At 37.8% G+C, this 86,538-nt stretch carries 80 protein-coding genes, 23 tRNA genes, 1 rRNA gene, 1 pseudogene, 1 riboswitch and 2 other annotated features; of the genes and pseudogenes, 21 read left to right on the top strand and 84 right to left on the bottom strand.

Annotation, left to right across the window (positions count from 1 at the left end; genetic code table 11):
• Nucleotides 1–182: 182 nt before the first annotated feature.
• Nucleotides 183–1,268 carry a bifunctional 3-deoxy-7-phosphoheptulonate synthase/chorismate mutase gene (locus ACIQYS_RS15895; protein ID WP_402982037.1) on the bottom strand — a complete coding sequence of 362 codons (1,086 nt, stop codon included), beginning with the start codon at nucleotides 1,266–1,268 and terminating at the stop codon, nucleotides 183–185.
• A gap of 165 nt (nucleotides 1,269–1,433) precedes the next feature.
• Between ACIQYS_RS15895 and ACIQYS_RS15900 the strand changes: the two genes are divergently transcribed.
• On the top strand, nucleotides 1,434–3,569 hold the full coding sequence (locus ACIQYS_RS15900) for a cell division protein FtsA (protein WP_402982039.1): 2,136 nt from the start codon (nucleotides 1,434–1,436) through the stop codon (nucleotides 3,567–3,569).
• Nucleotides 3,570–3,607: 38 nt separating this feature from the next.
• Here the strand turns inward: ACIQYS_RS15900 and ACIQYS_RS15905 are convergent, their stop codons facing one another.
• The 10 genes from ACIQYS_RS15905 to ACIQYS_RS15950 form a co-directional block, all read right to left on the bottom strand.
• The gene (locus ACIQYS_RS15905; protein WP_402982042.1) at nucleotides 3,608–4,186 is read right to left on the bottom strand and encodes a YtxH domain-containing protein; all 579 of its coding nucleotides are present in this window, start codon (nucleotides 4,184–4,186) and stop codon (nucleotides 3,608–3,610) included.
• Between the two features lie 14 nt (nucleotides 4,187–4,200).
• Nucleotides 4,201–4,665, bottom strand: a complete 465-nt coding sequence (locus ACIQYS_RS15910; RefSeq protein ID WP_402982044.1) for a DUF948 domain-containing protein — start codon at nucleotides 4,663–4,665, stop codon at nucleotides 4,201–4,203.
• 145 nt (nucleotides 4,666–4,810) lie between these two features.
• On the bottom strand, nucleotides 4,811–6,112 hold the full coding sequence (gene murC / locus ACIQYS_RS15915; protein WP_402982046.1) for a UDP-N-acetylmuramate--L-alanine ligase: 1,302 nt from the start codon (nucleotides 6,110–6,112) through the stop codon (nucleotides 4,811–4,813).
• Nucleotides 6,113–6,245: 133 nt separating this feature from the next.
• On the bottom strand, nucleotides 6,246–9,479 hold the full coding sequence (locus ACIQYS_RS15920) for a DNA translocase FtsK (RefSeq protein ID WP_402982049.1): 3,234 nt from the start codon (nucleotides 9,477–9,479) through the stop codon (nucleotides 6,246–6,248).
• Nucleotides 9,480–9,840: 361 nt separating this feature from the next.
• Nucleotides 9,841–10,449: a YtpR family tRNA-binding protein gene (gene ytpR, locus ACIQYS_RS15925; RefSeq protein ID WP_402982051.1), complete on the bottom strand. Its 609-nt coding sequence runs from the start codon at nucleotides 10,447–10,449 to the stop codon at nucleotides 9,841–9,843.
• On the bottom strand, nucleotides 10,446–11,261 hold the full coding sequence (locus tag ACIQYS_RS15930; RefSeq protein ID WP_402982054.1) for a DUF1444 family protein: 816 nt from the start codon (nucleotides 11,259–11,261) through the stop codon (nucleotides 10,446–10,448). The genes ytpR and ACIQYS_RS15930 overlap by 4 nt, the downstream gene beginning before the upstream one ends.
• 98 nt (nucleotides 11,262–11,359) lie before the next feature.
• On the bottom strand, nucleotides 11,360–11,671 hold the full coding sequence (locus ACIQYS_RS15935; protein WP_402982056.1) for a thioredoxin family protein: 312 nt from the start codon (nucleotides 11,669–11,671) through the stop codon (nucleotides 11,360–11,362).
• A 12-nt stretch (nucleotides 11,672–11,683) separates the two neighbouring features.
• Nucleotides 11,684–12,196, bottom strand: a complete 513-nt coding sequence (locus ACIQYS_RS15940; protein ID WP_402982059.1) for a hypothetical protein — start codon at nucleotides 12,194–12,196, stop codon at nucleotides 11,684–11,686.
• A 63-nt stretch (nucleotides 12,197–12,259) separates the two neighbouring features.
• The gene (locus ACIQYS_RS15945; protein WP_402982061.1) at nucleotides 12,260–12,781 is read right to left on the bottom strand and encodes a DUF84 family protein; all 522 of its coding nucleotides are present in this window, start codon (nucleotides 12,779–12,781) and stop codon (nucleotides 12,260–12,262) included.
• Between the two features lie 49 nt (nucleotides 12,782–12,830).
• Nucleotides 12,831–13,904, bottom strand: coding sequence for a M42 family metallopeptidase (locus tag ACIQYS_RS15950; RefSeq protein ID WP_402982064.1), 1,074 nt, complete (start codon nucleotides 13,902–13,904; stop codon nucleotides 12,831–12,833).
• Nucleotides 13,905–14,071: 167 nt separating this feature from the next.
• Between ACIQYS_RS15950 and ACIQYS_RS15955 the strand changes: the two genes are divergently transcribed.
• Nucleotides 14,072–14,386: a hypothetical protein gene (locus ACIQYS_RS15955; RefSeq protein WP_402982066.1), complete on the top strand. Its 315-nt coding sequence runs from the start codon at nucleotides 14,072–14,074 to the stop codon at nucleotides 14,384–14,386.
• Between the two features lie 514 nt (nucleotides 14,387–14,900).
• Here the strand turns inward: ACIQYS_RS15955 and ACIQYS_RS15960 are convergent.
• From ACIQYS_RS15960 to pepV, 7 genes are read right to left on the bottom strand one after another with little or no spacing between them, the layout of a single operon-like run.
• Nucleotides 14,901–15,743, bottom strand: a complete 843-nt coding sequence (locus tag ACIQYS_RS15960) for a YtnP family quorum-quenching lactonase (protein ID WP_402982068.1) — start codon at nucleotides 15,741–15,743, stop codon at nucleotides 14,901–14,903.
• Nucleotides 15,744–15,759: 16 nt separating this feature from the next.
• Nucleotides 15,760–16,401: a tRNA (guanosine(46)-N7)-methyltransferase TrmB gene (trmB, locus tag ACIQYS_RS15965; protein WP_402982071.1), complete on the bottom strand. Its 642-nt coding sequence runs from the start codon at nucleotides 16,399–16,401 to the stop codon at nucleotides 15,760–15,762.
• A 4-nt stretch (nucleotides 16,402–16,405) separates the two neighbouring features.
• Nucleotides 16,406–17,344 (bottom strand): diacylglycerol/lipid kinase family protein, encoded by a 939-nt coding sequence (locus ACIQYS_RS15970; RefSeq protein WP_402982073.1) that lies wholly within the window; start codon nucleotides 17,342–17,344, stop codon nucleotides 16,406–16,408.
• Nucleotides 17,337–18,317 (bottom strand): nuclease-related domain-containing protein, encoded by a 981-nt coding sequence (locus ACIQYS_RS15975; protein WP_402982076.1) that lies wholly within the window; start codon nucleotides 18,315–18,317, stop codon nucleotides 17,337–17,339. The genes ACIQYS_RS15970 and ACIQYS_RS15975 overlap by 8 nt, the downstream gene beginning before the upstream one ends.
• A 1-nt stretch (nucleotide 18,318) precedes the next feature.
• Nucleotides 18,319–18,861 carry an RNA 2',3'-cyclic phosphodiesterase gene (gene thpR / locus ACIQYS_RS15980; protein ID WP_402982077.1) on the bottom strand — a complete coding sequence of 181 codons (543 nt, stop codon included), beginning with the start codon at nucleotides 18,859–18,861 and terminating at the stop codon, nucleotides 18,319–18,321.
• Nucleotides 18,858–19,709, bottom strand: coding sequence for a D-amino-acid transaminase (gene dat, locus ACIQYS_RS15985; protein WP_402982078.1), 852 nt, complete (start codon nucleotides 19,707–19,709; stop codon nucleotides 18,858–18,860). The genes thpR and dat overlap by 4 nt, the downstream gene beginning before the upstream one ends.
• Nucleotides 19,709–21,118: a dipeptidase PepV gene (gene pepV, locus ACIQYS_RS15990; protein ID WP_402982080.1), complete on the bottom strand. Its 1,410-nt coding sequence runs from the start codon at nucleotides 21,116–21,118 to the stop codon at nucleotides 19,709–19,711. The genes dat and pepV overlap by 1 nt, the downstream gene beginning before the upstream one ends.
• Nucleotides 21,119–21,415: 297 nt before the next feature.
• Here pepV and ACIQYS_RS15995 point away from each other — a divergent pair, with 297 nt between their 5' ends.
• The gene (locus tag ACIQYS_RS15995) at nucleotides 21,416–21,637 is read left to right on the top strand and encodes a DeoR family transcriptional regulator (protein ID WP_402982083.1); all 222 of its coding nucleotides are present in this window, start codon (nucleotides 21,416–21,418) and stop codon (nucleotides 21,635–21,637) included.
• A 58-nt stretch (nucleotides 21,638–21,695) separates the two neighbouring features.
• Here the strand turns inward: ACIQYS_RS15995 and ACIQYS_RS16000 are convergent, their stop codons facing one another.
• Complete coding sequence (locus ACIQYS_RS16000) at nucleotides 21,696–22,397, bottom strand: pseudouridine synthase (RefSeq protein ID WP_402982085.1); 702 nt, start codon at nucleotides 22,395–22,397, stop codon at nucleotides 21,696–21,698.
• Between the two features lie 9 nt (nucleotides 22,398–22,406).
• Nucleotides 22,407–24,023: a putative polysaccharide biosynthesis protein gene (locus ACIQYS_RS16005; protein ID WP_402982088.1), complete on the bottom strand. Its 1,617-nt coding sequence runs from the start codon at nucleotides 24,021–24,023 to the stop codon at nucleotides 22,407–22,409.
• Between the two features lie 292 nt (nucleotides 24,024–24,315).
• Between ACIQYS_RS16005 and ACIQYS_RS16010 the strand changes: the two genes are divergently transcribed.
• Nucleotides 24,316–25,575, top strand: coding sequence for a BaiN/RdsA family NAD(P)/FAD-dependent oxidoreductase (locus tag ACIQYS_RS16010; protein WP_402982090.1), 1,260 nt, complete (start codon nucleotides 24,316–24,318; stop codon nucleotides 25,573–25,575).
• A 230-nt stretch (nucleotides 25,576–25,805) separates the two neighbouring features.
• On the opposite strand, the gene ACIQYS_RS16015 is transcribed toward ACIQYS_RS16010, so the two are convergent.
• The gene (locus tag ACIQYS_RS16015; protein WP_402982093.1) at nucleotides 25,806–26,513 is read right to left on the bottom strand and encodes a DNA alkylation repair protein; all 708 of its coding nucleotides are present in this window, start codon (nucleotides 26,511–26,513) and stop codon (nucleotides 25,806–25,808) included.
• 140 nt (nucleotides 26,514–26,653) lie between these two features.
• Nucleotides 26,654–26,881: a binding site (T-box leader), on the top strand.
• Nucleotides 26,882–26,933: 52 nt separating this feature from the next.
• Here ACIQYS_RS16015 and trpE point away from each other — a divergent pair.
• Together trpE and ACIQYS_RS16025 are read left to right on the top strand one after the other, a co-directional pair.
• Nucleotides 26,934–28,322, top strand: a complete 1,389-nt coding sequence (gene trpE / locus ACIQYS_RS16020; protein ID WP_402982095.1) for an anthranilate synthase component I — start codon at nucleotides 26,934–26,936, stop codon at nucleotides 28,320–28,322.
• On the top strand, nucleotides 28,319–28,891 hold the full coding sequence (locus ACIQYS_RS16025; RefSeq protein WP_402982098.1) for an anthranilate synthase component II: 573 nt from the start codon (nucleotides 28,319–28,321) through the stop codon (nucleotides 28,889–28,891). The genes trpE and ACIQYS_RS16025 overlap by 4 nt, the downstream gene beginning before the upstream one ends.
• Nucleotides 28,892–29,131: 240 nt before the next feature.
• On the opposite strand, the gene leuS is transcribed toward ACIQYS_RS16025, so the two are convergent.
• From leuS to ACIQYS_RS16045, 4 genes are all read right to left on the bottom strand, one after another.
• Nucleotides 29,132–31,543, bottom strand: a complete 2,412-nt coding sequence (leuS, locus tag ACIQYS_RS16030; protein WP_402982100.1) for a leucine--tRNA ligase — start codon at nucleotides 31,541–31,543, stop codon at nucleotides 29,132–29,134.
• A gap of 42 nt (nucleotides 31,544–31,585) precedes the next feature.
• Nucleotides 31,586–31,801, bottom strand: a binding site (T-box leader).
• Nucleotides 31,802–31,848: 47 nt separating this feature from the next.
• Nucleotides 31,849–32,502 (bottom strand): 3-oxoacid CoA-transferase subunit B, encoded by a 654-nt coding sequence (locus tag ACIQYS_RS16035; protein WP_402982103.1) that lies wholly within the window; start codon nucleotides 32,500–32,502, stop codon nucleotides 31,849–31,851.
• A 13-nt stretch (nucleotides 32,503–32,515) separates the two neighbouring features.
• On the bottom strand, nucleotides 32,516–33,205 hold the full coding sequence (locus ACIQYS_RS16040) for a CoA transferase subunit A (protein ID WP_402982105.1): 690 nt from the start codon (nucleotides 33,203–33,205) through the stop codon (nucleotides 32,516–32,518).
• A gap of 157 nt (nucleotides 33,206–33,362) precedes the next feature.
• On the bottom strand, nucleotides 33,363–34,532 hold the full coding sequence (locus tag ACIQYS_RS16045; RefSeq protein ID WP_402982108.1) for an MDR family MFS transporter: 1,170 nt from the start codon (nucleotides 34,530–34,532) through the stop codon (nucleotides 33,363–33,365).
• A gap of 122 nt (nucleotides 34,533–34,654) precedes the next feature.
• Between ACIQYS_RS16045 and mnmL the strand changes: the two genes are divergently transcribed.
• The 4 genes from mnmL to ACIQYS_RS16065 all read left to right on the top strand — a co-directional run bounded on the left by mnmL (nucleotide 34,655) and on the right by ACIQYS_RS16065 (nucleotide 37,962).
• Nucleotides 34,655–35,614: a tRNA modification radical SAM protein MnmL/YtqA gene (gene mnmL / locus ACIQYS_RS16050; protein ID WP_402982110.1), complete on the top strand. Its 960-nt coding sequence runs from the start codon at nucleotides 34,655–34,657 to the stop codon at nucleotides 35,612–35,614.
• Nucleotides 35,611–36,180 carry a tRNA 5-(aminomethyl)-2-thiouridylate-methyltransferase MnmM gene (gene mnmM, locus ACIQYS_RS16055; protein ID WP_402982113.1) on the top strand — a complete coding sequence of 190 codons (570 nt, stop codon included), beginning with the start codon at nucleotides 35,611–35,613 and terminating at the stop codon, nucleotides 36,178–36,180. The genes mnmL and mnmM overlap by 4 nt, the downstream gene beginning before the upstream one ends.
• Nucleotides 36,181–36,335: 155 nt before the next feature.
• Entirely contained in the window at nucleotides 36,336–37,418 is a 1,083-nt protein-coding gene (locus ACIQYS_RS16060) for a type III polyketide synthase (RefSeq protein ID WP_402982115.1), read from the top strand.
• Between the two features lies 1 nt (nucleotide 37,419).
• Nucleotides 37,420–37,962: an isoprenylcysteine carboxyl methyltransferase family protein gene (locus tag ACIQYS_RS16065; RefSeq protein ID WP_402982117.1), complete on the top strand. Its 543-nt coding sequence runs from the start codon at nucleotides 37,420–37,422 to the stop codon at nucleotides 37,960–37,962.
• A gap of 21 nt (nucleotides 37,963–37,983) precedes the next feature.
• Here the strand turns inward: ACIQYS_RS16065 and ACIQYS_RS16070 are convergent, their stop codons facing one another.
• The 3 genes from ACIQYS_RS16070 to ACIQYS_RS16080 all read right to left on the bottom strand — a co-directional run bounded on the left by ACIQYS_RS16070 (nucleotide 37,984) and on the right by ACIQYS_RS16080 (nucleotide 40,916).
• A complete protein-coding gene (locus tag ACIQYS_RS16070) occupies nucleotides 37,984–39,297 on the bottom strand; it encodes an NAD-dependent malic enzyme (protein ID WP_402982120.1) in 1,314 nt (437 codons plus the stop codon).
• Between the two features lie 89 nt (nucleotides 39,298–39,386).
• Complete coding sequence (locus tag ACIQYS_RS16075) at nucleotides 39,387–40,070, bottom strand: phosphoribosylaminoimidazolesuccinocarboxamide synthase (RefSeq protein WP_402982122.1); 684 nt, start codon at nucleotides 40,068–40,070, stop codon at nucleotides 39,387–39,389.
• Between the two features lie 54 nt (nucleotides 40,071–40,124).
• Nucleotides 40,125–40,916, bottom strand: coding sequence for an alpha/beta hydrolase (locus ACIQYS_RS16080; protein WP_402982125.1), 792 nt, complete (start codon nucleotides 40,914–40,916; stop codon nucleotides 40,125–40,127).
• 88 nt (nucleotides 40,917–41,004) lie between these two features.
• Between ACIQYS_RS16080 and ACIQYS_RS16085 the strand changes: the two genes are divergently transcribed.
• From ACIQYS_RS16085 to ACIQYS_RS16095, 3 genes are all read left to right on the top strand, one after another.
• Nucleotides 41,005–41,517, top strand: a complete 513-nt coding sequence (locus ACIQYS_RS16085; RefSeq protein WP_402982127.1) for a gamma carbonic anhydrase — start codon at nucleotides 41,005–41,007, stop codon at nucleotides 41,515–41,517.
• A 449-nt stretch (nucleotides 41,518–41,966) separates the two neighbouring features.
• Complete coding sequence (locus ACIQYS_RS16090; protein WP_402982130.1) at nucleotides 41,967–42,527, top strand: TetR/AcrR family transcriptional regulator; 561 nt, start codon at nucleotides 41,967–41,969, stop codon at nucleotides 42,525–42,527.
• A gap of 233 nt (nucleotides 42,528–42,760) precedes the next feature.
• Nucleotides 42,761–43,276 carry a DUF2798 domain-containing protein gene (locus ACIQYS_RS16095; protein WP_402982132.1) on the top strand — a complete coding sequence of 172 codons (516 nt, stop codon included), beginning with the start codon at nucleotides 42,761–42,763 and terminating at the stop codon, nucleotides 43,274–43,276.
• 246 nt (nucleotides 43,277–43,522) lie between these two features.
• Here the strand turns inward: ACIQYS_RS16095 and metK are convergent, their stop codons facing one another.
• On the bottom strand, nucleotides 43,523–44,719 hold the full coding sequence (metK, locus tag ACIQYS_RS16100) for a methionine adenosyltransferase (protein WP_402982135.1): 1,197 nt from the start codon (nucleotides 44,717–44,719) through the stop codon (nucleotides 43,523–43,525).
• 171 nt (nucleotides 44,720–44,890) lie between these two features.
• Nucleotides 44,891–45,008: riboswitch (SAM riboswitch) on the bottom strand.
• A gap of 187 nt (nucleotides 45,009–45,195) precedes the next feature.
• On the opposite strand from metK, the gene pckA reads away from it, so the two are divergent.
• Entirely contained in the window at nucleotides 45,196–46,782 is a 1,587-nt protein-coding gene (gene pckA, locus ACIQYS_RS16105; RefSeq protein WP_402982138.1) for a phosphoenolpyruvate carboxykinase (ATP), read from the top strand.
• A 49-nt stretch (nucleotides 46,783–46,831) separates the two neighbouring features.
• Here the strand turns inward: pckA and ACIQYS_RS16110 are convergent, their stop codons facing one another.
• The 4 genes from ACIQYS_RS16110 to ACIQYS_RS16125 are packed head-to-tail and all read right to left on the bottom strand — an operon-like array spanning nucleotide 46,832 to nucleotide 49,222.
• Complete coding sequence (locus tag ACIQYS_RS16110) at nucleotides 46,832–47,281, bottom strand: hypothetical protein (RefSeq protein ID WP_402982140.1); 450 nt, start codon at nucleotides 47,279–47,281, stop codon at nucleotides 46,832–46,834.
• A 2-nt stretch (nucleotides 47,282–47,283) separates the two neighbouring features.
• Entirely contained in the window at nucleotides 47,284–48,072 is a 789-nt protein-coding gene (locus ACIQYS_RS16115) for an alpha/beta hydrolase family protein (protein ID WP_402982143.1), read from the bottom strand.
• On the bottom strand, nucleotides 48,050–48,523 hold the full coding sequence (locus ACIQYS_RS16120; RefSeq protein ID WP_402982145.1) for an NUDIX domain-containing protein: 474 nt from the start codon (nucleotides 48,521–48,523) through the stop codon (nucleotides 48,050–48,052). The genes ACIQYS_RS16115 and ACIQYS_RS16120 overlap by 23 nt, the downstream gene beginning before the upstream one ends.
• Before the next feature lie 48 nt (nucleotides 48,524–48,571).
• Nucleotides 48,572–49,222, bottom strand: coding sequence for a CPBP family intramembrane glutamic endopeptidase (locus tag ACIQYS_RS16125; protein WP_402982148.1), 651 nt, complete (start codon nucleotides 49,220–49,222; stop codon nucleotides 48,572–48,574).
• Between the two features lie 280 nt (nucleotides 49,223–49,502).
• Between ACIQYS_RS16125 and ACIQYS_RS16130 the strand changes: the two genes are divergently transcribed.
• Nucleotides 49,503–50,468 (top strand): fumarylacetoacetate hydrolase family protein, encoded by a 966-nt coding sequence (locus ACIQYS_RS16130; RefSeq protein WP_402982150.1) that lies wholly within the window; start codon nucleotides 49,503–49,505, stop codon nucleotides 50,466–50,468.
• Between the two features lie 560 nt (nucleotides 50,469–51,028).
• On the opposite strand, the gene ACIQYS_RS16135 is transcribed toward ACIQYS_RS16130, so the two are convergent.
• The 18 genes and pseudogenes from ACIQYS_RS16135 to ACIQYS_RS16220 all read right to left on the bottom strand — a co-directional run bounded on the left by ACIQYS_RS16135 (nucleotide 51,029) and on the right by ACIQYS_RS16220 (nucleotide 69,860).
• On the bottom strand, nucleotides 51,029–51,877 hold the full coding sequence (locus tag ACIQYS_RS16135; RefSeq protein ID WP_402982153.1) for an aspartate/glutamate racemase family protein: 849 nt from the start codon (nucleotides 51,875–51,877) through the stop codon (nucleotides 51,029–51,031).
• A complete protein-coding gene (locus ACIQYS_RS16140; protein WP_402982155.1) occupies nucleotides 51,874–53,256 on the bottom strand; it encodes an FAD-dependent oxidoreductase in 1,383 nt (460 codons plus the stop codon). Before ACIQYS_RS16140 ends, ACIQYS_RS16135 begins: the two co-directional genes overlap by 4 nt.
• 4 nt (nucleotides 53,257–53,260) lie before the next feature.
• Nucleotides 53,261–53,704, bottom strand: a complete 444-nt coding sequence (locus ACIQYS_RS16145) for a GlcG/HbpS family heme-binding protein (protein WP_402982158.1) — start codon at nucleotides 53,702–53,704, stop codon at nucleotides 53,261–53,263.
• A gap of 23 nt (nucleotides 53,705–53,727) precedes the next feature.
• Nucleotides 53,728–54,462 carry an SDR family NAD(P)-dependent oxidoreductase gene (locus ACIQYS_RS16150; RefSeq protein WP_402982160.1) on the bottom strand — a complete coding sequence of 245 codons (735 nt, stop codon included), beginning with the start codon at nucleotides 54,460–54,462 and terminating at the stop codon, nucleotides 53,728–53,730.
• 13 nt (nucleotides 54,463–54,475) lie between these two features.
• Complete coding sequence (locus ACIQYS_RS16155) at nucleotides 54,476–55,894, bottom strand: FAD-dependent oxidoreductase (protein WP_402982163.1); 1,419 nt, start codon at nucleotides 55,892–55,894, stop codon at nucleotides 54,476–54,478.
• A 16-nt stretch (nucleotides 55,895–55,910) separates the two neighbouring features.
• Nucleotides 55,911–56,780 carry an isocitrate lyase/PEP mutase family protein gene (locus ACIQYS_RS16160; protein WP_402982165.1) on the bottom strand — a complete coding sequence of 290 codons (870 nt, stop codon included), beginning with the start codon at nucleotides 56,778–56,780 and terminating at the stop codon, nucleotides 55,911–55,913.
• Nucleotides 56,781–56,794: 14 nt separating this feature from the next.
• On the bottom strand, nucleotides 56,795–57,583 hold the full coding sequence (locus tag ACIQYS_RS16165) for an FAD synthase (RefSeq protein ID WP_402982168.1): 789 nt from the start codon (nucleotides 57,581–57,583) through the stop codon (nucleotides 56,795–56,797).
• A gap of 1,101 nt (nucleotides 57,584–58,684) precedes the next feature.
• The gene (locus tag ACIQYS_RS16170) at nucleotides 58,685–59,455 is read right to left on the bottom strand and encodes a 2-keto-4-pentenoate hydratase (protein ID WP_402982170.1); all 771 of its coding nucleotides are present in this window, start codon (nucleotides 59,453–59,455) and stop codon (nucleotides 58,685–58,687) included.
• A 14-nt stretch (nucleotides 59,456–59,469) separates the two neighbouring features.
• Nucleotides 59,470–59,940, bottom strand: a complete 471-nt coding sequence (locus ACIQYS_RS16175) for a flavin reductase family protein (protein WP_402982172.1) — start codon at nucleotides 59,938–59,940, stop codon at nucleotides 59,470–59,472.
• 12 nt (nucleotides 59,941–59,952) lie between these two features.
• On the bottom strand, nucleotides 59,953–60,903 hold the full coding sequence (locus ACIQYS_RS16180) for a VOC family protein (protein WP_402982175.1): 951 nt from the start codon (nucleotides 60,901–60,903) through the stop codon (nucleotides 59,953–59,955).
• A gap of 29 nt (nucleotides 60,904–60,932) precedes the next feature.
• On the bottom strand, nucleotides 60,933–61,889 hold the full coding sequence (locus ACIQYS_RS16185) for a VOC family protein (RefSeq protein ID WP_402982177.1): 957 nt from the start codon (nucleotides 61,887–61,889) through the stop codon (nucleotides 60,933–60,935).
• 138 nt (nucleotides 61,890–62,027) lie between these two features.
• Nucleotides 62,028–62,963 carry an SMP-30/gluconolactonase/LRE family protein gene (locus ACIQYS_RS16190; protein WP_402982180.1) on the bottom strand — a complete coding sequence of 312 codons (936 nt, stop codon included), beginning with the start codon at nucleotides 62,961–62,963 and terminating at the stop codon, nucleotides 62,028–62,030.
• A gap of 79 nt (nucleotides 62,964–63,042) precedes the next feature.
• Complete coding sequence (locus ACIQYS_RS16195; protein WP_402982184.1) at nucleotides 63,043–64,251, bottom strand: acyl-CoA dehydrogenase family protein; 1,209 nt, start codon at nucleotides 64,249–64,251, stop codon at nucleotides 63,043–63,045.
• A gap of 78 nt (nucleotides 64,252–64,329) precedes the next feature.
• On the bottom strand, nucleotides 64,330–65,199 hold the full coding sequence (locus tag ACIQYS_RS16200; protein ID WP_402982186.1) for an alpha/beta fold hydrolase: 870 nt from the start codon (nucleotides 65,197–65,199) through the stop codon (nucleotides 64,330–64,332).
• A gap of 12 nt (nucleotides 65,200–65,211) precedes the next feature.
• Nucleotides 65,212–66,699, bottom strand: a complete 1,488-nt coding sequence (gene tcuA, locus ACIQYS_RS16205; RefSeq protein WP_402982189.1) for an FAD-dependent tricarballylate dehydrogenase TcuA — start codon at nucleotides 66,697–66,699, stop codon at nucleotides 65,212–65,214.
• 44 nt (nucleotides 66,700–66,743) lie between these two features.
• On the bottom strand, nucleotides 66,744–67,598 hold the full coding sequence (locus ACIQYS_RS16210; protein ID WP_402982191.1) for an alpha/beta fold hydrolase: 855 nt from the start codon (nucleotides 67,596–67,598) through the stop codon (nucleotides 66,744–66,746).
• A 16-nt stretch (nucleotides 67,599–67,614) separates the two neighbouring features.
• Nucleotides 67,615–68,565 (bottom strand): annotated as a pseudogene (locus ACIQYS_RS16215) (VOC family protein).
• A gap of 95 nt (nucleotides 68,566–68,660) precedes the next feature.
• Nucleotides 68,661–69,860: an acyl-CoA dehydrogenase family protein gene (locus ACIQYS_RS16220; protein ID WP_402982193.1), complete on the bottom strand. Its 1,200-nt coding sequence runs from the start codon at nucleotides 69,858–69,860 to the stop codon at nucleotides 68,661–68,663.
• Nucleotides 69,861–70,086: 226 nt separating this feature from the next.
• Here ACIQYS_RS16220 and ACIQYS_RS16225 point away from each other — a divergent pair, with 226 nt between their 5' ends.
• Nucleotides 70,087–71,910 (top strand): V4R domain-containing protein, encoded by a 1,824-nt coding sequence (locus tag ACIQYS_RS16225; protein WP_402982196.1) that lies wholly within the window; start codon nucleotides 70,087–70,089, stop codon nucleotides 71,908–71,910.
• 361 nt (nucleotides 71,911–72,271) lie between these two features.
• Nucleotides 72,272–73,477, top strand: a complete 1,206-nt coding sequence (locus tag ACIQYS_RS16230) for an MFS transporter (RefSeq protein ID WP_402982198.1) — start codon at nucleotides 72,272–72,274, stop codon at nucleotides 73,475–73,477.
• Between the two features lie 203 nt (nucleotides 73,478–73,680).
• Here ACIQYS_RS16230 and ACIQYS_RS16235 read toward each other — a convergent pair whose 3' ends face one another.
• The 4 genes from ACIQYS_RS16235 to ACIQYS_RS16250 all read right to left on the bottom strand — a co-directional run bounded on the left by ACIQYS_RS16235 (nucleotide 73,681) and on the right by ACIQYS_RS16250 (nucleotide 74,939).
• Complete coding sequence (locus ACIQYS_RS16235; protein WP_402982200.1) at nucleotides 73,681–73,842, bottom strand: hypothetical protein; 162 nt, start codon at nucleotides 73,840–73,842, stop codon at nucleotides 73,681–73,683.
• Entirely contained in the window at nucleotides 73,826–74,167 is a 342-nt protein-coding gene (locus ACIQYS_RS16240) for a transposase (protein ID WP_402982202.1), read from the bottom strand. The genes ACIQYS_RS16235 and ACIQYS_RS16240 overlap by 17 nt, the downstream gene beginning before the upstream one ends.
• 75 nt (nucleotides 74,168–74,242) lie before the next feature.
• Nucleotides 74,243–74,422 (bottom strand): putative motility protein, encoded by a 180-nt coding sequence (locus tag ACIQYS_RS16245; protein WP_402819705.1) that lies wholly within the window; start codon nucleotides 74,420–74,422, stop codon nucleotides 74,243–74,245.
• A gap of 58 nt (nucleotides 74,423–74,480) precedes the next feature.
• Entirely contained in the window at nucleotides 74,481–74,939 is a 459-nt protein-coding gene (locus ACIQYS_RS16250) for a Dps family protein (protein WP_402982205.1), read from the bottom strand.
• A 101-nt stretch (nucleotides 74,940–75,040) separates the two neighbouring features.
• Between ACIQYS_RS16250 and ACIQYS_RS16255 the strand changes: the two genes are divergently transcribed.
• The 3 genes from ACIQYS_RS16255 (at nucleotide 75,041) to ACIQYS_RS16265 (ending at nucleotide 76,625) form a co-directional block, all read left to right on the top strand.
• Nucleotides 75,041–75,163, top strand: a complete 123-nt coding sequence (locus ACIQYS_RS16255; protein ID WP_402982207.1) for a hypothetical protein — start codon at nucleotides 75,041–75,043, stop codon at nucleotides 75,161–75,163.
• Between the two features lie 3 nt (nucleotides 75,164–75,166).
• Nucleotides 75,167–75,400 carry a membrane protein insertion efficiency factor YidD gene (gene yidD / locus ACIQYS_RS16260; RefSeq protein ID WP_402982209.1) on the top strand — a complete coding sequence of 78 codons (234 nt, stop codon included), beginning with the start codon at nucleotides 75,167–75,169 and terminating at the stop codon, nucleotides 75,398–75,400.
• A 100-nt stretch (nucleotides 75,401–75,500) separates the two neighbouring features.
• Complete coding sequence (locus ACIQYS_RS16265; protein WP_402982212.1) at nucleotides 75,501–76,625, top strand: metal ABC transporter solute-binding protein, Zn/Mn family; 1,125 nt, start codon at nucleotides 75,501–75,503, stop codon at nucleotides 76,623–76,625.
• Between the two features lie 25 nt (nucleotides 76,626–76,650).
• Here ACIQYS_RS16265 and ACIQYS_RS16270 read toward each other — a convergent pair whose 3' ends face one another.
• From ACIQYS_RS16270 to ACIQYS_RS16290, 5 genes are all read right to left on the bottom strand, one after another.
• Complete coding sequence (locus ACIQYS_RS16270; protein ID WP_402982214.1) at nucleotides 76,651–78,081, bottom strand: o-succinylbenzoate--CoA ligase; 1,431 nt, start codon at nucleotides 78,079–78,081, stop codon at nucleotides 76,651–76,653.
• A 63-nt stretch (nucleotides 78,082–78,144) separates the two neighbouring features.
• The gene (gene menB, locus ACIQYS_RS16275; protein ID WP_402982217.1) at nucleotides 78,145–78,963 is read right to left on the bottom strand and encodes a 1,4-dihydroxy-2-naphthoyl-CoA synthase; all 819 of its coding nucleotides are present in this window, start codon (nucleotides 78,961–78,963) and stop codon (nucleotides 78,145–78,147) included.
• Nucleotides 78,964–78,965: 2 nt separating this feature from the next.
• Nucleotides 78,966–79,787 carry a 2-succinyl-6-hydroxy-2,4-cyclohexadiene-1-carboxylate synthase gene (gene menH / locus ACIQYS_RS16280; RefSeq protein WP_402982219.1) on the bottom strand — a complete coding sequence of 274 codons (822 nt, stop codon included), beginning with the start codon at nucleotides 79,785–79,787 and terminating at the stop codon, nucleotides 78,966–78,968.
• The gene (gene menD / locus ACIQYS_RS16285; RefSeq protein ID WP_402982222.1) at nucleotides 79,775–81,487 is read right to left on the bottom strand and encodes a 2-succinyl-5-enolpyruvyl-6-hydroxy-3-cyclohexene-1-carboxylic-acid synthase; all 1,713 of its coding nucleotides are present in this window, start codon (nucleotides 81,485–81,487) and stop codon (nucleotides 79,775–79,777) included. Before menD ends, menH begins: the two co-directional genes overlap by 13 nt.
• Nucleotides 81,480–82,841 (bottom strand): isochorismate synthase, encoded by a 1,362-nt coding sequence (locus tag ACIQYS_RS16290; RefSeq protein ID WP_402982224.1) that lies wholly within the window; start codon nucleotides 82,839–82,841, stop codon nucleotides 81,480–81,482. Before ACIQYS_RS16290 ends, menD begins: the two co-directional genes overlap by 8 nt.
• Nucleotides 82,842–83,003: 162 nt before the next feature.
• Here ACIQYS_RS16290 and ACIQYS_RS16295 point away from each other — a divergent pair, with 162 nt between their 5' ends.
• Entirely contained in the window at nucleotides 83,004–83,915 is a 912-nt protein-coding gene (locus tag ACIQYS_RS16295; protein WP_402982226.1) for a 1,4-dihydroxy-2-naphthoate polyprenyltransferase, read from the top strand.
• 135 nt (nucleotides 83,916–84,050) lie between these two features.
• Here ACIQYS_RS16295 and ACIQYS_RS16300 read toward each other — a convergent pair.
• The 24 genes from ACIQYS_RS16300 to rrf all read right to left on the bottom strand — a co-directional run.
• Nucleotides 84,051–84,122: transfer RNA gene (locus tag ACIQYS_RS16300), tRNA-Glu, on the bottom strand.
• Between the two features lie 7 nt (nucleotides 84,123–84,129).
• A tRNA-Ser gene (locus ACIQYS_RS16305) sits at nucleotides 84,130–84,220 on the bottom strand.
• Between the two features lie 6 nt (nucleotides 84,221–84,226).
• Nucleotides 84,227–84,301, bottom strand: a tRNA-Asn gene (locus tag ACIQYS_RS16310).
• A 139-nt stretch (nucleotides 84,302–84,440) separates the two neighbouring features.
• A tRNA-Glu gene (locus ACIQYS_RS16315) sits at nucleotides 84,441–84,512 on the bottom strand.
• 7 nt (nucleotides 84,513–84,519) lie between these two features.
• Nucleotides 84,520–84,610 (bottom strand) — tRNA-Ser (locus ACIQYS_RS16320).
• A 6-nt stretch (nucleotides 84,611–84,616) separates the two neighbouring features.
• Nucleotides 84,617–84,691: transfer RNA gene (locus ACIQYS_RS16325), tRNA-Asn, on the bottom strand.
• 4 nt (nucleotides 84,692–84,695) lie between these two features.
• Nucleotides 84,696–84,772, bottom strand: a tRNA-Ile gene (locus tag ACIQYS_RS16330).
• A gap of 5 nt (nucleotides 84,773–84,777) precedes the next feature.
• A tRNA-Gly gene (locus ACIQYS_RS16335) sits at nucleotides 84,778–84,851 on the bottom strand.
• A 7-nt stretch (nucleotides 84,852–84,858) separates the two neighbouring features.
• Nucleotides 84,859–84,934, bottom strand: a tRNA-Phe gene (locus tag ACIQYS_RS16340).
• Between the two features lie 151 nt (nucleotides 84,935–85,085).
• Nucleotides 85,086–85,161 (bottom strand) — tRNA-Asp (locus tag ACIQYS_RS16345).
• A gap of 3 nt (nucleotides 85,162–85,164) precedes the next feature.
• Nucleotides 85,165–85,241, bottom strand: a tRNA-Met gene (locus ACIQYS_RS16350).
• A 73-nt stretch (nucleotides 85,242–85,314) separates the two neighbouring features.
• Nucleotides 85,315–85,407, bottom strand: a tRNA-Ser gene (locus tag ACIQYS_RS16355).
• A 12-nt stretch (nucleotides 85,408–85,419) separates the two neighbouring features.
• A tRNA-Ile gene (locus tag ACIQYS_RS16360) sits at nucleotides 85,420–85,496 on the bottom strand.
• Between the two features lie 6 nt (nucleotides 85,497–85,502).
• A tRNA-Met gene (locus tag ACIQYS_RS16365) sits at nucleotides 85,503–85,576 on the bottom strand.
• A gap of 22 nt (nucleotides 85,577–85,598) precedes the next feature.
• Nucleotides 85,599–85,674 (bottom strand) — tRNA-Ala (locus ACIQYS_RS16370).
• A 15-nt stretch (nucleotides 85,675–85,689) separates the two neighbouring features.
• Nucleotides 85,690–85,766, bottom strand: a tRNA-Pro gene (locus tag ACIQYS_RS16375).
• A 7-nt stretch (nucleotides 85,767–85,773) separates the two neighbouring features.
• Nucleotides 85,774–85,850: transfer RNA gene (locus ACIQYS_RS16380), tRNA-Arg, on the bottom strand.
• A gap of 16 nt (nucleotides 85,851–85,866) precedes the next feature.
• Nucleotides 85,867–85,955: transfer RNA gene (locus ACIQYS_RS16385), tRNA-Leu, on the bottom strand.
• A 15-nt stretch (nucleotides 85,956–85,970) separates the two neighbouring features.
• A tRNA-Gly gene (locus ACIQYS_RS16390) sits at nucleotides 85,971–86,045 on the bottom strand.
• A 17-nt stretch (nucleotides 86,046–86,062) separates the two neighbouring features.
• Nucleotides 86,063–86,147: transfer RNA gene (locus tag ACIQYS_RS16395), tRNA-Leu, on the bottom strand.
• Nucleotides 86,148–86,170: 23 nt separating this feature from the next.
• Nucleotides 86,171–86,243: transfer RNA gene (locus ACIQYS_RS16400), tRNA-Lys, on the bottom strand.
• A 6-nt stretch (nucleotides 86,244–86,249) separates the two neighbouring features.
• A tRNA-Thr gene (locus ACIQYS_RS16405) sits at nucleotides 86,250–86,325 on the bottom strand.
• 14 nt (nucleotides 86,326–86,339) lie between these two features.
• A tRNA-Val gene (locus ACIQYS_RS16410) sits at nucleotides 86,340–86,415 on the bottom strand.
• A 28-nt stretch (nucleotides 86,416–86,443) separates the two neighbouring features.
• A 5S ribosomal RNA gene (gene rrf, locus ACIQYS_RS16415) occupies nucleotides 86,444–86,538 on the bottom strand; the annotation flags it as partial.

The following is an 86,538-nucleotide window of genomic DNA, read 5'->3' on the forward strand; positions in this document are numbered from 1 at the left end:
TGTTGGTGTGGTAACTACATTTTACACGAGGTCGTTATGGGCTTCTTTTAATTCAACTTATAGGTGTTGCACTTAATATTACAATTCGTCATATATAAATAATACTTGATATACGCTATAGTTTTCAATCAAATAGTAAAACCGACTCTGTAATAAGAGTCGGTTTTGTGAAACTTTTCTACTTATGCATGCACTTCATGTGTTTTCATGAAGTTTTGTAATGAATTATAAAACTCGTCGAATTGTTGTAAATTCATTTGTTGTGCTGCATCCGATAACGCAACTGCTGGATCCGGATGAACTTCCGCCATAACTCCATCTGCTCCGATTGCGATAGCAGCTTTTGCTGCAGGTAAAAGAATATCACGACGTCCAGTTGAATGTGTCACATCCACAAACACTGGTAAATGAGTTTCTTGTTTTAAAATTGGCACTGCTGAAATATCTAATGTATTTCGAGTAGCACGTTCGTATGTGCGAATACCACGTTCACATAAAATGATTTGGTCATTTCCTTGTGACATAATATATTCTGCTGCATGAATGAACTCATCTAATGTAGCTGCAATGCCCCGTTTTAATAATACTGGTTTATTGATAGAGCCTACAGCTTTTAATAGTTCAAAGTTTTGCATATTACGAGCACCTACTTGCACGACATCTACATAGTCAAGTGCTTCGTCTAAATGGCTAGGCGTCACAATTTCAGACACGACTGCTAAGCCATACTCTTGTGAAATTTGTTTTAATATTTTAAGGCCTTCTAAACCTAGACCTTGGAAATCATAAGGAGATGTACGTGGTTTGTATGCCCCACCTCGAATTAACTTTAAACCTTTCGCTTGGATTGCTGCCGCTACTTCTGCTACTTGCGTGTATGATTCTACTGCACATGGTCCAAATACGAAAGAAGGTGCCCCTGTGCCGATTTTTTCGCCGTTTATTTCTACAACAGTATCAGCAGATTTCTTCTTACGAGAAACTAAAAGTGCTTTCTTTTGATCATCTACTTGTAATTCCAATGCAGTTTTAAATATTTCTTTAAAAATATGCTCCACTGTGGATTGTGGTAGTGGACCATCATTATTTTCTTTTAAGTGATCTAACATATGTCTTTCGCGAAGAGGATCATATCTATTTACACCTTGCTTTTCTTTCACTCTTCCTATTTCTTTTACAACACCAGCTCTTTCATTGATTAACTGTAAAATTTCTACGTTAATCTCATCTACACGACTGCGTAAAGCTTCTAAATCGACATGACTCATAGATAATTCTCCTCTCTTCTTTCCACCGACACTTTATATCGCCTGAAAATTATGATACATTTTTAAGTATAAGTCATATTATAATCAATGTTTGTGAAAATGTCACGCATTTTATTTTAGCGATTCAACTCGCTAAAGTATTTGACTGGAGAAGGACGTGGAAAATTGGCAACTAAATTATTTGCATTAGATATAGGAACAAGATCTGTAGTTGGTATTATATTAGAGGAGCGCAATGAGACCTTTCATGTTGTCGATATATTAGTCGAAGAACATAAAGAACGAGCAATGGTCGACGGGCAAATACATAATGTATTGAAAGTAGCAGAAGTAATCCAATCGATAAAAAAACAACTAGAGGAAACACATGGACCACTTGAAAAAGTGAGTGTTGCAGCAGCAGGACGAGCGTTAAAAACAGAACAAGCAGAAATTAAAATGGATATTAAAAATAGACCAATTTTATCAGAGGACGATATAAGCAGGCTGGAGCTTTCAGCCGTTCAACAAGCACAAAACAATATTGTGCAAAATGACACGGACAAGGAATCGAGCCACTATTACTGTGTCGGATATAGTGTTTTATACTACCGTTTAGATGGAGAGGAAATTGGTAGTTTGGTAGACCAGCAAGGACAAGAAGCATCTATTGAAGTAATCGCAACCTTTTTGCCAAGGGTAGTCGTTGAATCTTTACTTTCCGCTTTAAAAAGGGCCAATTTAGAAATGGAAGCTTTAACATTGGAACCAATTGCAGCGATTAATGTACTAATTCCCCCTACAATGCGACGACTGAATGTTGCCCTTGTAGATATCGGTGCTGGAACTTCCGATATTGCTATTACAGATTATGGTACAGTTGTCGCATATGGGATGGTCCCAAATGCAGGGGACGAAATTACCGAAGCATTAAGTGATCATTACTTACTAGATTTCCCGCTTGCAGAAGATGCAAAAAGAGCGATTAATACGAATGAATTTATCCCAATACAAGATATTTTGGGATTCGAGCAAAACATACCAAAAGAAGAAATGGTAGCGGCTATTAGGCCAGCAACATTAGAACTCGCCACATCCATTTCAAATGAAATTCTTCGGTTGAATAATAACCGGCCAACAAAAGCTGTCATGCTAGTTGGTGGTGGAAGCCTGACTCCTTCCCTTACGACAATTTTAGCTGAAAAACTAAATTTACCAGCGAATCGAGTGGCGGTTCGAGGAATTGACGCTATACAAAACTTGACAAAAGAAGCACATATTCCAGTATCGCCGGAACTTGTTACACCGATTGGAATTGCTATTGCAGCAAAACGGGCACCAATACAATATATGTCCGTAGAAGTAAATAACCAAGTTGTTCGCCTATTTGAGCTAAAAGAAATGACGGTAGGCGATGCACTGCTTGCAGCAAATATTCCTACCCGAAAGTTATACGGCAAACCAGGAGCAGCACTATCCGTTGAAGTGAATGGACAAACGATACACATTCCAGGAGAACATGGTAAACCGGCAGTAATTATGTTAAATGGTCACAAAACAAATACAAAAGCAATAATCAAAAATAAAGATAAGATTGAATTATTAGAAGGGGAGAATGGGAAAGAAGGTTCCGCTTCCGTTCGGGATTTAATCGATGCTGCTTCTGTCAAAACGCTCTATTTTCAAGATGTTATACATACCGTTGAACCGACAGTTAAGGTTAATGGGGTGACAATCTCACTTGATACCTCGTTAAAAGAAAGAGACAAAGTAACAGTTGATACCCCACAAACAGTGGAACAAGTTTTATATGCAATTCGAAAAGAAAATTTTATAGCACAGTTATCTCCATATATGATTACACTAAATGATAAAAATCATTATATTCCAGACTTCTCATCGGAGCTATTGTTAAATGGAAGCATAGTAAAGTTATCTTATCCTGTTCAAGACAATGATGTGATAGATATAAGTGTAGCAAGTCCTCCAACTTTACAGCAACTTGCTGATCAATTGGAGAAAAAATTAATCGAGCGCATAATACTTACTTTTCAGGAAGAAAAGATCGAGCTTACGAGGGAATGTGCGGTCGTTTCAATGGGGGAAAGAATATTAGCCCCTACGGATAGTGTTCCTAGCGGGACGATCCTTCAGTGGAAGTTAATAAACCATGATCCATGGGTATTCCAAGATATCTTCCGTTTTACAGATTGGAATATGCCAGAAGGTGCTAGTTCGTTTCAAATTGTTAGAAATGGACAATCATCTCGATTTGATGAAGAAATTTTTGGTGGAGATCGATTAGAAATAGTTCTCAAATAATAAAACACGAAACGGGTATATGCCCGTTTCGTGTTTTATTATTTATTCGCATTATCAGTACCAACTACCGCTTCTTTAATCGCTTCTGCAACCGCTGTAGTATCTTCTTGCTCTGCAGTTACCTCGTCTGTTGTATTTGAAATAGTCTCCATGTAATCCATTGGTTCTTCGCCTTCATATGAAGCTGTCCCGTCGTCTAAAGGAGAAGATGGATGTCCTTTAATTGACTTCACTTTATCTACTAATTGACCGGATTGCTCTTGTAATTGCTTCGAAATTTGTGTCGTTTTCTCTTTTGCAGTCGAAGAAAAATCTAATGTTTTTTCTTTTAATTGTCCTGCTTGCGTAGAAAGATTGCCACGAAGCTCTGATCCTGTTTTAGGAGCTAATAATAATGCAGTCACAGCGCCGATAATACCTCCGATGAATACACCAATGAAAAAATCTTTCCCGTTCATTTCTTCCTTCTGATAGATACTTTCTTTCGTTTCGTTGTAATAAGGAACTGGTGGATAGTTAGGAGCAGCTTGTCTATCATACGATGCTTGATTTGCATAATATTCATGATTATAAGATGCTTCATTATAATTTGGCTTTTTTGGTTCGTAATTGCTCATTTAAATTCCTCCAATTATAGGTTTGTTTTTTTATTATGTTCAAAAGCATGATATCCCGCTTGCTCTAATTCTTTCCGTTCTTTCCATTTATCTCGAATTCCTAATAGTACATTACTCCACTGTACAACTTGTGCTATTTTTTCTTCATTTTTTTCCACCTCTGATGTAACAGAGGATGTTAGGCGTTGTATGGAGTGGTTAAAACCACTGACAGAAGTACCTACATTTTTTACAGCATCGACAACTGTATTTAGTTTTTCCGATTTCTCTTGTATATCTTCTGCTAACTCATTTGTTTTATGAAGAAGTTCCGCTGTTTCTTTTGTTACATTTTGTAGGTTTGTATCAAGTCCTTCTAATGTACCTGCAACATTATTTAAAGTCTTTTTAACTGAAAACAATGTAACAGCAAGACTTATACAAAGCACTAAAAATGCAACTGCAGCTATAATAGCAGCTATGTATAAAAGATTTTCCATATTATATACTCTCCTTTTCTTCGTTGTCTTATCATATTTTTACCCTAAAAGAATAAATTTAAACTTCTTTCTCTATTACTATACTACGTTTCTTTCAAATATCCTTTAAAAAAATGCTTAATCACAAAAGGATTAAGCATTTTTCTTATTTATTTAGTTTTTTTTCGAAAGCTTGTTGATACTTTTGTACGTCTCCTGCTCCCATAAATAAATAAACCGCATCTTCATAAACAAGTAATTGTTCTACTGTTTCTTCATATAAAATGTGACTGTTTTTGATTAAATCAGCAAGTGTTTGAACCGACAATTCTCCAGCATTTTCTCTTGCCGAACCAAAAATATCACATAAATAAACTTGATCTGCCAGGCTCAAGCTTTCACTAAACTCATGCAAAAACTTTTTTGTTCTAGTAAATGTATGAGGTTGAAATATTGCAACAATTTTTCGATTTGGATATTTTTGTTGTGCGGATTGAATCGTTGCTTTGATTTCTGTTGGATGATGCGCATAATCATCAATAATAATACGGTCTCCGATAACAGTCTCTGTAAAGCGTCTTTTCACACCTTCAAACGTTTCTAATCCTTTTTGGATAATATCCCCCGGAACTTCTTCATAATGGCATAAAGAGATCACAGCGAGTGAATTTAATACGGCATGGTCGCCGAACAACGGAATTGTAAAACGCTCATAAAACTCATTTCGTACATACACATCAAAAGAAGTACCTTCCGTTGTTTTCTCTATATTTCGGGCTGCGAAATCATTATGTTCCCCAAACCCGTAATATAAAACTGGGACTGGTGCTTTAATCTTTTGTAAATAGGCATCGTCGCCACAAGCAATAATTCCTTTTTTCACTTGCATTGCCATTGATTGAAATGCGTTGAATACATCCTCAATATCTAGGAAATAATCTGGGTGATCAAAATCAATATTTGTCATGATTGCATAATCCGGACTGTAGGCTAGAAAATGTCTACGATATTCACATGCCTCAAATACAAAATTAGCTGCATCCTTCTCCCCTTTTCCAGTACCATCACCGATTAAAAAAGAAGTAGGTGCATATCCACTCAACACATGAGAAAGCAATCCAGTTGTAGACGTTTTTCCATGTGCACCTGTTACTGCAATGGACGTAAATTGACTCATATAGTCACCTAGAAAATTGTGGTAACGAATGACTTCTAATCCTAGTTCTTTCGCTCTAACAAGTTCAGGATGGCTATCAGGAAAAGCATTTCCTGCAATAATTGTCATGCCCTCATCAATATTTGCTTCATCAAATAACAATACTTTTATATTTCTTTCATGTAATGGCTTTTCTGTAAAGAAATACTTTTCGATATCGGAGCCTTGTACTTCATTTCCTACATCATGTAATATTTGTGCTAAAGGGCTCATTCCAGACCCTTTGATACCTGTAAAATGATACTTTGTCATACGTTGTAAACCTCCTGGGGCTATCCCCGCTTAAATACACTATTCAATCCATTTTTACTTCTATTATTCAGTCATATGCTTAGACGTACTCCCCATTATATCATTTTTTTATGCATATCTTTAATAAATAATATTAACTAAATATTTGTTCTAAACTATCGTTAGTAAGTAATACATCCCTTGCTTTACTACCCTTTTGTTCTGAAATATAACCACTCTCATACATGGCATCAATTAGCCTCGCAGCACGATTATATCCAAGGTGAAATTTACGCTGTAGTAAGGAAGTAGAAGCGGATCCTTGTTCTACGATAAAGCGGCACGCTTCTTCAAATAAATCATCTTGCTCTGAAGTTTCTGCTCGATGCAGCAATTCTTCTTGTTCGAATATATACTCGGGTGTCCCTTGACTTCTTGCATAATCAATAACTGCTTCGATTTCATCGTCTGAGACATAAGTACCTTGTATACGGTCAGGACTAGACATGCCATTTCCTTGATACAGCATATCTCCTCTTCCAAGTAATCGTTCTGCCCCTTGTTGATCTAAAATCGTACGTGAATCGATTTGAGAAGAAACAGAAAATGCGATACGCGTAGGAATATTTGCTTTAATAAGCCCCGTAATAACATCTACAGATGGGCGCTGCGTAGCTAAAACTAAATGAATACCACACGCTCTCGCTTTTTGAGCGATGCGACAAATAGCATCTTCCACTTCTGCAGGAGCCATCATCATTAAATCAGCAAGCTCATCGATTACAATCACGATATATGGAAGTTTTTGAGCAAATTGTCGCTTTTCCGTCGCAAGTGTATTATATCTGCTTATGTCACGTACCCCAATATGCGCAAATAATTGATAGCGACGTTCCATTTCCTCCACAGCCCACTTCAATGCTGCGGTTGCAGCCTTGACATCTGTAATGACAGGACTGACCAAATGAGGAATATGATTAAAAGGAGCAAGCTCTACCATTTTCGGATCGATTAATAATAATTTTACTTCTTCAGGAGTCGCTTTATACAACAAACTCACAAGTAATGAATTAATAAATACCGATTTCCCAGATCCTGTTGCTCCTGCAATTAAACCATGTGGCATTTTTCTTAAATCCAAGGTCACAGGTTTTCCAGTAAGATCGAGACCAAGTGCTGCTTCAAGTGGTGATTCCGACTGCACAAAAACTTCTGTATTTAGCACTTCCGATAAGCGAACTGCTCGGGACGTTCGGTTAGGTATTTCTATACCTATGGATCTTTTCCCTGGAATTGGTGCTTGAATACGAATATCTTTGGCTGCAAGCGCTAATTTCAAATCATCTGCTAAATTCCGAATTTTACTTACTTTCGTTCCATGACCTACAGTCAGTTCAAATTGTGTAACAGCCGGGCCTTGAACCATTTGAACGATTTCACCTGTTACTTGAAAATAAGACAATGCCTCTACTAATGTATCTGCCTGTTCTTCCATCCATTCTCTGTCCTCATCCTTCATTTCGGGAGGGAGCAAATAACTGAATGATGGTCTCGTGTAGGTTGATTGAACAATTTCCTGTTCCGTTAGTTCTTTTTCTTCGTTTAGTGTTGCTTCGGGTAATTCAGTTTTTTCTACAATCTTTTGTATTACAGGTTCGTGTATATTATTTGTATTTAGTTTATTCAGGTTTTGCTTATCTGATTTCAGCATTAGTACATTAAAAGGGCGAATATTTTCTTTTCGTCCTTCCAACTTCTCTTCCTCTACTTGTTCCAATACAGGAGTTTGTTCCTCTACAAGTGTTGCCGCAATTGCTTCCGTAGGAGTGATAGCAATTGGAGCTTCCACTTTAATCGGTTCTCCAATTTCCTCTTCTAACATTGTTTTTTCTATATTTTGCTTATCTGATTTCAGCATTAGTACATTAAAAGGGCGAATATTTTCTTTGCGTACTTCTAGCTTCTCTTCCTCTGCTTGTTTCAATACAGGTAATGGTTCCTCCACAAGTGTTGCTGCAGTTGCTTCCGTAGGAGTGATAGTAATTGGTGCTTCTAATTTAATAGGTTCTACTATTTCTTCCTCTTTTTTCAGCATTGTTTTTTCTATATTTTGTTTATCTGATTTCAGCATGAGCACATTAAACGGACGAACATTTTCTTTTCGTACTTCTAGCTTTTCTTCCTGTACTAGCTCCGATGTAGGTACAGATTCCTCCGTCTCCTTCATCGTTGGTGGGACCTCTTCTATCTCCATTTGTTCCGGAATGCTAGTAATTGGTGATTCCTCTATAATTTCTTCTATTTTTTCTTCTTTTTCTACGCTTTCTTCTTGTACTAGTTCCGGTGTAGGCACAGATTCCTCTGTCGCCTTCATCGTTGGGGGAACCTCTTCTTTCACCGTTTGTTCCGAAATGCTAGTAATTGGTGATTCCTCTATAATTTCTTCTATTTTTTCTTCTTTTTCTACGCTTTCTACTTGTACTAGTTCCGATGTAGGCACAGATTCCTCCGACTCCTTCATCGTTGGGGGGATCTCTTCTTTCACCATTTGTTCTGGAATGCTAGTAATTGGTGATTCCTCTATAAATTCTTCTATTTTTTCTTCTTTTTCTACGCTTTCTACTTGTACTAGTTCCGGTGTAGGCACAGATTCCTCTGTCGCCTTCATCGTTGGGGGAACCTCTTCTTTCACCGTTTGTTCCGGAATGCTAGTAATTGGTGATTCCTCTATAATTTCGTGAATTTTGACTTCTTTTTCTACGCTTTCTTCAAGAGGAAGTTGCGTTTCTCTATTTTTCGAAAAACCATAAATTGGTGACGGTACTTCTGTTGGCGTAAACGCTCTTTTTTTACTAGGCGTTGTAATAATCTCATCCATCGTATTCTTATCTTGTTGTTGATCTACTTTCTGTATTTTACGCTGCTGCCAAGTTTCTTGTATAGTACGTATTGGTGCATTGTCAGCGAGTGGTTTTTCTTTAGGAATTGAACTTTCTCTCCTTTTAGAAAAACCAAATACAGGTGAAGGTACTTCCGTTGGTGAAAATGCTCTTTTTTTTCTAACGATTGCGGGTGTATCCGTATCATCCACTGTTATTTTTTCGGATCGATGAATGATTGTCGGTTGCTTCCGTTGTTGCCACTTATCTTGCTTGTATAATGGCTTGTATAATTGTTCTTCTGTTAATTGTTTTTCTATAAAAGGTTCATGTATGATTTTATCTTCATTCGGTTGCTCGTAAATCGTTTCCATTTTCTCTTCATCCGAAATTAATGGAAAGCGGAATGGTGTTTTTGATCGTGTAGTCGAAACAGTTTTCTCTTCTACTTCGATTTCTTCTTTATATTCTTCTTCATTCAATCCAAATAGTTTTTTAAACCAATTCAATTTCATCACTCTTTCTAATAGATACATTCTATTTTACCAATAATGACGGGATAAGTCCTCACTTAATACAAAAAAGCACACCATATCGGCATGCTTTTTTGTATTTTGATATAAATTAGCTAATTACAGATAACTAGAACATGTCTTATGATACAAAGTGAAACTTCCAAAAGCGGGGGCTTTCTTCATCCCCACATACTGGAGAAATTGAACTCAGGCAAATAACGCCGCTTCGTGCGGCAATGCCTAAGTGGTCAACATCCTGTTGACCCGAACCAGTCGGGGATTTACAGGCTGTTTATCCCCACATATTTACATCGATTTTCTCTTACAAAAGTTGAGGTGGGGATATTACAGCCTGTTAAACCGGGACAAAAGCTGTTCCAATTTCGGCATTTCCGTCTAGAACTAATATACCTTTCACTTCTGGAGCGTTCGGTAATGCTAATTCTTTTGCGGAACATAGCATTCCACTAGATGCAACTCCGCGTAGCTCTGCGTCTTTGATGATCATTCCAGATGGCATAACTGCTCCTACTTTTGCAACTACGACTTTTTGACCTGCTTCAACATTTGGCGCACCACATACAATTTGTAAAGTTGTTTCACCAACATTTACTTGGCAAACTTTTAACTTATCTGCATTTGGATGCTGCTCTAATGTTTCTACGTAACCAACTACAAACTTAGGTGACAAATCCACTTCTAATTGGTAATCTGCCCCATTTGTATTTAAAGCTTGCTGTACTTTTTCAACAAATGCTTCTGTTAGCTCAACATTGCCTCTTGCTTCGATTTTTTCATATTTACTAAAGCCAAAAATATTGATCGCTACCACTTTGTTTGATTGCGCTTCTTTTACAAACGTTACATCACCATGTGTTTCTGTCACTACTTTTTCCACTTTTTCAGGTGTTATTTGTACTAAAAGTACATCCCCTACGCCAACTTCATTGTAAAATATATTCATTTGTCTTCTTTCTCCTTTGTTACTCGATTTTTCGCCATGATAAAAATTGGCTCTAAATCTCCATTTTCATATATAAAAGATAATGAAGTTATCGGTACTGTTCCAACTGTGAAGAAATGCATCGTCATTTGAGCTAGAACATCGTATCCTGTTTCATTTCTTATATCACCAACAATCATAACATCTTGATGGGGTACAGAAACAGTCATATCTCCAACAATTATTTTTTTCATATCTCGTAGAAGAGATTCATTTAACATGCGACTAGCATCATATCCATCGTTATTATTAAAGAAATAAAACGTATTGCCTGAAACGTAATCTTTTTTATAATTAGTTTCTAAATTTCTAACTTGGAATAGTGCTCTTTCGCGAATTTCTGTTTCTCTTATATTCCAGTTCTTAAGCATCTTTTCATCGAGTAGACGATAAGTGCTTCCTAAGTCTAACGCATAGTAAATACGTGTTTCCGCAGTATGATCTTTTGTGATAAATTTGTTGCCTTCATTGGATTTTAACGGGAAAGAGGTAGAACGAATTACTGGATATATCGAGGAGGTGGGATCAATATTTCCAGCCTTTTCTCTTTCCATCGCTTGAAATGTTTGATGAATCGTATAAACCACTTCGTCAATTGCTTGTTCTTTCTTCGTTTCATATTTTGCTAAAATAGGAGGTATCGAAATATCAATTCCTTTTTCTGTTTCTTTATGCGTCAGTCTAAGCTTGTTCGTCTCCCGATTGTAATCATATGTATATATTTCCTCAGATAGTTTTGTTTTTAAAACTCTTATAAGTTCCAGCGCTTTCATATTAAATCTTTCCTTTCAATTCAATCATATACGCATAAGGCTTTAACATTGGATGAAAAAAGTTAAACGGTCCACCATTAGTGAACCGTTTAAATGTTTTACATCGTTTGAAGAAATGATTCGATTTCTTCTTTTGTTTTGCGATCTTTACTAACAAAACGGCCTTTTTCAAAACCATTTTCGAAAACGATAAAACTTGGAATACCAAACACATCTAATTGGCCACATAAGTCGATGAATTCATCTCGATCCACGGACACAAAGGTAAAGTTTGAAAATTTGTCCTCCAGTTCGCCCATAAAAGGATCGATGAAATGACAGTCCGGACACCAGTCCGCTGTAAATTTAAAAACAACCTTCTCGCCTTGCTTTAACTGTTCGAATTGTTCTAGTGAAGATAAATTTTGCATGTAAATCCCCCTTTAGTTCGTAGAGATTGATCGAACAATTGTCATCATTTTATCCAAATTGCCCGCAATATTTTGTTGTTTAGAAATCGTTGTAAGCTTAATGCCACCAATACTAGTAATGAGTTCGTATTTCTCTGCACTATTTTCAAGTATTGCTACAAATCCAAATCGTCCATTTTGTTCAAAAGTCTTTTCCTCAACTATATTTAAATTAGTATCAGCCATCATTAAATCATAATATAGTCGACTTCCTGGCAATTCGTTCGGATTAAGAAATAATATATAAGAATCTTTCCCTTTAGAAAGAATAATATTTGTTTCATCTGGCTCCTCTTCTATGGAGAAACCACTTGGGATGAATAATTTCATATTATTAATTTCTTCATTCGGTTTTTCGGCATCGCCTTGAAAAACTAACTTTGCCTTTTCTATCCCATCTTCCACGTTTTCTTCCATGGTAGAGCATCCAACTAATAAAATGACAGCTAGTGACGCGAAAAAAACTCGCATCCAATTTCGAGTCATTTACTTTCCTCCATTCAAAGCATAACTGCTATATATTTTAACGATGATTTGTTTTACATGCAACTACAACAACTTCTTGGAAAGTTCATATTGTCCAATTAGAAGATACATAATATGCTCAAACATCATACTTCTTGTTATAAGCCCGTCCGTAAATACACCAATTGCCCCTTCGTCATGACGAATCCCTTTCCTATTTGTATAGACGTCCATAACTGGACCAAGTTCCGCACCAGCTCGTAATTTTTTGGCTATCTCATCCGGCAATGGAATACCTGCTCCCGTTGCGGTAAATATGTCACCATTATTTGTCACAAGTGCCCCCCAATTACAAATGTACATGATACCGTCTATTTCCTGAACGCCTCCTTCTAGTCCGATACCAAACACGGCATCTTGATGCCCCATTAGCTGTTTTGCACGATTGATCGCTCCTTGTCTTGTTTCTTCATTGCTCATTGGTTGCGCAGATACTAAGGAATTCACTTCCTTGTTTACAAAACTAGCATCTGGATAGTACATACGCGAAATTGTTTGAACTGCTTTTGTTTTCGCTTTATTAGTAGTTCCTATGATTATTTTCATCGACTTATTCTCCATTTCTGAAAAAAAGATGCCTCGAGGGCATCTTTTTTTATACGTTTGCTTTAATCGTTTCCAATGTAGTATGATCACATGCTTTTACTAGTTTTACTAGTAATTCTTTTGCTGCTGCATAATCATCTGTATGGATGATTGAGGACGATGTGTGAATATAGCGTGAGCATATACCGATTACAGCACTTGGAATTCCTTCATTCGATGTATGTACTCGACCGGCATCCGTTCCACCTTGGGAGATGAAATATTGGTATGGGATTTTATGTGTTTCTGCTGTATCCAATACGAATTCCCTCATACCTCGATGAGTGACCATTGTGCGGTCGAAAATACGTAGAAGTGCTCCCTTTCCAAGTTGACCAAATTCATTTTTATTGCCAGAAGCATCATTTGCAGGGCTTGCGTCTAATGCGAAGAACAAGTCGGGTTGAATCATATTTGCTGAAGCTTGAGCCCCGCGCAAGCCAACTTCTTCCATCACGTTCGCACCGGAATAGAGCATATTTGGTAGTTGCTCGTTTTGTACTGCTTTTAACAGTTCAATTGCAAGTCCACAACCATAGCGGTTATCCCAAGCTTTCGCCATAATTTTTTTATCATTAGCCATTGGTGTAAATGGACAAACTGGAACGATTTGATCTCCTGGTTTAATCCCCATTCTAGCTACATCTTCTTTATCGTCCGCACCAACATCTATGAGCATATTTTTAATATCCATCGGTTTATTACGTACTTCATCGCTTAGTAAATGAGGAGGAATAGAACCGATCACACCTGGAATGGTTTTTTCTTTTGTTACAATGTCCACACGTTGCGCAAGAAGTACTTGGTTCCACCAACCACCTAATGGTTGAAAACGAATCATTCCGTTATCGGTAATACCTGACACCATGAAACCAACTTCGTCCATATGACCAGCTACCAATATTTTCGGACCATTTGCATCTCCTTTTTTCAAGCCGAAAATTCCACCTAAATTATCTTGTACAATTTCATCCGAATATTTCGATAGCTCGCTTCGCATAAATGCACGAACTCCATGTTCATTACCAGGTGCACCTGGTAATTCTGTTAACGTTTTAAATAGTGAGCGCGTTTCTTCATTCATCTAAAAAGCCTCCTAAAGCTATATAAAAACTTAAATATAAAAAAAGATTCCACTTCCATTGTAATAAAAGAAGCATTACTTTACTACAATTAAACTTCGCATATCGAAAAATTTAAACGAAATCAGATGTGTGTTACACTAAAAAAAATGACTGGAGGAGGATTACGATGAAATTAAAAGATTATATGATGGGGCTTGGAACTGGAATTGCTATTGGGATTATCTCAAGTCAAGCCGCTAAAAAATTGAATTTAAATCGATCTGCTGAACTAGTTTTAAGAGATATAAAAACGGCGTTTAAAGAAGAGGGACCAATTGATGGATCATGGATTTTGATGAATCCAGAGCCATTTAACAAAGAGGCAATTCATACAAATGTATATAAAGGTGGTATTTCCCGGATAAAAAATGGGGAGCTTGAGCAGTTTGAATTCGCAGCAGATGCAAAAACAGGTACAGTTGTGGATTTGGTAAAAATGTAATGTAGTTTCTGAAAGAATAGCTATTCTCTATATAGAAAAAAACAGCCAAAGATGCAATTTTGGCTGTCTTTTTCTATTAGGGTTTCCTGCATACTTTAAGAATAATGCGTCTTAATGAAGTTACCGCTAGGATTTCCGCTGCAGGGCGGACGCTTTCCGCCGGGTGAGCGATGAGCGTTCGCCTGCGATGGCTCATTTGTCTCACTCATCCGGCTGGAGTCGCCGCCCTTCCGCTCCAATCCATCAAATTTGCTATCTAATCAGCGTCACTGTTTTAAATTCAATTTTGTTTAGCATTTCTTGAAAATTAAATCCAGTAAATGGTTGAACGAGACATAACATGCTGTGAACGCGACAAACTACCTTCCTAACACGACAAAGCACATCTCGAAAGCTACAAACAGGACGCTGAACACGACAAACTGGTCTAGCGGAGATGCTATATTGCGGAAATCCAAGTGGAACTTCCTTAAGACGCACTATACTTAAAAAGTGCCACACTTCTATGGAAAAATTAAGTTCTTTCTACTTTATCCACTATTTTTTTTCCATCTTCTGACCATTTTACTAAACGGTAAAAAGCATCATGGTAAAAACTAAACCAATAATTAGATTGAAATGCTTCATTTACCCACTTCTCTTTAGCAAAAACAGAAGTCATCGGGTAATCATCATAAGCCAGTACCCATAATGGATTTTGATGTGCATGAGTTGGCATTAAATCTGCCAGATGAATAATCGTCTCACCGTTTTGCTTAAACAATACAATACTATGTCCATCACTATGACCACCAGTGTGAATCATTTCGATCCCATCAACTACTTCAATTGAATCCGAAAACGTCTCTACTTGCTCTTCAATCGGCTCCCAGTTTTCTTTCCAGTATGTATTTTTTGAACGAATATTAGGGTTTTTCATTTCATTCCATTCGACTTCTGAAACATAAATTTTAGCATTTGGAAAACTAGAAACAAGCTGGTTATCAACCCATTTCGATAAACCGCACGCATGATCAAAATGTAAATGTGTCATAATTACCATATCGATTTCTTCTGGTAGTACACCGAGTTGCGCTAAATTGTCTTCCACTAGTGATTCGTTGGAAATTCCATAGTTTCGTAGTTGTTTCTCTGTAAACTTTCCGTACCCGAGTCCAGCTTCTAGTAAAATATTTTGTCCTTTGTACTGGATGAGTAGCGGATCAGATGGTAATTCGATTTGATTTTTTTCATTGACTGGATATTTCTTTTCCCATAATGGTTTTGGTACGACCCCAAACATGGCACCCCCATCCATATGAGTTGTCCCGCCTTTTAACCAAGTTAATGACATGTCGTGAAATTGAAACGTATCCATTCTCCCAAATCCCCTTTTAAATGAATTTTGCTTCTACTCGATAAATCGGTTGTCCTTTTGCAGAAAATTTCTCTTCATATTCCGTCATAATATTTTCTTCCGGCATATTTGCATGCAAATCGAGCGAAACATCTTTTATTAACATACCATAGGCAGACATACTGATTAAAGAATATTCAAATAATCCGCGGTTATCCGTCTTAAAATGTATTTCTGCATTGTCTACTAAAATAGATTCATACAGTTTCAGAAATCCTTCATGTGTTAAACGTCTTTTCGCATGTCTAATTTTTGGCCATGGATCGGAGAAATTCAAATAGACGCGGTCCACATCGTTTTTCTCAAAATATTTGTCCAAATCTGCACCGTTTACTTTTAATAAACGTAAATTTGGAAGAGGCTGTGCAGCAATTGCATTTTCAAGTGCAGAAACAATAACACTATCATACAGCTCGATCCCAATATAGTTAATATTCGGATTTTGCTTCGCCATTCCCGTTATAAACTGACCTTTCCCTGTTCCTACTTCAATATGAAGGGGATGATTATTTTTAAATTCTGACGCCCAATTCCCTTTTAATGCTTCCGGATTCGGAATGACGATTTCAGGATGGCTATTTATAAATTCCTCTGCCCATGGTTTATGTCTTAACCTCATTACGTTAAACTCCTTTTTCTGTTTGTTTTGCTAAGTTCCAAGCTTTCGGTATAACTGAAAATGAATACGAGTGATTTTCTTCTGTTATACAAGAAAATTCACCATCCGCATGCCCGTAAACTTTGTTGTGCATTGTCATTGCATAATCTTTTGCTTGAAACTGAATGACTTCTTTATACTTTGTATGTTTCCCAAAGAATACCGTGCCAAAGATAAATAATAATTTCCATCTAGCTATCTTGTATACTACGGTCATTTCAATTAATTGGTCATCTGGTTTTGATGCGGGTGATATTTTCATCCCTCCGCCAAAATATGGCTGATTGCATACAACGACGAACCAAACATCGTCATACATTACCATTTCATCTTCTTTATGTAAAGTGAAAGAAAATCGCTGAAACGTAAATAATTCTTTAATCAGGTACAAAATGTAAGTAAACTTTCCTAAGCCAAGTATATTTAATCGTCTTTTCCATTTAGAATTGTTGACGGAATAAGCAACTTTCGCATCAAATCCAAAACCAGCATTATTCACAAAAGAATACTGATCTTGACCGTTCGTTAACAAGGCCAAATCCATTTTCACTGATCCCTTATTATTATGTACGTAGTGATGCAATTGCTCTATCGTTTGAAAAACAGAAAATGTTCGGCCGAAATCATTCCCACTACCAGCAGAAATGACACCAACTCGAACATGTTTATATCCTGTAACTCCCAGAATAACTTCGTGAACTGTGCCATCGCCTCCAACTGCAACGATTAAGAAGTCATCCTTAGTCGATGCTGCATAGCTTTTAGCAATTTCTACCGCATGTCCACTTCGCTTGGTCGTAACATACATATATGGAAACGTAATAAGTTTTTTCCATTTCATCCAAACCTTTTTTCCACGCCCATTACCTGCGTGCTCATTGACGATAAAAACTACGTTAATCATCTTTTTCCTCACTATCAACGTCCCAAGAAGACCTAGAATAGGAAGTTGTTTGAACTAAATTTAAAATCGCTTGTGCAGCTTTAAATTGCATATGCTTCATTGGTGAAGGTGAGCTTTTTAATGATGAAAACCATTCTTCATATGTTCTACTATCGATAAATTGCACATTATAAGAAGAACCCGGATAGTCTATATATCCATTTCTTGAGAGAATTACTTTTCTAATCGGTAAATCTATTTCTTCTTTTTGAAAAACTTGCAATAAGATGGATTCCATACGATTGATATTAATCAACGGACTTAATACTTTTTTCTCTTCTTTCCCGCTTTTTCTTAGCCAAAATCGGTCACTACTACCGATAAATGCATCTAAATTTTGAGCTTCTAGCATGACAATACAAACGATTTCCGTTGGCAAAACAAGCATAATATCTAACTCAATCGGTGCTTTTTTTAGCTTTAATATAGGATAATAAAATAACAAATAATTATCTGGAAGATTTTGCATGAACGATCTCAATAATGTATCTCGCATAAATTTTGGATCTACATATGATTTTTCACGTAAAGTGGAACTTGCCCATTTTAATTGAAAATGGAAAAGCTGATCTAAATACATTCTTTTTAAATCCTCTTTTGTCTGCGGTTCATAAACGATTTTAGGTTCAAAAAACAGTGGCGTAGGTTCATCCGGAGTGCTATCCACAATGTCTATTTCGCTAGTTTCCCAAGTTTCTTCATCCGAGTTTTCAACCTTTTTGCGATGAAACAGCTTAGAAAAAATAGATTTTTTCTCCGGCTCTTCTATTTTTTCTTCTGTTTCTGTCCAAGTAGTGTTAAATGACCCTTTTTCGAATTCTTCTTTCGTACGTTCCCATTGTTGCCTTTTCAAGCGAACAAATTGTGTCGGGTATCTTTTCAAATCTTTTTCATAACGAGAAACATAATCCTGTAACTTCACTAATTGCGCCATTCTACACCCTCCTACTCTGAATACAATCAATTTCCTCATAGCGAGGGGATTGATTGTTATTTATTTGGAAAATGGAGAAATGAGAAACATCAAAACTCATTTTTGGTAATTGAAAATCTTTAATATGCAATTCGTCCACTGCTGCCCATTTTTTTGCAATGGTAATATGAGCGTGAAAATCTTTTGTATTAGTTATCTCTATTACTTTAGATAATTGCCTTACAACATCATGTTGTAAGGCATGTAAAAAATGGCTATTTTCTACCGCAGTATATATTACGCGAGGTGTTTGCTCATTTCCGAAATGGGCTAATTCATTCGTTGTTAGCTCGAACTTTTCCCACTTAATGTTTCGTAAACATTGCATAATGGATGAGAGAATACTTTGCTCTACATGCCCTAAGTAAAAAAGCGTGATATGCATATCTTCAGCAACTGGCAATGTCTTATGTGTTTTATGCACATTTGTATTTTCTCGCTCTTTCACGATAGCTTTTGCTATATGCATGGGAACTTTTATCCCGATAAAATAGTGTTGTTTCATACACTAATTGAAGATGGGATTTTTTGTTCAAATGCTTGTTGAAGTTTTTCTGTCCATCCTCCACGTTTACCAGTTCCGATTAGTTGACTTTCAAGCGAAATGATTGGCATTACTTCAGCATTTGTAGAAGACATAATCAGTTCGTCCATTGCTAACGCTTGTTCTTTTGTGAACGCTTCTTCGACAACTTTTAATCCAATTTCATCGCAGCAGTCTAAAATCACTTTTCTTGTAATACCATTCAATATTAAGTTACTTACAGGATGCGTATAGAGTACGTCGTCTTTAATACCGTACACATTAGAAGAAGAACCTTCTGTTATGATTCCTGAGCGATGCTGGATTGCTTCATAGCAGTCTTTACTAATTGCTTCTTGTTTTGCAAGCACATTGCCAAGTAGGTTAAGCGACTTAATATCACAACGAAGCCAGCGGATATCTTCTACGAAGCAAGCTTTTACTCCATTTTCTAGTTGAGCGAACGGACGTGTCGTTTCTTTTGTATAAGCCGTTAAAACCGATTCCACTGCAGGCGTCGGAAAATTATGCTGTCTTGGACTCGTGCCACGTGTAACTTGTAAATAAATATGACCATTATCTACTTCATTTGTCTCGATCAAATCGTGAATCATTTTATGCATAACATCTTTTGTATATGGAATGACTAACTGGATTTTATCTGCACTCGCATATAAACGATCAATATGTTCCGCTGCTGTAAATACATTGCCATTATAAATTTTAATCACTTCGTAAATGCCGTCCCCAAATTGATATCCACGGTCTTCAAATCCAATTTTCACTTTTTCTTCGTTAATAATTTTGTCATTCCATAATATTTTAGCCATTATTTTTCTCCTACAGTTGAAGTTTTACTTGCTAGCTCTACAATTGCATCTGCATAAATTGCGGTTGCTTTTACTAAATCTTCGATATCGACATATTCATCTACCTGATGAGCAACATCTTTTCTACCTGGGAACAGCATACCGAACGCAACCCCTTTATCGAGTACGCGTGCGTATGTCCCTCCACCAATGGACAGAAGTTTTGCTTCTTCTCCAGTGTTTCTTTCATACACTTTTTGCAATGTTTGGATTAACTCATCTTTTTCATCTACATAGTGTGGAGCAGAATTACTGCCTAAATCCAATGTAATGCCCATTTGTTTAAGTACTTCTCGGCAAGCAGCAAGTTTTTCTTCAAAAGGGTATGTTACAGAATAACGCATACTTACTTGCGTACATGATCCTTGTTCTGGTGCATAATGAATAACTCCAGGATTTAGTGTCGTATCACCTGAAACATCGTCCATAAAGTTTAACGCAAGTTTATGTCCTCTGCTATCTTCCCCAAAACCTTCTACTAAAAAGTCAACAAAAGCTTTAGAATGAGGTGTTAACTGAATCGTTTGTAAAAACTTCGCTAGGAAAATCGCTGCATTTACCCCTTCGTCAGGTTCCATCGCATGTGCGGATTTTCCGTGAATTAATACTTTTACCATTGGACCTTGTGGGGCAACTTCTCCTGTAATTCCGTGTTCTTTTGCAAAAGTATCAAACTTTTCTTTAATCGTGATAAGCCCACCAAAAACAAAGGCAAATGCTTCATCTGGCACCATATTCGTTCGCTTACCTGCTTGGAAAAACTGAATTGTTTCTGTTTCAGTTGAACCTGTTTGCGTAAATATTAAATTTGCTATTCCTTTTTCAGCATTAATAATAGGAAAATCTGCATCTGGTGCAAACCCAATTGTCGGCATTTGTTCTTTTTGAAAATAACGTTCTACACAACGGAAACCACTTTCTTCGTCTGTTCCTATTATCATGCGTACTTTTTTAGAAAGTTCAATTCCAGACTCTTTTACTAATTTCATCGCCATCCAAGCGGCAATGGTTGGTCCTTTATCGTCAATTGCTCCTCGACCGTAAACTCTGGTCTCAGCAACAACTCCTTCAAATGGAGGATATGTCCAGCCACTCCCTTCCGGAACTACATCTACATGACAAAGAATACCGAGAATTTCTTCTCCGTCACCCATTTCAATATGACCAGCCATATTATCTACATTTTTTGTTGTGAATCCGGCTTGTTCCCCTTCTTTAAGCATATGTTGTAATGCTTCTAAAGGTTTTGGACCGAAAGGCATTTCCTCTGTTGCCAAATCTTTTTGTAAGACACTTGGGATTTGAATAAGCTGTTGTAATTCTGCAATTATTTCTTCTTTCTTTTCTTCTGCAAGTTTTAACCAGTTCATAAAAAATCTCCTCCGCTATTCATATATATAACCATTTTACACTTATTTTGACGGGACGTCTTTGAAAATAATTTTAGTCTGTAAATGCCTGAGCTTTCAGATTTTCATGTTAAAAATTTGTAAATTAATTGATTTTAATAGAAATTTGCCAGAAAATCTACTATAATTGAATTGTCAGATAATAAAACTGGCTACCAATATAGTAAAGGGGCTGTAAATTGCAATTATTTAGTTGCTTTTCACCCATGTCGTCCGCTAGTCTAGCCAAGAGATATGATGATGAAGGAGTGGTTACTGATGAAACCAACTACTGATCGGATGCTCAATCGAATTAAAGACATGTACATGTTCATCCGAGAAAACGGAACTGTTACAACACAAGACTTAGTCGATGAATTTTGCATCACTCCTCGTACAATTCAACGAGATTTGAATGTACTTGCTTTTAATGACTTAGTTATTAGTCCAACAAGAGGCAAATGGACCACGACGAACAAGCGAGTTAAATTGACATCTTAGATATTTTCAATATGAAAAGAATGACCAAGCTCTACATTCAAGCAAGGTCATTCTTTTGCTATATTTGCTCTAATTCTTCTTCTCTTAATTCCCTATAGGCACCTTCTGCAAGTGAGTGGTCTAACTTAAGCGCACCCATTGAAAGCCTTTTTAAGTAAATAACCTTTTTCCCCACGGCCTCAAACATTCTTTTCACTTGATGAAATTTACCTTCCGTAATCGTTAATTCAATTTCAGATATGGGCCCACTTCTTAAAACATGCAATATTCCAGGTTTTGTATGATAGCCATCCTCTAATGTGACGCCATTTTTAAAAGCCTCGACATCTGTTTCGTTTACAATTCCTTGCACTTTGGCAAAATATACTTTTGGAACTTCTTTGTTAGGCGAAAGCAAACGATGCGTTAAAGCACCGTCATTTGTAAGCAACAGCAGCCCTACCGTATCCTTATCCAGCCGTCCGACTGGATAAGGTTCAAAATGCCGTACGTCATCATCCAATAAATCGATGACCGTTTTATCTCTTGTATCTTCCGTTGCAGAAACTACTCCTGCTGGTTTATTTAACATTAAATAGATGAACTCTTTATATTCTACAACTTCCCCGTATACGGATACTCGATCTAAATGTTCGTTTACATGCATCGAGCTATCCTTCACAGTGACATCATTTACTTGAATTGCCTTTGACTTGATTAACATTTTTACTTCTCTTCTTGTCCCAAAGCCCGTATGAGCTAGAAATTTATCTAATCGCATATCGTACTCCTAAAAACCAATTTTTTTCGTATATTTTGTCAGTCTTTCTCCAAAGAGCTTTTGCGCAAGCCCAAGTCGTAATGTGACATACCCATAAAAAGCCACTCCAATGGAAGCACAAACGAATATGACTACTAACGCTTCCAATTTATGATCGATCACGAACATTTTCTCAATGCCCCATTTAGACAGTAATACAAGACTCAACATTACTACATTCACAATCACTATTAAAAAAATCCGTCTAATAACCATCGGCGATTTATAATGTAATGTTTTTCGAATCGCTAACATATTTAACCCAATGGCCACAATATATCCTAGGGCAGTTGCCATAATAGCCCCATCTGTTTCAAATGCTTTTATCAATGGTGTATTTAATACGAGTTTCGTTAATATACCGAGTAACAAATTCAGGATAATAAGTTTTTGTCGATCTATTCCTTGTAAAATCGCTGTGGTTACCGGATAAAGCGCAAATAATATAGCAACTGGGGCATAATGCGCAAGCACCGCTGTTCCTGTTTCACTTTGTTGGTAAAACACAAGGTAAAATTCATTTGCTAAAACTGAAATACCCATTGCAGCTGGTACAGTCAGGAATAATAGTATTTGAAAAGTTTGGTCAAGTGATTTTCTTACTTGTCCAAAATCTTGCTTAGCGTAATAACTTGTAATATAAGGAATTAACGCCATCGAAAAACCAGTGGCAAGCATAACTGGAATCATTACAAGTTTGTGTGTAGTTAAATTTAACATTCCAAGATAAATACCAGATTCTTTTCCGCTGAAGCCGATCATCGCCATTGCACGATTAAATGTAATCATATCAACAAATTGGAATAAAGGATTTATAACACCAACTAATGCAAACGGTACAGTATAAACCAATATTTCTTTATATATATTTTTCAAAGAAATATTAGAAATCGCATTACCGCTACCTTCCAGTAAACCATTAAATTCTGGTTTTAATTTCTGCCAATACCAATATAAAACGACTAGACTTGCTATAGCACCTAAAAAAGCAGCAAAAACTGCAAACGATACAGCCGTCTTTTCCGTACCATTAAATACTTTCATCACTAAAAATGCTCCTGATAGCACAAATAATATACGAACTATTTGCTCTATCAATTGTGATACAGCTGTAGGAGTCATATGCTGATATCCTTGAAAAAACCCTCGTATTAAACTCATCACTGGTACAACGATTACTGCAAAGCTTACATACTTTATAACCGTTGCAACATCCTGAGCAGTTATCGATGTATCTTTACCTTTAATGACTGAATGCGCAATAGGTTCCGCTAGAAAATAGAGAACAAGAAATCCTAATACACCCGTTACAACCATAAGTAACATGCTGGATTTTACTAGCTTTCTGCCAGTGGCATAGTCACCTAATGTATTATATTTGGAAACAAACTTTGAAACAGCAATTGGAATACCAGAAACAGCAACAGCAAGCACAATTGAGTATGGAACATATGCATACTGGTAAAGACCGATATACTCCTCTCCAACTAGTTGATAAAAAGGAATAATATAAAGTACACCTAAAATTCTTGATAATAAGAGACCAACAGTCAAAATCATTGTCCCTTTTAATAAATTCGAAGCCATAAAACCCGCCCAATCCTATCAAATTCGCCTCGCTGTATTTGGCCCAGACCAGATTAAGTAAGGAAGTTAGCCTAATCCCGTCGCATCCTTGCGACAACAGCTAACTGATCTGCATCACGCATGCCTGAGCTTTGCTAGAGAAATTCCTCTCAAAATCTGTGGCATCCGCCGGAGGCTTTAACTCTAAAACATTTGCTGAATGAAGTTAAATTGTCTACACTACAGTTTACATCTGTCTCATGAAAACCACAATCGTGTATAATAAAGAAAAAAGTGAAAGTGTGAACTATTTATGTATGACGTTATTGTAATCGGTGGGGGTCCATCAGGATTAATGGCCGCAGCTGCTGCTGGAGCAGAAAAGAAAAAAGTATTACTTATTGAAAAAGGTTCGAAGCTTGGGAAAAAACTTGCTATATCTGGTGGTGGACGTTGTAACGTAACGAATAGACTTCCTCAAGAAGAAATTGTCAAAAACATTCCTGGAAATGGTCGCTTTTTGTTCAGTCCATTCTCTGTTTTTAATAATGAAGATATTATTGCGTTTTTTGAAAATCTTGGGGTTGCTTTAAAAGAAGAAGATCACGGAAGGATGTTCCCTGTCTCCAATAAAGCAATGGACGTGGTCAACGCGTTACTCGATGAGTTAAAAAGATTAAATGTCGAAATTAAACTAAATTCACCAGTTGCTAAACTGTTAATGAATGATGAAAAAGTCATTGGCGTTCGTCTTGCTACTGGTGAAGAAATCACTGCTAACGCAGTTGTTGTTGCAGTTGGAGGAAAAGCAGTTCCGCAAACAGGATCTACTGGTGACGGGTATCCATGGGCGGAAAAAGCGGGACATACGGTTACTGATCTATATCCAACAGAAGTTCCTTTATTATCTAGCGAGCCTTTTATTAAATCAAAAGAACTTCAAGGACTTGCACTGCGAGATGTTGCGGTTTCCGTACTTAAAAAAAATGGAAAACCGATTATCACACACCAAATGGACATGCTCTTTACCCATTTCGGCCTCAGTGGTCCAGCCATATTACGCTGCAGCCAATTTGTTGTGAAAGAGCAAAAGAAAAACGGAGGACAACTTGTACAAGTTCGAATAGATAGTATACCTGAACAAAACGAAGAGCAAACATTCCAATCTCTACTCTCTGCCATTAAAGAAGATCCGAAAAAAGCGGTGAAGAATGTTTGGAAAGGAATCGTGCCGGAAAGATGGCTATTGTTTTTATTGGAGCGAGCAAGTATCGAGGAAAGTGAAGACGGTCAAAATCTAGCACACGATAAAATAAGAGAACTTGCCCACCAACTAAAGCAATTTACGGTGAACGTTTACGGGACCCAACCACTCGATAAAGCTTTCGTTACGGGTGGAGGTGTGTCTATTAAAGAAATTGAACCGAAAACTATGGCTTCTAAGAAAAAAGCTGGTTTGTATTTCTGCGGAGAGATTCTGGATATTCATGGTTATACCGGTGGTTATAATATTACCTCTGCGCTTGTAACTGGGAAAATTGCAGGTATGAGTGCTGCTGGTTTTATTGAGTGATCCTCTGGGAAACTCATCATTTTCATTTGACTTTAAAAAAATATTGTTGATATTCGGATTATAAATAAAAAGGACCAAATTCAAGGTCCTTTTTATTGTGTTCTTGTATAACTATGCCCAGTTAGTTGAAAAATATTTTTTTATCCTTGTGTTTTTAAAAAAGCATTCCTCAATGCAATGGAATGCTTTATAAATCCTCAAAACTATTCGTTTCAAGATGCGTACTAATTTTAACACCGTACATACTTACGTTTAAAACCAAGTTTACCTCTATCCACTTCTTTTTGAATACTTTCGTAAGCATTTAGGAAACTGCTTTTTTTCTTTTCCCGTTTCACTTCTACTATCCCTATGGCCTTTGCGGTCTCGGCTGCCATCTCATGGAGCGGCAAATAGGAAATCCCCACGGTGTAAACAAAATTATTCATAGCGGATTTCGTTCGTTCTGGCGAATCGTGAATCGTATTTTTCACCATATCAAGCATTTTGGAAATCTTTATTTCTGAAAATTCGACGTCTTTCCTATTTCCTAACAGCCAGCAGTAGCAACTCCAGCCTGCAGACATTTTTAGCTCTTCACCACTTGCAATCCATTTATCAGCAACCTCTTGTGCTATATCGGACTCTGATAAAGTTACAGCTACTACATAATCGGAAAGCATATAAAAATACGCTGCATCTATCCAACGTTCATAGTCCGATTCCGTCATGGCTTTTGGGTCTGCAATAATGCCTGCTAAGTACATGGCATCGTAGTTCCCTGTGGTATAAAGCTCTTCAGCTAAAGGCTGGTCTTTTTTTATTTTCTTAGCAATTGGTTTCATAGCGCCTGTAGCCACGCCAAAAAGCGGCTCATGTGCACCATTGGATATGTATATTTTTTTCGTTCGTTCCTTGCTAAGTGCTTCAAGCTCCTGCATAACTATTTCTAAATTCATCGTTTAACACTTCCTTCTTTTGAAGTTTTCCCCTAATATTTTGCCCATCAAATACAATATCATTATTCTATAACAAACTACCAATAAAAAAACACAAAAAAATAATTGAATCTTATAACTACTTATACTACAATGGTGTTTAACAAGCGATGAAGAAGAATAGTAGCGATGTGAAATGCTAAAGAGAGCTGGCGGTTGGTGCAAGTCAGTGCAAATGCATGTCGTGAATGGGCTTCTGAGCTCCGAGCTGAACGTATTAGTAGGCTTAGGCGTATGTCTACGTTACAAGACGCGCAACTATTTGGTTGTAAATAAGCGGATTACAAAAGTAATCAATGAAGGTGGCACCACGGCTCTCCGTCCTTTTTAGATGGAGGGCCTTTTTGTGTTCAGTTGAGCAGAGAAAAGGAGAGATGAGCAATGACAGTTGAGACGAGAAGCTACGAGATGAAAGAGATCCAGGGAGACATGATGACACCTATCTCCATTTATCATTCATTAAATGGGGATAAGAAAATGCTATTTGAATCATCCGCAAAGCATGAAGAAAGCGGACGTTATTCGTTTATCGCATTGAATCCGATTGCAGAACTAATCGGGGACCAATCTAGCTATACATTATCATATAGAAGCGGGGAAAAAGTGATAGAATCAACGTCTGTTATAGAAAAGCTGAAAAAATTGATGCCTATCCATCCAGAAAAGTACCCCTTTTCATTTTTCGGCGGAGCTATTGGGTATTTTGGCTATGAAACGGCATTTTATCAAGAAAAAATTGGAAAACCTTTACCAGATGAATTAGAAATGCCCGATCTACATCTGATGTTTTATGACACGTTTATTGTGTATGATCATGTAAAACAATCCGTTACGATTGCTGCAATCGATTTATTTGAAAATGGTCGCACACAACAAGAAATGCTAGATGCTATAGAAGAAATATATTCTGATTTACAAGTTGGTACGACATTTCAAATGGATACCGTAACAAAACTAGCATTTAAACCGATGATGGAAAAAGACCTGTTTGTTCAAATGGTAGAAAAAGCAAAAGAACATATTTTCAAAGGCGATATTTTTCAAGCTGTTTTATCGCAGCGATTTACCTCCCCTTTTGAAGGAAATCCTTTTTCGCTGTATCGACAACTTCGTACAGCAAATCCTTCACCATATATGTTTTATATGGACTTTGGAAGCTATACAGTACTCGGAACTTCCCCGGAAAGTTTAGTAAAAGTAGATAAAGGGATCGTCACAACAAATCCAATTGCTGGGACAAAGCCGAGAGGAAAAACGGCGGAAGAAGATATGCAATTTGCAAAAGATTTACTCAACGATGAAAAAGAAATTGCTGAGCATCGTATGCTTGTAGACCTTGGACGTAATGATATTGGAAGAATCTCAGAAATTGGTTCCGTGCAAATTGAAAAATATATGACAATTGAATACTATAAATACGTCATGCATATTGTCTCAGAAGTTACTGGTCGACTTAAGAAAGACTTGCATGTACTAGACGTATTAACCGCATGTTTACCAGCTGGAACTGTATCGGGAGCACCGAAAATTCGTGCAATGCAAATTATTAATGAGCTAGAGACCACAAAACGCGGTGTTTACGCTGGGGCAGTTGGCTATATTTCTGTCACCGGTAATATGGATTTAGCACTTGCTATACGTACGATGGTTGTGAAGGATAACAAAGCTCATGTTCAAGCTGGTGCCGGTATCGTCTATGATTCTGTTCCGACTAGCGAATATGAAGAAACGCTCAATAAAGCAAAAGCACTTTTAGAGGTGCAACGATGATTTTATTGATCGATAATTACGATTCCTTTACGTATAATTTATTTCAGCAAGTAAGCGGTCTTGGGAAAGATGTGCAAGTTGTAAGGAATGATGCTATCACGATTGAAGAAATAGAACAACTTTGTCCAGAAGCAATTATTATTTCACCTGGTCCGGGTACTCCAGCGGAGGCAGGTATTTCGATTGAAGTCATTCAAAAACTATATAAAAAGTATCCGATACTTGGAATTTGCCTTGGACATCAATCGATTGGTGCAGCGTTTGGAGCGGATATAGTGCAAGCAAAAACAATTATGCATGGGAAGATTTCAAATGTAGAACATACTCATTCATCCTTATTTGAAGGTTTTAACGGACCAATTTCCGTTATGCGTTATCATTCACTCGTGATTGATGAAAATACATTAAGTGACGAACTTGAAGTACTTGCTAGAGCCCAAGATGACAATGAAATTATGGGCATTAAACATCGAGACTACCCAGTATTCGGATTCCAGTTTCATCCTGAATCTATAGGTACCGAGCAAGGAAATCAAATGATGCAGACATTTATAGCAACACTTGGGTGACAATATGCACTTTTAAGATAAAATCAGGAGCTCCTAGTTACTTTCTAGGGGCTTTTTGCGTTGGCAAAAGATTGAGAAAGGGGTTTAGTTGGAATTTCGAGAGGTTTAGTTAGAATTTTTGAGTATTTAGTTGGAATTTCAGAGGATTTAGTTGTAAAAATGAAGAGTTTAGTTGTAATAGCCAAAAAACGGTAAAAAAAACTGCTTATCCCTCAAAGAAATAAGCAGCTTTTCATATTGTTAGATTACGATATTCACCATTTTACCAGGAATTGCAATAATTTTCTTCACTTCTTGACCTTCCAGCCATTGTTGCACTTGTTCAGAAGCAAGTGCTAGTGCTTCTAGCTCTTCTTTTGTTGCGTCTTTAGCCACGAGAAGTTTAGCACGTACTTTTCCTTTAATTTGAACAGGAATTTCTACTTCATTATCGACTAATTTAGATTCGTCGAAAGTTGGCCAAGATTCATACACGATTGTATCGTCATGTCCAAGAATACTCCATAGTTCTTCTGCAATATGCGGTACGATTGGAGAAATAAGTTTAACAAATCCTTCTACATATTCTTTGGAAATTGTCTCTGCTTTATATCCTTCATTAATAAATACCATCATTTGCGAAATAGCTGTATTATAATGCATTCCTTCAAAGTCTTCTGTTACTTTTTTAACCGTTTGGTGATAAGCTTTTTCCATATTGGCAGAAGAAGTGTCTGTTACTTTAGCGCTCAATTTACCATCTTCATCGACAAGTAAACGCCAAATACGATCTAGGAATCGACGTGAACCGTCTAAACCGTTTGTTGACCAAGGTTTTGAAGAATCCAGTGGTCCCATGAACATTTCATATAGACGAAGTGAATCGGCACCATGACTTTTCACAATATCATCAGGGTTTACTACATTTCCTTTGGACTTAGACATTTTTTCGTTACCTTCGCCTAGGATCATTCCTTGGTTAAATAGCTTTTGGAATGGTTCTTTCGTTGTCACAACACCGATGTCGTAAAGGAATTTATGCCAGAAACGAGCGTACAGTAAATGTAGTACCGCATGCTCAGCACCACCAACATAAATGTCAACTGGAAGCCAACGTGTTGCTAGTTCTGGATCGACAAGTGCTTCGTCATTGTTTGGATCGATATAACGTAAGTAGTACCAGCAGCTACCTGCCCACTGTGGCATTGTATTTGTTTCACGACGCCCTTTTTTCCCTGTTACCGGGTCTACTACATTTACCCATTCCGTAATATTCGCTAGTGGAGATTCACCTGTTCCACTTGGTTTAATATCCGTTGTTACTGGAAGCATTAATGGTAGTTCAGACTCATCTACAGGTGTAGAAGTGCCATCTTCCCAATGGATAATTGGAATTGGTTCGCCCCAATAACGTTGACGGCTGAATAACCAGTCACGAAGGCGATACGTGATTTTCTTTTCACCTTTACCGTTTGCTTCAAACCATTCGATCGCTTTTGCAATCGCTTCTTGTTTATTTAAACCATTCAAGAATTCTGAGTTAACAAGCGTACCGTCAGCAGTGTATGCTTCTTTTTCAATATCGCCACCAGAAACTACTTCAACGATTGGCAAATCAAATTGTTTTGCGAACTCATAGTCGCGCTCATCGTGAGCAGGAACTGCCATAATAGCACCTGTACCGTATGACGCTAACACATAATCAGCAATCCATATTGGCATTTTTTCGCCACTCACTGGGTTAACCGCATAAGCACCTGTAAATACACCTGTTTTATGTTTTGCAAGATCTGTACGTTCTAGATCACTTTTCAATTTCACTTGATCTTTATAAGCTTGCACCGCTTCCGCTTGGTCAGCTATTGTGATTGTATCCACAAGCTTATGTTCAGGCGCTAATACTGCATAAGTTGCCCCAAAAATAGTATCTGGTCGAGTTGTAAATGCACGGAATGATTCATTTGTACCATCTACTTCAAATGTAAGTTCTGCACCCTCTGAACGTCCAATCCAGTTGCGCTGCATCTCTTTCAAACTTTCTGGCCAATCTAGTTCTTCCAAGTCTTCCAAAAGTCTATCTGCGTAAGCAGTTATACGAAGCACCCATTGACGCATTGGACGTCGTTCTACAGGATGCCCTCCACGTTCTGATACTCCATCGATTACTTCTTCGTTTGCCAAAACAGTTCCCAATGCAGGACACCAGTTTACAGGCACTTCATCTACATATGCTAGACCTTTTTTATATAGTTGAATGAAAATCCATTGCGTCCATTTGTAATAAGAGGGGTCTGTTGTATTGACTTCCCTATCCCAATCAAATGAAAAACCAAGATCCGTCATTTGACGTTTGAATGTAGCAATATTCTTCGCAGTAAATTCTGCAGGGTCATTACCTGTATCGATTGCATATTGCTCTGCAGGAAGTCCAAAAGCATCCCATCCCATTGGATGAAGAACGTTATATCCTTGTTTACGTTTGAACGCACTTAGAATGTCCGTTGCAATATATCCTAGTGGATGCCCAACATGTAAACCTACTCCTGATGGATAAGGAAACATATCCAATGCATAAAACTTTGGTTTTGATGGATCATCGGTCATCTTATATGTTTTATTTTCTCGCCAATACTTTTGCCACTTTTTTTCAATTTCTTCATGATTAAAACTCATTGAATTTCCTCCTTAAAATAAAAAAACTCGTCCCTTAAAAAACTAAGGGACGAGAGATTATTATACTCACGCGGTACCACCCAAATTAGTGAAAATCCACTCAACTTGATTCCTTAACGCGGAAAACGGTATAAGCTACTCAAAGTTCACTTACACAGACTCAAAGGCGAGTTCAATAATTCGTTCCGCTAACTTCCACCAACCGTTAGCTCTCTTTAGAAACACTCATTATTTACTAATCCTTTTCACAGTCACTTCTATTAGAATTTATTCTAATGGATTTCAATATAAAATACAAGCTGTACTTATATCGCAACGTTCTCTTTAACATCTTTAGTAATTAGCGTTGCTTCTGTTGCATCAATAATATCTTGAATTGAGTATCCTTCAAATACTTCTTTCAATTCTAGACCTTCTTCTGTTACTTCTATCATTGCCCGTTCTGTAATTATTTTATTCACAACTGCTTTACCTGTTAACGGTAATGCACATTCTTTTTTAATTTTAGCAGAACCGTCTTTTGCACAATGGTCCATAATAACGATGATTTTTTTAGCACCATGTACTAAATCCATTGCCCCGCCCATTCCTTTAATCATTTTCCCTGGAATCATCCAGTTCGCTAAATCCCCTTTTTCCGAAACTTCCATTGCCCCTAAAATCGCCACATCGATATGCCCACCGCGAATCATCGCAAACGACTCGGCACTAGTGAAAAAGGAAGATCCAGGAATCGTCGTTACGGTTTCTTTTCCTGCATTTATAAGATCTGGATCTACTTCTTGTTCAGTTGGGTATGGACCGATACCGAGTAATCCATTTTCCGATTGTAAAACGACCGTCTTATCCGGAGAGATGAAATTCGCTACTAGTGTTGGAATCCCAATTCCTAAATTGACATAGTTACCATGTTCGATTTCCTTTTCTGCTCTTCTCGCAATTTTCTCACGTGTATTCAACTTAGTCTCCCCCTTATGAACGTGTTGTTAGACGTTCGATTCTTTTTTCTTGTGCCGCTTGGAAAAGTCCTTGTACATAAATACTTGGTGTATGTATTTGTGCTGGATCTAAATCTCCTGTTTCTACAATCTCTTCTACTTCTGCAATGGTGATCTTCCCTGCAGCAGCCATCATTGGATTGAAGTTTTGGGCTGTTTTGTTGTATATTAAGTTACCAAACTTATCCGCTTTTGCAGCACGAATTAATGCAAAATCAGCACGTAGTGACTCTTCTAAAACATATTCTTTACCATCATATACGCGCACTTCTTTGCCATCTGCTACTATTGTACCTACTCCAGCTGGCGTAAAGAAAGCTGGTATCCCCGCGCCGCCTGCACGAATTTTTTCTGCAAGTGTTCCTTGTGGCGTCAATTCCACTTCTATTTCACCTGAGATTACTTGACGTTCAAATTCTTTATTTTCTCCTACATAGGAGCCAATCATTTTTTTAATTTGTTTATTTTTTAGTAGAAGTCCAAGACCCCATTCATCTACACCACAGTTATTTGAAATTACTGTTAAATCTTTTACACCTTTTTCCACTAAAGCTAAAATGAGCTGTTCAGGTATACCAACAAGACCAAAGCCCCCTACCATTAATGTCATTCCATCTTCAATGTTTGCTACAGCTTCACTTGCTGAACTGTAAATTGGTTTCATCGTCCCAATCCCCTTTCTGTTTAAAAACTTTCCTCTATTTTATATTCTCAAATATTGGACAATTTAGCAATCGCATTTCTATGAAATAAGCGAATAATATCTCAACGACTTATCCTCCGTTTCCAAGCAACGCAAAAAACGAACTATTCGACAATCGTCAAATAGTCCGTTTTTTAAGTGGTAAATCATATAGCAAACTCGTTACAATTGCAAAAATCATCAAACTCGTAAGTATTAATATCATCATTGGCGTCCCATAAGCCTCTACGAGCAAACCTCCTATAAAAGGTCCAATCATTCGTCCAATAGTGGCCATACTATTCACAATCCCTTGATAAAACCCTTCTCTCCCTTTCGGAGCTAACTGATTAGCAAGCGTTGGTACTGCCGGCCAAACGAACATTTCCCCAATCGTGAGAATGACCATAGCGGTAATAAACATTGCATAGTTTTCCGCAAACGCAACGACAACAAAAGATCCCATAAAAATGACAATCCCGATGATAAGCTGCGCTTTTATTTTATGCTCCAAGCGGTTAATAATCGGTTTGATCAGTGGCTGTGCCAATATAATAAGCGCCCCATTGATTGTCCATAACAAACTATATTGTTTTAACGATATCCCTAAATCTAACACATGAGTAGAAATAGTCGAAGTCCACTGCACATATACAATCCAGGTCAGCATATACCCAATCGTTACAATCATCATGGCATAGAACGGTGCTTTTTGTTTAATTTCCTTTTGTTCATTCAACACCGAGCTATGTCTATTCGTCGTAACAACTAGTTTTCGATAAAAAAACCAAACAATTGCTAAAAATAAAATGTAGGTCAGCAGATTCGCCATAAATATATCATTAATATTATTATCCGCTACTACCCCTGCAATGGCTGGTCCAATCGCAACTCCAACATTTTGGGCCAAATAAATCGCATTAAATGATTTTCTACCACCTTCTGGCCAAACACTACCGACCATTGCATACATACTTGGAAAAATAATTCCTCCACTAAACCCTAAAATCGCAACAAACCATATATATTCTGGCCATCCATGCCAAATTGTCAACAATACTAAAGCAAACATAGACAATATAATTCCTAGCATGATCGATTTATAACCACCAATACGGTCGAACAAATATCCTCCAAGTAAATTACCTACTACACCTGTTCCGGCATTAATCATTAGAACAAACCCAGCCATCGAAAGAGACTGCCCCAAATAATCATGCATATAAATGGTATGTAACGGCCACAAGAAGGAATTCCCCATCGTATTGATAAACATTCCGATGATTAAAAGCCATACAGCTTTTGGCATACAAAACACCTCATTTCCTCGTACGCTAAACTATTGTATGCTTTTTTATATGGCACATCAAGATGGATACAACAAACTTCACGAAGACGTGATAAAATAGGCATGTTAAGGAGTGAATTTGCATGGATGAAAACAACTTTTCTTTTCCATCAGATGGAAAAAGGTATTATACATGGAATAGATTTTTGCGCGATAAATTTGATCAAAAAATTTTCAAAGTCGCACTAGACGCAGGTTTTGATTGTCCAAATAGAGACGGTACAGTCGCTTTTGGGGGTTGCACATTTTGTAGTGTTGCTGGGAGTGGTGATTTCGCTGGAGATAAAGTCGATCCAATTCCAGTACAATTCGAAAAAATAAAATCCAAAATGCATGAAAAGTGGAAAACTGGAAAATACATAGCCTATTTTCAAGCATATACAAATACACATGCCCCACTTCCAGTACTAAAAGAAAAATTCGAAGCAGCATTAGCATTAGAAGGTGTCGTTGGCATCTCCATCGCAACTAGACCCGACTGCTTACCAGATGATGTAGTCGAATATCTAGCCGAACTAAATGAACGAACTTATTTATGGATAGAGTTAGGTCTTCAAACCGTTCATGAACGTACGGCAAATCTTGTTAATCGTGCGCATGACTACCCTACTTATGTAGAAGGTGTAAACAAATTACGAAAACATGGCATTCGAATTTGTACACATATTATTAATGGACTCCCTTTAGAAGATCGAGAAATGATGATGGAAACTGCCCGTGAAGTTGCCAAGCTAGATGTACAAGGGATTAAAATACATTTACTTCATTTGTTAAAAGGGACTCCTATGGTGAAACAATACGAAAAAGGGAAGCTAGAATTTATGGAAAGAGATGCATATATTCAGCTCGTTGCCGACCAATTAGAAGTACTTCCCCCTGAAATGGTTGTTCAACGTATTACAGGCGATGGGCCAATTGACTTAATGATTGGACCAATGTGGAGTGTCAATAAATGGGATGTATTAAATGGAATAGACGCGGAACTCGCAAAACGTAATAGTTATCAAGGGAAATTATATGAAAAGACTGGTGTTTTACGATGATATTAAAAAGAGTTTTACCATTTGCAAAAGAATTACTAGCAAGTGTTATTGAAAAAGGTGATTCAGTTGTAGACGCAACTGCCGGAAATGGACATGATACATTGTTTCTTGCGGACCTAGTAGGAGAAAATGGACATGTCTATGCTTTTGATGTTCAAAAAGAAGCTATTCAATCAACTTCGGATAAGTTAGAACAAGCAAATTTGTTCGGACAAGTTTCGTTAATTCATGATGGGCATGAAAATGTCGCGAAATATGTGCATGCAGAAGTGTCAGCTGCCATTTTTAATCTAGGCTATTTACCTGGTAGTAATCATGAGATCGTTACAAGAGGAGCTTCGACGATTCAAGCGATTGAATCTCTTTTACATTTATTAAAAGTTGGTGGGTTAATCGTTTTAGTCGTTTATCACGGGCATGAAGGTGGTAAGTCAGAAAAAGAAACATTATTATCTTTTGTCCAACAATTACCCCAGTCATACGCGCATGTGCTATCGTATCAATTTGTAAATCAACAAAATGACCCGCCTTTTATATTGGCGATTGAAAAGATGAAAGCGAATTAACACTTCATTTCTTATACAGTAAATAAATTGATCCTTTGTGAAGCAAATAATTCAGAAATCTCCCTGATTTTTTTCTTCACAAGGACAAATTTTCCTCCACCTCTATGCATATCAGTAGAAAATATGGGTATAGTACTTATAAAAAGGAGTACTCCATGCCTAAAATTGCCTCTATTAGTACATATAAACCTCCTTATACATTAAACCAAACAAATATTGAGCAACTAACAAAAGAACTTTTTAAAGACAAAATTGCACAACTGGATCGATTATTAAAAGTGTTTGAAAATGGCGATATTGTAACTCGTAATTTTTGTGTACCTTTAGAATGGCATCAAACAAACCATACATTTGAAGAACGTAACAATATTTATATTGAGTTAGCGACAAAATATAGTGTAGAAGTAATTCAAGCATGTCTCCAAAACACGCACTTTTTACAAAGGACGGTCCATCCAGAAGAAATAGATGCCATTATATTCGTTAGTACTACCGGAATTTCTACTCCTAGCATCGATGCTCGTGTAATGAATCAACTCCCTTTTTCTGACCGCATGAAACGAATCCCATTATGGGGGCTAGGGTGTGCTGGAGGCGCTGCTGGAGTTAGTCGAGCATTTGATTATTGCAAAGCCCATCCGACGGAAAAAGTACTCGTTGTTTGCGTAGAGCTTTGTAGTCTTACATTCCAACCAAATGATTTTTCGAAAAGTAATTTAGTAGGAGCTTCTCTTTTTGCTGACGGTGCTGCATGTATATTAGTATGTGGAAATGAGGCCACTGTTTCAACGAAAAGATCCGTTCCTCACATTATGAATACAGCTTCTAAATGGATGCCAGACTCCGAAAATGTAATGGGATGGGATATTAAAAATAGCGGATTACATGTTGTGTTCTCCAAAAGCATCCCTTCGATCATATCTAATTGGTTAGGACCGTTTATCGATGAATTTTTTACGGAACAACAAATGACAAAAGAACAACTCGCCCATTTTATTGCACATCCTGGAGGAAAGAAAGTTTTAGAAGCATATGAGGAAACACTTTATCTCACACAAGAACAGACTTCAATATCTAGGGAAGTGCTAAGAAATCATGGAAATATGTCTTCCCCTACTGTTCTTTATGTATTGGAGCAATTCATGCAACAAGAAAATAAAAAAGGGGATATTGGTTTACTCGTAGCACTAGGACCTGGATTTTGTGGAGAAGCAGTTTTACTAAATTGGGGGGATTAGCATGTTATTTTTTATCATCATATTCCTAGTTATTGCACAAAGAATTATAGAAGTATTGATCGCGAAACGAAATGAAAAAAAGATGCTGGCACAAGGAGCATATGAAGTGGGTAGCTCCCATTATCCTTATATGGTTGCACTTCATGTAAGCTTTTTTGTTTGTTTGATTGCGGAAGTAGTGTTTTTTGATCAACGTATTTCTCCATTGTTTCCACTGTTTTTAGTCATCTTTTTATTTGTTCAGGCACTTCGTATTTGGTGTTTAACTTCTTTAGGTACATTTTGGAATACGAAAATCATGATTTTACCTGGTGCCCATGTGGTAAAAACTGGTCCATATTTGTATATTAGACATCCGAACTATGTGGTCGTTTGTATTGAAATAGCTCTATTACCTTTAATGTTCCAAGCCTACTTTACAGCAATTTGCTTTACTCTATTAAATTTAGCGATGCTTTCGGTACGCATTCCACTGGAAGAGAAAGCTTTAATGGAAGCTACTGACTATACAGAGGAATTTAAAAAGAAGATTTCGGCATCGTGACCGAAATCTTCTTTTTTTGTTTTATTGTAGATTTGCAGCTTCTTCCACTGCTCTAGCTACTAAATGATGTACAGCTGGATCTAGTGGATTCGGTATTAATTCTCCCGGTTTCGTATGACTGACAATTGCTTGCGCTGCCGCTATTAGCATTGGATATGTAATAGCAGATGCTCCAGCGTCTAATGCACCTTTGAAAATACCTGGGAATCCGATTACGTTATTTACAGAACGTCCATCTGCAGCAAAAGCTGCTCCTGCTGCAATTGCTTCGGCTGGAAGTATTTCTGGATTTGGATTAGAAAGTGCTAAAATGATTTGTCCTTTTCTGATCATTTCAGATTTGATCAAACCAGATACACCAGTTGTCGCAACAATAATATCACATGTTTCCATCATATTTTCGAGTGATTCGATTGTTTTTCCGCCATAGCTAATCAGACGATCTTGCGCTACTTCTTGGCGATCAAGTCCATAAACTTCTTCTACTCCATAAGCCATTAGCATACGGCAAATCGCAAGACCAGCAGCGCCAAGACCAATTTGACCAATTTTCGCTTTTTTCACATCTACATTTGTAGACTTGCACGCAGAAAGAATTGCCGCTAAAGCGACTACTGCTGTACCGTGCTGATCGTCATGCATAACAGGAATAGGAAGCTCTTCTTTTAGTCTTTCTTCAATTTCAAAACAGTGCGGTGAACCGATATCTTCTAGTAAAATCGCTCCGAATCCTTTATGAATATGCTTCACTGTTTCTACTATTTCATCTGGATCACTTGTATTTAATAGAATCGGAATTCCACTTAATCCAACGAATTGATCTAGTAATACAGCTTTCCCTTCCATCACTGGCATGCCAGCAACTGGACCGATATTTCCTAATCCTAATATTGCTGTACCGTCTGTTACAATGGCAACGGAGTTTCCAATCGATGTGAAATAGTTAGCTTTTTCTGGATGATGGAGAATTTCCATACATACACTTGCAACACCAGGCGTGTAGATTCGTTGTAAATCTCCAAGGGAGCGTACATCTAATCTACTCTTCATCGCAATTTTTCCACCTTCATGCGCGTTCATTACATCATCTGTTACCGCATGAATTTTCACACCGTTTCCAATCTCTTCAATATTCGCGATCACTTTATCTAATTGCTCAATAGATTTACATGTAATCGTAATATCACGAACCGTCGTCAATGCACCACTTTTTAACGTGGTTATGTCGCCAATATCTCCTTCTCCTAGACCGATTGCAGTTGCAACTTTTGCAAAATTACCTGGCTTTGAAGGAGTTTCCACAATAATATTTCGAATAATATGTTGGTTTTGCATGTTATTTCCCCTTTAAACTCTCTATTTCGACCACTCGATTATAACATAAGAAAATCCCTCATTCATAAGGAATGAAGGTTTCTTTCGTATTAAGAGAATAATAGTGCTTCTAATGCTAATGGTTCTATATATTGACCATCTTTATATACACGCATATTCCCACCAGAGATTTCATCAATTAAAATAATTTCATTCGTTTTAGCATCTCTGCCAAACTCCAATTTAATATCATATAATTCTAGCCCTTTTGTTGCTAAATCTTCTTTCACTAATTGAGAAATTTGTTTTGTTAATGTTTGTAATGTTTCATATTCCGCTTCGGATAAAATAGCAAGCATAGAAAGCGCTTGTTTAGAAATAGGAGGATCTTGACGATCGTCGTCTTTAATCGTTACTTCCACAAATGCATCCAAGGGTTGTCCTTCTTCACAGTAAGCACCATATCTACGAAAAAAGCTTCCGACGGCTTTAAAACGACAAATGACTTCAAGTCCTTTACCAAACACTTTTGCTTCTTTAACAGTCATTGTAGATTGTTCGATATTCGAATCGATAAAGTGCGTTGGTATTTCTTTGTCTATTAACTTTTGAAAGAAATAAGTCGTCATACGTAGACCTGCTTTTCCAGCACCTTCGATTGTTAAACCTACTGTATTTGCACCTGGATCAAAAACGCCATTCTCGCCGGTCACATCGTCCTTAAACTTTAATAATACGTCCCCATTATCCATTTTGTAAACGTCTTTCGTTTTTCCTTGGTATGTAAGATTCATTTGCTACTACCTCCTTATATTAACTATGGCTTATTTTACACCTAAATGATGCATTCAAACAATATAGCCGATAGACCTTAGTACATTGTTTATAAAAGAATGAGAATAGGCAAAAATTTCTTCTCGTTCAGGTTCTTGATGCAAATCATGAAAACAATTTTTCCATTCTTTAAACTGGTATTCGGAAAGAGTTTGTTTTTTTAACCAACTGATTGTTGCATGAGTATCCGTAATTTTGTCTCGTTCTCCTGTCATTAATAAAACCGGAACATTAGGGATAGATTCTTCTGACTGAACGACTGTTTTCATCAATGTTTGCAATTCCTTATACCAGTCATTCGAAACAAGCGTACGATATGCTGGATCTTCTACAAATTGGCGGTATACATCGTAATTTCTCGTTAATTCATTTAACTGGATATCATGGTTAATCTTTTGCGGAACGGATAATTTAGCTAACGCATTTGTCCATTTAGAAGGCATTTTTTTCAATTGTAGCCAAGGGGATGTTAGAATGACCCCCGCATATTCTATCTCTAGTTTGCGCATTACTTTCACTAATAATGTTGCCCCTAAACCATGCCCCATTAAAAAGATTGGTAGATCATATGTTACGGCAACTTGAAGTGCCTGTTTTATATATTCTTTATACAATTCAAAAGGCTCATCATGCAATCCTTTTGCTTTTTTTAGTTCCCCATGACCGGGTAAATCCCCCGTAACGATATGGCAATTGGAGCTTCTCAATTTTTCAATTAGCCAAGCATATCTTCGATGGTGTTCATATGCGCTATGCACGAGGACAATTACTGCCTTTGGTTTTTCTTCTGCTTCCCATTTCCACATGAACAGCACACCTTTCTTATGTATTCCCTTATTCTTGTTTGTTTGTTACGATTAATTATATTCTATTTTAATAAGGGGTGTGTATTTATTGATTTATCCATATAAAGAAAAAATTCCATCGATTGATGAAACTGCTTTTATAGCTGATTATGTCACAATAACAGGCGATGTGACAATCGGTCCGGAGTCTACAATTTGGTTCAATACGGTAATTCGAGGGGACGTTGCTCCTACGATTATTGGTCGTAAAGTGAGTATTCAAGATTTAAGTTGTCTGCATCAAAGCCCGAATAAACCCCTTATTATTGAGGATGAAGTGACGATTGGCCATCAGGCTACTCTACATAGTTGTATCATTCGTAAAGGTGCATTAGTCGGAATGGGCTCTATTATTCTAGACGGCGCTGAAATAGGAGAAGGTGCATTTATCGGGGCAGGAAGTCTTGTACCCCCTGGAAAGAAAATTCCACCTAACTCACTAGCATTTGGAAATCCCGCAAAAGTAGTTCGAGAGCTTAATAATGCTGATAAAGAAGATATGCAGCGGATTATTCGGGAGTATGTCGAAAAAGGAGAGTTTTATAAATCGTTACAGGAATAAGAAAAGCACAAGTTACCTTTAAGTGTATCTTGTCTTCAACACTTTCTAAGTATTTTGGACTAAGCCACAGCCACACTATAACCTTGGGAATTGAAAAGGAGCGTGAAGTAACTGAGACACTTCACGTTCTTTTTTTGTAATTTTATGAATGCTGATTGTCCTTATACTTTATAGAATTTCTAAAGAAAAGATGTATAAGGTCTTGATAATAAAAGATGTAATTCTTGCCTACACTGTTAAAAGCATCCGAAGATACAATTTCGGATGCTACGGGCTTCTTTATCAATTTATATTACCCTTTTTCTTAAGTTCCATTAACAAATAAAGCATTCTCTTATCATTTAAATTTAGTACAGATTATATCGAAAAAATAAAAAACTATATTACAGGTTAATATTTGTTATACTAACAAACAGACCTGTTGGTATGTGAGGAGAAATACATCAAATATGGATACAAAATTGTTATTGATTGATACTGCTACAATGCTTTTTCAGCAAAAAGGTTACAAAAGTGTAGGACTCAATGAAATTTTAAAAGCATGTAACGTTACTAAAGGAGCTCTTTATCACCATTTTCCAAACGGAAAAGAAGAACTGTTAATTACTTGTTTACACAGATTAAACGAAGCCATTACGACAGATATTGAAGCTATTTTCAGTAGACATCAATCAACTAAGAACGCCACATTATCAATGATTGATACGTTAATTCACAAATTTGAAAAAGAAGGTACTATTACTGGCTATACATTTAGCAGCATTGTCAGTGAAATGGCCACAATGAGTGAACCTGTCCGCAAAGCTTGTAGTGAGCTATATGAAAACATTCTACACATCTATTGTTCAAAGCTTCTAACGGAAGGCTTTTCAAATGAATCAGCTTCTTCCATTGCTTTGATGATGACAGCTTCGATTGAAGGTGCGATGATGCTTTGTTTAACGCAAAAATCAACAGATCCATTAAAAACGGTTGCCAAACTATTACCGAATTTATTAAAGTCCATCTAATAAAGGGAGCAAAGAAATTTATATTGGAACGATAATTTAGTGGTTAGCAACAGAGTATTTTTAACTTTAGGGATATTAGTACTTGTATCAGGCATTAATGCAGAAAACGACATGCCAAACGTTTATTCCCTCCGTAACGTGATCTACTGATGGTACCAGCGTCGCTGCATTTGTCCATGTATTTAGCGTATTGCTAAGGTCTAAAATACGATATTTGAAAGGGAGAAAAAAACATGCATCAAGAGAACAGACTACCAAGAAACGGAAAAGAGGGAGCAATTTACGGCACAATTATTTGTACACTTTCAGTATTATTTATGGGCTCAATCAACATGATTGTTGCAGCAGGAGAATTCAACGGTGACGTTGCAATGCAAATGTTAATTACTTTACCTATTTTTTGGGTTATCGTCATGGTTATTGAACCGGTAGCAATCGGTCGTATGGCAGAAGCTTTAACTGCTAAATTGGTTTCACCGACAGATAGCTTTAACGCTCGTATTATGTTCCGTACACTTTTCACAGTATTAGGCATGTCATTTGTAATGACAATTGTTGGAGTTATCTATGGAAATGGTTTTACAACTGAAAACTTTTATCATTTTATCCACACCTGGCCACGTAACTTCATAATTGCGCTATTTTTAGAGAGCATAGTTATCCAACCAATCGCACGCTTTGCAATGGTTAAAATGCACGAAGCCCAAGACAGAAAAACAAGCCCACAAACACATACACAAATTAACTAATAAAAGCACTCAGACTATTGCAAAGCCTGAGTGCTTTTTTGGATCATTATCGAAAGCTTCCGAATTTAAACGTGGTTTAAGCTATTTATGATGCTTCACATTGAACAGTATTTTGGCTCGTAAAGTATCAAATGAGTAAACTCTATTGAAAAAAGCGATACCTCCCTATATTTCTCAAGGAAAGTATCGCTTTTTTTCGATAGAAGGTACCTTTCAGTGCCCTCCTTTATTTGGAAGCTTTTCTTATTATAATCCTGCTTTTTCTTTTAAAGCGTCTGCTTTATCTGTTTTTTCCCATGGTGCATCAATGTCTGTACGACCGAAGTGACCATAAGCTGCAGTTTGCTTGTAAATTGGACGACGTAGGTCTAGCATTTTAATAATTCCTGCTGGACGAAGGTCAAATAGTTCACGTATATGTGACACTAATTGTGCCTCTTCTACTTTCCCAGTTCCGAATGTATCTACAGCAATAGATACAGGCTGTGCTACTCCAATAGCATAAGCTAATTGAACTTCGCAACGATCTGCAAGTCCTGCAGCTACAATATTTTTTGCCACATAACGAGCAGCATATGCAGCAGAACGGTCTACTTTCGTTGGATCTTTACCAGAGAAAGCACCGCCTCCGTGACGAGCGTATCCACCGTACGTATCAACGATTATTTTACGACCTGTTAAACCAGCATCCCCTTGAGGTCCACCAATTACAAATCGTCCAGTAGGGTTGATAAAGTATTTTGTATTTTCATCGATTAAATGAGCAGGAACAATCGGCTTGATCACTACTTCTTTTAAATCTTTTTGAATTTGTTCTAACGTAATCTCTGGATGATGTTGTGTAGAAATAACAATCGTATCAATGCGAACTGGATTATTATTTTCATCATATTCCACTGTTACTTGCGTTTTACCATCTGGGCGTAAGTAATTTAATGTTTCATCTTTACGCACTTCCGCTAAACGACGTGACAATTTATGAGCTAAACTAATTGGAAGTGGCATCAGTTCAGGTGTTTCATTACACGCGTAACCAAACATTAAACCTTGGTCCCCTGCTCCAATTGCTTCGATATCTGAATCTGTCATAGAACCTTCACGAGCTTCTAACGCTTGGTCGACACCTTGCGCGATATCAGCTGATTGCTCATCAATTGCAGTTAACACTGCAGAAGTCTCTGAGTCAAATCCGTATTTCGCACGAGTGTAACCTATCTCTTTAATAGTAGAACGTACTACTTTTGGGATATCTACATAAGTAGACGTTGTAATTTCTCCTGCAACTAAAACAAGACCTGTTGTTACACTTGTTTCACAAGCAACACGTGCATTTGGATCTTCCGTTAAAATTGCATCTAAAATAGCATCCGAAATTTGGTCACAAATTTTATCTGGATGCCCTTCTGTAACTGATTCCGATGTAAATAATCGGCGTTGTGTCATAGAATATTCCTCCTGTATCCTGCGAGATTTCTCTCAAGAATTGATACGGTACTCATTCCCATGTCAAGCTGTTTTGGACTTGGCACACAAGGATAAAGGCCGATGTCATAAAAAAACCTTTCGCTCACGTAAATACATGAGGAAAGGTAATAATTTCATAAGCACCTTTCACTCTTATCAATCAAGGAATCTCACCTTGTCTCAGGTTGGGCACCTTTGTAATCGTGAAAATAATTACAGGTTGCCGGGTTTCATAGGGCCTGACCCCTCCACCAGCTCGGGATAAGAGTATCCGTTCAATTTAACATCATACGGAAACTGCATATAAAAGTCAATAAAAATATCCATTATTAAAATGAAAATAAACGTTTAAATAGTATAGACTATTAAGCTAAATGTGTTATACTAATTCACATATCAAGTAAATACATCCTCCAAAATGGAGGGAAAAACGAAAAAAGGATGGTATATACAATATGAATTCAATCGATACGGTGAGTGAACTGAACGAATTGCTAGCTGGAAATAATATAAGCGTACAATTATCAGTGCCGCAACTTGTGGAAAAAGCAACATCTAGAGGGGAAGCAATTTTAACTTCCACCGGTGCCGTAAAAGCGGAAACAGGTAAATACACAGGCCGTTCCCCACAAGATAAGTATATCGTAGAAGAACCTATCTCTAAAGACAAAATCGATTGGGGTTCCGTAAACCAACCTATCTCTTCTGAAATTTTTGATGCACTATATAAAAAAGTAACAAACTATTTAAAAGAACAAGAAGAAATATTTGTATTTAAAGGATTCGCTGGCGCAGATAAAGAATCCCGTCTTGGTATTCAAGTAATTAATGAATTTGCATGGCATAATTTATTTGCCCACCAATTATTTATCCGCCCTACAGAAGAAGAACTGATAACGCATCAATCTGATTTCACGATCGTAAGTGCACCTAATTTCAAGGCAATTCCTGCTATTGATGGAACAAAATCAGAAACGTTTATCATTGTTTCTATGGAAAAACGTATCGTTTTAATCGGTGGTACGGAATATGCCGGAGAGATGAAAAAATCAATCTTCTCTATTATGAACTATTTGTTACCAGAACAAAACATTTTACCTATGCATTGCTCTGCTAATGTTGGAGAAGCAGGCGATGTTGCATTATTCTTCGGTTTGTCTGGAACAGGTAAAACTACCCTTTCTGCAGATGCAGGACGCAAATTAATCGGAGATGACGAGCACGGTTGGTCCGATAATGGCGTGTTTAATATCGAAGGTGGCTGCTACGCAAAATGTATCGACCTCACTCGAGAAAACGAACCACAAATTTTTGATGCTATTACATTCGGAACAGTTTTAGAGAATGTAGTAGTAGATCCAGAAACTCGTGTTGCGAACTATGCGGATGATTCATTAACAGAAAATACACGTGCAGCATATCAAATTCAGAATATCGAAAACATTGTGGACCCTTCTGTTGCTGGTCATCCAAATACAATTGTTTTCTTAACTGCTGATGCGTTTGGCGTATTACCTCCAATTAGTAAATTAACGAAAGAACAAGCAATGTATCACTTCTTAAGTGGTTTTACATCAAAGCTTGCAGGTACAGAACGTGGAATCACATCACCACAACCAGCATTTTCTACTTGCTTCGGCTCACCGTTCTTACCATTGCATGCGACTGTTTACGCAGAAATGCTTGGAAAGAAAATTGACGAGCACGGTGCACAAGTATTCCTTGTAAATACTGGATGGACTGGTGGAGAGTACGGTGTTGGTAGCCGTATGAAACTTGCTTACACTCGTACGATGGTACGTGCAGCTATCGATGGAAAATTAAGAAATGTAGAAACTACGACAGATGCAGTGTTTGGTCTTGAAATCCCTACAGAAATAGAAGGAGTACCAGCAGAAGTGTTAATCCCACGTAATGCATGGGAAGATCAAGCATCATATGATGCAAAAGCTACGGAACTAGCACAAGCTTTCCGTGAAAACTTCCAAAAATTTGGTACCGTATCCGAAGATATTTCGCTAAAAGGCGGACCATTTGCATAACAGAACAAAAGAGGATGTCCCCTACAAATATGGTGACATCCCCTTTTTATTAATCTTCGTTTTCATCATAAAAAGATGTGACAGCAGATGTAGCGAACAGAGATATGAACTTCTCCGCTTCTTCTTCATTCACTTTATACAAAATTATTTCCGCCCCATAATGACCAATTTCTAATCGCTCGTCTCCTGCCGTATTCAAAAACATTTTGAACCATTTTAACCCGCCTTTTGGATCAATGGAGTTATTTCGAAAATAAGTACGATTTTCCTCATTTAAATTAATCGTCATTACTTTTACAAGTCCCTCATTTATAGAAGAAACCGCTTTTGGTCTCAGTTCATCAATTACTTCCACTTCTTCTTTCCAACTTTGGATAATGACATCATCAATTTCATCTGTATACAAATCCCAAAGATCCGTCCAAAAGCTTGTATCGGAAGCGAAAGATGATTTTCCATCAATACTCATTGACTCTGTTGTGACAATCACATTTCCCAATTTCAAACTCCTCTCTGCATCTTCATCCACCTACACGCATCTTTCACTACTTGTCGATTTACTTGACTAGGGAAAAAATGTGTAAATTCAGGATAATACCATGTTTCCACTATTTTATTATTCCCTAATAATTTTTTTTCTAACGTTTCCGCATGCACAAAGGAAACATTTACATCCAACTTCCCATGAATAATCAAGGTAGGAGCTTCTATTTTAGAAATTTTAGGAAAGACGTTCCGTTCCTCGTATGCCACTGTTTTATTTGTTGGAGTGCCACCTATTACGCGTTTCATCATCCGTCGCATATCCAAGCGTTCTTCATAAGTTAAATAAATATCCGACACCCCTGCCCATGTCACAATTGAAGCAATATCATTTCGTAAAATAGCAGTCCACAACGCCATGATGCCACCTCGAGAGAAAGCGAATAGATGGATTCTAGTCGAGATACAAAATTGCTTTAATACATCCGCTGCATAAACAGCATCTAATCGATCTTCTCCTGCGAACTCGTCTCTTCCCTCTCCTCCACGGTTTCCACGATAATAAGGGGCAAAAACGGTAAACCCCTCTGACGCAATCTGAGCAATACGGGCAGGTCTTACCATACCAATACTTTGCATACCACCTCGCAAATACAATATACCTTCATACGTTCCTTCTTTTTTCGGAGTCGCGAGCATCCCTTTCACTCGCAAACCACAAGACCAATATGTAATTTCGATTAAATCGATTTGTGGATTTGGTGATGGATATAACCGTAATCTTTCAATCGTTCCATTTTCCTTCATACATGTTCACCTTCTCTAACATTACTTGCATACCCCGATCTTGCATATGGAAGCTTAAATTTTCGCAGTTGGACAGTTCATCCATCGCCAACCACATAGCGCCATCTGTTTCATAATTGGCCCTCTCTTCATGGATATACCCAACTTCCGCTATAAATACCGCCTTACAAAATGGATCTTTCTCATGCACCATATATTCGGCAAACCATTGAGGATTGACAATCTCCACGTTTGTTTCCTCTAATACCTCACGTACTGCTGCTGCCTTTAATGGTTCGTTTTCTTCCACTTTTCCACCCGGAAACTCTATACCTCGCGTAGGATGTTTTGTTAATAGCCACTTTTCTTCATATTTTGCTATTACTAACACATGCATTGCCTTTATCGGAAATATTCCTTTTTCAAACGATAGTTCAACTTGTATACCATTCAAGTCTTGGAAAGTAATCATGCATTATCCCTCCCTTTTCACTTATAAAAATTCTATCATATGATGAATTTAAAGAATAATATTCCAGTACACAAGCATAATCCCAATATCCGCTAAACAGTGACTAATAATTGGCGCAGTAATCGATCCAAGTTTAATACGAAATATTCCCCACATTATACCTGCTAAAAAAACAGGGATTACCGCAAGCATATTGAATGGGAAACTAAAAATTTCCATAACGACAATCAAATGGTACAGACTATAAAATATAGCCGTAATCATTACGGCTAAAACATTTCCTAATTTTAGGAATATCCTTCCATACATGAATTCTCTCCAATAAAGTTCTTCTAAAATAGGATTAATCAACGCTAATACTAAAACGAGTAGAATTACCTTCGTTCCACCAAAATCCCATTTCTTCAACAATTGCTGCAATTGGGGGATATCTAAAACAGAAGATTGAAAAATTACTACAAAGCCATAAATAGAAACTAAGCAAATCAATCCGCTTACAATTCCCACAATAATAGACTTCATCGATATAAGAAGACGTATTTGGTATCTATTTGTCTTTTTCCAAAAAACTGTGATAATCGGAATGAACAGTAACCATCCATAAAAAAGAAAAAAAGTGATTAAAATATTTTGAAATAAGGAAAGACCGATGAATATTAATATCGTTGGTGCAAAAAGTAAGATAACTTGTTTGATCATACACCCTCCACCACCTTTTTGTTTTACCTGAGAGACTACTTTCCTGTATAAGTTCTTTGGGCATAACAATGGAAACTACGGTGAACTTATTTCTATTTCCATAAACATAACCAATATCCCTTTAATATAAATGATATTGTTTCTTGCTTAGTCAAGTTATACATTTTACATTTCAATGGCTTTTAGCGGTTTTTCTCTTAAAAATCCGAGGCCACTTACTGTATTATTAAAGACCAATTTCCTTCTATAATGAAACATAATAAATAAAGGAGGATTCAATATGGGCATACGTTTATTACGTTTTGAATATGATGGACAAGTTCGTTGGGGAGTTTATGAAGAGGCTTTACGTCTTGTAGAGGATACATTCCCGACATTACGAAGTATTTTAACAGATGGACACTTACAAATTGCAAAAGCTAAAACAGTAGGTGCCATTATTTCATTCGAGGATATTACCCTTTTATCACCAATCACACAAGACGGAAATATTTATTGCCAAGGTACCAACTACGCTGAACACCGTGAAGAAGCTGGTTTTACACTGCAAAAGCCAGCGTATAATTTACTGTTTATGAAGTCCCCAAGCACATTAAGTGCTGCTAATACAAATATAGTCTGTCCGAAAGATGTACAATTGCTTGATTATGAGATTGAATTAGGGCTAGTCCTCAAGAAAGATATCACAGAAGAAACCATTATTACCGAACAAAATATTGTTTATTATATTGGTGGATTAATTATAGCAAATGATGTCTCCGCACGCGATATACAAATTGTAGAACAACAATGGTTTAAAGGGAAAAGTTACCGTACTTTTTGTCCAACGGGTCCTTACCTTTACTTATTAGAAGACGATGAAATTCACTATCTGAATGATTTAGAACTGATTTTACGAGTAAATGACGAAGTTCGCCAGCATTCATTTAGCGACCATTTATTATTTAAACCAACTGAAACATTAACTGAGATGTCTTCTATTTTTGATTTACGTATTGGTGACCTAATATTAACCGGGACACCTGGTGGAGTCTGTTTACGATTAAATAAAGAAATTCTCGAGAAAATGATCAATACAAATGCTACTTACGAAGAAAAAGTAAATTACTTTGTAAATACACAAAAAGAAAATGGTTACTTACAACCAGGGGATATCATCGAACTTGAAATTAAAAGTCGCGATCAATATATCGATCTTGGTAAACAAAGGTCAACAGTCGTTCAAAATATAACGGTAAACTCGTAAAAGGAGGCATTCGATGATACCCGTTTTTCAATAAAGCTACGCTGTTTTTCATTCAAAGAAATTAGACGATGTCTTTACAAGATGTTCAACAAATAGATATTAAAAAATGAAGGCATTTCCCTTTACATGATGACAACCAGGTGTTTCCGAACAACTATTTACTTATACCATAACATGGCCTTTACTTCCCCTGGTTATTCGAAGGTTGGAATTATACCAAATAAACTTGGGGATATTACGTTAGCTGTAAAAGACTCAGCTTGGAATGTCAATTTTCACCATCTCGTAATTGACTTTTCTAAAACAGATCAAGCTTTTGATATTGCCAATTTTTTAACATGCAATGATGAGCATTATATTGCGTTCCAACTTAGAAATGCACCCATCAATATGATAGTTCGGATATTTAAGCTCGCAATCATATTCCAACTATTTGGGGATCATAAAAAACACAAAAATACCTTTATCTTATTTACTAGGTTAAGGTATTTTTCTCCGTTTAAATAGATTGCATATACAAAAGCATCTCCTACACGTGCATGTGTAAAAGATGCTTTGTTTTATATTGGACTGGCTACTGAACGAATGGATAAACCAAAGTCCATATCAGCTGACACTGCAGGTAGATTATAATACCCGCGTAACTTTTCTAAAACTTCCGCTGGTGGTTTTTCATTGAAAAAGCCTGTACGGGCAATCGACATGCCACTCACTTTATATAAATCTACCATTGTTTCACACATTTTAATGCCTGCACCAAAGGAATCTATTATCGGCACATTATCCACATGATGAATACCAAATTTCGCCAAGAAAATATTCATTGGCCCCTCGCCTGGAATAATCACATCTACTCCTTGCTCTATAGCTTGCCTGGCAGCTAATGTAAATTTTTCGATAATCGGTTGTGGATTGTCAAAGCCTTCTAAAATATCATAGAAACCAATATCCGCTTGGATGATAGGACCTACCTTTTGCGCCAAGCCGTATTGTTGAGCGTTAAAACGCAACTGATCAACAAGTGGAGCTAAAAAATTCACAATACCAATCTTTGTTCCTAGCATCGATGCAATATGCATGGATGCTTGCCCGTAACCTATCACAGGAATATCAACAATTGATCGTGCTTCGAATAACCCTACGTCTGGAATCGTGCCAATAAAAACGGCATCATAGCCGGCTTTTTCAGCAATCATCGCATTTCTAATAAATTGTTCCTTATGCAAGCTTTGTAAATAATTGTACGTAATAAAATGTCCAGGATATTGTTGAGGATAAGTCTCTTTCGACATACCATGTAATATAATGTCTACATCTGGACGCACAATTTTAGATAAATGGGTTACAACAGCATCTCGATAAGCCGGAATGTCTTCAATGGACGTTAAACTTTGATGCCAAATTTTCACACCAACGCCTCCTCTATATGTGATTGTTGGATTACTTGTTTAGCAGCAATGCGACCAAATATTGCAGCTTTACCAAGTGAACTACCCGTCATATATCCTGCACCGTGGAAGCCACCTACAACTTCACCTGCGGCAAAAAGGCCCGTAATTCTCTCACCATAGGGATTTAACACTTCTGCTTTTTCATTCACGGTTACACCCGCATATGTAGCGAGCATAGCTGTTGAGGTTCTCATCGCATAAAAAGGAGCTGTTATAATTTTTGTTGGTTTGCCAAATGTATGTGTAAGTGTTGTTCTTCCTAACACGTCATTTCTTGTATCAACTGCTTCATTATAACTGCTTATCGTTTGTTGTAACGATGAGGGCGGAACGCCAATTATTATTGCTAATGCTTCGATAGATTCAGATTGTTCCATTAAACCTAATTCATCAAGTGATGCAAAATCATACAACGCATCTCCTCTTACGCCTTTATCCATTACTGTTTGATCCCAAATTTGAAAAGTACATTGATTCGACTGTTGTAATGCTGCATCTCCTAGTAATTTATAGGATATAGATTCATTTACAAAACGATCCCCCTGCTCATTCACAATGATGCCACCTTTATAAAAAGTATGAGCTTGGCGTTTATTGTCATTCGTAGAGCTAGGATGGAACCCGTACGTACCTTTTAAATATGGAGTATCTCGTAACCATGCACCTTGGTCACATGCCAGCTTGATGCCATCTCCTGTATTTCCTGCTCCTCCTAAACGGATTGTATTGGTTAGCCCGGGAGCAAATTGTTCCAGTAAGTCTTCACTTCGGGAAAAACCACCTGAGGTGATAATAATACCTTTAAGTGCTTCCACAACATATGAATGGCCTCTATATGTTACATGTACTCGAGCAACACGCTTGTTTCTTTTTTCTAGACGAGTAACTAAAGCGTCGGTATATATCTTTGCGCCATGCTCGATTGCTCGATCTTTTAATATATCAATTGCCTGATTAGGTACAATCGTATGACCACGTGGATTTGTATGACCACTCACCGCTTGGCAATCTTTAAATTGCACTCCTTGTTCGACGAGCCAGTTGTATGTGTCTAACTGTTGGTCTCCATATGTTTCAATGAGAGTTCGGTCATTTTTATACTGCCCAACATGCAACATATCCTGTATTAAACTTTCCACTGAATCAGTAATCCCTAATTTTTTCTGAAATTCTGTTCCTGCAAATGCCATAAAACAACCGCTTAATAATGAGCTTCCTCCAATATGAGGTTGTTTTTCTAAAACTATCACATTTGCCCCCGCAGCAGCGGCTTCCAATGATGCGCATAAGCCCGCCATACCAGCGCCGATAATCACAATATCCACTACTGCTTTCATGTGCTTAAGCTTCCTTTGTTAATACCGCTAGAATATCTAAGCCTGCTTCGCATACCTGCATGTCATGTGTATAGTGCCCGCCACTTACTCCAATTCCACCGACACATTCTCCGTTAATTTGAATTGGATAACCTCCACCAAATACAACTAGACGATCTGTATGCACAAGACCTGTCATTAAAGGAGGATCATCTTTTAAACGGTCATACCATTCATGTGTTGCACGATTGTATGCTGCGGCTGAGAATGCTTTGTTTTGGGCAATTTCTAGCGCTAGTACTGGTGCACCATCCATTGCTGAAAATGCTTTTAAATTCCCTGCTTTATCTACAATAGATATAGCAAATTTCATCCCTAATTCTTCCCCTTTTTTCTCTGCAGCTTCTAGCATTTGTTTTGCTAATTGTAATGTAATTGTTTGTTGTGTGAATGTGTATGTTTGCTCCATAATTCTCTATCCCCTTTAATTTATTATTTTGTAAGACCTACTGGCATTCCAGTTCCGAACGCTTCAATTGAAGAAGCTGTTATCGCTTTACTATGTGGTAATGCGATATTGACAATAACATTTGCCATATCTATCGGCTGCAACCAACCTGTTTTATTTAAATCTGGACCTAATTCATCAGTCATTCTCGTATCTACTGGCCCTGGACATACTGCATTGACGCGAATCCCATATGGTTTTAATTCTTCACCTATTGCTTTTGAAAAACCAATAACTGCATGTTTAGATGAAATATAAGCGCTACGGTTTGGCCCACCTTTTGTCCCCCAAATCGATGAAATATTAATAATGGTTCCTTCTTGCTTAGCGATCATGTCTGGCACAATTTGGGCACAGAAATAATAAGGACCATTCACGTTAATATCATGTACACGCAACCATTCCTCTGTCGTTGTATCCACAAAAGGTAACATGCTCATTGTGCCTGCATTATTTATTAATATATCTATCGGGCCTAGTTCTTCTTTTACGATGGCGCATGCTTTTTTAACTTGAGCTTCGTTCGTTACGTCGCAAGCTACTGCAATTGCTCGTACTTTGTATTGCTCACTAATGACATTGACAACTTCCTGACATTCTTCTTCAATAAGTGAACAGACCGCAATATGTGCTCCATGAGAAGCAAGTAATAAACATGTTTCGCGCCCAATACCTCGACCACCACCTGTAATAAGGGCCACTTTTCCATTCAATAGCATGCAATTTCCCCCATTATAAATACGCTTTTTGTTGTGTACTGATCAAATTGACGGCATGTTCTCCTGCACGTTTTCCAAATACTAAACAACGTAAAACGGATGTCCCTCCTGGATATTTCCCGTAATAAAGTCCGGATGTCTCTCCTGCTGCATATAACCCTGGAATCGGATGATTGTCTCCTGATAGGACGCGACCATTTGTATCCGTTGCTAACCCGCCATTTGTAAATACATTGCAACATATAATTGGATATGCAATAAATGGACCTTTATTAATTGGAATGGACCAGTTCGATTTTGGTGGTGTGATTGTTGTCGCTGCTAACCCATCTTTTTGGTTAAATAAAAATTCTCCAGTTGGACAAGCTTCATTAAATTGCTCTACCGTTTTGGATAATATTTCTGCTGGAATGTCTAATGCTTCAGCTAGTTCTTCAATTGTGTTTGCTACAATTGGAGGGACTTCTGTTTGCAATGCCTCTTCATAGCCAGGTATATCGTACATTTTTTGATCCGAAATCATATAGGCGATATGATCTTCACATTCGTAAAAAATCTTACGAGCAACAGCTTCATATTGTTCATCAATAGTCGTTTCGCCTTCATCGACAAAACGCTTACCTTGTTGGTTTACTAAAATGCCGTATGGGTACATCATGACCCCTGCTTCTTCCCTTTTACTACGAGGATCAACAGTTTCGGCATGGAAAGCATCAAATTGTCCTTGCCCTTTTGCACCAATTCGTAATGCCATACGAATGGCCTCGCCTTTATTAAATAACCCACCTTCTGCAACCGTTGGAATTTTATGTGCATGACGACCAATATATTGTGCCATCATTTCATGACTTCCTTGGAAACCTCCTGCTGCTAAAATGACTGCATTGGTTGATAAGGTAAGTGTTTCTCCTTCTGCAATACGTACTTTAAGACCTCTTACATTGCCTGATTCGTCCAGTACTAAATCCCATGCAGTTGTTTCATAGATAATTTCTACGCCGAGGGCACGAGCACGAAGGCTAAGTGTATCAACAATGGTACGACCACCACCAACAGGTAATAAACGTGGTTTAGAAGCAGTTAAAAACATTGTAGGTAAGAAATCGAAATCTACCCCTTTGGACTCTACCCATCGTAATGTCGCCCCTGCATTTTCATGTAGTGTACGTATGTACTGCTCATCTGCGTAATAATCCGAAAACTTCAACATATCTTCTATGAAGTTTGGTGCAGGTTTATCGATATTTTCCATTCGCATATAAGCAGCTGTCCAACGTGTATTCCCTCCACGTTCCTCAAAAGATGCTCGTTCTAAAATTGCAATTTTAATATCTAGATTTTGTGCTTTTGCTTCTTCTGCGGCTGCTAAGGCAGCAGATGTCCCTGCAGCACCGCAACCTACAACAATAATATCGTAATCTACTTTTGTCATACGCTTCCCCACTTTCTCACTTACCGGAATATTGAAGCTCTAATTGTTGAATTTCTTTTAGCTTAAATAGTTGTTGGCGTTGTTCCCATGAGCAGATTAAATCATTCATATTTTTTTGAGATTCTTCCTGATGCAATAATTTGATTGCTTCAACAGCCCCTTTTATCGCCCCACGTAAAGCTGTATTAGCACATAACATAATTTGGAAGCCCATTTCTTGTGCCTCTCGTCGTGAAACAAGTGGCGTTTTACCACCCTCGACTAGATTAATAATATGTGGAATACCAGGGACTTCTTTTGGAATCCGTAACAGTTGCTCCATTTCTGTCGGTGCTTCTACAAAAATAGCATGCGCTCCTGCTTCTTTGTAGGCATTTGCACGCTCTAATGCTTCTTCAATCCCATAAACGCCTACTGCATCCGTTCTCGCGATAATTGCTAAGTTATCATCTAATCGTGCATCTAAAGCAGCTTGAATCTTGCCGATCATTTCTTCTTTAGAAATAACTGATTTCCCATTGAAATGTCCGCATTTTTTTGGCATCACTTGATCTTCAATTTGAATCGCTGCTGCGCCGGCCCGTTCCAACATTTTCACTGTACGGTGCATATTAATCGCATTGCCAAAACCTGTATCTGCATCTACAACAATCGGAATATCCGTGACATCTGCCATCCAAGATACTACTTGGGCGATTTCCGTTGCTGTTGTTAAACCAACATCTGCCCAACCAAGTTGTGCATTCGAAATGCCTGCACCTGTTGCGTAAATGGCTGGAAAGCCCGCCTCTTCGATAATACGTGCTGTCATGCCATCATAAGCTCCTGGTAATATAAACGTACTTGGATTTTGCAATAATTGTTGAAATTGCTCAATTTTTTTCATTTGCTTCCCTCCCTTTAATTTACTAATTCCTTCATGTAGTGAGGATCAGCTTCATAAAATACTATTTTAACTTTGTCATTGCTTTGAATGTCCAGCCCTTTAATGAATTGCTCATCCATCACTTCAATAACGCTTGAATATATATGTTGTGTGGTATGAATCTCTACGTTGTAATGCCCACGTTTCGGTAGTGTAAAATAAGGTTCAATGCCATTTTGTAAGTCGTACTGAATTGTATATGGTCGCCCACATAGTGCATCAATTTTTTCAACATGACCTGCTTTTAATAATCTACGACAAAGAGTCGAACTAATTTTTTCACCAGCCATTTCGACTTTTGGAGCAACCACTACTTGGATTTGTTGCTGACTTTGTTCAGCAATCATGTGCACTTGTCCTGCTCCCTTATAACCATATTTATAATCAAATCCAGCGACAGCGATTTTAACACCAAGCTTCATTAGATATTGTTCAACGAATGTCTGCGGAGCTAAGGAGGCAAACTCTTTTGTAAAATGAACGATGTAAAATAAGTCGACACCCAGCTTCATTAATTGATGTTTTTTTTCTTCTAAGGGCATTAAATAATCCACATAGCTATTTGTTAAAACCGTTTTCGGATGAGGAAAAAAACTCATCACAGCCAAGGGCAACTGTTTTATGGATGCATGTCGCTTGGCAATTTGAATAACGGTTTGGTGTCCTTTATGGAGTCCATCAAAGAAACCGAGTGCCATCACGCTCTGTTCACTTTTTTGTTGTACAGCCTCTAAATTTTCTGCATCAATTAGAATGACTTTCATGATGAAGCCCCTCCTTTTGTCGTGTGGTTTACACATATTTGGTAGCGTTTACATTACAGAATTACTATTGATGATCTCTTCCGTCTTCTTAATACAATTCGTGAATGATGGTTTAATCATATAAAATAATGTATTGTTCAACTAGAATAGTTTTTTACGAGAATCAATTTATTTTCCGATATATTTTAACGAATTTTATAAGATTAGTAGATTTGCATAGGGATTTTTAAATTATCATCGTAGCTAAACCTCAAAAAAACTAGCCTTATAGAGGATAGTTTACTCAATTTAGGGATAATGCGTCTTAGTGACCGCTGGGATTTGCGCTTCAGGGCGGACGCTTTCCACGGGGTGAGCGATGAGCCTTCACCGCCGCTACGCGTACGTTGCGAAGTCTCATCAAGCTCACTTAATCCCGTTGGAGTCGCCGCCCTTCCACTCCAATCCAAAAAGGAATTGCTTATTTATCAGTACCAACTCGCTAGAAACAAAATTGAAAGGAATCAATTCTAATGAAAAGGTATCCAATTAGCATCCGTTCGCGCATTTATATAAAACCAAATTAGAAATTACGATCTCATTACAAGTTAAGTCTTACTGTGAGAAATTGTCTAATTCGAAGGCGAGATTGTCGCGTTAATAGTGGATATTGTCTCGTCAAATATTTTTTGTTAATAATAGTCACTGATAAGTTAGCAAACACCATTGATTTTCGCTGCAGGCGGCGACTCCAGCCGGATGAGGGAGCAAAATGAGCCATTCCAACGTACGCGTAAGCGGCGGGAATGGCTCATCGCTCACCCGGCGGAAAGCGTCCGCCCTGTAGCGAAAATCATTGCGGACACTTTATTCAACTTGTTAAGACGCACTATCCCTATAGTGCGCTTAATATATAAAGTGGCATATCTAATACTGTTTGGAGAAAGTTATCCACATAAAATGAATAGTATAAGCAATAAAAAAGCTGTCCAGATACTTAATTCTCTGTGCAGCTTCTTATTTTTATTTTGTCGCACGAATGGTTTGTGCTACTTCATATATCATATCTTCTTGCCAACCTACCGTTTTTCTACTTTTAACTTTGACATACCGTCACCTCTTTTATGAAAATGCGACATGTACAGTGCCGTACGTTCCGAAATCTGCTTCGAAAGTATCACCTTCTTCAAACGGTACTGCTGCTGTAATGGCTCCTGCTAAAATGAATTGTCCTGCTTTTAATGTAATATCGTAATCACTTAACATATTCGCAAGCCACGCAACAGCCCTTGCCGGATTTCCCATTACCGCACTACTTACACCTTTTTCAAATACTTCACCGTTACGCTTTGCAACTAATTCAATTGTCTCCAACGCTTGTAAGTCAACAACTGTACGCATTTGACCGATTACTGTTCCAGCTGAAGATCCATTATCAGCGACAGTATCTTGAAATTGAAATTGCCAATTTTCTATTCGACTGTCAATAATTTCAATTGCGGGTGCAATAGCCTCCGTCGCCGCAATGACGTCATGTTCTGACACATTTGGTCCTTGTAAATCCGATTTTAAGAAAAAGGCCAGTTCAAATTCTACTTTCGGTTGTATAAATTGCTGCATTTTAATCGGTTCTTCTTCGGCATACACCATAGTATTTAAAATATGCCCAAAATCAGGCGTCGTCACCTTAAACATATCTTGCATCACTTGACTTGTTAATCCAATTTTCATGCCCACAATTTCGGCTCCCGCTTCTGTTTTATCTTGAATTTGAAGAAGCTGGATACGATAAGCATCGTCAACTGATATGTCAGTTGACGATGTAAATGGAGCAATCGGTTGCTTATTCATTTCAGCTAATTTTAGTAGTTGAGCTCCTTGTTGAATATCCACCGATGTCACCCTCCTTATACTGGCACTGTCTCCAGTGAGCGATATTTCCCTGAATAAAACAGTAATGGCTCCCCATCTTGTAAATGAATATCACGAACTTTACCGATAAATAATGTGTGGTCTCCTTCGATATATTCAGCAACAACATCACAGCTTACTTGTGCTAAAGCATTTGGTAATACAGGAATATCTGCCAGTGTTTCAAATGTCACTTCACGATCTTCTTTTATTTGTCCCGCAAAAATCATCGACTGTTCCTGTTGATCAGTAGATAAAATATTGACAGCAAAAATGCCACTTTCTTTGATTTTTGACAGGCAACGTGCGTTTCCTCCGATTGAAATAACCACTAATTTTGGATCAAGCGATACGGACATAAATGCATTCGCTGTCATTCCATGTGGCTGTCCTTCATGTAGCGTTGTAATAACTGTCACACCTGTCGCAAATTTCCCCATCGCATCACGGAATAAACGATCTTCCATTTTCCATTCCCCCTATGCCTTAATTGTTGGATTATTTTCCGTTTTGGCATCCATTTGGTCGCCCCAGTACGTAAAACCAATATCCATTTCATCTAATGTCCAGCGAATCGGCTCCCAATCTGGTTCGAATATCAAGTAACCATTTGTAAAGATTTCAAGACGTACGCCACTACCTGGGTCAATGGCATAAATATACATAGCTTGTGAAATACCGTGTTTTCCAGGTCCCTTAAAGTAAATACCATGTTCTTTTAAAATATCTGCTGCGCGCAATAAATCTTGTGCATTATCTAACCAATATGCAATATGATGCACTTCATGCGTTGATGGTGCATTCGGGTCAAAACTGACGGCAATATCATGTACAAGTGGAGTTACACTTAGCCATGCTCCTAGATAGTTACCATCTGGCGCTTCAATATATTCACGTAAATTAAAGCCTAATTGTTCTTGTAAAAAGTCAGCTAACTCTTTTGTAGGTAATGAAGATAATAAATTGACGTGATCAATACGTCTTGGTGATACGCCCCGATTCCAGGAGCGATGCGTTTGGTTTTTTAGTACAGACCGCGTTTCAGCTGATGCTAACGTTTTTTCCATTTCAAAATAAATTTCGAACGTATGCTGACTCGGTGTTTTGAAGCGGAATGCTTTTCCTTGCCCAGCTTCTGTATTCGGTTCCACCCATTCAATTTCTGTCCCGCTAGCCTTTAAAGAATCCGCAAATGCATCAACATCTTCTGTACGCTTCGTACGCCATGCAATATGATCTAGGCAGGCTTCTTCTCCAGCACGAATGGATAACGTATGATGTTCAAAATCTCCCCATGCACGCAGGTAGTGCACCCCGTCTACTACTTCTGTTTCTTCTAAACCAATTACCTCTTTAAAGAACCATAATGATTTTTCTATGTCTGTACTCACTAATCCGAAATGTCCTAATTTCGAAATTTCTGGTTTCATATCTTATACCTCCCCTTTTCTAATGTTAGTTACCGTGCTTCGATTGTAATATTATTTAACTCTTTATCTTGCACGCTATCGCCCCAATATGTGTTTCCTACAGTTAACTGTTCATCGCGTGTCCACTCAATTGGCTCCCAGTCTGGTTCGAATATTAAATAGCCACCTGAGAATAGTTCTACACGACAACCACTTCCTGGATCCATTACATATAAATAAATTGCTTGTGTAATTCCATGTTTACCTGGACCAATAATTGGAATGCCTTGCTCTTTTAAAATGTCTGCTGCACGTAAAATATCTTGTGAATTGTCTAACCAATAGGAAAGGTGATGTAAACGTGCTTTTGATGGTAAAGTCGGCTTTTGCACCAGTGCAACATCATGAACAAGAGATGTTACACTCATCCAACCAGCTAAAATACCTTCATCCCCTTTTACATATTCACGCAAGTTAAAGCCGAGTGAATCAAGTAAGAAATCAAATGTGAGATTAGCATTTGTAGATGTATGAATGTTCACATGGTCCAAGCGTCGTGGAGATGTGCCTTTTCTATGTGCTTGATATACTTGGTTTTTTAAAATAGATTTATATTCTGCTGCAGCTTCTGGTTTTTCTACATCATAATAAAACTCAAATGTATGTCCACTTGGCAATTGGAAACGAATTGCATCTCCAATCCCAGGTGTGGATCCCTTTGGAAATTCTTCCACGACTACGTTTGCTTGTTGCAAAAGTTCTTTAAAACCTAAAACACAATCTTTAGTTTTCGTCCGCCACCCAATTTGTTTTACATACGAGTCATCTCCTTGTTCGATGCTTAACGTATGGTGCTGGAAGTCCCCCCATGCCCGTAGATAATGTACACTGTCGATTTCAGCAGTCTCTTCTAAACCAATAACTTCTTTAAAAAACCATAACGATTTTTCTAAGTTTGTACTTACTAATGCTATGTGGCCTAATTTTGCAATTTCTGGTTTTGCCATTCTCAACCCTCCGCTATCTAGCTCTCATGTTTAGCTCTCTAAACTTATTTGTATCATATAAAAAGAAAGCGATTTCAGTTAGAGCTCTTTTTATCTATAATTATGATTTTTTTTAAACAATTTTTATTGAATTTTTATTTAGCATAATGGCACTACAAACTGTTCCATACCAACACTAGATATTGGTATCTCTAATAGGTAACCAGCCAAAGGTTCTTTAGCTTCGCGTCCCTGTGATAATGGTTCTTTGGCGGTTGTAATATAAAGCTTATTTAGTCCTTCTCCACCAATAACACATGATGTAACATGTGAAACAGGTAAATGGATTTCTTCTAAAATTTGCATCGTTGTTGGATTTAAACAAATAATTCGTGTTGGCTTATTACTTTTTTGGGCAATAAGCCCTCCTTTAAACAAGGCTATCCATAAATTATCTTGCGCATCAATCGTCATTCCTCCTGGAAATCCTTCTAGCATTTCAGACGTGTACACAATCCGTTGAAATTCTAAAATAGCTTCCTCTGTAAATTTGTATTGAAAAATTGATTGTTTAGCTGAATCAATATGGTAGAATGTATTGGTTTCTTTTTTCCAGGCTAAACCATTTGATAGCGCAATATTTTCAAGCAATGCCTGTACTTCCCCATTTGGGCTAATACGAAATAGCTTTGAATTATGAAATGGATAATCCGACATGGAGGTTGGAGCTGTTTCTCTAAACTTTTTAAAAAAACCATCTGATGAACCAACCCATATATAACCATCCGGACCACATTTCGCATCATTTAAATAATGCAATGCACTTAATCCAGGTGGAAAGGCGAATGGCTTTTTCGTACCCATCTTAAAGCTAATCTTATATAAACCATCTTTATACACACCGATAAATTGACCATCTTCTGTAGACACGATTGCTTCAATTGGCCCCATAGCATCATAAACATGTTCTTCTTCTGTTGTTGGATGGTATGTAATAATTTTTTGTGCGCTAATATCTAACCAAATGACTCCGAACTGCTTATGCCAAATAGGTCTTACCGCAAACTCTGCTTGATAATGACCACATGTTTTCATCTTTTCACCACCTAAAAATGTTGATAAAAAAGAGAAGAGCCCTAAACGTTTCTCTTCTCTTTTAGCTATATTTTATTTATTATGCGAAATACGTGTTCGGCTCTAAGTCACAAAGAATACGTCCATGTGTTTCTAAAAGTGAACTTGGCGTAATAAAAGCGTGTAAATGCATAGTTATGAAATCTCGATAGAAGGCTTGGAATACATTGCTATTATAAGCAAACACTGAACCAGCTCCTGCAAGCATTAGATCAAACGATTCTTTACATAACTGATTTGCAAAACCAAATTCAGCTTTCATTCGAATGCTTTCTTTTTGATTAAATAATTTTCCTTGACGAGAGTACTCGTCAAGTTTATTTATTACATCGATAAACATTAGACGGGCTGCTTCAATTTTCATTTCCGCTTCTGCAATTTGTAGATGCGTTACGGGTGCCTCACTCATTTTCTGATAGAAGGTATTGCCAATACCAGCCTTCATGACGCGTTCCATGTGTAAATCGAACCCACCGAGCGCAAGCCCTAATGCAGGAGCTACAATGGACAATGTTAACGATGGGACAAATGGTGTGCGATATAGTGGCTCTTCCTTTAGTTCATCAATAAGATAATGACCTTGAACCGCTAAACGATCTAGTGATACACGATGATCCGGGATAAATACATTTTCCATCACGATACTATTACTACCTGAGCCTTTTAACCCCACTACATCCCAATCATCTAAAACCTTCACATCATTACGAGGAACAATGAAAATAGCCATTTCTTGTCCACCATTACCATCATCAACAGGGGCACCTGAATAAAACCAGTCTGCATAAGGAGATCCAGACACAAATGGCCATTGAGCTTTTTTTACTAAGTAGCCACCCTTGACACGCTCTACATCTATATGAATTGGTTTGAAGTTTCCAGCAAGCACCACATCTTTATCGTGGTTTTCTCCAAAAATTTCAGTTAAGGCTTGGCGACCGAAAGCATATGAAACCATATAATCTCGAATATTACTTAAAGATACAAACCACCCAGCAGAACCATTGCCACGTGAAATTTCTGTCACCACTTCAAAATAAGTACGCATATCTGTTTGATAGCCACCAAACAATTTCGGTCGTAATACTTTTAATAACCCTTTATCACGAATCATTTGAACAATTTCATCGGGGATTTTACTCGTTTGATCGATTTCCAAAGTCGCATTACGTAAAATCTGTTGCAGTGAACGTGCGTTTTCAATCAGCATATCGCGTACTTCAATTTGTTGAACTGATGTTTGTGTCATTGTGCTACACTCCTTTTTATTGTGTATTGCAGAAGATCAAGTGGTCATGCCTAGTTTTCGTTTAACATGACTTTTAACTTACACGTTCACAGGCTCTGATGTAGAGGGAACACTTTTTTTAAAGAAATGTTTTGTTGCATGTAAAAATTCTTCACGTTGTTCAATCATTGCCCAGTGACCACATTTTTTAAATACATGCAATTCACAATTTGGTAAGTGATCTAAAGCATATAAACTACTTTGTAATGGAACAAAGCGATCAAAATGCCCATGAATTAAACAAAATTCATTTTGCATACGTTCGAAGGCTGTTTGAGGTATCAACATTTCAGTTAAGCTAGATTTCGTGAAATTTTCTCGATATGAACGGGAAATTTCTGGACGTTGGAACATTTCAAAACGCTGTTCTACCACTTCGTCCACAAAATCTTTCATTCTATCAATGTCATAAACAAACCATGATAATAAGTTCCGTAAGTTTTCTTTTGTAGGATCTAAATGGAAGTTCGCTAACTTCATTAGCTCAACTGTTGGCTCTTTTAATAACACACCAGCACCCATTAATACATTTTTCGGGAATCGCTCTGGGGCTTCCATATTTAAATACATCGCAATCACGCCGCCTAGGGAGTTTCCTACTAAATGGGCTTTTTCAATTTGCAGTGTATCCATTAAGTCTAAAATTTGTTTTACACGTTTTGTCATCCATTGCACGCCATTTTCTGGATACTCTGTTGGATGATCTGTATCTCCAAACCCTACTAAGTCTGGTGCTACAACATGATAATCTTTTGAGTAATCTTCTAATACGTGTTGCCAATTTGCTTTTGCTCCAGCTCCTGGTCCTGAACCATGTAATAGAATCACCGTTTCTTTATTTCCTTTTCCAGATTCATAGATAAATGTTCCATAATCCCCCGTTTGTACTTTATGTGCTTGAATAGACATACAAGTTCCCCCTTATTTCAGTTGATATTCCGCTTGAACATATTTCGCTGCTTGGCTGCCGGCAATTTTACCAAATACAGAACCTGATGTAAGACCTGCCCCTCCTGGATAATTGTCATAATATAGACCACCTACAATTTCTCCTGCTGCATATAAACCTTCGATTGGAGCTGTATCTTCATGTAATACTTGTGCTTTTTTCGTAATGTGTAGACCCCCATATGTAAACGTAATGCCGCAACCAATGGCATATGCTACAAATGGTCCTTCATTAATAGGGAGGGCCCAGTTTGATTTTGGCACGCTTAATCCTTCTGTACCTTTGCCATCCAACACATTCGGATCAAATGGGACATCCATTACTGCTTTGTTGAAGTTTTCTATCTCTGTTAAAAAGCCCTCTTGGTCTACATCACCCATCAATTCCACAAGTTCTTCTAGTGTGTTAGCTACTACCTTTGATACAGAGCGACCTTCATATTCTTCTCTTAAAAAATGTTTGCCTTTTGCATCGAACACTTGCCATGCATATTGGCCCGGTTGTTTTAAAATTTCACTTCCGATTTTGGCATACGTATAATTTCGGAAATCCTCGCCTTCATTGATAAAGCGTTTACCTTCTTTATTTATAAGGATGCCAAAGGGGTAGCTTAACTTTTGAAAGCCTTCTTTGAAATTTGGCAAATACCGATCACCACCAACTGCATGTGCACCAGACCAATTGCCAATCGTTCTTGCTCCCACATCGATGGCCATTTTTAGACCTGCTCCTGTATTGAACTTGCATCCGCGCGTATGAACGCTATCCCATCCAGGTCCTAAATATTTTGTACGCATTTCGACATTCGCATGAAAGCCACCACTTGCAAGTACAACGGATTTACACTGGATGTATGCATCTTGCTTTTGCTGCCGAACATGAATACCTTGAATTCGTTTATGCGTCATGTTTAACTTAACTCCAGAGGTATTATATAAAATACGGACACCCAATCGTTTTGCCTCCAAATGAAGTGCATCTACTAGCCCTTTTCCACCGCCAACTGCTTCTAATACCATGCCGCCCCAAAATTTGAAGATTCCATCCACTTTAAAGGCTTGGCGTCCATAAATAGGAATCCATTTCACTTGGTGAGATGTTAACCACTGCATTACTTTGTAGCTTTCCTTTGTCAAAATATTGGCTAGGTCATAGTCTGTTCGAAAATTTGAGAGGCGACTCACATCTTCAAAAAATTGCTCCTTGGTATAAACACCAAAGTCTGTCATTGAAAATTCCTCATCCGTCATTTCTGGTAATAGTGCCCTTATTTCTTCACCATTATTGTACGCAAAGCGCATTGAACCATGAGTATATGTGGTATTGCCACCTTTTTCGGCTTCTGAGGAAATTTCTAAAACTATGACATCACTTCCTTGTTCCGCGGCAGCAATGGCTGCGCACATAGCGGCATTACCCGCACCTACTACGACAACATCTGCTGTCCATGCTTGTGACATTAGGACATCTCCCTTTTGAAAGCGCTTTAAATTTTAAAATTCTTTTATACTAACCTCTTAAAAAATTGTTGAATTAAATAATTAAATTCATCTTTTTTCTCAATTTGCGTCCAGTGTCCACATTGGCTAAAAACATGAAGTTGTGCATTTCCCAAATGTTCTAATAAATAATAGCTAGATTCAATCGAGCATACTTTGTCATCTCGACCATGTACAAGTAAGATTGGATGTTGCAGTCTATTTAATGCGACTGTTGGAATCGGCACCGCTGCTGTGGCAAAAATAGAGTTATTCGAACGTTTCACTTCTTCTCGCATTGCATTTTCAAATCGTGGTTTTGTTACTTCATCAATGACAGGTTGCATTGCCTCTTTGTCATAGACAAACCATCCCATAATCTGCTGAAGCCGTTTTTCAGATGGATTATCATAAAAGTTCTTAGCACGTGCTAACTCCAAACTTAGTTTCGTATTCGGTGTTCCACCTGGTCCCATTAATACAATGCGATCAAAACGTTCTGGATATTCAACAGCTAATTCTAATGCAATCGAGCATCCTAAAGAGTTACCAACTACATGGACTTTTTCTAATTTGTAGTAATCTAAAATTTCTATAATTTGTTCCATCCAACAGTCCATCCATGCTTGACGGTTTTTTAACGGTACGTCTGGATGATCACTTTGGGCAAAACCATGTAAGTCTGGTGCTATACAATGAAATTGTGACCCACAATCATTTAACGCATATCTCCAGTTTGCAATCGCTGTTACTCCTGGTCCTGATCCGTGTAAAAACAAAATTGTATCTGGATGTTGTTGACCTGACTCATTCATCCATGTTGTGTATTTGCCTGTTTTTAATATTTGCGATGTAACAGTTACTTCTGTTGTCACCTGCATATTTTATACCTCCCCTTTATGCTTCAATTGTTGGAATAATGAGTTCATTACCTGTTATGCTGTCACCCCAAAATGTATTTCCTAGTGCACGCTCTTCTGGTCGCCATACAACTGTTTCCCAGTCTGGTTCGAAGATTAAGTATCCTCCTGTAAACAGTTCTACACGACAACCACTACCAGGATCAATGACATATAAGTATATTGCTTGTGAAATACTATGTTTACCTGGGCCGATAAATTGTAAATTAGATTCTCTTAAAATATCTGCCGCCCTTAAAATATCGCCTACATCGTCTAGCCAGTATTAAATATGATGGAATCGTGCGGTCGTTTCTAACTTTTCATGTGTTACAAGAGCGATATCATGAACAAGTTCTGTCACACTCATCCATCCCGCTAGTAATGTACCATTTTCATCCTCAATGCATTCATTAATGCGAAATCCTAGTTCATCAACAAAAAATGTATAAACACTTTTTGCATCTGCACATGTATGAATGTTGACATGATCCAAACGTCTAGGTGAAATTCCCTTTGTCCAAGATTTATACGTTTGGTTTTTAAGGACCGATTTGCGATGTTCTTCGACTTGAGGACGCTGGATATCATAGTATAATTCAATACGATGACCAGATGGTGCAGTAAATCGTATCGCTTCTCCAATACCTGGTGTTGTCCAAGCAGGCACATCTTCTATTTCATAGCCTTTTGCAGATAGTCGCTGTGCAAATAATCCAACGTCTTCTTTTCTTTTTGTGCGCAAACCAAAATGGGTCACCTTTCCGGTCTCGCCTGGACTAAGAACTAAACTGTGATGTTCAAAATCACCCCAAGCACGGAAGTAGTAACTATCGCCGATTTGTTCAGTACATTCCAGTCCAATTACTTCTTGAAAAAAATGATCGGATGTCTCCATATCTGAAGATTGCAATGACACATAACCTAACTTCGCAATTTTAGGATTCAATTACTGGTCAGCTCCTTTCTTCATCGCTATTAGCTAAATTCTTCAAAACTATAGAAAAATATATGAACAACAAATCATTCTTCACTCGTTTTTACTTAATAACGAATCGCATTTGGCTCTAACCCTACTAATAATCGGCCATAATTTTCACGTGTTATGACAGGGGATAAAGAGCGATGAGAATTCATCGTAATAAAATCACGAATTAACCGTTGCATTGGATTTTGATCGTATACAAAACCTGAACCACTAGCAGCAAGCAACGCATCCATAGCTTCTTTTAATAATTGATTAGCATAACCAATATCTGTTAGCGCTTTCAAACGGAGCTCTTTTGGCATGATTTCTTGTTTTGCTGCCCACTCATCCATACTTTTAGCCAAATTCATTAAGTACATTTCAGCTGTTTCCACTTTTAATGTAGCCGTTGCAAGCAATGTATGTGTGCTTGCTGCATCTTTAATCATCTTCACACCCATATGTTGAGCTGTACGATAAGGTAATCCCTTTTTAAAGTTTTCAAGCATTTCTTGCACAACCCCTAATGCTGGTAAGCCTAACGAAAGAATTAATCCTGGGAATAGAGCTGCACTGTATAAAGGAATATCGCGTAAATGTGTAGATTTAAAGTTTCCATCTAATACAGCGATAAAAGACGTTACACGATTTTCTGGTACAAAAACATTTTTCATTCGGACAGCATTACTACCTGTACCTCTTAAGCCAAGTGTGTACCAATCATCTTCAATTTGGAGATCACTAAATGGGACGGTCATTAACAGTTGCTCTAAAATATTTCCGTCTTCATCTTTTGTATACATGCCAAAGTAGCCCCATGTGGCATGCAATGATCCCGAACAAAACATCCAATGACCTTCCTCGATTAAATAGCCTCCATCTACTTTTTGTACTTTACATTCTCGAGGCTCGTATACCCCTGCAAAGAGAACATCTTCTGGATCTTGGCCAAAAATAGCTTCATGTGCTGCTTCATTAAATGATTCCGCAACCATTAATTCACGAATGGCACATAAAGAAGCAATCCAACCGGTTGAAGCACATGCCTTGGAAAGCTCTACAATGACCCGTGCATATGTTTCCACACTTAATTGCAGTCCACCATAACGTTTTGGACGTAAAATTTTTAAAATACCTGTATCTTTTAGTTCTTGCATCGTTTCTTCTGGAATACGGCGTAACTCCTCTGTTAATTTTGCACGGCCGCGTATTTTTTCAGCTAATACCTTTGCTTCATCAAGAATAGCAAGCTCATTTTTTGTTAATACATCTGGCATCGTATTCACTCCAATCTTGTAAGATATGTTAAATGTAACGAAAGTAAATATTGAAGTGTACAATGAAAATCGTTGAATTTTGAACTTCTATACCAATAAAAACTACTCAAAATGCTAAAATAGTTAATTTCCCCTCAATTCACCCTATTCCTTTCTAAATTTTCTGATAAAATATCGTTAATAACGGTTTTATCACCGTAAAGAGTTTATGAAAAGAGGAGAGCAAATGACTTTACCGACGTTTGACAAAGAGCTATATACAACTTCAAATTCATTTGGCTTATTGCGTAAAGAACTTATCGAGCATTTAGGGCATGATCATGCGAAAACATTCTTATTACGGTATGGATGGAATTTAGGGGTAGCCCATGCAAAAGAAGTAGACCGCATGCAACTTAGATTACGTGAAAAGTTAGATTGTGCATCCACTTTTCATTTGAACACTGGACAAATTACTGATTTAGTAAGCGAACGAGTGTTGGAGTTAGATGAACATGATAATATTAAAGAGATTTATGCAAAAGGAATTTGGATAAATTCATATGAAGCTTCAGAGCATTTACAGCATTTTGGCATGTGCAAGCATGTTGCTTGTCATACATTGGCTGGTTATGCAAGCGGTTTCACCTCTTATTTAACAAAAAAAGAAATATATATAATTGAAGTAACCTGTCGTGCGCGGGGTGATGCAGAATGCGCTTTTGAGATGAGGGCTCTGGAAGATTGGGATAAAGAAACACAATCATATGTAATTAAAATGAATCATTCACGTATGATTGATGAATTAAATACAACCTATGAACAACTTTATCAAGAGAAGCGTTTAACAGAGCTAGTGTCTATTTTTCATAACAATTTAACAAAAGGACTTACACAAGGAATGAAACTTGAGCAATTATTAGAAACTGTTCACGAAACACTCAATACACCTGTTGTGTTGCAAGACTTAAACTTAAATCCATATCTAACCGCTGGCATTACATTAAAAGAACTAGATAGTTTATACGAGGATTTTGCTAAGCATGTTGGACAAACCCGATCAGGTAAGCTTTTGTTGAAGCCGATTGAACCCGAACATCCATTACAAATAGATGCTAAAGAACATACGCGGCTCGTTTGTCCAATTACAGTGCATCATCAAGTAATTGGCTATATTGCATTTATTTATCCACCGCAAACAAAGCAATTAGAATTTGAGCGAGATTTTATCCAACGGGCAGCAACAACTTGCTCTCTTCATTATTTAAATGAAAAAACGAGTTTAGAAGCCATTGAGAATATGAAGGCTTACTTCTTTGAACAACTATTACAAAGGCAATACACTTCCAAATCGAGTATGAATTATCGTAGCTACTTAATGGAAATCGATTTAAATCAAGACTTTTTTATTGGCAACGTCAAAATTCTCAAAAATAGCTTGCAGATTAAAGAACAACAAATACTAGCAAAAGTGATTCAAACATTTGCGATTTATTTGGAAATGCACAAAATACCTATTTTTATTACCTCATTTCAAGATGAAGTTATTTTTTTAATGCAAAAACAACCAAATACGATAGAAATTGCCGAAAGTATAATAAAGCACTTACAACGTTCCTTTAAAATTTATGATTTTCGGATTGGCATTAGCCGTATCATTCATGATCTTGAAGATATTCCGGAAGCACACCAGCAATCGATTATTGCTTTAAACATTGATAAAAAGCAACCAATCGTCCTATTTGAAAATACAAGTATCATTAGCTCAATTATTAACGCGCACAACAAAACTTCGATTATTCAATTAGCAAAGCACGAGTTAAAGGCTATTTTAGAACTTAAAGAATCGAAAAAAGTTGAGTTTTTAAAAACACTCTATACATTTTTAAAGAACAATGGTAACTTGCAGCAGACAATGTGTGATTTAAATTTATCAATGAGTGGCTTAGTATATCGCATTCAAAAACTCGAAGATTTATTGAATAAAAATTTACGAAATTCTAAGGATTCTTTCGAATTGACATTCTGTATTGAAGCGTTAGAAATATTAGGAGAAGTTGAAATTGAATAAACTTTTACAGCTTGCGCTTTTTAGAAGCGTAAGCTTTTTTTAATGAAATAATCATTTCTCAATAAACTCTTATGAAAGCAGACATCGTTTTTAAATAAAGTTTGTCTATTTAAATAAAAACTTAAAATGCTACTATTTTATTAACTTTAAAGAAAGGGGATAAATCAATTGAAAACGCTTACTTATAATTGTTGTTATAGTTATATGGACCAAATGGGCATTAACTTTTTCTCATTTTGGATACATGTACAACTTCTTAAGTATGACGTTATCACAAAATATGTAATCATTATTACGCTATTCCCAATTACTGTAGAAGACAATTTTTAGGCAATTACTACTAATAAGAGGAGGTAACATTATGTTTCCAACAAAGAGTAAAAACTTTTTAAAGTTCCTCATTGTCATTATTGCATTCCAAGATGTAGCAGCAGGTGTAGCAGGATCTATTATGGCAGATTTAATTGAAGCTTTTCCTGACTTTGCACCATCTACAGTTATGTTAATTGCGACTATCCCTGGTTTATTCCAGATTGTCCCTGCCTTATTTTATGGGAAGCTTTCGACGAAATTTACATCCCGTAGCTTATTATTTACTGGTCTCGTATTATTTTTAGTTGGCGGTATTATGCCATTCTTCCTAGATAATTTATTTTTAATTATTGTCTTTCGAGGAATTTTAGGGCTTGGTGTAGGGATTACATTACCATTATCAATTGATATCATTACTAGGTTCTTCGAAGGTCGCGAACGAGATTTCTTAATTGGATTCGGTACATCCACCATCGCTTGTATAGGAGCAATTTTCTTCCAACTTGGTGGCGGGATGCTAGCAGATAGCTTGGGTTGGCAATATGGATTCTTAGTATATTTATTCCCTATTTGGATTTTAGCAATTACGTTTTTATATCTACCAGAACCAGAAAAGAAAAATACAATTCAAGCTTCTTTAAAAGAGACATTATTCTCTGCGCCTAAAACGGTATATGGTTTTACTATTGGGCAAATCTTTTTCTCAATGCTTGTTTTTGGATACGTGACAAATATATCCATTATTATCCAGTCAGAAGGTTTAGGAAATGCAACAGAAGCAGGGCTAGCGATTTCCTTATTCACATTTGGAACGTTAATTGTTGGTATGTTCTTCTCTAAACTACGCGCACTCATGCCTATCCAAAACGTACCTATAGCTGTTCTATTAACTGGCGGTGGTATATTTGCATGTTATTTATCCAGTAGCTTAACGATGATTTTTGTCGGTAGTTTTATTGGTGGAATGGGCTTAGGATTAGCACTTCCCGGAGTTTTAGCACGAACATCCGAATTATCAAATGAGCAAAAAGGTATTTCATTTGTTGGTTTTGTAGTAGCTGCACAAGGCCTTGGAGGTTTAATAAGCCCATTTTTTTATCAAACTATTTTAAACATTACAGGCTCTGAAGGTGGACGCCCTACATTATTGTTCGCTTCACTCGGTTTGGCTATTTTAGCGATAGTATGGTCAATTATTTTAATAACGAGCAATTCAAAATCACCAGTAAAAGATACACGTGCTCCTGCCTTATAGTACAGAATGATGGATTACCGTTGAAAATACATCGTTTGTAGAATTTTCCATAATGGGGATGTAGTTGTTATTTTTAACTAGAAGGCTTATGACTTCTAGTTTTTAAAATATGTGGAGTATCCTGTTGTATAACTTATCCTTCGCATACACACCGTATAGCCCATGAAAAAAGACTTAGCAATCATGCTAAGTCTTTTAGCTAACTACTCCTTTTGTGGATCTTTTTTATAATGCTCGTTACCTTCAGCTCTATTTTGTGCAATATTCTGTTTCGCTTTTAGTTGGGGGTCTTGGTTTAACAATGAACTTACATTACGATAATTGGTTGGAGTTTCATTTCCTTTACGATTAATATTTTTGCTCAACTGTCTCTCTCCTTCTTGGATTAAAATAGGGAAGCTGTTCTACAAATTTTTGAGATTCTTCATCTCCAAATTCGTGAATGAGCGCGTATATCTTTTTCATCCTTCTGTCGTATTGATCATTTTCCTTATCGAAATGATATTTCCTTATTGGTATATGCGCTCGCCAAAAGTTGCTTATTTCTACACTACCTAATTGATCAAAAAGCTTTTGAAAAACGGGAATAACTTCCCGGCTCACCGCAATTTCGAATTCCCATGGTGATTCGTCAGGGTACAAATATAATTTTTGGTTTTTGACCGATATATACACTTTGTTTAAAGTCACCTACACACATCCTTTTCAAATAGTATGTGTGTAAACAAAAAAAACATGCACCAAAATAATTGGTACAAGTTTTTCTTACGCTTGAATGTCTACTACCGATCCCTTATAAGGATGAGGGGCAGCAGTTTGAGGCATATCTTCAAGCAACTGCACAGCAGCTACAGTGTCCATATTCATGGCATTTTGTAAAACACTCATTTGAACCGTTTGCTGTAGTTGCATAAGCTGCGAAGACATTATGGAGTTAATATCCACAAAAATCCCTCCTTTATACCCTTATTATCGGATATCTAGCATATACTTTACATAGGTGTTATTTCTTACTTTCGTTTGTATCCCCTAAAAATGCATTCAGCATCCATTGATGTTTTTCCGTTTTTTGATAAATAGCATTCAGCATATCTTCGGTCATATCATCATCTTCTTTCGCCGCTTCTGCCATTCCTTTTTTGAGCGATTTCATGATTTTATCAAAATCTTTTACAACATCTTGAACCATTTCATCTGCACTTTCTATATTTTGTGCTTCTTTAATATCGGAAAGCTCTAAATGCTCTTTTAAAGTTGCAACTGGTGCCTCACCTAAAGTTAGTAAACGTTCAGCGATTTCGTCCATATTTAATGTTGCTTCGTTATATAACTCTTCAAATTTGGCGTGCAATGTAAAGAAGGATGGTCCCTTTACATACCAATGAAAATTATGTAATTTTGTATATAGTACAGACCAATTTGCAACTTGCTTGTTTAGTTCTTTATTCAATGCTTCTGACATAAATTTGCCACTCTCCCTAATATAATAATTGCTTTCACTTTTAATATACCTCGTTATTACTTACAATAAACATATACACAATATTTTATGGAGTGAATAACATGGTATTTTGGATTTTAGGCGCAGCAATTTTACTTAGTATATTTGGTTTCACATTTTTATATAAACTAGCAATGGATGAAAAACCTTCTGCCATTGATCCTAAACCTAAGGATGCTGAATAGCACATGAAACAGATTATCATAGCTATTTTCCGCTTTTATCAAAAATTTATTTCCCCTTTAACACCGCCAAGTTGTAGATTTTATCCGACATGCTCCCATTACGGTGTAGAAGCAGTGCAAAAACATGGCGCGATTAAAGGTGGATACTTAACGATTAGAAGAATATTAAAATGTCATCCTTTTCATGAAGGTGGCATTGATCCCGTTCCAGAAGAATGGCCTTTGAACAAAAAATAATTCAAAGGCTATTTTTCTTGCTTTTTTTTTAATAGTCTAGTAAGATGTAAAAGTTATTGCTTTACAAAACGTAACCATTACTATTTAGGAGATGAATAAATTGAAAAAATCGTTATTACTATTTTCAGTCGTCCTACTTGTTTTATTTACCGCCGCATGTGGAAATGAAGCGAGTCCAACAGAAACTACGCAAGAAAAAGACGATACGGTTCAAGTTTATACAACCGTCTATCCGCTTCAATATTTTGCAGAAAGAATCGGTGGGGATGCAGTACATGTAAGTTCAATTTATCCCCCAGGATCAAATGAGCATACGTTCGAACCTACGCAAAAAGATATGATTCAACTTGCAGACGCTGATTTATTTTTCTATATAGGTTTAGGCTTAGAAGGTTTTGTTGAAAATGCGAAAAAAACATTAGCTGGTGAACATGTAAAAATGATCGCAACAATCGATTCTGTTCCAGAAGAGCAATTACAAGCTGATACACATGATCACAGTCATGAGGCTGCTACAGAAGAAGATCATGATCACGACCATGAGGCTGCTACAGAAGAAGATCACGATCACGACCATGAAGCTGCTACAGAAGAAGATCACGATCACGACCATGAAGCTGCTACAGAAGAAGATCACGATCACGACCATGAAGCTGCTGCAGAAGAAGATCATGATCACGACCATGAGGGGCATGATCATGGAGGAACAGACCCACATGTATGGATTTCTCCAAAAATCAGTCAAAATCTAGCTTTATCTATTAAAAATGCGCTTGTCGAAGCTGCTCCAGATCAAAAAGATAACTTTGAAAAAAATTATGAGCAATTAATTACAGAACTTCAAAAACTGGATGCTGATTTTGCAGAAATGGCTGATCATACACCGAACAAAACATTTTTCGTTTCCCATGCTGCATTTGGATACATCGCAAACACATATGGTTTAGAGCAAATTGCAGTTGCTGGATTAAATTCACAAGATGAGCCATCTCAAAAAGAACTGACAAAAATTATTGACTTAGCCAAAGAAAAAAATATTAAGTATATACTATTTGAACAAAATGTTTCATCCAAGCTGACAGAGGTTATCCAAAAAGAAGTTGGTGCGGAAAGCTTAGTATTGCACAATTTAGGTGTTCTTTCGAAAGAAGATGTTGCAAATAACGAAACGTATTTCACACTAATGAAAAGAAATTTAGACACTTTAAAAACAGTATTACAATAGTTAAAAAACACTTAGAATTCATTTTCTAAGTGTTTTTTATAGAGTTAAAAAGCTCTCTTCTAAGCAACTTATTAGACCCATTACGAGGTAATTGGTCTACAAAATAGTAATCCACTGGTTGCTTGTATGTAGCTAGTTGCTTTTTCATGAAAGCTCTTAATCCTTCTTCCGAAGCTTCGTCTTTTAATACAACAAAAGCGACAGGTACTTGTCCCCATTTGTCATCTTGCTTTCCAGAAACACCAGCTTCTTTCACTGCAGGATGTTTCACTAAAGCTTGCTCTACCTCTGCCGGGTATATATTTTCTCCACCAGAAATAATTAGGTCCGAACGTCGATCAATAACAAATAAATAACCCTCGTCGTCCAAATATCCAATATCTCCCGTATGCAGCCAACCATCCACTAATGGATTTATCATTTCCGCCGCTCCAACATATCCTTTTGTCACATGTGGGCCTTTGATGCAAATTTCCCCAATTTTCTCATCCCCATCAATACGTACATCCGCAAAGAACAGTGGTTTACCTGCAGAGCCTAATTTGCGAATCGCATCCTCACTTGCTAATGTCGTCGTTTGAGATGCTGTTTCCGTCATACCGTATGTTTGTAGAACTGGAATATTTCGCTCGATTGCTCGCTCTAAATAATTTGAAGGCACTGGTCCTCCACCTACAATCACCGATTGAAACGTACTAGGAAATGACAAATCCTTCGATTCTAAGACAGTTAACATTCTTTCTAACATAACTGCGACGGCGGACATACGTGTAACCGTACCAGATAAAATTTCTTTAATAGCTGCTTCAGCGTCAAACTTTGACTGCAAATTAATCGTCATTCCATAATAAACGGAACGCATTAAAATAGAAAAACCACTAATATGAAATAATGGCATCGTGCACAACCAGCAATCATTTGGGTGAACACCTAAGTTGAGAGCGGATCCAGTCGCACTCATTACATGATTTTCTAGAGACTGTCGTACACCTTTTGGTCTTCCAGTAGTACCGGAAGTATACATGATTGTGACTGTACGCTCTTTCGACCACTCTTTCTCTACTTCAAAAAAAGAACGTTCAGCATTTTCAATTTCTCCAAATGAAAATTTTTTAGTAAAAGATAAACTTCTTTTCGTGTGATCATCTACTAATAAATAATCTGGTGCACTATCAGCTAATTGATAGCTCAACTCTTCTTCTGACAATCGTTCATTTAACATGACAAGTTCACAACCTAGCTGCATACATCCATGTAAAACAACTACTAACGTTGGATTGGAAGAGGACAAAATAGCAATTCGCATTCCCTTTTCAATTCCTTTGGTATGAAGCTTCTCGGCAAATCCCATTGCTTTTTCTGACAATTTGGCAAATGTCCATTCCTGTTCGTTAAATCGTATAGCAACTCGATCAGGGGTTAGACTAGCCCGTTTTATCAATAAATTCGGATACATATTATTCTCCTTTCAAAAAGAAGCTGCCCTATACAAATAGGGCAGCTCAGACACTTTAGGCAATCACGGAAAACGTGGAAATTGGCCAAAATCAGGTTTACGTTTTTCTTTAAATGCATCGCGTCCTTCTTTTGCTTCATCTGTTGTGTAGTAAAGAAGTGTTGCGTCTCCTGCCAATTGTTGAAGACCTGCTAAACCGTCTGTATCTGCATTCATTGCCGCTTTTAAGAAGCGAAGTGCAGTTGGACTCATTTCTAGCATTTCTTCACACCATTGTACTGTTTCATCTTCCAGTTGCGCATAAGGAACAACTGTATTCACTAGCCCCATATCAAGTGCTTGCTGTGCATCGTATTGACGGCAAAGGTACCAAATCTCACGTGCCTTTTTATGTCCAACAATACGTGCAAGATAGCCTGAACCGTAGCCAGCATCAAACGACCCGACTTTAGGACCAGTTTGTCCAAAACGTGCATTATCAGCAGCAATTGTTAAGTCACATACTACATGTAACACATGACCTCCGCCAATTGCATAACCAGCTACCATTGCAACAACTGGTTTTGGAATAACGCGGATTAAACGTTGTAGATCAAGTACATTTAAACGAGGAATTTCGTCTTCTCCAACATATCCACCATGGCCCCGTACTTTTTGGTCTCCACCTGAACAGAAAGCATGCTCGCCTTCTCCAGTTAAGATAATAACCCCAACGTTTTTATCATCACGTGCGCGTGAAAATGCATCAATCATTTCCATTACCGTTTTCGGGCGAAATGCATTTCGCACTTCCGGACGGTTAATCGTTACTTTCGCAATGCCATTATAAAATTCATATTTAATGTCTTCATATGTATGTAGCGTTGTCCATTCACGAGTCATCTTTATTCCTCCTCTAAAATAACTTTCTTTATTATTGTAGCAAAGATTTTCGGTTTTTCCACATGAATTGCATGCCCGGCATCTTTTACTACTTCTAATTTTGCGTTCGGCAACTCCTTTTCCATCCTTCTTGCAATGGTACAAAACTTCAAATCCAATTCCCCGACCAATAAAAACACGGGAATAGACATCTCGCTTAAATTTTCCCAATATGAAGGCTGAACACCCGTACTAAATCCTTTCAAGCTATTGCTAAGCCCAATTGCTGACTGAGCAATTCTTTCATCACGAATCATTGCCTGCTTTTCAGGTAACAGTCTTTTTTGGGTTTGGAATAAAGGAATACCCTCCCAAAAATCAACGAAAGAAATAACCCCTTCTTTCATAATCCGTTCTGCAAGCAATTCATCAGACAACTTTCTTTTCTGGCGTTCATCTTCACCTGCGAGGCCTGGGGAACTACTCTCTAATATTAATGTGTCTACAGGATATTTAGCGGCATATGCTAAAGCCAAACGTCCCCCCATTGAGTACCCAACAAGTGTAAAATGAGTCCATTCCAGTTGTTGGAACAATACATGTAGGTCTTCTATTTGTTCTTCTACAAAATAGCATACGGTATCACTTGGTTTATCCGTCTGTCCATGCCCTATTAGATCAATAGTTAACAGTTCCATCGAAGAAGGAAGAAAGCTAATTACTTCCTCCCAAGTACTACTAGAACCCGTAAAACCATGAAACCATACAACTTTTTTTGCAGCTCCGATATTGTATCTCTTAATGTGCATGTTTATCGAACGAACCTTCACATTTAAACTTTCCAAATGGTATCTAACTCCTCCGAAATACCTGCCCATAACTTTCGATGCGTTTCTGTATTCAATTGTCGATTCGTAAACACTTCAATAATTCGAATATCTTTCGTTTTAGGTTGTACGATTACTTGCTCGAATGCATCTTTTGAATGCACTGCATCATATTGTGCATCATACATTGTCGCAATATGCGAAAACTCTAATCCAGTTGGCGTCCCAAATAAATGCTCAAAGTAATTTGTTTCTGTCGATTGCGGTAAATAAGAGAAAATACCGCCACCATCATTATTCATAATAACAATCGTACAATTCGTTTCATGAAATCTACTAACGATTAAGCCGTTTACATCATGTAAAAAAGCAAGGTCACCGATAAGTAAATAGCCAGGTCGCTTGGTCGCAGCTTGTACACCTAATGCGGTAGATACTACGCCATCAATGCCGTTCGTTCCTCTGTTCGCGTAAATTTGTACGTCTTTCGTTGTTTTATTGAAAAACGTATCTACGTCTCGAATCGGCATACTACTGCTTGCAAACAAGTCTACCCCATCAGGGAGTGCCTCGAATAATATACCTGCCAGTGCACCTTCATCTTCTTCGTTTTCGATATACGTTTGTATATGATTCGTTGCAATATCATTTGCTTTCGACCAATTGTTCAAATAACTAGATACTTGTTTTTCTTCTAATGGGATCCATAAATAAGTGGCTTCCACTTGCACATGATGTGTCACGATATGAATAGAATCTCGGAAGACGGGGCTTTCATCGACCACTATATACACATCTGGTTTACATGCTTTCAAAAATAAGGTAAGTGGCTTCGAAACAGGTTGCGCTCCAAAACGAATCAAAACATTTGGCATAGCTACTTGTTTAAAAGCATCATTTTTCAAAATAGCATCGTATTGGTCTATACATAAATCCATACAATCTTCGGGTACTGAAGTCCTTAAATTAGAAAGAGGATCAACTAACACTGGCCACTTAACCGTTCTTGCAAAATCCCAAAAACCTTCCGTTGAATGAATGGAATCCCCCACAATGAGTAGTCCTTTTTCTTCACGCATTAGCACATCTACATACCACTCGGTGAAATTACGACTTGGAACAAGCTTCCCTATTTCAGACACTTGTACCTCAGGGACTGGTAATGATTGATCCATATTTACTAACAGCGGTTCTCGGAAAGGCACATTAATATGTACCGGTCCCATCGGTAACGTCTTCGAAGTGGATAACGCACGATGAATATGGCGCTCCATAAACTTTAAACTTGCTGTATTTTCTTCTGGAAGTGGAAAATCAACTGACCATTTTACATGCTTTCCAAAAAGATGTATTTGATCAATTGCTTGCGGTGCCCCCACTTCTCGTAATTCATGTGGTCGATCCGCAGTCACAACTATCAATGGAACACGCGCATAAAAAGCTTCTACAATTGCCGGGAAGAAATTTGCTGCAGCCGTCCCTGAAGTACACAGCAACACAACCGGTTCCTTTGTTGCTTTCGCAATACCTAAAGCGAAGTACCCAGCGGAGCGTTCATCCGTTTGGCGATAAAATTCAAATCCTTTGCTTTTAGCAAAGCCATAAGCAAGTGGGGTGGACCTGGAACCAGGACACATGACGATATGTTTAACGTCTGCTTGCTTAATCGTTTCTACAAATTGATTTACATAGGATGTTAAATACTCGATGTTAGTCATTCATGTTTCCTCCAAGCGTGCGTAACATTGGTCTAAATTTGACACGGGTTTCTTCAAATTCTTCAATTGAAGATGATTCCGCTACAATTCCTCCGCCTGCATATAAATAAGCATGTTCGTTTTCAATTAACGCAGAACGGATACCGACCGCGAACTCCCCGTCCCCTTCTGTATTAATCCAACCAATGGGAGCTGCATAATAACCACGATTCATTTGTTCGGATTCCCGAATTATATTAATCGCATCTTGACGTGGTTCTCCTCCTAGAGCTGGTGTCGGATGTAATGCTTGTACTAATTCAAATAAAGAGGAATCCTTTTTCAAATGCCCCTCAATCGGTGTATATAAATGTTGTATATCTCTAATTTTCATAAGCTTGGGTCTTGCGCTTACTTTAAGGTCTTTACAATACTGCGTAAATACTTTCTTAATCATTTCCACTACATATTTATGTTCCTCTAAGTTTTTAGGATCCGCAAGTAATGCTTCCCCTAATGCTTTATCTTCCACTGAACTTTTACCACGTCTAACAGAACCTGCAAGTCCTGCAGACTGTGCTTTTTTGTTTTCTACTTTCACTAACCGTTCTGGTGTTGCTCCAAAAAACATTTGCTCTCCATTTTCTAAGCCAAACAAATAACTTTCCGGTTGCTCCATGGCAGCATGGTAAATTGCCGTTGCTGGAGAAAAATCCTTATCAAACTTTAACTTAAGCGACCGAGCAATTACCACTTTATTCACTTCATCCGCACGAATCCTCTTTGTAACATCTTCCACCGCATGTAAATACTGCTCTTTTAATCGATCTTCTCGTTTTACTAACTCAGGCTTTGAATGAGTTTGTAGCTCTCTTACTTGGGCAGTGTGTATAAGCGCATCTCTTTCCACACGTAATCGTTCAAATATATCTGCGCTCTCTTCCTCATTTGTAATATAATGAATGCTCACAAAAGCTCGATCTTGTTGAATTACTAATTGGAATGTGGCTACTACAAAGAAAGCTGAAGGAAAATTGTCCCATTCTGATGCAATTGTATTTTTGGGATCGAATGCAAATCCTCCAAAAAGAATTGGCGAAACATCCACTTGTTCTCTCAACGATGCATTACATAGTTCTTTCCATTTTGCATCGATATCCGCATATCGATTATCTTCTAAACTATTCGTAAGTGTATGCGCATGACCTAGGCCAACTAGCGTCAGTGTTTTTTCTTTGTTTTGCCAAAAAAATCGTTGCCCTTTATATTTTTCATCTCCTGCTTCAAAAAAAGCATGAGCTGATAATCTAGATACTTCTAGTGTTTCTGTATAAAAACGTAATGTTGTTTGCTTTTGACCGGTGGTTTTCGGCATTAAAAATTACCTCCGTATTCATATCTTGAAGTTTATCGTGATGTTTTGTTGTTTTATTTACTCTACCCTTAATCATACAACTTTCTACGCTTTTCGGCACACATTTTGCAACGAATATATGCTAATATTGATAATGGATTGTTTAAAAGGAGAGAGAATTTTATGTCACATGAACTACAAGCCGACAAAGGCTGGCGTGTCTGGTGGAAATTAACAAGACCACATACATTAACTGCTTCATTTGCTCCGGTATTCTTGGGGACGATGATTGCACTTTATTACACAAATATTAACTGGCTTCTATTTTTAGCTATGTTAGTTGCTTGTCTTTTTATACAAGCAGCAACCAATATGTTCAATGAATACTATGATTTTGCACGAGGGCTTGATAGTGAAGAATCCGTAGGTATCGGCGGAGCTATTGTTAGAAATGGCGTTAAACCGAAAACCGTAATGCAGTTGGCATTATTGTTATATGTGCTCGCTGGATTACTAGGCATCTACATTTGCTATAAGTCTTCTTGGATGTTACTAGTTGTTGGTGCTGCATGTATGTTAATAGGATACCTGTATACCGGCGGACCTTATCCTATTGCCTATACCCCATTCGGAGAGTTTTTTAGTGGTGTAGTAATGGGTATGCTCATTGTATTAATTGCTACTTTTATTCAAGTTGGTTCTGTACCTAACTTTGCCATCCTACTTTCTATTCCGAGCGCACTACTTGTAGCGGCGATTATGCTTTCTAATAATATCCGAGATCTTGAGGAAGACACAAAAGGCGGCAGAAAAACGATGGCAATCCTTGTTGGTAGAAAAAACGCTATTACGATTTTAGCTTCTTATTTTATCATATCCTACCTTTGGATTGTAGGCTTAGTCTTACTACAAATTATTACACCATGGGCATTACTCGTTATATTAAGCATTAAAAAACCATTGCATGCGATTAAACTATTCAGAGAAAAAGATAATCCACTTGAAGTTGCTCCAGCTATGAAAGATACAGCACTCACGAATACTATTTTCGTGTTCCTATTAGGGATAGGCTTATTAATCGGGTACTTCTTATAAAATAAAAAGCAAGAAGAGAAATGATTAATTTTTCTTCTTGCTTTTTTAAATGAATATGAAACTTTAAATTAAAAAATATTACGATTCTTAAATGAAAAAAGCATGTCTCCTAATTGGAAACATGCTTTTTAAATATGACCCCTACGGGATTCGAACCCGTGTTACCGCCGTGAAAGGGCGGTGTCTTAACCGCTTGACCAAGGGGCCAAACATATGGCGGAGAAGGAGGGATTTGAACCCTCGCGCCGGTTGCCCGACCTACACCCTTAGCAGGGGCGCCTCTTCAGCCACTTGAGTACTTCCCCATATGATGGCTCCGAAGGTAGGACTCGAACCTACGACCAATCGGTTAACAGCCGATTGCTCTACCACTGAGCTACTTCGGAATAATGGTAGACCTAAATGGAATCGAACTCTAATTAAGTTTAATAGAACTACATAGAGCCACTCATTTGAAAACTATTATGATTCTTAAGAAATAAAAAAGCATGTTTCCTAATCCTAATAGGATACATGCTTTTAAAATGACCCCTACGGGATTCGAACCCGTGTTACCGCCGTGAAAGGGCGGTGTCTTAACCGCTTGACCAAGGGGCCAAACATATGGCGGAGAAGGAGGGATTTGAACCCTCGCGCCGGTTGCCCGACCTACACCCTTAGCAGGGGCGCCTCTTCAGCCACTTGAGTACTTCCCCATATGATGGCTCCGAAGGTAGGACTCGAACCTACGACCAATCGGTTAACAGCCGATTGCTCTACCACTGAGCTACTTCGGAATAATGGTGGGCCTAAATGGACTCGAACCATCGACCTCACGCTTATCAGGCGTGCGCTCTAACCAGCTGAGCTATAGGCCCATTATTGGAGCGGGTGAAGAGAATCGAACTCTCATCATCAGCTTGGAAGGCTGAGGTTTTACCACTAAACTACACCCGCATTACTATGGTGGCTCAGGACGGAATCGAACCGCCGACACAAGGATTTTCAGTCCTTTGCTCTACCGACTGAGCTACTGAGCCATCTTCGATTTACGCTAAGCTGCGCATCTCTTCGTCAGCTGCACTCGCTCTGTCAGTCACGTACTTAAGTACGCTCCTTCTTTCGCTCGATTGCTTCCTCGACCTGCTTGCTTATCCTAAATCTCAAACTAATAAATTCACAAAAATTAAATGGCGGTCCCGACCGGGATCGAACCGGCGATCTCCTGCGTGACAGGCAGGCATGTTAACCGCTACACCACGGGACCATTTGGTTGCGGGGACAGGATTTGAACCTGTGACCTTCGGGTTATGAGCCCGACGAGCTACCGAACTGCTCCACCCCGCGATAATAATATACTTAAAACATTATAAGTGCTTATTTATGTATGTATTTCATACAACTAACAACAAATTTAAAATGGAGGAGGAAGAGGGATTCGAACCCCCGCGCGGTATGACCCGCCTGTCGGTTTTCAAGACCGATCCCTTCAGCCAGACTTGGGTATTCCTCCGGAATATGTTGTTGGTGGACCTTGCAGGACTCGAACCTGCGACCGGACGGTTATGAGCCGTCTGCTCTAACCAACTGAGCTAAAGGTCCTTAATATAGCGGCAGAGGGAGTCGAACCCACGACCTTTCGGGTATGAACCGAGTGCTCTAGCCAGCTGAGCTACACCGCCAAGATTGTTGCTATAATTGTTATGGTGGAGCCTAGCGGGATCGAACCGCTGACCTCCTGCGTGCAAGGCAGGCGCTCTCCCAGCTGAGCTAAGGCCCCAAATATTTTTATAGCTGGTCGGGAAGACAGGATTCGAACCTGCGACCCCTTGGTCCCAAACCAAGTGCTCTACCAAGCTGAGCTACTTCCCGTTATATATGGCGCGCCCGGCAGGAGTCGAACCCACAACCTTCTGATCCGTAGTCAGACGCTCTATCCAATTGAGCTACGGGCGCTAATTTTTCATAAAAGTGGTGCCGAGGACCGGAATCGAACCGGTACGGTAGTCACCTACCGCAGGATTTTAAGTCCTGTGCGTCTGCCAGTTCCGCCACCCCGGCACTTAAGTGAATCTATGGAGCGGAAGACGAGGTTCGAACTCGCGACCCCCACCTTGGCAAGGTGGTGTTCTACCACTGAACTACTTCCGCTCGATTATAAAATTAAATGGTGCGGGTGAAGGGAGTCGAACCCCCACGCCTTGCGGCGCTAGATCCTAAGTCTAGTGCGTCTGCCAGTTCCGCCACACCCGCATACATAATTCACATAAAAGTGATGAGCCATGTAGGATTCGAACCTACGACCCTCTGATTAAAAGTCAGATGCTCTACCAACTGAGCTAATGGCTCGTACAATGGTGCCGGAGAAAGGACTTGAACCCTCAACCTACTGATTACAAGTCAGTTGCTCTACCAGTTGAGCTACTCCGGCGTTTGGAATGAATATGGTGGAGGATGACGGGCTCGAACCGCCGACCCTCTGCTTGTAAGGCAGATGCTCTCCCAGCTGAGCTAATCCTCCTGGGTATTAATATGTATGTTTATTGCAAGCCCAGCGACGTCCTACTCTCACAGGGGGAAACCCCCAACTACCATCGGCGCTGAAGAGCTTAACTTCCGTGTTCGGTATGGGAACGGGTGTGAC

This window comes from Psychrobacillus sp. NPDC096426, assembly GCF_044762745.1.
GTDB lineage: Bacteria > Bacillota > Bacilli > Bacillales_A > Planococcaceae > Psychrobacillus.

What these genes read in the sequence shown, in the direction of transcription:
- ACIQYS_RS15950 (WP_402982064.1), bottom strand. Translation starts at nt 13,904, where the DNA reads ATGAATGAAGAAACGCGCTCACTATTTAAAACGTTAACAGAATTACCA.
- dat (WP_402982078.1), bottom strand. Translation starts at nt 19,709, where the DNA reads ATGGCTAAAATATTATGGAATGACAAAATTATTAACGAAGAAAAAGTG.
- ACIQYS_RS16045 (WP_402982108.1), bottom strand. Translation starts at nt 34,532, where the DNA reads ATGCCAAAAGCTGTATGGCTTTTAATCATCGGAATGTTTATCAATACG.
- ACIQYS_RS16115 (WP_402982143.1), bottom strand. Translation starts at nt 48,072, where the DNA reads ATGAAGGAAAATGGAACGATTGAAAGATTACGGTTATATCCATCACCA.
- ACIQYS_RS16010 (WP_402982090.1), top strand. Translation starts at nt 24,316, where the DNA reads ATGTATGACGTTATTGTAATCGGTGGGGGTCCATCAGGATTAATGGCC.
- ACIQYS_RS16120 (WP_402982145.1), bottom strand. Translation starts at nt 48,523, where the DNA reads ATGATTACTTTCCAAGACTTGAATGGTATACAAGTTGAACTATCGTTT.
- ACIQYS_RS15930 (WP_402982054.1), bottom strand. Translation starts at nt 11,261, where the DNA reads ATGAAAGCGCTGGAACTTATAAGAGTTTTAAAAACAAAACTATCTGAG.
- ACIQYS_RS16200 (WP_402982186.1), bottom strand. Translation starts at nt 65,199, where the DNA reads ATGTCTATTCAAGCACATAAAGTACAAACGGGGGATTATGGAACATTT.
- ACIQYS_RS16150 (WP_402982160.1), bottom strand. Translation starts at nt 54,462, where the DNA reads ATGCTATTGAATGGAAAAGTGGCCCTTATTACAGGTGGTGGTCGAGGT.
- ACIQYS_RS16250 (WP_402982205.1), bottom strand. Translation starts at nt 74,939, where the DNA reads ATGTCAGAAGCATTGAATAAAGAACTAAACAAGCAAGTTGCAAATTGG.
- ACIQYS_RS16210 (WP_402982191.1), bottom strand. Translation starts at nt 67,598, where the DNA reads ATGCAGGTGACAACAGAAGTAACTGTTACATCGCAAATATTAAAAACA.
- metK (WP_402982135.1), bottom strand. Translation starts at nt 44,719, where the DNA reads ATGACACAACGCCGATTATTTACATCGGAATCAGTTACAGAAGGGCAT.
- ACIQYS_RS15995 (WP_402982083.1), top strand. Translation starts at nt 21,416, where the DNA reads ATGAAACCAACTACTGATCGGATGCTCAATCGAATTAAAGACATGTAC.
- trmB (WP_402982071.1), bottom strand. Translation starts at nt 16,401, where the DNA reads ATGAGGTTAAGACATAAACCATGGGCAGAGGAATTTATAAATAGCCAT.
- ACIQYS_RS15975 (WP_402982076.1), bottom strand. Translation starts at nt 18,317, where the DNA reads ATGGCGCAATTAGTGAAGTTACAGGATTATGTTTCTCGTTATGAAAAA.
- mnmL (WP_402982110.1), top strand. Translation starts at nt 34,655, where the DNA reads ATGGATGAAAACAACTTTTCTTTTCCATCAGATGGAAAAAGGTATTAT.
- ACIQYS_RS16230 (WP_402982198.1), top strand. Translation starts at nt 72,272, where the DNA reads ATGTTTCCAACAAAGAGTAAAAACTTTTTAAAGTTCCTCATTGTCATT.
- mnmM (WP_402982113.1), top strand. Translation starts at nt 35,611, where the DNA reads ATGATATTAAAAAGAGTTTTACCATTTGCAAAAGAATTACTAGCAAGT.
- ACIQYS_RS16005 (WP_402982088.1), bottom strand. Translation starts at nt 24,023, where the DNA reads ATGGCTTCGAATTTATTAAAAGGGACAATGATTTTGACTGTTGGTCTC.
- ACIQYS_RS16000 (WP_402982085.1), bottom strand. Translation starts at nt 22,397, where the DNA reads ATGCGATTAGATAAATTTCTAGCTCATACGGGCTTTGGGACAAGAAGA.
- ACIQYS_RS16160 (WP_402982165.1), bottom strand. Translation starts at nt 56,780, where the DNA reads ATGAAAAAAATTGAGCAATTTCAACAATTATTGCAAAATCCAAGTACG.
- ACIQYS_RS15970 (WP_402982073.1), bottom strand. Translation starts at nt 17,344, where the DNA reads ATGATTAACGTAGTTTTTATCGTCAATGAGCACGCAGGTAATGGGCGT.
- ACIQYS_RS16145 (WP_402982158.1), bottom strand. Translation starts at nt 53,704, where the DNA reads ATGGAGCAAACATACACATTCACACAACAAACAATTACATTACAATTA.
- ACIQYS_RS15960 (WP_402982068.1), bottom strand. Translation starts at nt 15,743, where the DNA reads ATGGATACGTTTCAATTTCACGACATGTCATTAACTTGGTTAAAAGGC.
- ACIQYS_RS16080 (WP_402982125.1), bottom strand. Translation starts at nt 40,916, where the DNA reads ATGTGGAAATGGGAAGCAGAAGAAAAACCAAAGGCAGTAATTGTCCTC.
- ACIQYS_RS15940 (WP_402982059.1), bottom strand. Translation starts at nt 12,196, where the DNA reads ATGACTCGAAATTGGATGCGAGTTTTTTTCGCGTCACTAGCTGTCATT.
- ACIQYS_RS16090 (WP_402982130.1), top strand. Translation starts at nt 41,967, where the DNA reads ATGGATACAAAATTGTTATTGATTGATACTGCTACAATGCTTTTTCAG.
- ACIQYS_RS16180 (WP_402982175.1), bottom strand. Translation starts at nt 60,903, where the DNA reads ATGAAACCAGAAATTTCGAAATTAGGACATTTCGGATTAGTGAGTACA.
- ACIQYS_RS16255 (WP_402982207.1), top strand. Translation starts at nt 75,041, where the DNA reads ATGGTATTTTGGATTTTAGGCGCAGCAATTTTACTTAGTATATTTGGT.
- pepV (WP_402982080.1), bottom strand. Translation starts at nt 21,118, where the DNA reads ATGAACTGGTTAAAACTTGCAGAAGAAAAGAAAGAAGAAATAATTGCA.
- ACIQYS_RS16220 (WP_402982193.1), bottom strand. Translation starts at nt 69,860, where the DNA reads ATGCCAGATGTATTAACAAAAAATGAGCTTGCTATTCTTGATGAAGCA.
- trpE (WP_402982095.1), top strand. Translation starts at nt 26,934, where the DNA reads ATGACAGTTGAGACGAGAAGCTACGAGATGAAAGAGATCCAGGGAGAC.
- pckA (WP_402982138.1), top strand. Translation starts at nt 45,196, where the DNA reads ATGAATTCAATCGATACGGTGAGTGAACTGAACGAATTGCTAGCTGGA.
- ACIQYS_RS15895 (WP_402982037.1), bottom strand. Translation starts at nt 1,268, where the DNA reads ATGAGTCATGTCGATTTAGAAGCTTTACGCAGTCGTGTAGATGAGATT.
- ACIQYS_RS16270 (WP_402982214.1), bottom strand. Translation starts at nt 78,081, where the DNA reads ATGTATCCGAATTTATTGATAAAACGGGCTAGTCTAACCCCTGATCGA.
- ACIQYS_RS16190 (WP_402982180.1), bottom strand. Translation starts at nt 62,963, where the DNA reads ATGAAAACATGTGGTCATTATCAAGCAGAGTTTGCGGTAAGACCTATT.
- ACIQYS_RS16185 (WP_402982177.1), bottom strand. Translation starts at nt 61,889, where the DNA reads ATGGCAAAACCAGAAATTGCAAAATTAGGCCACATAGCATTAGTAAGT.
- ACIQYS_RS16130 (WP_402982150.1), top strand. Translation starts at nt 49,503, where the DNA reads ATGGGCATACGTTTATTACGTTTTGAATATGATGGACAAGTTCGTTGG.
- menB (WP_402982217.1), bottom strand. Translation starts at nt 78,963, where the DNA reads ATGACTCGTGAATGGACAACGCTACATACATATGAAGACATTAAATAT.
- ACIQYS_RS16290 (WP_402982224.1), bottom strand. Translation starts at nt 82,841, where the DNA reads ATGCCGAAAACCACCGGTCAAAAGCAAACAACATTACGTTTTTATACA.
- tcuA (WP_402982189.1), bottom strand. Translation starts at nt 66,699, where the DNA reads ATGTCACAAGCATGGACAGCAGATGTTGTCGTAGTAGGTGCGGGTAAT.
- menD (WP_402982222.1), bottom strand. Translation starts at nt 81,487, where the DNA reads ATGACTAACATCGAGTATTTAACATCCTATGTAAATCAATTTGTAGAA.
- ACIQYS_RS16175 (WP_402982172.1), bottom strand. Translation starts at nt 59,940, where the DNA reads ATGGAAGATCGTTTATTCCGTGATGCGATGGGGAAATTTGCGACAGGT.
- ACIQYS_RS16025 (WP_402982098.1), top strand. Translation starts at nt 28,319, where the DNA reads ATGATTTTATTGATCGATAATTACGATTCCTTTACGTATAATTTATTT.
- ACIQYS_RS16065 (WP_402982117.1), top strand. Translation starts at nt 37,420, where the DNA reads ATGTTATTTTTTATCATCATATTCCTAGTTATTGCACAAAGAATTATA.
- ACIQYS_RS16070 (WP_402982120.1), bottom strand. Translation starts at nt 39,297, where the DNA reads ATGCAAAACCAACATATTATTCGAAATATTATTGTGGAAACTCCTTCA.
- ACIQYS_RS15955 (WP_402982066.1), top strand. Translation starts at nt 14,072, where the DNA reads ATGAAATTAAAAGATTATATGATGGGGCTTGGAACTGGAATTGCTATT.
- ACIQYS_RS16155 (WP_402982163.1), bottom strand. Translation starts at nt 55,894, where the DNA reads ATGACAAAAGTAGATTACGATATTATTGTTGTAGGTTGCGGTGCTGCA.
- ACIQYS_RS16165 (WP_402982168.1), bottom strand. Translation starts at nt 57,583, where the DNA reads ATGAAAGTCATTCTAATTGATGCAGAAAATTTAGAGGCTGTACAACAA.
- yidD (WP_402982209.1), top strand. Translation starts at nt 75,167, where the DNA reads ATGAAACAGATTATCATAGCTATTTTCCGCTTTTATCAAAAATTTATT.
- thpR (WP_402982077.1), bottom strand. Translation starts at nt 18,861, where the DNA reads ATGAAACAACACTATTTTATCGGGATAAAAGTTCCCATGCATATAGCA.
- murC (WP_402982046.1), bottom strand. Translation starts at nt 6,112, where the DNA reads ATGACAAAGTATCATTTTACAGGTATCAAAGGGTCTGGAATGAGCCCT.
- ACIQYS_RS16295 (WP_402982226.1), top strand. Translation starts at nt 83,004, where the DNA reads ATGTCACATGAACTACAAGCCGACAAAGGCTGGCGTGTCTGGTGGAAA.
- ACIQYS_RS16075 (WP_402982122.1), bottom strand. Translation starts at nt 40,070, where the DNA reads ATGAATCTTACATACCAAGGAAAAACGAAAGACGTTTACAAAATGGAT.
- leuS (WP_402982100.1), bottom strand. Translation starts at nt 31,543, where the DNA reads ATGAGTTTTAATCATGAAGAAATTGAAAAAAAGTGGCAAAAGTATTGG.
- ACIQYS_RS16225 (WP_402982196.1), top strand. Translation starts at nt 70,087, where the DNA reads ATGACTTTACCGACGTTTGACAAAGAGCTATATACAACTTCAAATTCA.
- ACIQYS_RS16125 (WP_402982148.1), bottom strand. Translation starts at nt 49,222, where the DNA reads ATGATCAAACAAGTTATCTTACTTTTTGCACCAACGATATTAATATTC.
- ACIQYS_RS16095 (WP_402982132.1), top strand. Translation starts at nt 42,761, where the DNA reads ATGCATCAAGAGAACAGACTACCAAGAAACGGAAAAGAGGGAGCAATT.
- ACIQYS_RS15945 (WP_402982061.1), bottom strand. Translation starts at nt 12,781, where the DNA reads ATGAAAATAATCATAGGAACTACTAATAAAGCGAAAACAAAAGCAGTT.
- ACIQYS_RS16195 (WP_402982184.1), bottom strand. Translation starts at nt 64,251, where the DNA reads ATGACACAAACATCAGTTCAACAAATTGAAGTACGCGATATGCTGATT.
- ACIQYS_RS15905 (WP_402982042.1), bottom strand. Translation starts at nt 4,186, where the DNA reads ATGAGCAATTACGAACCAAAAAAGCCAAATTATAATGAAGCATCTTAT.
- ACIQYS_RS16015 (WP_402982093.1), bottom strand. Translation starts at nt 26,513, where the DNA reads ATGAATTTAGAAATAGTTATGCAGGAGCTTGAAGCACTTAGCAAGGAA.
- ACIQYS_RS16140 (WP_402982155.1), bottom strand. Translation starts at nt 53,256, where the DNA reads ATGAAAGCAGTAGTGGATATTGTGATTATCGGCGCTGGTATGGCGGGC.
- ACIQYS_RS15910 (WP_402982044.1), bottom strand. Translation starts at nt 4,665, where the DNA reads ATGGAAAATCTTTTATACATAGCTGCTATTATAGCTGCAGTTGCATTT.
- ACIQYS_RS15935 (WP_402982056.1), bottom strand. Translation starts at nt 11,671, where the DNA reads ATGCAAAATTTATCTTCACTAGAACAATTCGAACAGTTAAAGCAAGGC.
- ytpR (WP_402982051.1), bottom strand. Translation starts at nt 10,449, where the DNA reads ATGAATATATTTTACAATGAAGTTGGCGTAGGGGATGTACTTTTAGTA.
- ACIQYS_RS16060 (WP_402982115.1), top strand. Translation starts at nt 36,336, where the DNA reads ATGCCTAAAATTGCCTCTATTAGTACATATAAACCTCCTTATACATTA.
- ACIQYS_RS16040 (WP_402982105.1), bottom strand. Translation starts at nt 33,205, where the DNA reads ATGAAACCAATTTACAGTTCAGCAAGTGAAGCTGTAGCAAACATTGAA.